Source organism: Magnetofaba australis IT-1 (assembly GCF_002109495.1).
GTDB classification, from domain to species: Bacteria; Pseudomonadota; Magnetococcia; order Magnetococcales; family Magnetococcaceae; genus Magnetofaba; species Magnetofaba australis.
The window spans coordinates 564,494-679,836 of record NZ_LVJN01000020.1 but is presented as its reverse complement, the minus strand read 5'-3'; the positions used below and the strand labels follow the sequence as shown (position 1 = coordinate 679,836).

The 115,343-nt window shown below is 61.6% G+C and carries 98 protein-coding genes, 1 tRNA gene and 1 pseudogene (2 of these 100 running past the window's edge); 49 read left to right on the top strand and 51 right to left on the bottom strand.

Annotated features, from left to right (window positions below; translation table 11 throughout):
* The 8 genes and pseudogenes from MAIT1_RS15235 to MAIT1_RS15200 form a co-directional block, all read left to right on the top strand.
* Nucleotides 1–2,727: the 3' portion of a B12-binding domain-containing radical SAM protein gene (locus MAIT1_RS15235; protein WP_085444414.1), read on the top strand. It extends 381 nt beyond the left edge of the window; only the last 2,727 of its 3,108 coding nucleotides appear in the window; its start codon lies off the left edge, out of view; its stop codon occupies nucleotides 2,725–2,727.
* Nucleotides 2,636–4,054 (top strand): ABC transporter ATP-binding protein, encoded by a 1,419-nt coding sequence (locus tag MAIT1_RS15230; RefSeq protein WP_338038836.1) that lies wholly within the window; start codon nucleotides 2,636–2,638, stop codon nucleotides 4,052–4,054. Before MAIT1_RS15235 ends, MAIT1_RS15230 begins: the two co-directional genes overlap by 92 nt.
* On the top strand, nucleotides 4,051–4,821 hold the full coding sequence (locus tag MAIT1_RS15225) for an ABC transporter permease (RefSeq protein ID WP_085444412.1): 771 nt from the start codon (nucleotides 4,051–4,053) through the stop codon (nucleotides 4,819–4,821). Before MAIT1_RS15230 ends, MAIT1_RS15225 begins: the two co-directional genes overlap by 4 nt.
* A gap of 367 nt (nucleotides 4,822–5,188) precedes the next feature.
* A pseudogene (locus MAIT1_RS15220) lies at nucleotides 5,189–5,474 on the top strand (transposase); the annotation flags it as partial.
* Between the two features lie 237 nt (nucleotides 5,475–5,711).
* A complete protein-coding gene (gene neuC / locus MAIT1_RS15215; RefSeq protein WP_085444411.1) occupies nucleotides 5,712–6,917 on the top strand; it encodes a UDP-N-acetylglucosamine 2-epimerase in 1,206 nt (401 codons plus the stop codon).
* A gap of 224 nt (nucleotides 6,918–7,141) precedes the next feature.
* Complete coding sequence (locus tag MAIT1_RS15210; protein ID WP_085444410.1) at nucleotides 7,142–8,260, top strand: metallophosphoesterase; 1,119 nt, start codon at nucleotides 7,142–7,144, stop codon at nucleotides 8,258–8,260.
* An 83-nt stretch (nucleotides 8,261–8,343) separates the two neighbouring features.
* Nucleotides 8,344–9,120, top strand: a complete 777-nt coding sequence (locus tag MAIT1_RS15205; RefSeq protein WP_198947915.1) for a ParA family protein — start codon at nucleotides 8,344–8,346, stop codon at nucleotides 9,118–9,120.
* 330 nt (nucleotides 9,121–9,450) lie between these two features.
* A complete protein-coding gene (locus MAIT1_RS15200; protein ID WP_085444409.1) occupies nucleotides 9,451–10,104 on the top strand; it encodes a RelA/SpoT domain-containing protein in 654 nt (217 codons plus the stop codon).
* Here MAIT1_RS15200 and MAIT1_RS15195 read toward each other — a convergent pair.
* Nucleotides 10,101–10,337, bottom strand: coding sequence for a DUF2164 domain-containing protein (locus tag MAIT1_RS15195; protein ID WP_085444408.1), 237 nt, complete (start codon nucleotides 10,335–10,337; stop codon nucleotides 10,101–10,103). The genes MAIT1_RS15200 and MAIT1_RS15195 overlap by 4 nt on opposite strands.
* A 396-nt stretch (nucleotides 10,338–10,733) precedes the next feature.
* Between MAIT1_RS15195 and MAIT1_RS15190 the strand changes: the two genes are divergently transcribed.
* Nucleotides 10,734–11,189, top strand: coding sequence for a Crp/Fnr family transcriptional regulator (locus MAIT1_RS15190; RefSeq protein WP_085444407.1), 456 nt, complete (start codon nucleotides 10,734–10,736; stop codon nucleotides 11,187–11,189).
* A gap of 54 nt (nucleotides 11,190–11,243) precedes the next feature.
* Here the strand turns inward: MAIT1_RS15190 and uvrB are convergent, their stop codons facing one another.
* Complete coding sequence (gene uvrB / locus MAIT1_RS15185) at nucleotides 11,244–13,310, bottom strand: excinuclease ABC subunit UvrB (protein WP_085444406.1); 2,067 nt, start codon at nucleotides 13,308–13,310, stop codon at nucleotides 11,244–11,246.
* Nucleotides 13,311–13,660: 350 nt separating this feature from the next.
* Here uvrB and MAIT1_RS15180 point away from each other — a divergent pair, with 350 nt between their 5' ends.
* Nucleotides 13,661–14,341: a sugar transferase gene (locus MAIT1_RS15180; RefSeq protein ID WP_085444405.1), complete on the top strand. Its 681-nt coding sequence runs from the start codon at nucleotides 13,661–13,663 to the stop codon at nucleotides 14,339–14,341.
* Nucleotides 14,342–14,346: 5 nt separating this feature from the next.
* Here MAIT1_RS15180 and MAIT1_RS15175 read toward each other — a convergent pair whose 3' ends face one another.
* Complete coding sequence (locus tag MAIT1_RS15175) at nucleotides 14,347–14,667, bottom strand: NifB/NifX family molybdenum-iron cluster-binding protein (protein ID WP_085444404.1); 321 nt, start codon at nucleotides 14,665–14,667, stop codon at nucleotides 14,347–14,349.
* Nucleotides 14,668–15,045: 378 nt separating this feature from the next.
* Here MAIT1_RS15175 and MAIT1_RS15170 point away from each other — a divergent pair, with 378 nt between their 5' ends.
* Entirely contained in the window at nucleotides 15,046–15,270 is a 225-nt protein-coding gene (locus MAIT1_RS15170) for an HU family DNA-binding protein (protein ID WP_085444403.1), read from the top strand.
* A gap of 121 nt (nucleotides 15,271–15,391) precedes the next feature.
* Here MAIT1_RS15170 and MAIT1_RS15165 read toward each other — a convergent pair whose 3' ends face one another.
* The 8 genes from MAIT1_RS15165 to MAIT1_RS15130 all read right to left on the bottom strand — a co-directional run bounded on the left by MAIT1_RS15165 (nucleotide 15,392) and on the right by MAIT1_RS15130 (nucleotide 26,423).
* Nucleotides 15,392–18,031, bottom strand: a complete 2,640-nt coding sequence (locus tag MAIT1_RS15165) for a tetratricopeptide repeat protein (protein WP_158089534.1) — start codon at nucleotides 18,029–18,031, stop codon at nucleotides 15,392–15,394.
* A gap of 341 nt (nucleotides 18,032–18,372) precedes the next feature.
* Nucleotides 18,373–19,587 (bottom strand): tetratricopeptide repeat protein, encoded by a 1,215-nt coding sequence (locus MAIT1_RS15160; protein ID WP_085444401.1) that lies wholly within the window; start codon nucleotides 19,585–19,587, stop codon nucleotides 18,373–18,375.
* Nucleotides 19,588–19,698: 111 nt separating this feature from the next.
* Nucleotides 19,699–20,193 carry a hypothetical protein gene (locus tag MAIT1_RS15155; RefSeq protein WP_158089533.1) on the bottom strand — a complete coding sequence of 165 codons (495 nt, stop codon included), beginning with the start codon at nucleotides 20,191–20,193 and terminating at the stop codon, nucleotides 19,699–19,701.
* A 49-nt stretch (nucleotides 20,194–20,242) separates the two neighbouring features.
* Nucleotides 20,243–21,829 (bottom strand): sensor histidine kinase, encoded by a 1,587-nt coding sequence (locus tag MAIT1_RS15150; RefSeq protein ID WP_158089532.1) that lies wholly within the window; start codon nucleotides 21,827–21,829, stop codon nucleotides 20,243–20,245.
* A gap of 143 nt (nucleotides 21,830–21,972) precedes the next feature.
* A complete protein-coding gene (locus MAIT1_RS15145; RefSeq protein WP_085444398.1) occupies nucleotides 21,973–23,988 on the bottom strand; it encodes a sensor histidine kinase in 2,016 nt (671 codons plus the stop codon).
* 44 nt (nucleotides 23,989–24,032) lie between these two features.
* A complete protein-coding gene (locus MAIT1_RS15140; RefSeq protein WP_085444397.1) occupies nucleotides 24,033–24,416 on the bottom strand; it encodes a PH domain-containing protein in 384 nt (127 codons plus the stop codon).
* Between the two features lie 146 nt (nucleotides 24,417–24,562).
* Nucleotides 24,563–25,870, bottom strand: a complete 1,308-nt coding sequence (locus MAIT1_RS15135) for a coiled-coil domain-containing protein (RefSeq protein ID WP_085444396.1) — start codon at nucleotides 25,868–25,870, stop codon at nucleotides 24,563–24,565.
* Nucleotides 25,871–25,973: 103 nt separating this feature from the next.
* Nucleotides 25,974–26,423 carry a hypothetical protein gene (locus MAIT1_RS15130; protein ID WP_085444395.1) on the bottom strand — a complete coding sequence of 150 codons (450 nt, stop codon included), beginning with the start codon at nucleotides 26,421–26,423 and terminating at the stop codon, nucleotides 25,974–25,976.
* Between the two features lie 156 nt (nucleotides 26,424–26,579).
* Here MAIT1_RS15130 and MAIT1_RS15125 point away from each other — a divergent pair, with 156 nt between their 5' ends.
* The 4 genes from MAIT1_RS15125 (at nucleotide 26,580) to MAIT1_RS15110 (ending at nucleotide 29,711) form a co-directional block, all read left to right on the top strand.
* Complete coding sequence (locus MAIT1_RS15125; protein WP_085444394.1) at nucleotides 26,580–27,746, top strand: glycosyltransferase family protein; 1,167 nt, start codon at nucleotides 26,580–26,582, stop codon at nucleotides 27,744–27,746.
* A 96-nt stretch (nucleotides 27,747–27,842) separates the two neighbouring features.
* Nucleotides 27,843–28,112 (top strand): hypothetical protein, encoded by a 270-nt coding sequence (locus MAIT1_RS15120; protein ID WP_085444393.1) that lies wholly within the window; start codon nucleotides 27,843–27,845, stop codon nucleotides 28,110–28,112.
* Nucleotides 28,109–29,191: an Mrp/NBP35 family ATP-binding protein gene (locus MAIT1_RS15115; protein ID WP_085444392.1), complete on the top strand. Its 1,083-nt coding sequence runs from the start codon at nucleotides 28,109–28,111 to the stop codon at nucleotides 29,189–29,191. The genes MAIT1_RS15120 and MAIT1_RS15115 overlap by 4 nt, the downstream gene beginning before the upstream one ends.
* A gap of 223 nt (nucleotides 29,192–29,414) precedes the next feature.
* Entirely contained in the window at nucleotides 29,415–29,711 is a 297-nt protein-coding gene (locus MAIT1_RS15110) for an STAS domain-containing protein (protein WP_143814870.1), read from the top strand.
* A gap of 54 nt (nucleotides 29,712–29,765) precedes the next feature.
* Here the strand turns inward: MAIT1_RS15110 and MAIT1_RS15105 are convergent, their stop codons facing one another.
* Nucleotides 29,766–30,908 carry a DegT/DnrJ/EryC1/StrS family aminotransferase gene (locus MAIT1_RS15105; RefSeq protein WP_085445909.1) on the bottom strand — a complete coding sequence of 381 codons (1,143 nt, stop codon included), beginning with the start codon at nucleotides 30,906–30,908 and terminating at the stop codon, nucleotides 29,766–29,768.
* Between the two features lie 152 nt (nucleotides 30,909–31,060).
* Here MAIT1_RS15105 and MAIT1_RS15100 point away from each other — a divergent pair, with 152 nt between their 5' ends.
* Complete coding sequence (locus MAIT1_RS15100; RefSeq protein WP_085444390.1) at nucleotides 31,061–32,563, top strand: tetratricopeptide repeat protein; 1,503 nt, start codon at nucleotides 31,061–31,063, stop codon at nucleotides 32,561–32,563.
* A gap of 4 nt (nucleotides 32,564–32,567) precedes the next feature.
* Nucleotides 32,568–33,152, top strand: a complete 585-nt coding sequence (locus MAIT1_RS15095; protein ID WP_085444389.1) for a DNA-J related domain-containing protein — start codon at nucleotides 32,568–32,570, stop codon at nucleotides 33,150–33,152.
* A gap of 338 nt (nucleotides 33,153–33,490) precedes the next feature.
* Here the strand turns inward: MAIT1_RS15095 and MAIT1_RS15090 are convergent, their stop codons facing one another.
* Nucleotides 33,491–34,447: a GGDEF domain-containing protein gene (locus MAIT1_RS15090; RefSeq protein WP_085444388.1), complete on the bottom strand. Its 957-nt coding sequence runs from the start codon at nucleotides 34,445–34,447 to the stop codon at nucleotides 33,491–33,493.
* Nucleotides 34,448–34,637: 190 nt separating this feature from the next.
* Nucleotides 34,638–35,489, bottom strand: a complete 852-nt coding sequence (locus MAIT1_RS15085) for an Mrp/NBP35 family ATP-binding protein (protein WP_085444387.1) — start codon at nucleotides 35,487–35,489, stop codon at nucleotides 34,638–34,640.
* A gap of 462 nt (nucleotides 35,490–35,951) precedes the next feature.
* Here MAIT1_RS15085 and rsxA point away from each other — a divergent pair, with 462 nt between their 5' ends.
* From rsxA to MAIT1_RS15030, 11 genes are all read left to right on the top strand, one after another.
* Nucleotides 35,952–36,545, top strand: coding sequence for an electron transport complex subunit RsxA (gene rsxA / locus MAIT1_RS15080; protein WP_085444386.1), 594 nt, complete (start codon nucleotides 35,952–35,954; stop codon nucleotides 36,543–36,545).
* Nucleotides 36,546–36,555: 10 nt separating this feature from the next.
* Nucleotides 36,556–37,095 (top strand): electron transport complex subunit RsxB, encoded by a 540-nt coding sequence (gene rsxB / locus MAIT1_RS15075; RefSeq protein ID WP_085444385.1) that lies wholly within the window; start codon nucleotides 36,556–36,558, stop codon nucleotides 37,093–37,095.
* Between the two features lie 113 nt (nucleotides 37,096–37,208).
* Nucleotides 37,209–39,065: an electron transport complex subunit RsxC gene (rsxC, locus tag MAIT1_RS15070; RefSeq protein ID WP_085444384.1), complete on the top strand. Its 1,857-nt coding sequence runs from the start codon at nucleotides 37,209–37,211 to the stop codon at nucleotides 39,063–39,065.
* A 53-nt stretch (nucleotides 39,066–39,118) separates the two neighbouring features.
* Entirely contained in the window at nucleotides 39,119–40,189 is a 1,071-nt protein-coding gene (locus tag MAIT1_RS15065; protein ID WP_085444383.1) for an RnfABCDGE type electron transport complex subunit D, read from the top strand.
* Nucleotides 40,189–40,803, top strand: coding sequence for an electron transport complex subunit RsxG (gene rsxG, locus MAIT1_RS15060; RefSeq protein ID WP_085444382.1), 615 nt, complete (start codon nucleotides 40,189–40,191; stop codon nucleotides 40,801–40,803). The genes MAIT1_RS15065 and rsxG overlap by 1 nt, the downstream gene beginning before the upstream one ends.
* Before the next feature lie 64 nt (nucleotides 40,804–40,867).
* Nucleotides 40,868–41,536 (top strand): electron transport complex subunit RsxE, encoded by a 669-nt coding sequence (gene rsxE / locus MAIT1_RS15055; RefSeq protein ID WP_085444381.1) that lies wholly within the window; start codon nucleotides 40,868–40,870, stop codon nucleotides 41,534–41,536.
* Nucleotides 41,537–41,709: 173 nt separating this feature from the next.
* Nucleotides 41,710–42,924: a pyridoxal phosphate-dependent aminotransferase gene (locus tag MAIT1_RS15050; protein ID WP_085444380.1), complete on the top strand. Its 1,215-nt coding sequence runs from the start codon at nucleotides 41,710–41,712 to the stop codon at nucleotides 42,922–42,924.
* Between the two features lie 192 nt (nucleotides 42,925–43,116).
* The gene (gatC, locus tag MAIT1_RS15045; protein WP_085444379.1) at nucleotides 43,117–43,404 is read left to right on the top strand and encodes an Asp-tRNA(Asn)/Glu-tRNA(Gln) amidotransferase subunit GatC; all 288 of its coding nucleotides are present in this window, start codon (nucleotides 43,117–43,119) and stop codon (nucleotides 43,402–43,404) included.
* A 51-nt stretch (nucleotides 43,405–43,455) separates the two neighbouring features.
* Nucleotides 43,456–44,904, top strand: coding sequence for an Asp-tRNA(Asn)/Glu-tRNA(Gln) amidotransferase subunit GatA (gene gatA, locus MAIT1_RS15040; protein ID WP_085445908.1), 1,449 nt, complete (start codon nucleotides 43,456–43,458; stop codon nucleotides 44,902–44,904).
* Between the two features lie 207 nt (nucleotides 44,905–45,111).
* Nucleotides 45,112–46,572 (top strand): Asp-tRNA(Asn)/Glu-tRNA(Gln) amidotransferase subunit GatB, encoded by a 1,461-nt coding sequence (gatB, locus tag MAIT1_RS15035; RefSeq protein WP_085444378.1) that lies wholly within the window; start codon nucleotides 45,112–45,114, stop codon nucleotides 46,570–46,572.
* Nucleotides 46,569–48,791, top strand: coding sequence for a DUF748 domain-containing protein (locus MAIT1_RS15030; protein ID WP_085444377.1), 2,223 nt, complete (start codon nucleotides 46,569–46,571; stop codon nucleotides 48,789–48,791). Before gatB ends, MAIT1_RS15030 begins: the two co-directional genes overlap by 4 nt.
* Before the next feature lie 207 nt (nucleotides 48,792–48,998).
* Here MAIT1_RS15030 and MAIT1_RS15025 read toward each other — a convergent pair whose 3' ends face one another.
* The 5 genes from MAIT1_RS15025 to MAIT1_RS15005 all read right to left on the bottom strand — a co-directional run bounded on the left by MAIT1_RS15025 (nucleotide 48,999) and on the right by MAIT1_RS15005 (nucleotide 53,322).
* Nucleotides 48,999–49,550 (bottom strand): phosphoribosyltransferase, encoded by a 552-nt coding sequence (locus MAIT1_RS15025; RefSeq protein ID WP_158089531.1) that lies wholly within the window; start codon nucleotides 49,548–49,550, stop codon nucleotides 48,999–49,001.
* Nucleotides 49,551–49,572: 22 nt separating this feature from the next.
* On the bottom strand, nucleotides 49,573–50,916 hold the full coding sequence (accC, locus tag MAIT1_RS15020; RefSeq protein WP_085444375.1) for an acetyl-CoA carboxylase biotin carboxylase subunit: 1,344 nt from the start codon (nucleotides 50,914–50,916) through the stop codon (nucleotides 49,573–49,575).
* 20 nt (nucleotides 50,917–50,936) lie between these two features.
* Nucleotides 50,937–51,491 carry an acetyl-CoA carboxylase biotin carboxyl carrier protein gene (gene accB / locus MAIT1_RS15015; protein ID WP_198947913.1) on the bottom strand — a complete coding sequence of 185 codons (555 nt, stop codon included), beginning with the start codon at nucleotides 51,489–51,491 and terminating at the stop codon, nucleotides 50,937–50,939.
* Nucleotides 51,492–51,532: 41 nt separating this feature from the next.
* Nucleotides 51,533–51,994, bottom strand: coding sequence for a type II 3-dehydroquinate dehydratase (aroQ, locus tag MAIT1_RS15010; protein ID WP_085444374.1), 462 nt, complete (start codon nucleotides 51,992–51,994; stop codon nucleotides 51,533–51,535).
* Between the two features lie 233 nt (nucleotides 51,995–52,227).
* On the bottom strand, nucleotides 52,228–53,322 hold the full coding sequence (locus MAIT1_RS15005) for a hypothetical protein (protein ID WP_085444373.1): 1,095 nt from the start codon (nucleotides 53,320–53,322) through the stop codon (nucleotides 52,228–52,230).
* A 236-nt stretch (nucleotides 53,323–53,558) separates the two neighbouring features.
* Here MAIT1_RS15005 and thiS point away from each other — a divergent pair, with 236 nt between their 5' ends.
* The 3 genes from thiS (at nucleotide 53,559) to MAIT1_RS14990 (ending at nucleotide 55,518) form a co-directional block, all read left to right on the top strand.
* A complete protein-coding gene (thiS, locus tag MAIT1_RS15000; protein WP_085444372.1) occupies nucleotides 53,559–54,545 on the top strand; it encodes a sulfur carrier protein ThiS in 987 nt (328 codons plus the stop codon).
* A 15-nt stretch (nucleotides 54,546–54,560) separates the two neighbouring features.
* Nucleotides 54,561–55,118 (top strand): hypothetical protein, encoded by a 558-nt coding sequence (locus MAIT1_RS14995; protein ID WP_085444371.1) that lies wholly within the window; start codon nucleotides 54,561–54,563, stop codon nucleotides 55,116–55,118.
* 106 nt (nucleotides 55,119–55,224) lie between these two features.
* A complete protein-coding gene (locus MAIT1_RS14990) occupies nucleotides 55,225–55,518 on the top strand; it encodes a hypothetical protein (RefSeq protein ID WP_158089530.1) in 294 nt (97 codons plus the stop codon).
* A 575-nt stretch (nucleotides 55,519–56,093) separates the two neighbouring features.
* Here the strand turns inward: MAIT1_RS14990 and MAIT1_RS14985 are convergent.
* The 6 genes from MAIT1_RS14985 to MAIT1_RS14955 all read right to left on the bottom strand — a co-directional run bounded on the left by MAIT1_RS14985 (nucleotide 56,094) and on the right by MAIT1_RS14955 (nucleotide 62,061).
* Complete coding sequence (locus MAIT1_RS14985) at nucleotides 56,094–57,137, bottom strand: IS110 family RNA-guided transposase (RefSeq protein WP_085444369.1); 1,044 nt, start codon at nucleotides 57,135–57,137, stop codon at nucleotides 56,094–56,096.
* Between the two features lie 407 nt (nucleotides 57,138–57,544).
* Complete coding sequence (locus MAIT1_RS14975; RefSeq protein WP_158089529.1) at nucleotides 57,545–58,969, bottom strand: peptidoglycan DD-metalloendopeptidase family protein; 1,425 nt, start codon at nucleotides 58,967–58,969, stop codon at nucleotides 57,545–57,547.
* Nucleotides 58,966–59,547: a YqaA family protein gene (locus tag MAIT1_RS14970; RefSeq protein ID WP_241893488.1), complete on the bottom strand. Its 582-nt coding sequence runs from the start codon at nucleotides 59,545–59,547 to the stop codon at nucleotides 58,966–58,968. The genes MAIT1_RS14975 and MAIT1_RS14970 overlap by 4 nt, the downstream gene beginning before the upstream one ends.
* Before the next feature lie 7 nt (nucleotides 59,548–59,554).
* Nucleotides 59,555–60,232: a protein-L-isoaspartate(D-aspartate) O-methyltransferase gene (locus tag MAIT1_RS14965; protein ID WP_085444366.1), complete on the bottom strand. Its 678-nt coding sequence runs from the start codon at nucleotides 60,230–60,232 to the stop codon at nucleotides 59,555–59,557.
* On the bottom strand, nucleotides 60,214–60,960 hold the full coding sequence (gene surE / locus MAIT1_RS14960; protein ID WP_085444365.1) for a 5'/3'-nucleotidase SurE: 747 nt from the start codon (nucleotides 60,958–60,960) through the stop codon (nucleotides 60,214–60,216). The genes MAIT1_RS14965 and surE overlap by 19 nt, the downstream gene beginning before the upstream one ends.
* Before the next feature lie 156 nt (nucleotides 60,961–61,116).
* Nucleotides 61,117–62,061 (bottom strand): uracil-DNA glycosylase, encoded by a 945-nt coding sequence (locus MAIT1_RS14955; protein ID WP_085444364.1) that lies wholly within the window; start codon nucleotides 62,059–62,061, stop codon nucleotides 61,117–61,119.
* A 148-nt stretch (nucleotides 62,062–62,209) separates the two neighbouring features.
* Here MAIT1_RS14955 and MAIT1_RS14950 point away from each other — a divergent pair.
* Nucleotides 62,210–62,284, top strand: a tRNA-Val gene (locus MAIT1_RS14950).
* 181 nt (nucleotides 62,285–62,465) lie between these two features.
* Here MAIT1_RS14950 and MAIT1_RS14945 read toward each other — a convergent pair.
* Both MAIT1_RS14945 and ppk2 read right to left on the bottom strand, forming a co-directional pair.
* Complete coding sequence (locus tag MAIT1_RS14945) at nucleotides 62,466–62,933, bottom strand: DUF302 domain-containing protein (RefSeq protein ID WP_085444363.1); 468 nt, start codon at nucleotides 62,931–62,933, stop codon at nucleotides 62,466–62,468.
* A gap of 211 nt (nucleotides 62,934–63,144) precedes the next feature.
* Nucleotides 63,145–64,065: a polyphosphate kinase 2 gene (ppk2, locus tag MAIT1_RS14940; protein ID WP_198947912.1), complete on the bottom strand. Its 921-nt coding sequence runs from the start codon at nucleotides 64,063–64,065 to the stop codon at nucleotides 63,145–63,147.
* Between the two features lie 141 nt (nucleotides 64,066–64,206).
* Here ppk2 and MAIT1_RS14935 point away from each other — a divergent pair, with 141 nt between their 5' ends.
* From MAIT1_RS14935 to pyrF, 4 genes are all read left to right on the top strand, one after another.
* Entirely contained in the window at nucleotides 64,207–65,127 is a 921-nt protein-coding gene (locus tag MAIT1_RS14935; RefSeq protein ID WP_085444362.1) for an AEC family transporter, read from the top strand.
* 233 nt (nucleotides 65,128–65,360) lie between these two features.
* A complete protein-coding gene (dapB, locus tag MAIT1_RS14930) occupies nucleotides 65,361–66,170 on the top strand; it encodes a 4-hydroxy-tetrahydrodipicolinate reductase (protein WP_085444361.1) in 810 nt (269 codons plus the stop codon).
* A gap of 303 nt (nucleotides 66,171–66,473) precedes the next feature.
* A complete protein-coding gene (locus MAIT1_RS14925) occupies nucleotides 66,474–66,824 on the top strand; it encodes a hypothetical protein (protein ID WP_085444360.1) in 351 nt (116 codons plus the stop codon).
* A gap of 4 nt (nucleotides 66,825–66,828) precedes the next feature.
* Nucleotides 66,829–67,557 (top strand): orotidine-5'-phosphate decarboxylase, encoded by a 729-nt coding sequence (pyrF, locus tag MAIT1_RS14920; protein WP_085444359.1) that lies wholly within the window; start codon nucleotides 66,829–66,831, stop codon nucleotides 67,555–67,557.
* Nucleotides 67,558–67,983: 426 nt separating this feature from the next.
* On the opposite strand, the gene istB is transcribed toward pyrF, so the two are convergent.
* The 11 genes from istB to MAIT1_RS14865 all read right to left on the bottom strand — a co-directional run bounded on the left by istB (nucleotide 67,984) and on the right by MAIT1_RS14865 (nucleotide 86,506).
* A complete protein-coding gene (gene istB / locus MAIT1_RS14915; protein WP_085444358.1) occupies nucleotides 67,984–68,784 on the bottom strand; it encodes an IS21-like element helper ATPase IstB in 801 nt (266 codons plus the stop codon).
* On the bottom strand, nucleotides 68,781–70,280 hold the full coding sequence (gene istA, locus MAIT1_RS14910) for an IS21 family transposase (protein ID WP_143814646.1): 1,500 nt from the start codon (nucleotides 70,278–70,280) through the stop codon (nucleotides 68,781–68,783). Before istA ends, istB begins: the two co-directional genes overlap by 4 nt.
* Nucleotides 70,281–70,646: 366 nt before the next feature.
* Nucleotides 70,647–71,513, bottom strand: a complete 867-nt coding sequence (locus tag MAIT1_RS14905) for a DUF5692 family protein (protein ID WP_085444357.1) — start codon at nucleotides 71,511–71,513, stop codon at nucleotides 70,647–70,649.
* 287 nt (nucleotides 71,514–71,800) lie between these two features.
* Nucleotides 71,801–72,025: a hypothetical protein gene (locus tag MAIT1_RS14900; RefSeq protein WP_085444356.1), complete on the bottom strand. Its 225-nt coding sequence runs from the start codon at nucleotides 72,023–72,025 to the stop codon at nucleotides 71,801–71,803.
* A gap of 150 nt (nucleotides 72,026–72,175) precedes the next feature.
* Nucleotides 72,176–73,996, bottom strand: a complete 1,821-nt coding sequence (locus MAIT1_RS14895; RefSeq protein ID WP_085444355.1) for a Na/Pi cotransporter family protein — start codon at nucleotides 73,994–73,996, stop codon at nucleotides 72,176–72,178.
* A 306-nt stretch (nucleotides 73,997–74,302) separates the two neighbouring features.
* Nucleotides 74,303–76,726 (bottom strand): EAL domain-containing protein, encoded by a 2,424-nt coding sequence (locus MAIT1_RS14890; RefSeq protein WP_085444354.1) that lies wholly within the window; start codon nucleotides 76,724–76,726, stop codon nucleotides 74,303–74,305.
* Between the two features lie 381 nt (nucleotides 76,727–77,107).
* A complete protein-coding gene (locus tag MAIT1_RS14885; protein ID WP_085444353.1) occupies nucleotides 77,108–79,441 on the bottom strand; it encodes a HAMP domain-containing methyl-accepting chemotaxis protein in 2,334 nt (777 codons plus the stop codon).
* Nucleotides 79,442–79,828: 387 nt separating this feature from the next.
* Nucleotides 79,829–80,815: a lectin-like protein gene (locus MAIT1_RS14880; RefSeq protein WP_085444352.1), complete on the bottom strand. Its 987-nt coding sequence runs from the start codon at nucleotides 80,813–80,815 to the stop codon at nucleotides 79,829–79,831.
* Between the two features lie 38 nt (nucleotides 80,816–80,853).
* Entirely contained in the window at nucleotides 80,854–84,750 is a 3,897-nt protein-coding gene (purL, locus tag MAIT1_RS14875) for a phosphoribosylformylglycinamidine synthase (protein ID WP_198947911.1), read from the bottom strand.
* A 108-nt stretch (nucleotides 84,751–84,858) separates the two neighbouring features.
* Nucleotides 84,859–85,578 carry a phosphoribosylaminoimidazolesuccinocarboxamide synthase gene (gene purC / locus MAIT1_RS14870; protein WP_085444351.1) on the bottom strand — a complete coding sequence of 240 codons (720 nt, stop codon included), beginning with the start codon at nucleotides 85,576–85,578 and terminating at the stop codon, nucleotides 84,859–84,861.
* Between the two features lie 85 nt (nucleotides 85,579–85,663).
* The gene (locus MAIT1_RS14865) at nucleotides 85,664–86,506 is read right to left on the bottom strand and encodes a TIGR00282 family metallophosphoesterase (RefSeq protein WP_143814945.1); all 843 of its coding nucleotides are present in this window, start codon (nucleotides 86,504–86,506) and stop codon (nucleotides 85,664–85,666) included.
* A gap of 276 nt (nucleotides 86,507–86,782) precedes the next feature.
* Here MAIT1_RS14865 and MAIT1_RS14860 point away from each other — a divergent pair, with 276 nt between their 5' ends.
* Nucleotides 86,783–87,427 carry a hypothetical protein gene (locus MAIT1_RS14860; protein ID WP_085444350.1) on the top strand — a complete coding sequence of 215 codons (645 nt, stop codon included), beginning with the start codon at nucleotides 86,783–86,785 and terminating at the stop codon, nucleotides 87,425–87,427.
* Between the two features lie 12 nt (nucleotides 87,428–87,439).
* On the top strand, nucleotides 87,440–87,691 hold the full coding sequence (gene moaD / locus MAIT1_RS14855) for a molybdopterin converting factor subunit 1 (protein ID WP_085444349.1): 252 nt from the start codon (nucleotides 87,440–87,442) through the stop codon (nucleotides 87,689–87,691).
* A 37-nt stretch (nucleotides 87,692–87,728) separates the two neighbouring features.
* Here the strand turns inward: moaD and MAIT1_RS14850 are convergent, their stop codons facing one another.
* Nucleotides 87,729–89,138 (bottom strand): hypothetical protein, encoded by a 1,410-nt coding sequence (locus MAIT1_RS14850; protein ID WP_085444348.1) that lies wholly within the window; start codon nucleotides 89,136–89,138, stop codon nucleotides 87,729–87,731.
* Between the two features lie 274 nt (nucleotides 89,139–89,412).
* Here MAIT1_RS14850 and MAIT1_RS14845 point away from each other — a divergent pair, with 274 nt between their 5' ends.
* Entirely contained in the window at nucleotides 89,413–89,835 is a 423-nt protein-coding gene (locus tag MAIT1_RS14845; protein ID WP_085444347.1) for an Hsp20/alpha crystallin family protein, read from the top strand.
* Between the two features lie 374 nt (nucleotides 89,836–90,209).
* On the opposite strand, the gene MAIT1_RS22075 is transcribed toward MAIT1_RS14845, so the two are convergent.
* Nucleotides 90,210–91,166 carry a lytic transglycosylase domain-containing protein gene (locus MAIT1_RS22075; protein WP_198947910.1) on the bottom strand — a complete coding sequence of 319 codons (957 nt, stop codon included), beginning with the start codon at nucleotides 91,164–91,166 and terminating at the stop codon, nucleotides 90,210–90,212.
* Nucleotides 91,167–91,370: 204 nt separating this feature from the next.
* On the opposite strand from MAIT1_RS22075, the gene MAIT1_RS14835 reads away from it, so the two are divergent.
* Nucleotides 91,371–91,934, top strand: coding sequence for an O-acetyl-ADP-ribose deacetylase (locus tag MAIT1_RS14835; RefSeq protein ID WP_085444346.1), 564 nt, complete (start codon nucleotides 91,371–91,373; stop codon nucleotides 91,932–91,934).
* On the opposite strand, the gene MAIT1_RS14830 is transcribed toward MAIT1_RS14835, so the two are convergent.
* Nucleotides 91,924–92,286 (bottom strand): cytochrome c, encoded by a 363-nt coding sequence (locus tag MAIT1_RS14830; RefSeq protein ID WP_143814867.1) that lies wholly within the window; start codon nucleotides 92,284–92,286, stop codon nucleotides 91,924–91,926. The genes MAIT1_RS14835 and MAIT1_RS14830 overlap by 11 nt on opposite strands.
* A gap of 49 nt (nucleotides 92,287–92,335) precedes the next feature.
* Between MAIT1_RS14830 and MAIT1_RS14825 the strand changes: the two genes are divergently transcribed.
* A complete protein-coding gene (locus tag MAIT1_RS14825; RefSeq protein ID WP_085444344.1) occupies nucleotides 92,336–93,295 on the top strand; it encodes a ketopantoate reductase family protein in 960 nt (319 codons plus the stop codon).
* A 21-nt stretch (nucleotides 93,296–93,316) separates the two neighbouring features.
* Here MAIT1_RS14825 and MAIT1_RS14820 read toward each other — a convergent pair whose 3' ends face one another.
* Together MAIT1_RS14820 and MAIT1_RS14815 are read right to left on the bottom strand one after the other, a co-directional pair.
* Nucleotides 93,317–93,520, bottom strand: coding sequence for a hypothetical protein (locus tag MAIT1_RS14820; RefSeq protein ID WP_085444343.1), 204 nt, complete (start codon nucleotides 93,518–93,520; stop codon nucleotides 93,317–93,319).
* A 352-nt stretch (nucleotides 93,521–93,872) separates the two neighbouring features.
* Nucleotides 93,873–95,123, bottom strand: a complete 1,251-nt coding sequence (locus tag MAIT1_RS14815) for a heme NO-binding domain-containing protein (RefSeq protein ID WP_158089528.1) — start codon at nucleotides 95,121–95,123, stop codon at nucleotides 93,873–93,875.
* Nucleotides 95,124–95,365: 242 nt separating this feature from the next.
* On the opposite strand from MAIT1_RS14815, the gene MAIT1_RS14810 reads away from it, so the two are divergent.
* The 3 genes from MAIT1_RS14810 to MAIT1_RS14800 are packed head-to-tail and all read left to right on the top strand — an operon-like array spanning nucleotide 95,366 to nucleotide 99,258.
* Complete coding sequence (locus MAIT1_RS14810; protein ID WP_085444341.1) at nucleotides 95,366–97,588, top strand: type I secretion system permease/ATPase; 2,223 nt, start codon at nucleotides 95,366–95,368, stop codon at nucleotides 97,586–97,588.
* A complete protein-coding gene (locus tag MAIT1_RS14805; RefSeq protein WP_085444340.1) occupies nucleotides 97,585–98,904 on the top strand; it encodes an HlyD family type I secretion periplasmic adaptor subunit in 1,320 nt (439 codons plus the stop codon). The genes MAIT1_RS14810 and MAIT1_RS14805 overlap by 4 nt, the downstream gene beginning before the upstream one ends.
* A gap of 24 nt (nucleotides 98,905–98,928) precedes the next feature.
* Nucleotides 98,929–99,258, top strand: a complete 330-nt coding sequence (locus MAIT1_RS14800) for a thioredoxin family protein (protein ID WP_085444339.1) — start codon at nucleotides 98,929–98,931, stop codon at nucleotides 99,256–99,258.
* Nucleotides 99,259–99,311: 53 nt separating this feature from the next.
* Here the strand turns inward: MAIT1_RS14800 and MAIT1_RS14795 are convergent, their stop codons facing one another.
* Nucleotides 99,312–101,651: an ATP-binding protein gene (locus MAIT1_RS14795; RefSeq protein ID WP_085444338.1), complete on the bottom strand. Its 2,340-nt coding sequence runs from the start codon at nucleotides 101,649–101,651 to the stop codon at nucleotides 99,312–99,314.
* Nucleotides 101,648–102,526: a phosphate/phosphite/phosphonate ABC transporter substrate-binding protein gene (locus MAIT1_RS14790; protein ID WP_143814866.1), complete on the bottom strand. Its 879-nt coding sequence runs from the start codon at nucleotides 102,524–102,526 to the stop codon at nucleotides 101,648–101,650. The genes MAIT1_RS14795 and MAIT1_RS14790 overlap by 4 nt, the downstream gene beginning before the upstream one ends.
* A 501-nt stretch (nucleotides 102,527–103,027) precedes the next feature.
* Between MAIT1_RS14790 and MAIT1_RS14785 the strand changes: the two genes are divergently transcribed.
* The 3 genes from MAIT1_RS14785 to MAIT1_RS14775 all read left to right on the top strand — a co-directional run bounded on the left by MAIT1_RS14785 (nucleotide 103,028) and on the right by MAIT1_RS14775 (nucleotide 107,197).
* The gene (locus MAIT1_RS14785) at nucleotides 103,028–104,125 is read left to right on the top strand and encodes a TIGR03032 family protein (RefSeq protein ID WP_085444336.1); all 1,098 of its coding nucleotides are present in this window, start codon (nucleotides 103,028–103,030) and stop codon (nucleotides 104,123–104,125) included.
* A 124-nt stretch (nucleotides 104,126–104,249) separates the two neighbouring features.
* Nucleotides 104,250–105,749, top strand: coding sequence for a TolC family outer membrane protein (locus tag MAIT1_RS14780; RefSeq protein ID WP_158089527.1), 1,500 nt, complete (start codon nucleotides 104,250–104,252; stop codon nucleotides 105,747–105,749).
* A gap of 692 nt (nucleotides 105,750–106,441) precedes the next feature.
* The gene (locus MAIT1_RS14775) at nucleotides 106,442–107,197 is read left to right on the top strand and encodes a response regulator (RefSeq protein WP_085444334.1); all 756 of its coding nucleotides are present in this window, start codon (nucleotides 106,442–106,444) and stop codon (nucleotides 107,195–107,197) included.
* A gap of 44 nt (nucleotides 107,198–107,241) precedes the next feature.
* On the opposite strand, the gene MAIT1_RS14770 is transcribed toward MAIT1_RS14775, so the two are convergent.
* Both MAIT1_RS14770 and MAIT1_RS21885 read right to left on the bottom strand, forming a co-directional pair.
* The gene (locus MAIT1_RS14770; protein WP_158089526.1) at nucleotides 107,242–108,186 is read right to left on the bottom strand and encodes a response regulator; all 945 of its coding nucleotides are present in this window, start codon (nucleotides 108,184–108,186) and stop codon (nucleotides 107,242–107,244) included.
* A 411-nt stretch (nucleotides 108,187–108,597) separates the two neighbouring features.
* The gene (locus tag MAIT1_RS21885; protein ID WP_158089525.1) at nucleotides 108,598–108,765 is read right to left on the bottom strand and encodes a hypothetical protein; all 168 of its coding nucleotides are present in this window, start codon (nucleotides 108,763–108,765) and stop codon (nucleotides 108,598–108,600) included.
* A gap of 48 nt (nucleotides 108,766–108,813) precedes the next feature.
* Here MAIT1_RS21885 and MAIT1_RS14765 point away from each other — a divergent pair, with 48 nt between their 5' ends.
* Nucleotides 108,814–110,835 carry a methyl-accepting chemotaxis protein gene (locus tag MAIT1_RS14765; RefSeq protein WP_158089524.1) on the top strand — a complete coding sequence of 674 codons (2,022 nt, stop codon included), beginning with the start codon at nucleotides 108,814–108,816 and terminating at the stop codon, nucleotides 110,833–110,835.
* A gap of 115 nt (nucleotides 110,836–110,950) precedes the next feature.
* Here the strand turns inward: MAIT1_RS14765 and MAIT1_RS14760 are convergent, their stop codons facing one another.
* On the bottom strand, nucleotides 110,951–111,352 hold the full coding sequence (locus MAIT1_RS14760) for a hypothetical protein (protein WP_085444331.1): 402 nt from the start codon (nucleotides 111,350–111,352) through the stop codon (nucleotides 110,951–110,953).
* A gap of 212 nt (nucleotides 111,353–111,564) precedes the next feature.
* On the opposite strand from MAIT1_RS14760, the gene MAIT1_RS14755 reads away from it, so the two are divergent.
* On the top strand, nucleotides 111,565–112,203 hold the full coding sequence (locus MAIT1_RS14755) for a hypothetical protein (protein WP_085444330.1): 639 nt from the start codon (nucleotides 111,565–111,567) through the stop codon (nucleotides 112,201–112,203).
* Between the two features lie 345 nt (nucleotides 112,204–112,548).
* Here the strand turns inward: MAIT1_RS14755 and MAIT1_RS14750 are convergent, their stop codons facing one another.
* The 3 genes in view from MAIT1_RS14750 to MAIT1_RS14740 are tightly spaced (each overlapping or abutting the next) and all read right to left on the bottom strand, a layout consistent with a single transcriptional unit that may run on beyond the window.
* Nucleotides 112,549–113,859, bottom strand: a complete 1,311-nt coding sequence (locus MAIT1_RS14750) for a hypothetical protein (protein WP_085444329.1) — start codon at nucleotides 113,857–113,859, stop codon at nucleotides 112,549–112,551.
* Complete coding sequence (locus MAIT1_RS14745) at nucleotides 113,856–115,019, bottom strand: SGNH/GDSL hydrolase family protein (RefSeq protein WP_085444328.1); 1,164 nt, start codon at nucleotides 115,017–115,019, stop codon at nucleotides 113,856–113,858. Before MAIT1_RS14745 ends, MAIT1_RS14750 begins: the two co-directional genes overlap by 4 nt.
* Nucleotides 115,016–115,343 carry the 3' end of an aminotransferase class I/II-fold pyridoxal phosphate-dependent enzyme gene (locus tag MAIT1_RS14740; protein WP_198947909.1) on the bottom strand. The gene runs 869 nt beyond the window's last position, so the window shows 328 of its 1,197 coding nt (coding positions 870–1,197); its start codon lies beyond the right edge, outside the window; its stop codon occupies nucleotides 115,016–115,018. Before MAIT1_RS14740 ends, MAIT1_RS14745 begins: the two co-directional genes overlap by 4 nt.

The window sequence follows — 115,343 nt, the reverse complement described above, 5'->3', positions numbered from 1 at the left end:
GTGCGCCTGATCGACCTGGAGATCCTGCTCGAGTTGGCCGCCGATATCCTGCCCGCGCGCGCCTGGAGCCCCATCGGCCACCACATCTATCCGCTGCCGATCCCCGCAATCACCTTCGACGCCGGGCTGGACTTCCTGCTGATGGACGCCCCGGCGCGCAATATGGCCCTGCTGCCCAACGGCCTGGGCTATCTCAACAACGCCTTACAGCGCAGCGGCGTGCGCTATCAGATCTTCGATCTGGATATCGTGTTGTACCACCGCTTCCACATCCAGCGTCTGTTCGACCATGGCGGCGTCACCCATCTGGCAGATGGCCGCGCCCTGCCACAGGACCCCTGGCAGGTGGAGCACCACGAACTGTGGGCCGAGCCGGAGATGGCGGATCTGTTCGCCGACCTCATCGAACAGACCGCGCAGCGCATCATCGCCGCGCGCCCCAAGGCGCTGGGCTTCTCCATCCACCAAAGCAACGTGCTGTTCACCCGCCGGCTGTTCGAGCGCGTCAAACAGGGGTTGCCGGAGCTGATGGTGGTGGTGGGCGGCTACCACTGCTACCAGGCCGATATCGGCCTGCGCGCCTTCGAGGGCGCCGATTACGTCTGCATAGGCGAGGCCGACCTGACCATTGCGCCGCTGGTTCAAGCCCTGGCGCGGGGCGAGCGGCCGCGCAATCTGCCCGGCGTGATGTCGCGTTTCGACGACCCGCAGATCCCCTTTGTGGCGGGCCAGCGCCCTGAGGATCTGGACGCCCTGGGCATCCCCACATACGACTGGTGCGACATGGCGCTGTACCAGAACTATAACGGCTATCGCCTCACCCCGGTGATCGCCAGCCGCGGCTGCCGCTGGTCGCGCTGCTCATTCTGCGCCGAACGCTTCGCCTGGCGCATCCGCTCGGCGGAAAACTTTGTCGATGAGATCGAACAGTTGTTCGCTCAGGGCTGTACGCTGTTCATGTTCAATGAGAGTGATCTCAACGGCCTGCCCGATCGCCTGCTGGAGATCTGTCACGCCATCATCGACCGCGGTTTGCAGGTCAAATTCACCGGCCAACTGCGCATCCACAAGAACAGCGACCGCGCCTTTTTCGACACCCTGCGCCAAGCGGGCTTCGTTTCGCTGCGCTTCGGGGTCGACGCCTTCTCGGCCAACACCTTGAAGTTGCAGAAGAAGGGCTACGCCATCAAACACATCCGCCAGAATCTCCAGGATTGCCATGCGGCGGGCATCTTCACCGAGATCAACTGGGTGGTGGGCGTGCCCGGGGAGACCGAGACCGATATCGACGAAGGTTTGCGCCTGATTGAGGAGCTCAAGCCCTACATTGGCCGCATGGGCAACATCAATCCGCTGATTCTGGCCAATGGCGGCGTCTATTGGGAGGAGCCCGAGCAGCACGGCATCCGTTTTGATAGCGATGTGGCGCAACTGAAGCAGCAGTACTATCGCGCCATCCCGGCGCATCTGTGGCGCAGCGTCAATCCCGACATCGACGCTGGCGTGCGGCAGGCGCGCTATGAACGCATTGTGCGCCGACTCTACGCCGCCGGTTTTCAACTGGGCGGCATGGCCGAGTTGATCTATCGCAACGTGCAGACCGGCAAGGATCGAAACCGCTCGGCCAGCGCCTCAACCTCCGCCGAGGACGCCCCTACGGCGGTTGCGCCCGACGCCCCCAGCGCCATGACCCCCGACGCCCCCACGGCGTCGCCGACCCATCTGGTCGCGTTTGACGGCGCCTGGTTCGCGCTGCCATCCGCGCCGCCCTCGGCCCTCGTACACGCCGTTGGCGCGCAGGCACAACCGGAGGTTGAGTGCGTGTATGCAGCGCACAACATCGTCCGCTTTGACGGCTGGCGTTACGCCGCGCCGTTCGGGCTGGCGGTGGACTGGATGCGCGATGATCTGGCCAATCTACCGGGCATGCTGCGCGCGCGGGACGCCAAATCGTTGATCGCGCGCATTGCGCAGCAGGCGGCGGCGCGGCGCCAACAGGAAGCCCAGGCCCAGGCCGAAACCCAGGCGCGGGCGCTAGCGCAGGCCCAGGCCGAAGCACAGGCCCAAGCGCAGGCCCAAGCGCAGGCCCAAGCGCGAGCCCAGGCCGAAGCCCTGGCGCAGGCCGAAGCCCAGGCCCAGGCCGAAGCCCAGGCCCAGGCCGAAGCCCAGGCCCAGGCCGAAGCCCAGGCCCAGGCCGAAGCCCAGGCCCAGGCCGAAGCCCAGGCCCAGGCCGAAGCCCTGGCGCGGGCGCAAGCGCGAGCCCAGGCCAAGGCGCGCGCTCAGGCGGCGGCGCAGGCCCAGACCGAGGCCGCCGCCCGTGAATGGGCGACGCCGCGGTTTTTGCGCAGTGTGGATGGCTACAATCTGGTGGCGTATCGGGGCGCTTGCATCGCCCTGCCGCAAGCCGCCGGGGCCATCGATCTGACCCAATGGGATGATCTGAACCGCCTGCCCGAGGGCTTTCTGCGCGCCGAGACCCCAGAGCAGGCCGCCGCGCAAGTCGCCGCCCTGGCGCCGCCGCATTCCCTCAGCCCGCGCCTGCTCGGCGCCCTCAACGCCTATAACCTGGTGGCGCTGGGCGCGCGTTTCCTGGGGGTGCCGCAGAGCCTCGGCCCGGTGGATCTGAACCAGGCCGATCTGGACGCCATCCCCGGCTTGCTGCAAGGGGAGAGCGAACAGGCGGTCAAACAGGCGATTCTGGCCCTGGACGCCGCCTCGGCGTCATGATCGAACTACGCGACATCTGCAAAAGCTTTCCGATGTTCGCCAGCGGAGGCGAGCGCCTCAAACAGGCGCTGCTCCCCTTTGGCCGCCCGCCCCCCCCCCTTTTCATGCGCTGCGCAATATCAACGTCTCCATTCCCCGCGGCCAAACCGTGGGCGTGCTGGGGCGCAACGGCAGCGGCAAAACCACCCTGTTGGAGATCATCTCGGCGGTGCGTCAACCCAGTTCCGGCAGCGTGCGCGTGGCCGGACGGGTCTCCGCCCTGCTGGCCCTGGGGGCGGGCTTCGACCCGGAGTTCAGCGGCCGCGACAACGTGCTGCTCAATGGCGCCATCCACGGCCTGTCGCGCGCCGAGATGCAGCGCCGCCTGCCGCAGATCCAGGCCTTCGCTGGCATCGGCGCACACTTCGACCAGCCCCTCAAAACCTACTCCTCGGGCATGCACATGCGACTGGCGTTCGCCGCCGCCATCCACGCCGAACCAGAGATTCTGGTCATCGATGAGGCGCTGGCGGTGGGCGATGCGCAGTTCCAGGCCAAATGCTTTGAGCGCCTGCGCCAGATCCAGGGCGGCGGCGCCACCATTCTGTTCGTCAGTCACGATGTGCGCCTGGTCGCCGCCCTGTGCGACCGCGCGATGGTGCTCGAACAGGGCGAATTGCGCTTCGACGGCCCCGTCACCGAGGCGATCAACCGCTACGAACATCTGCTGTTCGGCGCCCACAACGGCCCCGACCACAGCCTTGCGCTGCTCGACCCGGAGGCGCCGACGGCGGCGCATGAGCCGCCCGGCTGCGTCGACGCCTTTCTGCGCGCCGCCCCCGAGGCCGCGCAACCGAGCCAACGCCGCAACTACAACCCCCACCACTACCGCATCGGCGATGGCCGCGCGACTCTGCTCGACTACATGCTGGTCGCCGCCGGAGAGATCGACCCCCCCGCGCTGCCGCGCAATCAGGAGATCGAAATCTACGCCAAATTCCGCATCGAGCAAGCCCTGACGCGGCCCAATTTCGGCTTCGCCATCAAGACTCTCGACGGCGTGCAGGCGTATGGCCTCAACACCGACCTGCAGGATGGCGTCGGCGCCTGTGGGCCGCTGTCGGCAGGCGCGGTGGTCACGGTGCGTTTTCATATGACCTTGCGGCTCAACAATGGCCACTTTGTGTTCAATCTCGGCGTGGATGAGACCACCGCCGAGGGACCGCGCTTCTGCGATGTGCGGCGGGGACTCTTCACTCTGGAGGTCGTCGGCCCCCACGACAGCGTTGGCGTGGCCGATTTCCAAGGCGGCGTCCAGCGCCTGTGCGCCCCGGAAGCCGCCTCATGATCCCCCATTGGCCCATCATCCGCGCCATGGCCTGGCGGCAGATCGCCACCCGCTACACCGGCTCCGGGTTTGGCGTCGCCTGGGAGGCGCTGCATCCGCTGCTGCTGATCGGCGTCTACTACATGGTGTTCGCCCAAGGGCTTAAGCTCACCGGCCCCGATGGCGGCTCCTACCTGCTCTATTTTATCTGTGGCATGACCCCCTGGATGATGATGTCCCAGTTGCTCACGCAAGCCCCGTCGAGTATTCGTCACCAGGGGAGCCTGGTGCGCAAAACCCCCTTCCCCATCGCCACCCTGCCGTTCATCCACCTGTTGGCCGGCGGCGTGAGTCATCTGCTCATGCTGGGACTGGTCATCCTGATGCTGGCTCTGCTCGACGCGCCGCTGTCGCTCTCCAGCCTGCAATTGCTCTACTACTTCGCCGCCCTGTGCGCGCTGCTCATCGGCCTGTTCTGGCTCATCTCGGCGCTGAGTCTGTTCTTTCGCGATCTGGAACAGATCGTTCCGGTGCTGGTCAATATCGTGTTTTGGCTGACGCCGGTGGTGTGGCCCGCCAATCTGGCCCCGGAGGCGCTGCGCGGGGCGCTGGCGTACAATCCGGCGTTCTACATCGTGGAGGGCTATCGCAATGCGCTGCTGTATGAGCGCGGCTTCTGGAACGAACCCCAGGCGGCGCTGCGATTCTGGTTGATTACGCTGTTGTTGATGGCGGTTGGTTATTGGATTTTCAAGCGTTTGCAACCTCACTTTGCCGACGTAATTTAACGCAACTCGCCTTATGCGCTGTTTTTGCGGGGATTATTTCGTTTTAGACAAACCCGCCAACCAACCAAAACCCAAATCGTAGTCCCAGCGCGGCGCGCTGGCGGTCACTGGCTAGACAAACCTCACAAACCATCCAAACCCCAAATCGTTTCGTGCAAGTCTGGTCATCACTGACCACACCACCAGCACAAACTCACCCAGCCAACCAAACCCCGTGACAGGCTGTTCTCTCGCCTGCCTTCATCACCAGGCCTACGCATGCCTCTGAGAGGTGGCGCCCATTTGTCGGACAGGTGGTTAAGGTTGAGTTTCGCCTATTGAGCAGCAGGAGAATGATATGGCGAAACGCAAACAGCATTCGGCGGCCAGCCAGTTCACCAGCCAAGCCTTCACGGATGTGTTGAAAGACGCTGGAGCTCGGATCTCCATGGATGGCAAAGGCCGTTGGCTGGACAATGTTTTCATCGAACGCTTATGGCGTTCCCTGAAACACGAGTGCGTCTACCTGAACGCCTTTGAAACCGGCTCACAGGCCCGACAGGACATTGGCGAACGGGTCTTCTTTCTACAACAATAACCGGCCTCATTCCGCCTTGCCGGGGTGGACGCCAGATCAGGTCTATCAGGGGCAGGCCTTCAACAAAGCAGCGTAACTGGCGGACTCAACCTTATCGAGGCCTCTGATCTGTCCAAATAATGGGGCCACTTCTGTTCGAATCCTCTCGGGGACGCCATTTTATCGCGCCACCCATCACACGCCCAAGTCACCTCCTTCTCAAGCTCTTCCACTCGCCTCCCCCCTCCCCTTGCGCTATGCTCGCAACTGAATTTGCGCCATCGTCCGTTCAATAAAATGCGCCACGCCCGCATCGTCAGCCAGTGAGTCCTCTATGACCCGTATCCTCGCCATCACCTGCTCGCGCGCCGAATATGACCTGATGTCCGGGCTCTATAAACGCCTGCACGCGGCCAACGATTTTGAACTCAAGCTCCTGGTGGCTGGGGCGCATCTCTCGCCCACATTTGGACGCAGCATCGAGCAGATTCGCGATGACCAGCTGGACATCCTGCTTACCATCGAAACCCTGCTGGACGCCGATTCGCGCATCTCGCGGCTCAAATCCGCCAGCCTGCTGCTCACCGGCGCCATCGATACCGTGGCGCAGTATGATCCCGACCTCATCCTCTACGCCGGGGATCGCGAAGAGGTGATCATCGGCGCGCTATTGGGCGCCTATCTGGAGATCCCCACTGTGCACTTTTTCGGCGGCGACCACTCCCGCGACGGTCATGTAGATCATCCGGTGCGTCACGCCACATCCAAGCTCTCTACCGCGCATCTGGTCTCGTTGCCCGAGCATGAGCAGCGGCTGCTGCGCATGGGCGAAGCCCCCGAGCGAGTGCACTGCATCGGCAGCATCGCGTTGGATCGCTTTGTGGAGCATCAACCCGCCGCAGAGGCTGACGCCCTGCGACAGCTGGGCTTGGATGACGCCTTCCACAGCTATGCGGTGGTGATCTTCCACCCGCTGGCTGAAGAGAAGGAGCATGCGGCAGGCTACTTCGAACACATCCTGTCGGCGTTGGAAGAAGCGAAAACACCCGCCCTGGTGAGCGCGCCCAACGCCGATCAGGGCCACCGGGATCTGCTGGACGTGGCGACGCGCTGGCGCGACCGGCCCGGCTTCTTCTTCTATAAAAATCTTCCCCGCGCGTTGTTTCTGGATATCTACAAGAACGCGCGCCTGCTGGTGGGCAACAGCTCCAGCGGCATTATCGAAGCCGCGTCCATCCCTCTGCCGGTGGTCAATGTGGGCATGCGCCAACGGGGCCGCTTGGCCGGGGAGAATGTGATCTTCTGCAACCCGGATCGCGCCGCCATTGTCCAAGCCATCGATGAGGCGCTGGGCGATTCCATGGCGCAGCGCCTGACCACCCTTTCCAACCCCTATGGCGATGGACGCAGCATCGACCGCGCCCTGCGCCTGCTGCGGGAGTTGGATCTGCGCGCGCTGCTGCCCAAACGCGAGGATGTGTTGGATGCCGTGCAGGCGGATGACAAAACTCGGACATTTCATGGGGATTTAAGATATTGAGGGCTATGCCCTCAAACACCCCTTAAGATCAAGAGCCAAACCGTGGGCGCCGCCCACACCCGCTGGGGGCGCGGCCCCCAGACCCCGCCGCCGACCAGTCGGCGGCCAATAGTCAGCGCCAGCCGAGCCTGCGTCACGCAAACATTGGCCGTTGGGTGCAGTTATTGGTTTGATTCGCTAGAACTCTCAATAAACTCCGCAATTTCAATAAGGCTGACGCCAGCATGTTCTTTCTCATCTTCACCGCGGTGATGGGGCTGCTCAACCTCTACCTCTACCGCCGTTTTCTGCGTCGACAGCACCTCCTGCCAAGCAAGTTGGGATTGGGATTGGCCCTGGCGCTGATGGGCGGCGAGATCCTCTACGCCGCCGACCGCTTCTTCGGTTTTCTGCCCGACAGCCCCACACTGATCATGCTGCTGGGCGGCTGCATCGGCGTCACCTTTATGCTGTTTGTGATTGCAGTGATCTACGATCTGCTGCGCGCTGTGGGAAGCAAAGGCACAACGCACTTTGATCCGGCGCGGCGTCAAAGTCTGCGCATTCTGTTCGACGCCGCATTTCTGCTGATGGCGATCTCCTATCTGTGGAAAGGGGTGCATCACGGCGGCAAGACGCCCGCCATCCGCCGCGTCACCGTACCGATTCCAGGACTCAAGACCGACAAGTTCACTATTGTGCAGTGGAGCGACGTGCATGTGGGACGCACCATCAAGGCCCCTTTCGTGGGCGATCTAGTGGAACGCACCAACGCGCTGAAGCCCGATCTGGTGGCCATCACTGGCGACTTGGCGGACCTGCCCGCCAACCGTGCAGCGGCGGACCTGGCCCCTATTGGCCAGTTGCAGGCGCCGGTCTGTTATGTGCCGGGCAACCATGAGTACTTCCACGGCGTGGAGGACATTCTGGCGTACTTGGAGATGCTGGGAGTCAAGACGCTGCCCAACGCCAGCCTGCCCATTGGCGGAGCGGATCCGTTTTTGACTGTGGTGGGCTTGAACGATCTGATGGGCAATCGCTGGGGCGTGCGGCCGCCGGACTGGAACCAGGCGTTTGCCGGGGTGGATCAGAGCAAGCCGGTGGTGGTTTTGGCGCACCAGCCCAAATGCATTGAGCAGACCGACCATCACCGCTGCGACCTGATGCTCAGCGGCCACACCCACGGCGGGCAGATCTTCCCGTTCGGGCTGCTGGTGATGTTGGCGCAGCCCTATCTGGCCGGGTTGCATACGCATAGCAACGGCCAGCAGATCTACGTCAGCCGGGGAACCGGCTATTGGGGCCCGCCGGTGCGGGTGCTGGCGCCCAGCGAAATAACCCTGCTGACTCTGGTCCCGGCTTAAGACGACAGAATGCACTTATTTCTTGACACGAAATTACTATTAGAGCATCTTTGCATAATCAAACTTGCATTTAAGAGGTCACAGTGAAATCTCTAGCCATTTTTAACAATAAGGGCGGGGTTGGAAAAACAACCTTGATCTATCACCTGGCCCATTCTTTAGCTGATCTTGGTCACTCTGTGCTTATGTTTGACCTAGATCCTCAGTCAAACTTATCGCTATTTGGCCTCGCTGAAGAAAAACTGCATTCTATTTGGGAGGCCGAAGATTCATTCATCGACGACTATAGAATAGCAAAAGAAAATACCAGCCCATTATTGTTTGACGAACTTCTTAACTCTCCCAGATCTTCCCATTTTCTTTTCAAGCCTGTTGAAGACGGTGCTGATGAACCAGCAAGACTCCCACCTCCACATAAAATTACTGATAAACTCGGCCTTATTCCAGGACGACTAACACTACATAGATATGAGGATAAAATTGCTAGCAGATGGAGCGAAGCTTTTACTGGTGATCCACTCGCAATCAGAACAATTTCTAATATAAGGCAGAAATCTATCCAGTATGCTGAAACACATGGATACGACTATATCTTAATTGACACATCTCCCAGTCTTGGAATTTTAAATAAGATCATAATCTCTACCTGTGATGCATTTATGATTCCATGCATGCCTGACATGTTTTCTCTGTATGGCGTTAAAAACATCGGGGCATCTCTGACAAAATGGAACAAAGAATTTGAGACTATGTATAACCTGCTGTCTGACACAAAACGCAGACCGTTGCCTAGCAAACGCGTAAGCTTTGTTGGTTATACAATTTATAATGCAAAGAAATATAACCAGCAAAGTAATTAGTATGCATTAGCGCAGGCGCATTATCATTATGCGAAGTTACTTCCTGAGACAATTAAGACTCATCTGCCAAACACTTCTTATCAACACCTTTCGTCTCAAGAAATCGAGAATCCGATTGGCAATACTGCAATTATGCATACTCACTCAACCTTGCCAAATATGGCACAAAAGTATAAATGCCCAATGTGGAATGTTCCTGATCAGAGTTTAGAGGAAACTGATATCAATACGATATCTGGAGGGAAAGGCAGATTTAGAGATACAAAAACAAAATACAGTAATTTTGCAAAAGAAATCATATCTAGAATGGAAGCCCTGGGGCACTGAGTCATGGACATCAATTCGATCATCGACGTCTACAAAGAAAATTCCGCCAACCTTGAAAGTTTCATGACTGCTGTTGAAACATACTTCCGGCGAAATGAGAAACTGATTAGTGACGACACTATCTATACAATCAAGTCCCGCATGAAAGACCCTGAACATCTACGTAGCAAAGTGACGAGAAAGGCAGAATCTGGAGCAGTTATTAATGAGAACAATATTTTCACAGAAATAACTGATTTATCTGGCGTCAGAATTATTCACTTATACCCAGGCCAGTTCATCAAAATTCATCAAGCCATCATGAGTCAAATAGAGAATAATGAATGGGCTCTCAATGAGAATCCCACTGGTTATACATGGGACCATGAGACCGCACAGAGCCTAGAGGAATTAAACATAGAAGTCAAACTTAAGCCTAGTTTCTACACAAGCGTCCATTATGTTGTGAAGCCTCGCGAAGATGCTAAATGGTGCTGTGAAATACAAGTCAGGACACTTTTTGAGGAAATCTGGGGAGAAATAGATCACTCTGTCAACTATCCGGTTAATAGCAGTGATAAAATCGTAAGAGACCAATTAAAAATCCTTGCCAGACTTGTCTCGACTGGAAGTCGTCTTGCTGAATCAATTTATAAAATGCAGAATGGCGTCACTTAGATTACAATCTCCTCCAGGGCGTCGTCGATGTCGGCGAGCTTGGCTTGCAACACCGCGCGAGCGTCGCGCACCCCCTGGTTGTAGAATGCGCCGCCCATCTCCTCGGTGATAAACGTCAGCAGCGCGTCGGCCTCAAAGCGACCCAACTCCTGCCCACTCTCCTCCAACAGAAAATCCTGCAATTGACGCGCAAGATCCTCACGCTCAGCCTCGGTAAATTGAATCCGCGCCATCCCCAACCCCTCCGCCAACTAATGCATTGTATTGCCACCCCACGCCCCGACCGACCGCCAGCCAATCCCCGCAGCGCGACGCACTCGTCAACCTATTGTACAGTAAAATGAAATCCGTTCCGCACAAGCGTCAACTGCGCCACACTGCCTTGACTTTTACCGCCCAACATTCCACCATGACGCACCCTTAGGTTTAACAAAACGGACAACGTTGGCGGTATTGTTGACGCGAGTTGTCGTCTGCGCGCAACCCCAAGCCGCCCACAGCCCAACGCCATGCGCGCATGCGAAACCACGCGCCGTCGACGCATCGCACGGCGCTGCGCCCACCAGCATCTTTGACGCCTGCCATATGCAGTGGTCAGGCGGCTTTCATTCGCCACACAGGAGGCCCCCATGGCGGATATCCCGGCTCAACTGGTCACCTCGATTCTCTCCACCTCCGGCGTGCTGGCTGGGGTGGATCGCAATAGCTTCGAGAAGATGCTGCAGCACCCTGACGTGAAGATGGTCACCTATAAAAAGGGCCACTATATCTATCGTCACGGCGACGCGGCGGAGAATTGCTGGATCGTGCTCAAAGGGCGTTTGGTGACCGAAACCTTGAGCCTGCGCAAGCCGTTCCACGAATCGTGCCTGCAGGTGGGCGAGATCACCGGTCTGATGGGGGTGTTGGATCCCGGCGCCAAATGGCCGGTGTCGCTGGTGACCGACAACAAGTCCGAGCTGATTGAGATTCCTGGCCGCGTAATCCGTGAGGCCGAGGGCAATCTGTGGCCGGTGATGGCCGCCAACGTCGCCCGCATCATGATGTACCACCTCATCGACTGCCGCAGCCAGATGGATCGATAGCAACAAATCGCGCCGCTCGACGCCACGTCAGGCGGCGCAACATCTCGCGTTGAATCACGCCATCAATTGCTGCTTCTCCAGCTCCACCAGCTTATCGCGGTAGATGGCGGCCTGCTCGAACTCCAGATTCTCCGCCGCATCCTTCATCAGCTTCTCCAGCTCCGCCAACCGCTTCTCCAGCGCCGGTCCCTTCAAGTGCGCATTGCGATCCACCTGGGTGTTGGGCTTAGCTCCCTTCTTGCCCTTGCGCCCACTGGGCTTGACCTCAGCCCCTTGCTCATCGTCAATCTTGATAGCGGGCGGGTCGAAGAACTCGGACAGAGCGTCGCTGATGCCCCGCTTGATGGTGGTGGGGGTGATGCCGTGCTGGACGTTGTAGCGCTCCTGAATGCCGCGACGCCGCTCGGTCTCGGCCAGGGCGCGCTGAATAGAGCCGGTGCGCTTGTCGGCGTAGAGAATCACTCGTCCCTCTGAGTTACGCGCGGCGCGGCCGATGGTCTGCACCAGGGAGGTCTCCGAGCGCAGGAAGCCCTCCTTGTCGGCGTCGAGAATCGCCACCAGCCCGCACTCGGGGATATCCAACCCTTCACGCAACAGGTTGATCCCCACCACCACGTCGAACTCGCCTAACCGCAGATCGCGGATGATCTCCATGCGCTCGATGGTGTCCACATCGGAGTGCAGATAGCGGACTTTGATGCCCAGATCCACCAGATAGTCGGTGAGATCCTCGGCCATGCGCTTGGTCAGGGTGGTGGCCAGAATGCGCATGCCGCGCTCGATGGTGAGCTTGATCTCGTGGATCAGATCGTCCACCTGATGCTCCACCGGGCGAATCTCCACTGGCGGATCCATCAGGCCGGTGGGACGGATAATCTGCTCGATGATGCGACCGCCCGCCTGCTCCAGCTCCCACACCGCCGGGGTGGCGGAGACGTGGATGGTCTGCGGGCGCATGGCGTCCCACTCCTCGAACATCAAGGGGCGGTTATCCAGCGCCGACGGCAGGCGGAAGCCATACTCCACCAGGGTGCTCTTGCGGCTGCGGTCGCCGCGATACATGGCGCGCACCTGCGGCACCGAAACGTGGCTTTCATCCACGAACAGCAGGGCGTCCTCGGGCAGGTATTCAAACAGCGTCGGCGGCGGCTCGCCCGCTTTGCGGCCAGTGAGAAAGCGGCTGTAGTTCTCAATGCCGGTGCAGTAGCCCAACTCCTGCATCATCTCCAGATCGTGGCGGGTGCGCTGCTCCAGGCGCTGCGCTTCGAGCAGGTGGTTCTCCTTCTGGAACCAGTCCACCCGCTCGCGCATCTCCTCCTTGATCTCCGCCATGGCGCGCACAATGGTGGCGCGCTGGGTCACATAGTGGCTGGCGGGGAAGAAGGTGACTTTCGGCGCCGCGCCGAAATTTTCGCCGGTGAGGGGGTCGATCTCGCTGATGCGGTCGATCTCATCACCGAACAGTTCAATCCGAATGGCCCGCGCCTCTTCGTGGGCGGGAAACACCTCGATGGTGTCGCCGCGCACGCGAAAAGTCCCGCGCTGGAAGTCGATGTCGTTGCGCTTGTACTGCATCGCCACCAGTGACCGCAGCGCCTCGCGCTGGTCGATCTCCTGCCCAGCGCTCAAGGTGAGCGACATCGCCTCATACGCCTCCGGCGAGCCCAGACCGTAGATGCACGAGACCGAGGCCACGATCACCACGTCGCGGCGGGTGAGAATGGCGCGGGTGGCGGCGTGGCGCATGCGGTCGATCTGCTCGTTGACCGACGAATCCTTCTCAATGAAGGTGTCCGAGCGCGGCACATAGGCTTCCGGCTGGTAGTAGTCGTAGTAGGAGACGAAGTACTCCACCGCGTTGTTGGGGAAGAAGCTTTTGAACTCGCCGTAGAGCTGCCCGGCCAGGGTTTTATTGTGCGCCAGGATCACCGCCGGGCGACCTAACTGGGCGATGACGTTGGCCATGGTGAAGGTCTTGCCCGAGCCGGTGACCCCCAGCAGCACCTGATCCTTGCGCCCTTCACGCAGTCCGGCCACCAGTTGCTCAATGGCTTGGGGCTGATCGCCGCAAGGGGCGAACTGGGCGTCCAGTTGGAATTTTGCCGGTTCAAACAGCTCCATGGGGCAACCTTTGCTTCTATTGATCTATCTATGTGTTTGGAGAAGTGCGGGGAAGATGAAAGAGAGTAGGGCTTCGCCCCAGACCCCGACCAGGGCTCCGCCCTGGACCCGCGAGGGCTCTGCCCTCGACCCGCCAGGAGGGACGCCCTCCTGGACCTCGGGAAGTGTCCAGTTGGTCGCCATGCATGCACGGTTGCGCTTTTCGACGTCTGCTTGCCTACGCGTCGTTCTTATTAAGGAATCTAGGGCGCCGCGCCTCTTGTCGCAAGCCGGGGCGCGCACCCTCCGCTTGGCACGAATCGTGTTATTGAATATGCAGGAGATTCCAGTCCAGCGCCACGAGGAGCGGCATGGCGAACCCAAACGCCACCATACAGCAACCAGACCCGCACACTCCGCGCGCCCATACGCGGGTCGAGCGTCTGTTCGACATCATCGGCGCGTTGACGCTATTGACGCTGTTTTCCCCACTCATGCTGCTTGTTGCGTCAGCCATCTGGCTTTTCCACCCAGGACAGATCATCTTCTCCCAGCGTCGCGGGGGGCTGCATGGCCGCCCCTTCACCATCTATAAGTTCCGCACCATGTGGGTGAGTGAAGATGGCGCCGATGTGCAACAAGCGGTCAGCAACGACCCACGCATCACGCCCCTCGGGCGCTGGCTGCGCGCCTGGTCGCTGGATGAACTGCCGCAACTGTTCAACGTGCTGCGCGGCGACATGCGCCTGGTGGGGCCGCGTCCCCACGCCCTGGCCCATGAAGCGACGTTCAAACAGCAGTGCCCCTGCTACGCCCTGCGCGATGTGGTCAAACCCGGCATCACCGGCTGGGCGCAGCTGCATGGCATGCGCCAGGAGATCACCTGCCGCGCCGACCTGGCCCAGCGCATTCAACTGGACCTCGCCTACGTGCGCGCGCGGTCTTTCGCTTGGGATCTCTCCATTTTGCTGAAGACCCCATTAGCCATGATCCAACCCATGGGGGGCGCGCCCCATCCACAACGCCGCCGTCGCGCCCCTGTCATGGGCTGAACGGATCACTCTGCCGCCAGCGACGCCAACCCCTCCTCCAGCGCCAACTCCAGATCGGTCTGTTCAGTAATCACCACATGGGTTCCATTCTGCGCCAGCCGATTGCGCAGACCCTGCCCCACACTGGCGGTGATGTAGAGATCCACCCCATCGATGGGATGCGGCTGACCATGCGGCCAATCATGGAACGCTTGCCCCATCGGCAACTCCAATAGCTCCTTGTTGACCACCACGCCCGCCTCCACGGTGTAGAGCCAATAGTTGCGACATTTGCCCGCGTGTTGGGTGACGCTCTTGCGATTCTGACTGGTGATGGCGACTTTCATGCTTTTTCGCTCCTGTGGGGTGTAACGACTCTCTGTCAAAAATATCAATTCCGCCTCGGGCGATCACCTGACATGTGGGCAAAACGAACGCCACACCAGGCCAAACCCGAGGAGGACGCAACCGACTTATTTTGTTGCATTCCTCTCGCATCAATCCAGAAAATGTTCAATATTCCTGTGCGTTTTCAACAGGAAAACGAACACCCACTGAACACTTGATGATACACTTTAGTTACTCTTTTTCCGCGAACCTATGCTGAAAATTGCTATCTGAACGTTCAAATATCAGCGTATGATGAAACTCTGATATTGATTGAGGCCGGAAGGGCCAATTGAGTTCCCGCACACACGAAGACCATACGCATAGGAGCGTTAGCAATGACCAAGCAAGACCTGATCGAAACCATGTCGCAAATGGGTGGCCTGAGCGCCGAGAAAGCTGAAGAAGTTGTTGAACTGATGATCGCGCAAGTCGAGATGGCCCTGGTGGCCGGCGAGAGCGTGGAGATCGGCGAGTTCGGCAGCTTTGCGGTGAGCGGCGCCGACAACGCCAACAACGTGAGCTTCCAAGCGGCCGAGAGCCTGAGCAGCCTGATCAACTAAGGCTGGTCACTCGACCGTCCAGCCCGGGCAACCCCCTCCCGCCCGGGCTGCATATGCGCAGGGCCGTCCCCCTCTCGACGGCCCTGCTTTTTTTGCTCGCAGCAATCACTCAAGCCGCCGGTCACTGCGTCGCTGCGGCGGGTTGAACAGCGGCGGCTCCCGACTGCGCTGGAGCGCTGCGTTGCGCGGCCAACTCGTTCAGTTCTTTTTTAATATCCTCAACGCGCTGCTGGACGCCCATCTGCTGGGCCAGCGCCAACGCCCGCCGCAAACGGCTCTCCGCCGCATCCCACTGCCGACGCTGCATGGCCAATTTGCCCAGATCGTGCAATCGATTCACCTGCACGCGCACAAACCCGATCTGCTCGGCGATCTCCAGGCTGGCCAACAACGCTTTGTGCGCGGCGTCAAGATCCCCCTGTCGCCACAACACCACGCCGATATTACCGCGCGTCGTGGCGATCATACGCTTCTCATCCAACGCCTCTCCGATGGCAAGACTCTTCCTCAGCGCCGCCAGGGCTTGGGTCCACTTTCCCTGCATTCGGTAGATCAGTCCCAAATTGCCATATTGATCCCCAATCCCCTGCTGATCCTGCACCGCTTCATAGAGGGCGATGCTCTTTCGCATCAGCTTTTCGGCCTCGGCATACGCTTCACGCCCCATATGAACCAGCGCCAGATTCGCCGTGGTCGAGCCGAGCAGGGAGCGATCTCCCAACTTCTCGGCCAATGCCGCCGCCTGCTGGTAATAGTCTTGCGCTGTCGTCAACTCGCCTTGCAACTCCGCCAGCGTGCCCAGATCGCCCAGTCCATACGCCTGCAACCGCACATCGCCCAACTCGCGCCCGAGATCAAGCGCCTGCTGGGCCATTTCCCGCGCCTCTTGCCATCGGCCCAAAGCGCGCAATACACCCGCCAAGCGCGTGGAGCCATAGCCCGCCGCGCTTCTGTTTCCGGCGCGCTGATCAAGCTGCAATGAGTGGCTGAAATGGCTCTCCGCCTCAGCCAACCGGCCCTCTCCAAGCGCCACGCGCCCCAGCGCCACCAATGCCCTGGCCCACCCCTCGCCACTTTGCAATTTGGCGTAGAGAGCCACGCTCTGCTCGGCCATATCACGCGCCAGCCCCATCTCGCCCAATCTGTACGCCACATCACTCAAATGGCGATAACTGGAAGCTTGACGCGCCTGATCGCCGCTTTGCTGATGCGCCGCCAACGCTTTCAGGTAATAGGCGCGCGCGCCGTGCGGATCGCCCTTGCGCTCGCGCAGCATGCCCAGGTTGTCCAGCACATTGGCCAGCAGCTCGCCGCCATCCACCTCTTGCGCCAATGCCAAAGCTTTCAGATAGGGCGCTTCGGCGCGTTGCCAATCGGTGGATTCAAACAGCGCCGCGCCCAGATTGCCCCACTGACGCGCCTGCTGGTAGACATCGCCCAACTCCTCGTATAGGGCCAGACTCTTGCGCCACCACTGCTGGGCGCCAAGCGCGTCGCCAGCGCCGCTCAACGCCTGCGCCAGGTCATCCGCCGTGGAGGCGGCGCGCTGTTTCTCACCCATGGCCAGCCAAGCTTCGAAACTCTTGGCGTAGAGCGTCGCCGCCTGTGCGGCCTCGCCGCGCTTTTCCGCAACCGCAGCCAGCTCGTCATTGGCGTAGTTCTGCAACCAGGCGTCTTGCGTCTCTTTGCCAATGGCGAGCGCCTGTTGAGCCAACCGAAGCGACTCCTGCAGCGCGCCCAGAGCGCGCTCCACGCCGCTCAATCGCACGCTGCTATAGCCCCCCCTGCGCCGACGCCCCAGTTTGAGCTCCAGCGCCAACGCTTGGCTCAGATGCGCTTTGGCCGGTCGATCCAACCCCTGCCTGCGCGCGGCCTGCCCCATCACCGCATGCCCTTTGGCGATCCCCTCTTCATCATCGATCGCCGTCGCAAGCCGCAAGCTCTCCGCTCCATGCTCCCACGCGCTTTCAAGCCGCCCCACGGCAATCAACGCCTCCCCGAGTGGCCAATGGGCGTAAGCCCCGGCGTGTTGATCGCCCAACTCCTGCGCGAGCGACACCGCCCTTTGGTAGGTCTTCAGCGACTGCTCAACACGACCTAACTTCTCCAGTGATGTCGCAAGATTGATGGCGGCGTTGGCCAGCAGCGTCTTATCCTGCGCCTGCTGCGCCAATTGCACGGCTTGTCGACTATGCGCTTCCGCCTGGGCATAATCCCCCAACAGAATGTAGGCGCCGCTCAAGTTGCCCCACTCCTGCGCCTGCCCACGCAGGTCGTTGAGCTGCTGAAACAGCGCCAAACACTGTTTGCCCCACGCAATGGCGCCCTTCAGATCGCCGCGCAGGGAGAACACGCTCTCCAAGCCATTGACGGCATAAGCCTGTTCTTGCGTGTCTTTGCTCTGCTCCGCAGAGGCCAAAGCTTGCCGATAGAGCCGCTCGGCGCGATCCAGCTCGCCCTGCTCCTCGGCGATAGCCCCCAAATGGCGACTGGTGAATATGACCCCTTGCGGCATGTCCAACGCTTTGGCCTGGGCCAGACTCTGTTCCAACAACGGGATCGCCCGCTCCAGATCGCCCCTCTTCTTGGCGATCAATCCCAAATATCCCAGCCCCAGCGCCTCATTGCGCTGATCGCCCCGCGCCTGGGCATGGCGCACCACGCGCTCAAACGCGCGCCGGGCTTCGGGCAGATTGTTCTGCTCGACCATCTGATACCCACGCCGCTTCCACGCCGCAATATTGTTGGCGCCGGAATCCACTGCCGTAGACGGCTTCGGAGGTGGAGCGACGTCGAGCGCCTCTGATGCCGGCTGCTGTGGCACAGGCGGCGTTGTGAGCGCAGGCGCCGACTGATCGCCTGCGCCGTTGGCGGGCGAAACGGCCTGCGCTGGGGAGCAGAACAATGCCGCGCCAACGCTCGCAACCACAAACACGCCGACAACTGGCGCCCACCGACCAGCAAAATACATCACCAACCTCCGTATATCGCCGCGCCAGAACTCAGACCGCCACGCAGACTCACAACCTGCTCTAAATCCTGACTTTTCACCCACGCCACAAGCAGACGCAGAGCGCTCCCCCCTGTTCGCCACACATGGCGTTAACGATGGCGCCGCTGCCGCGCTTCACGACGCTTATCCAGGGCGATCAACGCCTTCTGCCCCACTTCAATGCCATCCAGATAGCCGCTCTGCTGCGCCACAGATAGCGCCTCCTGATAGCGCGACTTGGCGCTGCCCCAGAGTTCGAACTTCTGCTCCAGGCGACCCAAACGCACCAACGCCTGCGCCAACTGCTTATCCTTGCCGCCTTGTGCGCGCAACCCCTCCACGCGCTGGCGCAAGCGGTGAAAATCCGCCAACTCCGCATCCAGATAGGTTCCGGCTGCGCCGGAACGATCCAAAACGCGATCAACGGCGGCGCGGGATGGCGGCGCCTTGCTGGGCGAGAATGCGGAAGAGCGCTTCGCAGTCGGCTGCGACGCCCTGTCTAAATTGCGCCTGACTTTATCCAGTTCAATAATGCTTGAGTTCAGAACGCTTTTATCTCCACACGACCTGGCCAACGCCTCTGCGCGCTGCAAGTAGGTCCGCGCGCGCAGATAATCCCGATGCCGTTTCGCCAACAGCCCCAGGCGCAACAGGGCCTTGGCCATATTCTGCTGACTGTCGGCTCGCTTGGCCGTCCCTAATGCCTGAAACAGATAGAACTCCGCACGCTCCAAATCGCTCTGGGCCATCTTGATCTTGCCCATCAGATAGAGCGCATCAAACAGGGACGTTGGCTGCTCCTGTTGGCGCGCCAACGACAATGCCTGCTCACCAATACTCTCCGCCTCCGCCAACCGATCCAGATTCAGCAGCAGCAAACCGTAATAGCCCAATATATTGAACTGAAGAGAGGAGTGTCCCAGATATCGCGCCGTCGCCACCGCGCGTTTGAAAGCCTGATCCGCCTCCTGCGAACGCCCCAACTGCATCTGCAACCGCGCCAGCCGCCACCAAGCTTCCGCATGCAGCGGATCCCATTTGACCGCATTGCGGAGCAGCCCCATCGCCGCCGTGGCGTCGCGGGTGAAGAAAAACCGCCCCAACCCCCGGGCCAATTTGGCGCGAAAGCGCAGCAGAGCCGATGGCTTGACTTCAAACAGGGCCAACATTTGCGCCTGATCGCCTTCATCAACGGAAGCCGAATACGCCTGCGCGGCTTTGGCCGCAGCCGCTGTGATGAGATCACTCTGCGCCGCCTCCGCCCGCAAGATGCCGCCGTAGAGGGCGACGCACACCACCAGACTCCAGACCATAACTCGAATCATCACGCATCCCAAAATGTATTAAACATCACAAAAAAAGCCTCCCGCATAGGTGGGAGGCCCAGGGTACAACTTTTCATGCCGTTGGTCAGAAAAAACCCACAACCATCCTGGCTAAAAGTGATAAACCTCCGCCAATGCGTCCAGCTCCACGGCGGCGCTATCCATATCATACTCCCCTATACATCCAGCGACTTGCGCCAATCGCTCACGCAAACCGCCAGAGGGGAGCGCATCAAGCAACGCATTGATCAAATCGCCGCTGGCGGCGTCGGATTCCGCGACCATGCTCCGCAACAACGCCAATTGTGCGCGCCAATCGGCGTTTAACGGCGCCTCGCCGGGCTCCTGCTGAGTAATCGTTGCAACACTCTCCTCCCCCCACTCAATGGTCTCAAGCAAACGCTCCAAACGCTGCGCCGCTTCCAACAGATCAAACTGATGCGCAGCGTTGATCACCTCTTCCCAAAGGGGTTGCCACGCTTCGGGCAGAAAGTGACTCACAGGGGTCTGCTCCAGCAGGGTCAAGGCGTCCAAACGCGCGCCTCGCAACAACGCCAACGCCCGCTCCATACGGGGTTGCAACGTACTGCGCGCCTCGCCGCTCAAGCTCAATGGCGCATCGAGCAGGCGCGCGCCTCTCGATTCACTGGGCGCATCAACGCTGATCAGGGGGGTTGAGCCGATTTTCAGCGGCAGGAAAAACTGAAACAGGCTGCCTCGGCCTGGAGCGCTGCGGACGGAAATCTCCCCCCCCCATCGCCTCACACAGCCGCTTGGCGATGGTCAATCCCATTCCCAGCCCTCCGTGGGCGCGGGTCGAGGAGCCATCGGCCTGGGTGAACATCTCGAACAACTGCTCTTGCTGTTGCTGATCCATGCCTGCGCCGCTATCGCGCACGCCAAAGCGCAGCGTCGTCACCCCGACCGATTGCTGCTGCTGCTCAATCTCCAACCCTACACTGCCGCCATCGCGGGTGAACTTCACCGCATTATCACCCAAGATCGCCAAAATTTGCCCTGCGCGCTTGAGATCCCCATGCAGCGCGCGCGGAAGATTGAATGACAGATGCAGCGTCAGGGCATGGCGCTTTTTCAGCCCCTCTTCACGCACCGCCTCCCAGTAGATGGCGATCAACTCCGTCAGCGTGAAATCCCGCGCGTCCAGCACCATGGCGTTGGCGCTCAGATCCACATAATCGAGCATGCCGTCGATCAAACGCAGCAAATCCTTGGACGCTTGTTGACTGCGTCCCAAATAGTCCCGCGCGTCGGCCAGATCATCCGCCTCCTGCGCCATGTGGGTGAATCCGATAATCGCGTTCAGGGGCGTGCGCAGCTCATGGCTCATATTGGCCAGGAACTCGCTTTTGGCGCGACTGGCCGCCTCTGCGCGCGCCCGCGAGCGCTCCAGCTCATGCAGCTGACGCTCGCGCTCGGCCATGAGCATGGACAATTTCTCAGCCAGCCGCCACAACGGGTGAAAGTCACGATCCAGCCGCAACGAGGGCATGCGCGAAGAGTCGCCATCGGCCAACGTATTCAACAGTCCACTGACACGCCTCACGCTGGCGCGAATGCGCGCCGCCGCCAACAGGCTGATCAACAGCGTCATCAGCAGCACGGCCGCCGCCACATAGGTGATCTGTTCGGCTTGGCGCTGAAGATGAATCGAGCCATCGCGCACATGAGACTGTGCTTCAACGTTCAGCGCGCTGTGTAAATCCGCCACAGCAAACGCCAAACTCTCCTGCAACGCGACAATCTGCTCCACCCGCGCAGCGGCCAGATTCGGGTTCTTCACCGCCGACAGCAAGGCGTCGTCGACGCTCTGGAGATAGCGCGCCATTTGACGCCCCATGGAGTCCAGATATTGGCCCATACTGCCGCCGCCCCACGCCATCAGCGCCACGATATGCTCCAGCCGCTGTTGGAATCGCGTCTGCTGCTCCTGCTGAATGCGCATCAACAGCGCCGCCGTATAGTTGCGCTCTTCCGCGTCTAAAGTGGGGGCCTGACGTAAGAACCGCGCCACCTGTTTGCCGCTGGCCTGCAGCTCTTGGGTGCGCAGATAGAGGACATCATAAGCGGGCAATAGCGCCTGATTGAGCGTCCACTCCAGCTGCTGATGTTGCGATTGAATGGGTTGAGAGAAGACGGCGACCGCAATGACGACCAGGAGCAACGCCACAGGAGTCAAGAGAGTGAGCGCGCGAATGGAGAGTCGAGCAGGACGGACCGGCATGGCGCATATCCAGAAAGCGAGGGAAAAGGCGCGCATGAGCCAGCGCGCCAATCTACATATTGCGCAGCATATCCGGTACTTGCAGAAGAATCGACTGCAAAAGCCTCGCAAAACTCGGAAGCCACCTCACCGTCACGTCAGCGTCATTTATTATCGGAATCGCCCCAAAGCCCAAACACCCGACCGATGTGATCCAACTCTTCGGCGGCGTGTTCCAGTTCATACTGGGAAATAGGACGACGCACTCTCTGCAGAGCGGTTTTGATCGGCCCTTCCGGCAAACGTTGATGCAGAGACTGCAATGTCGAAACCGCGCCCGCGTCATACTCCTGGAGCAGCACGCGCAACTGTTGGAACAGTTCCATCACCTCGTGATCCGCCGTGACATCGGACGCCAAGTCCACGCCATCATCCACACACACGCGATCTTCCAAGATCTTCAAAGCGCGCGAGGCAACGTTAAAATCAAACAGTTTCAAGCTCTGCTCACAATGCAACCAGATCGATTTTAAATCCTGAGGAAGATATTCTCGAATATTGATCTCCCGCGCCGCATCACACGCACGCAGATCCTTCTCTTTGGTCAAAGCGAGCAATCGCTCCAGCTCTATGCGCACAGACGCGTCCAGACACGCCGCCTCCTCGCCCGGCGCAGGCGACGCGGCCATGTCGACATCAGCGTCGTCGAGCTCGGGAATCGGCGCGCCCATTTGTTGCGGGCGGCGAAGAGTCAAATGCACGCGAAACAGGCTCCCGCGCCCCAACGCGCTCTCCAGCTCAATCCGCCCCTGTATCGCTGTGCACAGTCGATTGGCGATGCTCAGCCCCAGACCGATGCCGCCATGACGCCGGGTGCTGGAGCCATCGACCTGGGCAAACGCTTCAAACAGACGCTCTTTTTGCGCCGCATCAATGCCTACGCCGCTATCGCTGATGCAAAAGCTTACGTCAAATCGATCATTGAACTCGGCCATCAGATCGATGCGCAAACCGACACGACCGCCATCGTTGCTGAACTTGATGGCGTTATCGAGGAGGATGCTAAGAATCTGCTGCAAACGCTGCTGGTCGCCACGCATTGCGCGCGGCACAGCAGGCGACATCATCAACACCACCGCCACCTCACGGGCGTGGGCCTGCGCGCTCACCGAGCGCCAGGCGCCATCCAGCGCCTCATGCAGCGCAAAGTCCATTTCTTGGATGACGAGATCATCACTGATGATATCAACAAACTCAAGTATGCTATTGATTTTATGTAGCAACTCTTGGGAAGCGCGCAAAGAGCGCGAGAGGTAGCGCTGCGCTTGCTGCAGATTCTGCGCATTTTGCGCCATCTGGCAAAAGCCAATCAGTCCATTCATCGGGGTGCGCAGTTCATGCCCCATATTGGCCAGGAATTCACCCTTGGCGCGACTGGCGGACTCAGCGGCCTCTTTGGCCTCGCGCAGGGCGGCGTTGGCGGCGCTCAGATCCTGGGTCTTTTCGCTCACCAGGGATTCCAGATGGTCGCGATACTCCGCCAGGGAGCGTTCAGCGTCGTTCTTATCGGTGATGTCAAAAAACGCGCCGACAATGCCCGCCACGTCGCCATGCTCATCACAGAACACGCCCTTGCCGTAGATCACATCGCGCAACTGGCCGTGGCGGTCCTTGACCTGGAACTCGTAGCGCTGCTTACTGGGGCTGGCCATCAGCTCCAGATCCTTCTGGTGATAGACCTCCGCCAGATCGCTGGGCCACAGCTCCTGCACCGTTTTGCCGCGAATCTGCTCGCTGGTGACGCCCAGCACTTCGCCAAACACGTCGTTACACCCCAGATAGCGCCCTTTTCGATCCTTGTAAAAGACCGCCACCGGCAGGGCGTTCAACAGGGTGTTCTGGAACGACTGCGCGCGCTTTCTCACCACTTCGGTCTTCAGCCGCGCGCGCAACACGCGGCGCTGCCCCCAGCCCACCAGAGCAGCGGCGATAAAGGCGGTCACCACGATGGTGATGGAGTGGGATTGCCACGGGGTGAGCCGACCCTGGAACAGAACCTCCTTGGCCGCCTCGTACAACAGCATGGCGGTAGCGGCCAACACTAACGCGCGCGCAATCAACAGGCGGTGCGCGCGCTTAGCCTGTTGCAGATCCAGATCGTCTTCTACTTGTGAAAACATCCTGATTTGCCACTCCCCCCGGGCGGCGAAACTGAACGCTGACGTTATTTCTTACCGCGAATCGCAGCCGCCAGCGCCCGTTGCACGCCGATGATGTTGGTGCCGCCTTTAAACTCCTTCTCAATAGGCTGTGACTGGCCGGAGACCCAAATCTTCATCTCCGCATCGTCCACGCCCAGGCCGGCGGTTTCAACAATGAATTGCGTCACCGACTTGTAGGGAATGGAGTGGTACTCCACCTTCTTGCCGGTAATGCCCTGCTTATCGACAAAAATCACGCGAAAATCGGTGAAGATGATCAAATCGCGAATCAACTTAAACGCCAGTTCAATCTGCTCGCCCTCGGCCAATACGTCTTTGAATTCGTCTTCCAGTTCATCGACGTTGACTTCAGAGGCGTTGCCCATCAACCCGCTCAGCAATCCCATTTGTGCGCTCCTGACAATACAATAGAGTGAGAAAAAACCCGGCGATTCCGCCGGGAGAATAATTTCATCACAGCCGCCGTAAGCGGCAGCCTGCAAAACCTCTTTGATTCTTCAGGAATATAGCATGTTTTCCACGCGATTACCCACTATCCGTTGTCGTTGCTCAGGAGTTTGGACAGCTCGGCGAATTTTTCCCGCATCATGCGATTTTCAAACGGCGTGATGCGCGGCGCCTGTAACGACGTAAGGGCGCGATAGCTCTCCATGGAGGTTTTCAGCATCGCCAGCAGATCGGCGCTGAGTTGCACCGTGGCGTAGGTGTTGCGCGCCAGATCCAGATCCTTCTGCACCGCGGCGCGGGCGCGCGCCACCTGACCGCGTTGCTGCTTGAGCATGTCGGCGTACAGGCGCGCGGTTTTCAGGGTGAGCTTCTGCGCCTCAAGATTGCGTTCATACACCGCGCGCCGCTGCGGGTTGCTCTCTGCGCGCAGCCCCCGCGCCGACTGGTTGCGCACGCTTTCGGTCTTGGCCGTCAACTCCGCCAGACGGGCCAGATAGCGTTGGTCAATCTGCTCGACGTACTGATCCTGCATGTGCGCCATCATCTCCAACAGCACCACGTGCATGCCGTAGTAGCGGCGGCTCTGAGCCACCGCCTCGCCGGAGGCGGCCATCAATTCCGCCAGCTGCGCAGTCACCTGCTTGAGGGTGTCGAACACCGCCGCCATGCGCACGATATCATCGGCGTCCACCCGCGCCAGCAGGGTGCGCGTCTGCTCCGGCGTCAACGTCACGCCAATAACGGCCATACGTTGGCGGAAATCCTCCTGGATGCGCGTAATCTCCGCCTCCAGATTGGCGATGATCTGCTCCTCATCGGCGATCATGCGGTCATAGCCGGAGCGGGTGACTTTCACCACATGCAGCTTGGGCGCGGTCAGACGCGCTTCACGGTATTTGACGATGTTGGCGCGCGCCTCTTCGATGCGCGCCTGATGTTCGGCGATTTTGTTTTGCAGATCGGCGATGCTGCGATCCTCCAACAACACCACGGTGTCATCGAGAATCTCGTTCAGATCGCGCCGCAGCGAGGGTTTGTCGGCGCTGAAGAAGGCGCTCTCGGGGGCTTTATCGATGCGATCGAGCATCTCCACCCCATCGTCGAGCTTTTTGAGCAGATCGTCCCACACCTGACGAAAGCGCTCCTCGCGCAGCTCCTCCTCCGAAGGCGGCTGTTCCGGCTGCTGCTCCTTGCCCATGGGATCGTTCAGCGCATCGAGGGCGCGATCGGTGAGGTCCGGCAGTTTGTCGGCGGCCTCTCGCGCCGCCTCCTTGGTCCCGCGCCACGCCTTGCCGCCAGCCTCGCGCGCCGACTCCAATCCCTGGTCGATGCTCTGTTTCCAATCCGCCTGCGCCGCCAGCGGCGTCAAGGCCAGGCCCAAGGCCAATCCCATCCACGCTCTCATCATACTGTCCTTTTTGCGCGCCCTGGGGCGCGTTATGCGTCTGCCGCGCCCCAAGGCGCGCTATAGCTCTCGTCACTGGAAAAGATCGCTTTCACTGCGTTGCGCTGGGTGTGGACGCGGCGTTCTCGCCCACTGGCGGCGGCGGCGCATTTTTGCTTGGCTCTTTGGCTTCTGAGACGTCGCGCACCGCCTCTTTGGTCCCCTGCCACACCTTGTGACTGGTCTTCTTGGTCCCCTGCCAGGCGTCTTTGCTCACCTCTTTGGTCTCTTTCCACACATCCTTGCTCACCTCTTTCGTCCCTTTCCAGGCGTCCTTGCTCACCTCTTTGGTCCCCTTCCAGACCTCTTTACTGCTCTTCTTGGTTCCCTGCCACGCCTCCTGACTGGCCTCCTTGGTCCCTTCCCAAGCCTTGCCGCCCGCCTCTTTGGCGGCGTCCAGACTCTCGCTAAAGGACTGCTTCCAGTCAGCCTGCGCCGTCGACGGCGCCTGCAGAGCCAGCGTCAACAACGCCAACGCCACCCAACCCAGTTTCCGTTGCATTGCATTCTCCTCTTCTCTCATCACGCCCCGCCTCTGGCGGTACGCGCTTTGCTTAGTTTCCATTCAAACGGCCAAGCGTTGAAATAACCGACGTCTAACCGACGAAATCCCAGTCTGACCTCTAAGCGCTCCGGCGCCGCACTTAATGGATCATATATGAAGCGCTGCCTGTTTTTACAACGTCGCGACCGCAACTATTATCCTGACATCGAAGCGGCCCTGCGCGAAAATGGCGTTGAACCCATTGCGCGCATCATCGAAACCGACGCCGACTATCATCGCACGTTGGGCGAACGCGACGCCATCGGCGCCGACTTTCTCTTCACCCACCCCTGCCTGTCGCCCGCCTTGACCCTGCTGGCGCGGGAATGGGACCTGCCCGCCATTCAGTGGGAGGTGGACAAAAATCTGAACCCGGCGTTCCTACGTCAGGTTCAATACGGCCCCAACGACATCATCCTCACCACCTACACCGAAGACATCGCCAAATTCCGCGCCGTCGGCGCGCGCTGCCACTATGTGCTCAACGCCGCCAACGTACGCCCGGACGGCTATCCCCAAGCGCAAGCCGAACCGCAATATGGCGTCAGCTTCATCGGCTCCGTGGAGGCTGGCGAGAACAACTACTACCGCCGCACCCTGGAGGGCATCGCCGCCCAGCGCGACGCCATGAACGATCAACTGCGCCGCCTGTTTGAGATTCTGCAGCAGCAGTTCCAGCGGGTATTGGATCAGCAACACGCGCTCACCTTGCAGGGGCGCTACGACGCCCCCGCAATCCTCCATGATGTGATGGCGCATACCGACGGTTTGTTGCAGATTTTCAACATGGACCCAGACTCGGCGCTGATGCTGCTCAACAAGGAGATCGCCTATCTGCAGCGTGAGCAGATGCTCAAGTCCCTGCCGCAACTGGATGCATTCGGCCCCGAGGATTGGGGCGATCTGGATTGGCCCAACGTGCGTTATCACGGTCCCGCGCCCCAATATGAACGCAGCGGCGAGATCTTCGCCGCCAGCCGCATCAATCTCTCCCTGGCGCGCATCTACGCCCGCGACGGCCTCTCAGACCGCATATTCAACGTCTTGTATGCGGGCGGATTTCTGTTGGCGGACCGACAACCGCCCCTACTGGAGGCGTTTGCGGAGGGAACCCATTTCATCGGCTACGACAGCGCCGAAGAGATGGTGGAAAAAGCCGCCTGGTACAGCGCCCATGACGCCCAGCGACGGCGCATCGCCCAGGCCGGCCGGGCGGAAGTTCACCGCGCCCACACCTTCTCGGCGCGCATCAAGCAAATTCTTGAACTCACAGGCGTTTAGATTTTTTTTTACACACCACGCACAACGCGCTTGACAGTTTTGCGCAAAAGTCGCATATGAGCATCAGGATCCACCTGTTTTGGCGACGGCGACCCCATGAACCCAGAGCGCGGCTATCTCCACTTTGTGCAAACCCGACACCCCAAAATGTGGGCGCTGATCGAAAAGACTGCGCGGGATTCGGGCTTGATCTTCATCGATGAGGCCAACGACGCCATCACCGCCAGCAATCGCCTGTTGTGGACCAATCCCATTCTGCACGACTGTCTGGCCACGCTGGTGGATCAGTGGGCCATGGAGGAGGCGCAAAACGCCCCCAACCCTTTGATGCAACTGCTGTCCAGTTCGCCGGAGTCCGCCTCGTGAACAGCGTCCAATCCAACCATGACGCCGCCGTTCAGCGCATTACCGCCATCTTTGATCAGGTGCGCGAGCCCAAGCTGAACTGGAGCATCGCCATGCTCAACCTCCTCAAGGAGGTGCGCGTGGATGACGACGGCGCCCATGTGGCGCTCAATCTGGTGTGTGATGAGGAGCCCAAGATCGCCGCCTTTCGCGCCGAAGCGCTGGCGGCCATCGCCAGCGTCTACGACGGCTCCGTTGAGTTGGAGATCGGCCATGTGCGCGTAGCCGAACAGGGGGTGGCGGGCGTGGGCCACATTCTCCTGGTGGCCAGCGGCAAAGGCGGCGTGGGCAAATCCACCGTGGCGGTGAATCTGGCGGCGGCATTGAGCGCCCAGGGTCTGAAAGTGGGCCTGCTGGACGCCGACATCACCGGCCCCAGCGTGCCCACCATGCTGGGCCAGCATGGCCGCCCGGAGACGGTGACCGACGAGCAGTTGATGCCGGTGATGGCGCATGGATTAAAATTCCTCTCGGTGGGCTCGCTCATCGCGCCGGGTCAGGCGCTGGATTGGCGCGGCCAGATGATCAGCGGAACCATCGCGCAGATGGCGCGCAAAACCGTGTGGGGCAAATTGGATGTGCTGGTGGTGGACATGCCGCCGGGCACCGGCGACGTGCACCTGACTCTGGCCTCCACCGTGCGCGCCAGCGGCGCGGTGGTGGTGACCACCCCGCAGGAGGTGGCCTGGAGCGACGTGCGCCGCGCCCTGGATCAGCTCCAGCGCCAGAAGATCCCGGTGCTGGGGGTGGTGGAGAATATGAGCCTGTTCGCCTGTGAGGCGTGCGGCCACCACAACCACCCCTTTCCGCAGGCGCAGCGCACTGCGCCGCCGGAGATGGAGATGCTGGCGCATCTGCCGCTGGATGCCGGCGCCGCGCGCGACGCTGACAGCGGCCAGCCCGCCGTATTGGCCCACCCCGAGAGCGATTATGCGCGCGCGTTTACCGACTTGGCGCATAGAATTTGGGAGAAACTGAATCTCAGCCCCACGACAAACCCTATCGCCAAGGCCGCTCAAGAAGCGAATTCATCGGCCTGAAAAAACCGCGTTTTCCGCTGACGTAGAGCATTGACAGCCGCCTGACACTCGGCCAAAATCGAGGCCAAGCAGGATGCGGACCCTGGCATGGACGCCACCTCTCTCATTTAGCACTCTCCACGCGGGTCGGCAGGGCATAGACGGCACAGTTCTGTATTCGTCCCCCCTGCAAAACAGCTCCCTCGATTTTATGGGATTCACCAGTCTGAAAGAGGGTTACCCCATGGAGATTCGCTCATCCAACGTTGGCGGCGTCCTGCGTATTGAGATGAATGGCGTCTATGACGTCTCTCAAGTCCTAAAGCTCGAAGAGAAACACCTGAAGAACAGCGGCGCCAAGCAGTGCGAAATCCACTTGCGCGGCGTGAATTTTGTCGACAGCACCTTCATCGGCACTCTGCTGATGGTGATGGATCGCTACTGCCCCAAGCTGGCGATCTTCTCCGACAGCGACATCATCGTCAAATCCCTCAAAATGGCCCAGCTCGACCGCATTATGCAGGTCACCCACACCGCCTGACCCATCGCGCCCCAGCTTACTCCCGACACAAGATTCCACGCCTGCGCGCCTGGCTTACAACGCCTGCAGCAAGGCGTCGATCACCTGCTGCTGCTGCTGCGCGCGCAGCCCCGTTGAACTGGGCAGTGGCAACACCCCTTGCCAGATGGCGTCGCTCACCGCCATCGCACTGCGCGGCGCGTCCAGGTAGGGCGTTTGCAGATGCATCGGCTTCCAGAATGGCCGCGCATCCACTCCCGCCGCGCGCAGATCATCGCGCAAGCGCGCCAAACGCTGTGTATCGCCCTCCAACATGATCCCAGAAAACCACCACGCCCCCTCTGAGCCCGACGCCTGCGCAAACGGACGCAGTTCAGGAGAAATATCGGCAAACGCCGCCACATAGCGCGCATGGATCGCCCGCTTGGCCCCCACCAACTGGGCCAGACGCTCCATCTGCGCGCACCCCACCGCCGCCTGCAGATTGGTCATGCGGTAGTTGAAACCCACCACGTCGTGGTCATATCCCGGCCCCACCCTTGCGGTGGTGGTCAAGTGCTTGACCCGCGCCAGCAGCTCAGCGTCCTGCCCCGCCACTGCGCCGCCGCCGCCACAGGTGACTGTCTTATTGCCATTAAAAGAGAAGCAGGTCAAATCCGCGCCCAGCTCCCCTACCGGCTTGCCATGACGGGTGGCCCCCAACGCCGCCGCCGCATCGCTGATCACCGGCAGCTCAAATCCCCGCGCCACCGCAGTGACCGCCTCCATACGACAGGGGTTGCCCAGCGGCTGCACCGGCAGCACAGCCGCCACCCGGCGTCCGCAAGCGCGCCGCCGCAGCACGCCATCCACGCGCTCGCACTCCTGACTCAGCGCCTGCTGCGTCATCTCCGGGTCGATGCCCCAGCCCACAGGCTCCACATCCATCAACCAGGGCGTCGCGCCACACTGCGCCACGGCGTTGGCGGTGGCGATAAAGGTGTAGCTGGGCATGATCACCAGATCATCGCGCCCCACGCCCACCGCCGTGAGCGCCGCATGCAGCGCGGCGGTGCCGGAACTGACCGCCACAGCGCCCGCACACCCAGCGGCCTCGGCCACCAGACCCTCAAAGCGATCCACAAACGCCCCCACCGAGGAGACGAAGGTGCTCTGCACGCACTCCTGCAAATAACGCGCTTCATTGCCGTTCAGATCGGGAATCGCCAACGGGATCATGCCCACCACTCTCTCTCCTCATCATGACCAGTAATACTCTGTCGCAACGGATATCTCTTGATCCCACGCCCCGCGCAGCGGACAATCACACCATCGCCTGAGCCCTGACGCTTTGTCTGAAAAGCCACCCGCGCCACAGGATTGTCGATCATATGGATGCACAGCACCTGCTGCAACAGGCCATCGCGCAACAGAGCGCCGGCCAGCTGGACGCGGCCCTCACCCTCTATGACCAGCTCCTGCAACAGCAGCCGGAACACGCTGACGCCCGCTACCTGGCGGCGTTGGCGCACATCGGTCAGGAGCGCCATGACGCCGCCCTGCCCCACTTGGAGCAAGCATTGAGCCTGCGCCCGCAGTGGATTGAGGCGCGCTTGAGTCTGGGCGAAACATTGCAACACCTGGGCCGTAGCGCTGAGGCGCTGGAGCACTATCGTGACGTCTGCCAACAGCAACCGGACAACGCCATCGCCCAGCATCGCCAGGGCGAAGCCTTTATGGATCTGGGCGAGAACGCCGCCGCCGCCAACGCATTCCATCGCGCCACCCAGATCGACCCCAATCAGGCGGCCAGCTGGATCAACCTGGGACTCTGTTTAAAGTCCCTTAAACAGTTCAATGAGGCGGCCAGCGCGTTTGTGCGCGCCATCAATCTGGAGCCGCGCAACCCCCGCGCACATGTGGATTTCGCCCTCACGCTGCTCACCGTTGGTCTGTATGAGAAGGGCTGGCTGCACTATATGTGGCGCTTCAGCTTCGCGCAGATCGCCCACTCCTTTGCGCGCCTGCCCAAATCCGCCCAACGCTGGGAGGGAGAGGATCTGCACGGCAAACGCATCGTGGTGAGTTGCGAGCAGGGGTATGGCGACAACATCCAGTTTGTCCGCTATCTGCCCATGCTCAAGGCGCGCAACCCCGCCGCATTGGCGCTGGAGTGCCCGCTCCCTCTGTTGCCGCTCCTCCAGCACTCGGAGCTGGAGGTCGATCTCTACACCATCCCCAGCGCCGTGGCGCAGATGTGCGATGGATATGATTACGCCGTCCCCCTGCTGGAGCTGCCGCGTCTGTTTGAGACCCGCGTGGAGAGCATTCCCGGCCAGTGCGGTTATCTCACGCCGGTGGCCGAGTCGCGCCAACGCTGGGCCGAACGCATTGACCGCGACGCCTTCAACATTGGCGTCATCTGGTCCGGCAAAGGGCTGCACAGCAACGACCCGGCGCGCTGGCGTTCATGTGAACTCAGCGACATGGCGCCATGGGCGGAGCTGCCCACTGATGGCGTGCGCTGGCATAGTTTGCAAACCGGCGTCGCCCACACCGAACCGCCCGGCATTCCCGGCGGCCCCGCCTTCACCGACTGGGCCCCGCTGCTGAGCGACTTCCAGGAGACCGCATCGGCCATGCTGCGCATGGATCTGGTGATCTCCATCGACACCGCCGCCGCCCACCTGGCCGGCGCGTTGGAGATCCCCACCTGGCTGCTCACGCCTTTCGCCCCCGACTGGCGCTGGGGCATCGACGCCGCAGACAACCCCTGGTACCCCACCATGCGCCTGTTCCGTCAACAGGCTCCCGGCGACTGGTCGGCGCCCGCGCAGGAGATTCGCGACGCCCTGGCGCAATGGCTCACCCAAGCAAGGCCCAACGGGGGCTGACGCCATGGATGACAAACGCAAAACCGCGCTCATGGCGATCCTGTGGGAGATCCTGCAGGAGCACCCCCAGGGCATCCGCGAATTCGACCTCTACCAGATTCTCGCCGACCGCGAAATCCCGCCATTCGCCAAACGCAAATTGGGCGACCCCAAACAGCTGTTCGAAGTACACTTTCTGCTGTTTCACCTGCTCCACCTGCTGCGCCGCCAGCAGGTAGAGCAGGGCGTCGCCGATCTGGAGATTCACTGCCTGAAGATCGTCATCACGCCACTGGCCACCGCAACCAGCAGCGAAGTGCTGCCGCAGCCCGCCTCCAAGGTTGACGCCTACTATCTGGATGATTCGCATCTGGAAAATGTGACGCGGGAGATGGTGGAGGAGATGCTCGACAGCTTCTGGAAGCGCTTTGACCGCTACGACAAGCGCGATGAGGCGTTGGCTGAGTTGGGATTGCCGGGCCATGCGACTCAAGAGACCATCAAACGGCGTTACCGCAAGCTGGCCATGGAGAACCACCCCGACCGCGGCGGCGACGCTGAGCGCTTCCGCCGCGTGGCCGAAGCCGCCGACGTGCTGCTCAACATGTAACTATAGAGAGTCAAAACAAAAACTGGACAGAATGGCTAATGTTTGCGTGACGTAGATTGAACTTGCGCTGACTATTGGCCGCCGACTGGTCGGCGGCGGGGTGATTCGGGCCATCCATGGCCCTCACCCTTCGGGCTCGCTTGCGCGAGTCCGATTTGGCAATCCTGCCAAATCGTCTGGGGGCGTTGCGCCCAGCGGGTGTGGGCGGAGCCCACGCTTTGGATTTTGACTTTGGGAGCTCGAGGGCGTAGCCCTCGATATCTTTCATGACCAAAACCCAAACAGTCCGATTCTGATTTCAACTGACAATACAACCGCTGCGCATCACGCCTGAGCGATTACCCACACACGCGATTGCGCCCAGCCTGTTTGGCTTCGTAGAGATATTGGTCGGCATGGTCGATCATGGATTGCGGCGTGGACTCATTATCGCTCTGCGCCAGCCCCATAGAGAGGGTGATATGGGGCAACGGCACGCCTGCATGGTCGAAAATGGCCAGTCGCTCCACTGCGCGACGAATGCGTTCGCCCGCCTCATGGGCCTGCTCCAGGGTGGTCTGCGGCATCAGCACGGCGAACTCCTCGCCGCCATAACGCACCGCGCGATCGTGCGAACGCGCCATCTCGCGCAGGCACTGCCCCAGCGCCTTGAGCGCCTGATCCCCGGCCTGGTGCCCGTATGAGTCGTTGTAGGTTTTGAATTTATCCACGTCAATGAGCGCCAATGAGAGCGGCTCGCCGCCCGCTTCCACCGCTTCCTGCACCCCCAAAGCCAGCGCTTCGTCGAACCAGCGGCGGTTGTAGCAGCCGGTGAGCGCATCGCGATAGGATTGCGCCTCCAGCACATCGATACGCTCCCACTGCGCCACCAGATTCTCGGTGTTGTTGCGCAACCAACGCACCACGATGCGCATCAAATTGCGCCCCACCACCCCGGCGCGCTCCACCAGACGCCAAAACGCCTCATCCTCCACCGCGATCAACCGCGTCGGCTTGTTCCCCGCCAACACCCAGGCGCTGGGGCGCGCATGCTCGATCACCGACATCTCGCCCACCGACTCGCCCGCCTGCACCCGGCGCAGCAACGGCCCGCGAATGTGCTTGACGCGCACCTCCAACTGGCCGGAGAGCACCAGATAGAGATGGCGATTCTCCTTCTCCGGCGACAGCAGCAGCTCACCCGGCGCCAGAGTCACTTCACGCGCATGCTGTTCCAGAACCGGCGCCAGCAGCACAGGATCAACGCCTTCGAATACTTGGACTTTTGCAATTTCTTGAGGGTCAAACAAAGACATGCCCGCTCCTAAACACAGCAACGGCGTCACACAAAACGCGATGACGGAAAATTAAGGGGAATCAACCAAGTGGGTGCGCAAACAACAAAATAAACCTGACCGCGCCACAAAGGAACCCCGGCCGCGCCGCCAGACAACAAACAAAGAGCGCCGCCCGAAGGCGGCGCTCAGCATGACAAGAGAGCGGGAATTACTCCACGACGATGCTCGGCCCTTTGGGCTGACCCGCGCCTTCAGCCAGTTTCTCGGAGACGCGTTTGGCGATCTCCATATAAGCGCGCGCCTGCGGGCTATCGGGGTTGGCCACCACCGTCGGCGCGCCCGCATCGGCGTCGATGCGGATCTGCTCGATAATGGGGATGTGGCCAAGGAACTCAATCTGCGAAGATTGCGCCTCTTTCTCGGCGCCGCCATGGCTGAAGATCTCAGCCCGATGGCCGCACTCGGGGCACTCGTAGTAGGACATGTTCTCGATCACCCCCAGCACCGGGGCTTCCACCTTGTGGAACATGTTGATGCCCTTGCGCACGTCGGCCAGGGCCACATCCTGCGGGGTGGAGACGATCACCACCCCCGCCAGGGGGATCTTCTGGGTCAGGGTCAGCTGGGCGTCGCCGGTGCCCGGGGGCATATCCACGATGAGGAAATCCAGCTCGCCCCAGTCGATGTCGCGCAGCAGCTGCTCGACGGCCATGCCCACCATGGGGCCGCGCCACACCATGGGCGTATCCTCAGGCATAAAGAAACCCATGGAGATCGCCTTGAGGCCATGGGCCTCCATGGGCGGAACCTTCTTACCCTCTTCGGCCTTGGGCTGTTCGTGCACGTTGAGCATGCGCGGCAGGCTGGGACCGTAGATGTCAGCGTCGAGAATACCCACGGACGCGCCTTGCGCGCGCAGCGCCAGCGCCAGATTGACGGCGGTGGTGGACTTGCCCACCCCGCCTTTGCCTGAGGCCACGGCGATGACGTGTTTGACGTGGGGAATCAGGGGTTCAGGCGGCGGCTGTTGGCCGTGACCCGGTTGTCCGTGTCCTTGCATAATCTCTCTCCAAAAGCATCGTTGCGGCGTGAGCAGAACTCCGCCGGTGGCTGTGGGAATCGTCGCCCGGACTGACAAAGCCGCGCCCGGCGTTGAAAACGCGCGGGGGCAAAAAATATCGCCGTTGGATGGGCTCGGCGCCGGGCTGGCGCAGTCGCTGATAACATTAGCGCAACGCCCCGTTGCGTCAAGGCGTTGCGTCAGAGCCCCGCAGCGATGGGCAAGTTCCGTTGCGCGCCATTTTTCCCCACGGCGCCTGGATAAGAATTCGCTTATGCAGAATCGTTTCGTGACATTCAGACAAAACTCCCTTATATTTGAAACTCGATTTCTCCCGGTTTGCAGTTCAAACCCTTGAAATCACTCGCAATTAAGAATTCTCTGAAAAGCTGAAACGCTCGCACAGCCCGCACCTCGGGGTCCTCCCGAATGGTCCGCGCCGCGCACCCAGGGAGAGCCCTCATGACGGAAGTCTCGTTTTCCAACTTCCTGCTGATTCTTATCAGCACCGTATTCGTCAACAACTATGTGCTGGCGAAATTCCTCGGCATCTGCCCCTTCCTGGGGGTGTCCAAAAAGGTCGAGACCGCAGTGGGCATGACCTACGCGGTGATGTTCGTGATGACCCTGGCCTCGGTGATCTCCTGGCTGGTGCAGCACTACATCCTCGACACGTTCGGGCTGGGGTATTTGCAGACCATCTCCTTTATTCTCATCATCGCCTCGCTGGTGCAGTTGACGGAGATGGTGATCCACAAGGTGAGCCCGGTGCTGTACGCCTCACTGGGGATCTTCCTGCCGCTGATCACCACCAACTGCGCCGTGCTGGGCGTGGCGCTGCTCAACATTCAGCAAGAGAACTCTTTCCTCAACGCCACATTCTACGGCATTGGCGCCGGTTTGGGCTTCGGCCTGGTTCTGATTCTGTTCGCCGGCATGCGCGAACGCATCGACCTGTCGGACGTGCCCGCCCTGTTCAAGGGTTCGCCCATCTCCCTGATCAACGCCGGTCTGATGTCCCTGGCGTTCATGGGCTTCGCCGGCTTGGTGAAATAGGAGAGCAGTCATGATCGAAGCGATTCTCAGCATGGGCGGCATGGCCCTGGTCGCCGGTTTGGGACTGGGTTACGCAGCCAAGAAGTTCCACGTGGAGGGCGACCCCATGGTGGACAAAATCGAGGCGGCTCTGCCCGCCACCAACTGCGGCAACTGCGGCTACCCCGGCTGCCGCCCCTACGCCGAAGCGCTGGCCAATGGCGAAGCGGAGATCAATCTCTGCACCCCTGGCGGCAAGGATCTGATGGAGGATCTCGCCGCCATGCTGGGCGTTGAGCCCGCCGCCATGGAGGACTCCGGCCCCACCGTAGCGTTCATCCGCGAGACCGATTGCATCGGCTGCACCGCCTGCATCAAGGCGTGCCCAGTGGACGCCATCGTCGGCGCCAACAAGCAGTCCCACACCGTCATCACCGCCGAGTGCACCTCCTGTGAGAAGTGCATCGAGCCCTGCCCGGTGGACTGCATCGATATGATCCCGGTCAAAGAGACGCTCTACGACTGGCAGTGGAACAAACCCGCCGGACCGGCGGCCCCCACCGTCCATTAAGAACTTTCCGTCGCGCCACAGGCGACGATGTTTCGCGGGCGGTTCCCCTCCGGTTCCGTCGCCCGCGCCGGGACCCCTGCGGTCCGGGCCACACTGCGTAATGAGGTGTTCGCATGGGTATTGCGGCCAAGGTGCTGCGCGCCTTTCATGGCGGGGTGCACCCCGAAGAACATAAGGATCTCTCGCAATTCTGCTCCATCGAATCGGCGGGAATCCCGGACAAGCTCTATGTGCCGTTGCATCAGCACATTGGCGCGCCCTGCGATCCGGCGGTGGATCCGGGCGAAACGGTCAAGAAGGGACAGCGCATCGGCAACCCGGTGGGCTTCATCTCCGCCGCCGTGCACGCCCCCACCTCGGGGGTGATCGAAGAGATTGTCGACCACCCGGTGGGCCACCCCTCCGGTTTGACCATGCTCTGCGCGGTGCTCAAGCCCGACGGCAAGGATGAGTGGATCGATGGCCTCAAAGGCATCGCCGATCCCTTCACCGCCGAACCCTCCGCCATCCGCGATGCGGTGCGCGAAGCGGGCATCGTCGGTCTCGGCGGCGCCACCTTCCCCAGCTTCGTCAAACTGTCGCCCCCCGGCGGCAAAGTGGCGCAGATCCTGATCCTCAACGGCGTCGAGTGCGAACCCTATCTGACCTGCGACGCGCGCCTGATGGAGGAGCAATCCAAGCAGATCGTCGACGGCGCCGCCATCATGCTGCACGCGCTGCAGACCAAAGAGTGCGTCATCGGCATCGAGGACAACAAACCCGCCGCCATCGCCGCCATGCAGCGCGCCTGCGCCGACCACCCGCAGATCACCGTGCAGGCGCTGCCGGTGATGTATCCGCAGGGCTCGGAGAAGCAGCTCATCGAAGTGATCACCGGCAAGCAGGTGCCCTCGGGCGGCCTGCCCATCGACGCCGGCGTCATCTGCCACAATGTCGCCACCGCGCTGGCCATCAGCGAAGCGGTGCGCGAAGGCAAACCGCTGATCTCCCGCGTGGTCACCATGACAGGACTGGGCATCACCCGCCCGGCCAACTTCGACACCCTCATGGGCACTCCGGTGCGTCACCTCATCGACCTGTGCGGCGGCATGAAGGGCAACACCACCCGCATGGTGATGGGCGGCCCGATGATGGGCGTGGCCCTGCGCGACATGACCGCGCTGGACGTGCCGGTGGTCAAAGGCACCTCCGGCATTCTCTGCCTCACCGCCAAAGAGGCGACCGAGAAGCCCGAGCAGCCCTGCATCCGCTGCGGCCACTGCCTGGAGGTGTGCCCCATCAGCCTGATGCCCTCGGAGATGGCGTGGCTGGCCAAGAGCGATGAGTTCGACAAGCTGCAGGAGTATGACATCTTCGACTGCATCGAGTGCGGCTCCTGCTCCTATACCTGCCCGGCCAACATTCCGCTGGTGCACTACTTCCGCTACGGCAAGCTGTCGATCCAGGCCAAAGAGCGCAACGCCCGCAAGACCGAGCTGGCCAAGGCGCGCACCCAGGCCAAAGAGGAGCGAATGGCCAAAGAGAAGGCCGAGCGTGAAGCCAAGAAGAAGGCGCTGAAGGCCAAGACCGCGGCCAACAAGCCCGCTGCCGCTGCCGAGGCCAAAGCGGACGCGTCGGCAGGCGGTGACGACAAGGCGGCCAAAGCCGCCAAGGCCGCAGCCGCCGCCAAAGCCGCGCGCGAAGCCAAAGCCGCTGCCGCTGGCGGCGACGCCGCCGCTCCGGCCGATGACAAAGCAGCCAAAGCCGCCAAGGCCGCAGCCGCAGCCAAAGCCGCCAAAGCCGCGCGGGAAGCCAAGTTAGCCAAAGAGGCCGGCGCCGCCGAAACCTCTGATGAGACGCCCACAGCCGCTCCGGCCGATGACAAAGCGGCCAAAGCCGCCAAGGCCGCAGCAGCCGCCAAGGCGGCCAAGGCGGCGCGGGAAGCCAAACTGGCGCGGGAAGCCGCAGCCAAGGAAGACGAGCAGGCGTGAACCCGTGGCATTGACCGCCAAATCGGGGCATTGACCACCAATCGGGATAGATCATGAGCAGCTTGACATTTAGTTCTTCGCCCCACGTGCATGGCGGCGACTCCATACCCAAGGTGATGCACACGGTGATCGCCGCGCTGATGCCGGCCACCCTGCTGTCGGTGGGCCTGTTCGGCTTCCCGGCGCTGCTGGTGATCGTCATCACCACCGCCGCCTGCATGGTGACCGAGTTCATCGCCAACGCCCTGCGCGGACGCCCCTCCACCCTGCATGACGGGTCGGCGGCGCTCACCGGCATCCTGCTGGCGCTCACCCTGCCGCCCCACAGCCCCTGGTGGATCTGTGTGGTGGGCGGCGTGTTCGCCATCGGCGTGGGCAAACAGGTCTACGGCGGCCTGGGCTACAACATGTTCAACCCGGCCCTCATCGCCCGCGTATTCCTGCTGATCTCCTTCCCGGTGGAGTTGACCACCTGGCCGGAGGTGTCGCCCATCATCGGCGACAACGCCTTCAGCTTCATGCAGTCGCTCTCCATCATCTTCTCCGGCGACTACGGCTCGGCGGCCATGGACACCATCACCGCCGCCACCCCGCTGGGTCACTACAAGACCGAGATGGGTCTGGGCCGCACGGTGCATGAAGCGCTCATGACCACCTTCGGTTTCGACTACATCAACGCCGCCTCCGGCGAGATGGGCGGCTCCCTGGGCGAGACCTCGGCCATTCTGTTGCTGGGCGGCGGTCTGTACATGATCCATAAAAAGCTGATCGGCTGGCACATCCCCGCCGCCATGCTGGCGGGCTGCCTGCTGCCCGCCGCCATCATGTGGCTGGTCAATGGCGACAAGTACCCCGATCCGCTGTTCCACCTGCTCACCGGCGGCCTGATTCTGGGGGCCTTCTTCATGGCCACCGATATGGTCACATCGCCGGTGACGCCCCGCGGTCAGATCATCTTCGGCGCCGGTTGCGGCTTCCTCACCTACGTGATCCGCACCTGGACCGGCTACCCCGAGGGGGTGAGCTTCGCCGTGGTGATCATGAACTGCGCGGTGCCGCTCATCGACCAGTACACGCGCCCCGTGGTCTACGGCAAGAGCAAGCGCGCCAAGGAGAACGCCTGATGCAGATTCTCAAAATGGGCATTGTGCTGACCATCGTGGGGGCCGTGGCCACCACCGTGCTGGCCAGCGTGTATGACGTCACCAAAGGGCCCATCGCCGAAGCCAAGCGCCAGGAGGTGCTGGCCGCGCTCAAAGAGGTGCTGCCCCCCGGTTTCGATAATGAACCCGACCGCGACACCGTGGTGCTGGTGGACAAGCGCCTGCACCGTAAAGAGAAGCCGGTCACCTTCTACCGTTCGCGCATCAGCGGCGAAGTCACCGGCGTGGCCTATGTGGTCACCGCCCCTGACGGCTACTCCGGCGACATCGACATCATGATGGGTCTGAACACCGATGGCGTGCTGACCGGCATCAAAGTGGTGGCCCACGCTGAGACGCCGGGGCTGGGCGACAAGATCGTCGTCACCGACTGGCCCGAATCGTTCAAGGGCGAAAGCCAGAACAGCGTCAAATGGGCGGTGAAGAAGGATGGCGGCCACTTCGACCAGTTCGCCGGCGCCACCATCACCCCGCGCGCGGTGGTCAATGCGGTCAAGCGCGGTCTGGACTTCTTTGCCGAAAACAAAGCCAAGTGCCTGGCCGACCCCCCGGCCAAGGCCGACGACAAATCCTAAAGGCAGGCCGCATCGGTTTGCTTTGTGAGCGAGCATCGCTTGCCCCCAACAGGGAGGCTGGAACATGAGTGAAGAGACCCCTAACAGCAAGATCATTGCTGACGGCATTTGGAACAACAACGTGGTGTTCGCCGCGCTGCTGGGCATGTGCCCGCTGCTGGGCGTGACCACCACCGCCATGAACGGCATCGGCATGGGGCTGGCCTCCACCGTGGTGCTGCTGGGCGCCAACACCGTGGTGGCCACGGTGCGCAACTTCATCCCCAGCGAAGTGCGCATCCCCTCCTACATCGTGGTCATCGCCAGCTTCGTGACCCTGGTGGACCTGACCATGAACGCCTGGATGCACGACCTGCACAAAGTGCTGGGTCTGTTCATCCCGCTGATCGTGGTGAACTGCGCCATTCTCGGCCGCGCTGAGGCGTTCGCCTCCAAGACCACGGTGTTTAAAGCCGCCGTTGATGGTCTGGCCTCGGGCCTCGGCTTCACCCTGGCGCTGTTCCTGCTAGGCGCGGCGCGGGAGATCCTCGGCGCCGGGCAGGTGTTTGGCGTGGATATCTTCAACGACAGCTTCCACCCGGCGCTAGGCTTCGTGCTGCCGCCGGGCGCCTTCATCGCTCTGGGCTTCATTCTCATGGCGGTCAAGTGGATCGACAAGAAGCGTGAAGAGAGCGCCGAGAAGAAAGCCAAAACCAAAACCAAAACTCCTGAGCCCGAGCCGGCGCAGGCGTAACGGATCTGTTGTTTTCCGTTGACAAGCCAGCGTCGACTCACCAGGTCGACGCTGGCTTTTTTTATTGCATGAAGAGTTTATTGGCGAACGTCGTTGCCCGCCTGCAACAGGTTGGCTATAAAGATTTCGACGTTCCACTTCCACCCCACCTGTTTTGAATTGGAGCAAAGACCATGGGCATCCTGTCCGAGCGCGTACAACAAGTAAAACCCTCCGCCACGCTGGCCATCACCGCCAAGGCCAAAGCGCTCAAAGCGGCAGGCAAGGACGTCATCGGTTTGGGCTCCGGCGAGCCCGATTTCGATACCCCTGAGCACATTAAAGAGGCCGCCATCAAGTCGCTGCGCGACGGCTTCACCAAATACACTCCGGTGCCGGGCGTGCCCGCCCTGCGCGAAGCGGTGGCCGCCAAGTATCTGAATGAGTGCAAGCTGGAGTACGCGGTGGATGAGACCATCATCACCGTGGGCGGCAAGCAGGCGTTCTACAACCTGGCCCAAGCCACCATCAATCCCGGCGACGAAGTGATCATCCCCTCGCCTTACTGGGTCTCCTATCCGGATATGACCATCCTGGCGGGCGGTAAACCGGTGTTGGTGGATTGCGGCGAAGAGAACGGCTTCCGCATCACCCCGGACCAACTGGACGCGGCCATCACCCCCAAGACCAAATATCTGGTGCTGTGCTCGCCCTCCAACCCCACCGGCTCCGCCTACCCCGACTGGGAGCTCAAGGATCTGGCCGAGGTGCTGCGCAAGCATCCCCACGTGTGGGTGATCAGCGACGATATCTACGAGAAGATCGTCTATGACGGCTTCAAATTTCACAACATCCTCACCGTCGCCCCGGACCTGAAGGATCGCACCGTGATCCTCAATGGCGTGGCCAAAGCCTACTCCATGACCGGCTGGCGCATCGGCTATGCGGTGGGTCCGGCGGATGTGATCAAGGGCATGAGCAAGATCCAGGGCCAGAGCACCTCCAACGCCACCTCGTTTGCGCAGATGGGCGCGCTGGCGGCGCTGACAGGCGATCAGGGCGTGATCAAGCCCATGCTGGAAGCCTTCGTGGAGCGTCGCGACTACGTGGTCAAGCGTCTCAACGCCATGCCCGGCGTGAGCTGCCGCAAACCCGAAGGCGCCTTCTACGCCTACCCGTCGGTGAAGGGCTTCATCGGCAAGCCGGTTCCCGGCGATGAAGAGAAGATCATCACCGACTCCCTGGTGCTGGCCGACTACCTGCTCGAAGCGGTGGGCGTGGCCATTGTGCCGGGGGTGGCGTTTGGTCTGGATCCCTTCTTCCGCCTCTCCTACGCCACCAGCATGGAAGATCTGGTGGGCGCCATGGACCGTCTGGAGAAGGTGGCGCAACAACTGGCCGAAAGCTAAGCGTTGCGGCTGCATCGCAGCGCCTGCGCAGTCAACGCGCGACCCCCGCCCTGGCGGGGGTCGTTTGCGTTGGTCGCCAGTGCGCCCCCCGCTTGATGGGCGGCGGCGACTGTGTTAGATTTTTTCGCCTGCCTTATGGCCGCTTGGCCTGAACAATCCAGTGAACTCTCCCGCATCCGAAACGGAGCGATCATGTCCATTACCGAAGAAACCGTGCGCAAGGTCGCCACACTGGCGCGTCTGCAGATCTCGGACGAAGAGACCGCGCTCTACACCGAGCAGATCTCCCGCATTCTCGACACCATGGAACAACTCAATGCGCTGCCCACCGATGGCGTGGAGCCCATGGCCCATGCGGTGGAGATGGCGATTCCTGAGCGCGCCGACGTGGTCACCAACGACAATAAGCGCGAAGCGATCCTGAGCAACGCCCCGGACGCCGCCGATGGCTGCTTCCGCGTGCCCAAGATCATCGAATAAGCTTCGCCCTCCTCTTTTTTTGCCTATGACCGGGAGCCTGTTTCCGTGGAACTGACCGACCTGACCCTGCGGCAGATCGCCGATAAACTCGCCGCCAAAGAGATCTCCGCGCGGGAGTTGACCGACGCCTATCTGGCCCGCATCGAACAAGACAATGGCCGCCTCAACGCTTATGTAACCGTGGACGCCGATGGTGCCCGCGCCGCTGCCGACGCCGCTGATGCGCGCATCGCCGCAGGCGACGCCACGCCGCTCACCGGCGCGCCCATCGCCCACAAGGATCTGTTCTGCACCCAGGGGCTGCGCACCACCTGCTGCTCCAACATCCTCAAAGAGTACATCCCGCCCTACGACGCCACCGTTACGCGCAAGCTCAAAGAGGCGGGCGCGGTGATCCTGGGCAAGAGCAACATGGACGAATTCGCCATGGGCTCCTCCAACGAGACCAGTTGCTTTGGCGCGGCGCGCAATCCGTGGGATACCGAGCGCACCCCCGGCGGCTCTTCCGGCGGCTCGGCGGCGGCGGTCTCCGGCGCGCTGGCGGCGGCGGCCACCGGCACCGATACTGGCGGCTCCATCCGTCAGCCCTCAGCGCTGACCAATCTCACCGGATTGAAGGCCACCTACGGGCGCATTTCGCGCTTTGGCATGATCGCCTTCGCCTCATCGCTGGATCAGGCGGGCCCCATGGCGCGCTCGGCGGAGGATGCGGCGATTCTCCTGCAAGCCATGGCCGGTCATGACCCGGCGGACTCCACCAGCATCAACGCCCCGGTTCCCGACTACAGCGCCGCCCTCACCGGCGACGTCAAAGGGCTGAAGATCGGCATCCCCGCCGAGTACTTTGGCGAAGGGCTGGAAGCAGAGACCCGCGCGGCGGTGGAGCAGGCGCAAGCGGTTTACAAGCAGTTGGGCGCGGAGTTGGTCCCGGTGTCGCTGCCCAACACCGACTACGCCATCCCCACCTACTATATCCTGGCCCCGGCGGAGTGCTCGGCCAACCTGTCGCGCTACGACGGCGTCAAGTACGGCCATCGTTGCGAAGATCCGCAGGATTTGACCGACCTCTACTCGCGCACCCGCGCCGAGGGCTTCGGCGCCGAGGTCAAACGCCGCATCATGCTGGGCACCTACGCGCTCTCTTCGGGTTACTACGACGCCTACTATCGTAAGGCGCAGAAGGCGCGGCGTCTGATCAGCAATGAGTTCGCCGAAGCGTTCAAGCAGTGCGACGTGATGCTTACGCCCACCTCGCCCAGCACCGCGTTCAAGTTTGGCGAGAAGATCAATGATCCGGTGCAGATGTACCTGACCGACATCTTCACCATCAACGTCAATCTGGCGGGTCTGCCGGGGATGTCGTTGCCGTGCGGTTTCGACAGCCAGGGGCTGCCCATCGGCATGCAGTTGATTGGCAAGGCGCTGGACGAAGCGACGCTGCTGAACACAGCCCACGCTTACCAGCAGGCCACCGACTGGCATACCAAGCGCCCAGGTTAAATAGAACGCTGGAAACTAAACAGGTGGAAAAGTCGGACATTTATGGCCGACTTTTCTGGGGTCTGGGGGCCGCGCCCCCAGCGGGGTTTGGGGCGGAGCCCCAAGGTTTGGCGGTTGGGAGCTTGAGGGCGAAGCCCTCGATATCTTTCATGATTCCAAACAACTCCCGCACTTCTCTTGATATTTGACGAAAGCGGAATCGCCACCATGTCCATCGATCCCGACTACGAACTGGTTATCGGCCTGGAAGTGCATGCGCAGATGCGCACCAACTCCAAGCTGTTCTGCGGCTGCAGCACCGCTTTTGGCGCCGAGCCCAACACGCAGATCTGCCCGGTCTGCTCCGCCCAGCCCGGCGCCCTGCCGGTGATCAACGGCGCGGCGGTGGACATGGCCATCAAAACCGGCCTGGCCATCGACGGAACCATCAACAAAATGAGCGAGTTCTCACGCAAGAACTACTTTTACCCCGACCTGCCCGCCGGGTATCAGATCAGCCAGTTCGAATACCCCATCGTCGAGCATGGCCACCTGATGATCGAGGACAAGGAGGTGCCGGAGAAGCGCATCGGCGTGACCCGCATCCATATGGAGGTGGACGCCGGCAAGAACCTGCATGAGGGCATCGTCGGCGCCTCCCATGTGGACCTGAACCGCACCGGCGTGCCGCTGATGGAGATCGTCTCCGAGCCGGATATGCGCAGCGCCGCCGAAGCTGGGGCCTATCTGAAGAAATTGCGCGCCCTGGTGCGCTACCTGGAGGTGTGCGACGGCAATATGGAAGAGGGTTCGTTCCGCTGCGACGCCAACGTGTCGGTGCGCAAGCACGGGGTCAAGGAGTTTGGCACCCGCTGCGAGTTGAAGAACCTCAACTCCATCCGCAACGTCATGCGCGCCATCGAGTTCGAGGCCGAACGCCAGATCGACCTCATCGAAGAGGGCGGCAAGGTGATCCAGGAGACGCGTCTGTGGGACGCCAACAAGTCCGAAACCCGCTCCATGCGCGGCAAGGAGGAGGCCCACGACTACCGCTACTTCCCCGAGCCCGACCTGCCGCGCTTGACCTTCGGCGACGAGCGCATCGACCGCGTGCGCTCCACCTTGCCTGAGCTGCCCGACGCCAAGCGCGCGCGCTTTGAAGCGGAGTTCAACCTCTCCCACTACGACGCCGCCGTGCTCACCGCCAGCCGCGAATTGGGCGACTACTACGAAACCGTTGTGGCCGCCGTGGCCAAAGCGGGCAAACCCGAGCCCAAAATCGCCGCCAACTGGGTCACCACCGAACTGCTGGGGGTGATCAACAAAGAGGGCCGTGAGATCACCGACTCGCCGGTGAGCGCAGAGAATCTGGGCCTGTTGGTGGCGCGCATCGTCGATAACACCATCAGCGGCAAGATCGCCAAAGAGGTGTTCGCCGCCATGTACGAAAGCGGCGATAGCCCCGACGCCATTATCGAAGCCAAAGGGCTCAAGCAGGTGACCGACGAAGGCGCCATTGAGGCCGAAGTGGACAAGGTCCTGGCGGCCAGCGCGCAGCAGGTGGAGCAGTATAAAAACGGTCAGAACAAACTGTTCGGCTTCTTCGTCGGCCAAGTGATGAAGGCCACCCGCGGCAAAGCCAACCCCGGCGTGGTCAACAAGCTGCTCAAAGCGAAACTGGACGGATGAACCGACGCGCCGCCATTATCCTGCTGGCGGCGGCGGTGGGGTTGACGGTATTGGGCGCCCTGTCGCTGGGCGTCATGCGCATGGACGCAGAGAAATACCGCCCCCAGGTTCTGGCGATTCTGCAACAGATCACCGGGCGCGCCGCGCTGGTGGGCGAGATGGACTTTCTGCCCACCAGCGGCGTGACCCTGCGTCTGAAAGACGTGGTGATCCCCTCTGACGACCCCAAAGCCCCGCCGCTGGCGCGCATTCCCCTGGCGGAAGTGGGCGTGGGACTCACCTTTTTATTGGGCGACAAGCCGCACCTCTCCTCCATCACCCTGGTGTCGCCCGAGTTCCACCATATTCAGCTCAAGCCCATCAATCTGCTGGGCGCAGCGCAGGATAAGGCCCGCGAAAGCAGCCAGAAACTCCGCGAAGCGCTGCAGCCCTACGTGGACCAAACCAGCATCGGCGTGTTCAACATTCGCCGCGGCTCGGTGACGCTGATCGATCGCGCCTCACCGTTCAAGCGCACCTTGCGCGTGGCCAAACTGGATTTGACCGCGCGGGATCTGGCCCCTGGCCACATCGCCAACCTGCGCGCCAATGCGGAAGTCTCCAAAGTGCCGGTCACCCTCACCGGCCAGTTGGGTCCCCTGCCCGCCGATCTGGATGTGCGGCAGATGCCTATCCTGCTCAATCTGGAGGCCAAATCGGTGGCGTTGGGCAACCTCACCGAACTGTTCCCGGAAATTCCCCCCACCGCTCATGCCGAACGCGGCTACGCCTCGGCGCTGATCCACGGCAAACTCAGCGACGCCCTCTCCACCCGTCTGCGCCTGGAGTTCGACGATCTGCTCCTCAGTGATGGCCGCTCCGACGACCCTAAGGCCGAGCCGCTGCATATCGATCTGGCCTGGCGGCAGCAATCCACCCTATGGGCGCGCCCCGGCGATGTGGGCGGCGAATTGGGCGAATCTTACCTGTATATTGATAGCGCGCCAGTGGCGCGCATGTCGGGCCGACTGCAGATGGCCCCGGCGCAACGCGTGGATCTGCGTCTGAACGCCCTCAAACCGATGCCGGTGGCCTTGTTGCCACAACGCTGGCGCGATCGCATCGGACTGCATACCGGACTGGCGCAAGGACGCTTGCATCTGCAAGGGGGATTGCCGGACAACCTGAGTCTGCGCGCGGAGTTGGATTTGAGCGACGCCGCCTGGGCCCTCCCCCCAGCGCTGGAGAAACCCATTGGCGCGCCGCTGACGCTGCGCGGCCACTTCTCCCAGAGCGCGGGCAAGGTGATTGCCGATGAGCTGACCCTCACCCGCCGCGGCGGCGACATCCTCAAATTCTTTGGCCCACTCTGGCCGCGCACCGAACTGCGCGCGGTGGGCCAGTGGAAGCTGGAGGCGCTGCCGGAGCTCTTTCCACGCTCGGCGGAGTGGCGCATTGAGGGTATGGCGCATCTGGAGTTGGGCGTCACCCGCGACGCTGAGCGACACTGGCGCGTGGAGGGTCAGGCCCACGCGCCCACCGGCGCCATCATGGATCTGCCCTGGCGGCGCCTGGCGGTGCGCGTGCAGGCCGATGAGAACGCCATCAGCGCGCCCCAACTCCGTTTTGACGCCTTAGGCGGCCACTTTGAGACCGCGCTCACCCTCAATTTGGAACAGCCGCCTCGACGCGTGTTGGGGCAGTTTAGCGTGCAGGGGGTGTCATTGCGCCAAGTGGACCGCGCCATTGCGCGCAACAGCGCGCTATTCCAGCGCTTCAAGGCGGTCACGCCTAGCGACAGAACGCCGTTGCGGGTCGAGGGCGTTCTCAACGCCCAGGGTGAAGTGATGGCGCTACTGGACCAACAGAGCCACTTGATCGAGTCGCCATTCCTGGCTGGCGCGCTCTCAGTGGAACCCGGCCGCGTGGCGGGACTCAATGGTGAACGCATGTTGGGCCTCGTTAACCCCACCGAGGGTGAGAATCCCGACCTCTTCTCTGAGCCAGAAGGATATTTCCATTGGGACCGCGCCAGTGGCCACTTCGTGCATCAACAGGGGCACTGGCTGTTGGAGAATCTACGCATCGACGTGGGCCGCACCCATTTTGAGGGACGCGCCCTGGTTAACGCCGATGGCAAGCATACGTTAAACCTGACTCGCATCGGGCCGGAGGGGCAGGAGCACAAACTGGTATTGGAAGGGAGCGCCGATCAGATTCGCCAGCTCAAAGGAAACTAGGGAGTATTCACACGATCATCAGTCAATTTCACAATTGGACATTGGCGATTTTGGCGATGAAGGATAACGAGGGCTCAGCCCTCTATAATAAATCAAAACTAAAACTGCACAGAACGGCCAACAGTCAGCGCAAGCTCAGGCTACGTCACGCAAACATTACGCGTTTCTGTGCAATTTGGTTGCGCAGCCAACAGCCCAGCGTGCGCGTCAACAAGGGGTGTTGTCGCCGCAGTGCCAGGCGTGGATGGCGTCCAGACCGCGATAGCGCTGATCCTCGTCCAGCCCATACCCCACCAGACGCAGATCCGGGGTCTCAAACCCCAGATAACTGACCGGCAGAGGTTCGGCGCGATCCACCGTCTTGTGCAGCAGCACCGCCAACCGCACGGAATGCGGTTGATAGCGCCGCAATCCGCTCAGCAGCCGCTTGGCGCTGCCGCCGGAGTCCAATAGCGCATCCACCAGAATCACATCGCGCCCGACGATGAGGTCAGGATCGCTGTTGCACAGCGCCAGATCCGCCTCATCCTGGGCGTCGGGACGATCCATCACGAACACCACCGGCAGCGGCGCCGACAGCGCACGCAGTAGATCGGCGCCGAACAGAAAGCCCCCTTTCAGGGCGATGGCCAGCACCGCATCCAACCCCTGCTGCTGAATATCGCCTTCGATCTGCGCCGCCAACTCGGCGATGCGCTCCGCCAGCAGGTCGGCGTCGATCAAAGGCTTCAGGTGCGGGAGGGGGTCGGATTGACTCATCGGCTGCGCGACGCTCCTGGTCTTATTTGGAGCCGCCCAACAGGCGCTCCAGGAAGTGCAGATCGTACTCGCCGCTGATGAAGGCGCCATCCTGCAGGATGCGCTTGTGCAGCGGAATGGTGGTGCGCACGCCGCCGATGACATACTCATCCAGAGCCCGGCGCATACGCGCCATGGCCTCGGCGCGATCCCCGCCCCAAGTGATCAACTTGCCGATCATGGAGTCGTAGTGAGGCGGAATGCGATAGCCGCCATACACCCCGGCGTCCACCCGCACGCCGCCGCCGCCCGGGGCGTGGTACTCGGTGATCACTCCCGGCGAGGGGATGAAGGTCTGCGGGTCCTCGGCGTTGATGCGACACTCGATGGCGCACCCTTCCAACACCACCTCCTCCTGGGTCAGGGTGAGCTTTTCGCCAGCGGCCACGCGGATCTGCTCTTTGACCAGATCCACCCCGGTGATCAGTTCGGTCACCGGATGCTCCACCTGGATGCGGGTGTTCATCTCCAGGAAGTAGAAGTTGCCCTTGTCGAACAGGAACTCGAAGGTGCCCGCGCCCACGTACTTGATCGCCGCGGCGGTCTCGGCGGCCAGCTTGCCCAGCTGATTGCGCTGCTCCGGGGTGACGGCGGGAGACGGCGCCTCCTCCAACACCTTCTGGTGACGGCGCTGCAAAGAGCAGTCGCGCTCGCCCAGGTGGATGGCGTTGCCGTGCTTGTCGCACAGCACCTGGATCTCCACGTGACGCGGCGCTTCGAGGAACTTCTCGATGTAGATGGCGTCGTTGCGGAAGAACTGCATGGCTTCGGTTTTGGCCACCGAATAGGCGTTGATCAGCCCCGGCTCGGCGTGCACCACCTTCATGCCGCGTCCGCCGCCGCCGCCCACTGCCTTGATGATGACCGGGAAACCGATCTCCTTGGCCAGCTTCAGCGCCTCTTTATCGCTCTTGATGGCGCCTTCGGAGCCGGGCACCACCGGGATGCCGTATTTGGCCACGGTTTTGCGCGCCTGCACCTTGTTGCCCATCAGGCGGATCGCCTCGGGCTCGGGACCGATGAAGGTGATGCCGGAGGCTTTGACGATCTCGGCGAACTCGGCGTTCTCGGAGAGAAATCCGTAGCCGGGATGGATCGCCTCGGCGTCGGTGATCTCGGCGGCGGCCATAATGGAGGAGATGTTGAGATAGGAGTCCAGCGACGACGGCGGGCCGATGCACACCGACTCGTCGGCCAGGCGCACGTGCATGGCGTCGACGTCGGCGGTGGAGTGCACCGCCACTGTCTGGATGCCCAACTCCTTGCACGCGCGATGGATGCGCAGGGCGATTTCGCCACGGTTGGCGATGAGGATTTTACTGAACATGGGCGGGGATCCAGACTCGGTCAGACGGGTTCGATGAGGAACAGCTCTTCGCCAAACTCCACCGGGGTGGCGTTATCCACCAGGATCTTGACGATGCGTCCCGACTGCTCGGCTTCGATCTCATTCATCAGCTTCATCGCTTCGATGATGCACAGGGTCTGCCCCTTCTCCACCACATCGCCCTCTTTGACAAACGGCGCAGCGTCCGGCGACGGCGATTTATAATAGGTGCCCACCATGGGCGAGGTCACCGCCGTGGCGTTGGGAAAAGCGGCGGCGTGGGAACCGGCGCCGTCATCAACGGGCGCGCCCATGGCGGCGGGCGCTGCGGGGGCATAGGCGGGCATGGGCGCGGCGGCGGGCGGCGCCATGGCCACCATGGTGGTTCCAGGCGCCGGACCCAAGGCGCGCGCCACGCGCACTTTGGCGCCGTCACGCTCCACTTCAATCTCCGACACGTCGGTGCCTTCCAACATTTTCACCAATTGACGAATCTCTTTGAGATCCATGCCGCTTTCTCCCGAAACCTTGCGTTTCTCAATGCCGCGCCGTGCGGCGGCGTTATCATTGTTCATGGGCGCTGCGGGGGGCTTGATATTCCCCGCGCGCGTTGCGCTCAATCCTGTTGTTGGGCGTTTAGATAGGCCACGCCCGCTTCAATGGCGTAGCCGTAGCCCGCCACCCCCAGCCCCACCACCTGCCCGACGGCGATATCGCTCACATAGGAGTGATGTCGAAACGGTTCGCGCTTGTGAATGTTGCTGATATGCACTTCAATAACCGGTTTATCCGCCGCCAGCAGCGCATCGCGAATCGCCACTGAGGTGTGGGTATAGGCTGCGGGGTTGATGATCACCAGGTCGGCGTCTTCACGCGCCTGCTGGATGCGATCCACCAGCACGCCTTCATGGTTGCTCTGCATAAACGCCAGGCTGGCGCCCAACCCTTCGGCGCGCTGGCGACACAGCTGCTCCACATCCTCCAGGGTCAAGGCGCCATACAGATGCGCCTCTCTGAGTCCCAACATATTCAGGTTGGGACCATTGACCACCAGAATTCGCCACGCTTGTTGCGACATTTCGCCCCGCTTCACGCTACCCGCCCCACCTGCGCGCCGACTGCGCAAAAAGGGCGTTGCATAGGATGGAAGGGGATTATAGAGACAATGTTGCGGGAAGGTCAGGAGGAAAATGTAAAAAATGTGCTTTTTTTGTCATTTTCGAGGCGATTTGGCGGCGTTTTGGCCAATATCCGGCCAAAAAACGCAATTATGTGGGTATCCGGGAATTCAGGGAAAGCCCTGCTGAGAGGCTACTCCGCCACCCCCTGACGATAGCGCGCCACGCCATCCAGACAGGCGCGCAGACGCGCCGCGCGGGGATCCTCCTGGCGCGGCGACGCGCTACGACTCAATCGGCTCAACACCTGGCGCAGATTGCCCACCGCCCGCGCTTGGTTGCGATAGCGCGCCACGCCGTCCAAAGCGCTGCGCAGACGGCTCAATTGCGCGCCCTGGGGATCAAACGGAGCGCTGTTGGCTTGCAGCTCCACCGGGTCAGCGACCGGGAAAGCGTCATGCGCCGCAGCCTCGCCTTCCGCCACCGGCGCCTCTTCAGTAATCTCAGACGCCTCTTCGACGCTGGCCGCCGCCTCAGCGATGGCGCCTTCCCCTGCCTCAGACGCTTCGTCCAACACAATAGCGGCTTGCGACTCCGCCTCCTCGGACACTGCACTCTCAACATCCGGCGCCGCCTCAGCGCTGGCCGGGGGCGCATCGGCGGACGCCTCCGCTTCAACTGGCGTTTCCTCAGCCGCCACGCCTCCGGTCGCCTTCACGGCGGCTTCTGACGCCTCGATAGCGGCGGAAGAGGCGTCCACCGCATGCCCGGAGGCTTTAATGGCGGCATCGGTATTCTCCACCGCCAGTCCCGATACATCCATAGTGGCGTCTGAGCTCTCAATGGTCGCCTCCGAAGCTCGGGCCAGGGCTTCGGAGTGGGCGTCAATCAAAGCCATTTCGGCAGGCGGCTCCTCTTCGACTTCAGATTCCGCAGCATCCGCCAAGCTCTCCTCAGCGGCGACATCCGCCTCAGGTTCGCAATCCGCGCGCGTTTGCGCCGGGGTTTCTCTAGCGGCGGCATCCTCGGCGATGGCCTCCTCCATGGCCGCCAACGCCTTGCGGAACACCTGCGCCGGGGCCGCGCCCAGTTTGGCCAGTTCGCTTTCGATGCGCGCATCCCAGCCCTGCTCGCCCGCGCCCAGCAGCCGCGCCATCAAATACCACTGCGCCACCTCTTCGGGCCGCTCGCGAATCATCTCCCCCAGCGCCTGTTGCGCTGCATCCACCCGCGCTTCCCGCGCCAGGGATACGATCTGATTGACAAACGTTTGCGCTTCCTGGGTCACAAGCCGCCCCTCTATCGCCACTGCGAGTCGAAACCAAATGGCGCGCGCGCCATCCAATGTTGGCAGTGTAGCCGTTCATTCGCGCCGACGCATCCCCGGGAATCATTCTGAGGTGAAAACGGGTTGTCCCCCGCCGGGGCAATCCGTATGCTGCGCGTTGATTCCCACATTGGATAAACACCTGCGCAACGCGCCGTGACCACCCCGGCGTTGCGCGTCAGCAATGAGGTCGAACCATGCAGATTCAGCTCAATGGCGAGAACCACGAGATCACCGACGGCGCCACCGTGGCGCAACTGCTGCAACAGTTGGAGCTGACCGCCGGGCGCGTAGCGGTGGAGCGCAACCTGGAGGTGGTGCCCAAGGAGCGCTTCGACGACACCGTCCTAAGCGCCGAAGACCGCATCGAGGTGGTGCACTTCATTGGCGGCGGCTCCGGCCAGCCCGAGGCGGAAGACACCTGGAGCGTAGCCGACAAGACCTTCACCAGCCGCCTGCTGGTGGGCACCGGCAAGTACAAGGACTTTGAAGAGACCGCCATCGCCATTGAGGAGTCCGGCGCAGAGATCGTCACCGTGGCGGTGCGCCGGGTCAATGTGAGCGACCCCAAGGCGCCCATGCTGACCGACTTCGTCAGCCCCAAGAAGTACACCTACCTGCCCAACACCGCCGGTTGCTACACCGCTGAGGATGCGGTGCGCACCCTGCGCCTGGCGCGCGAGGCGGGCGGCTGGGATCTGGTCAAGCTGGAGGTGCTCTCCGACGACAAGTATCTGTGGCCCAACAATGTGGAGACCCTCAAAGCCGCCGAGACCCTCATCAAAGAGGGTTTCAAGGTGATGGTCTACACCACCGACGATCCCACCATGTGCAAGCGGTTTGAGGAGATGGGCTGCGTGGCGGTAATGCCGCTGGGCGCGCCCATCGGCTCCGGCCTGGGGGTGCGCAACCCCTACACCCTCAAAATCATCATCGAACAGGCCAATGTGCCAGTGCTGGTGGATGCAGGCGTCGGCTGCGCCTCCGATGCGGCCATCGCCATGGAATTGGGTTGCGAGGGGGTGCTGATGAACACCGCCATCGCCGGGGCGCAGGACCCCATCCGCATGGCCCGCGCCATGCGCCGCGCAGTGCAGGCGGGGCGCGACTCCTTCCTCGCCGGTCGCATGCCCAAGAAGCTCTACGCCACCGCATCCAGTCCGCTGGACGGGACCTTCTTCTGAGGCTGGGAGAACGCTGTGAGCGATCACCCCATCTGGGACTGCCGCTGGCCCGACCCGGTGGCGCTGCGGGTGGCCGCCGAGCGCGTGCTCGGCGGCCTCAACCCGGAACGCCCGGACCTCAACATGCGCCTGTCGCTGGAGGTGCGCATGGAGCCGCCCGCGTCGCCCACGGCGACGCCGTCGGCGCTACTGGCGGCGCCCTGGGGGGTGGAGCGCATCTGGTGGAAGGCGCCGCAAGATATGGTTCCACCCATTGAGTCGGCTCTGTCCCTGGAGCCCGACGCCGAAGGCCGCGTGGCCGCCGGTCAGGGCGCCCTGCTGCGGATTGAAGAGCGCGCCATCCCGGTGGTGATCGCCTGGGAGCCGGAGACCGGACACCACTTCGTGCAGGCGCTATTGCGCAATCCGCGCGACTTTCTCAACAGCGCCGACGCCCTGGAGGCCGCCGCCGAGCAACGCCACGCGGGCGACAAACGCCAAACGCCGCGTCGCCAGTCGGTGAGCCAACATCTGGACAAGCAGGTGAGTCGACGCGGCCTGTTTGACCTGTTCCGCAACCGATCTGAACCGTAAACATCATCCAATCATCAAAAAACACTGGCGTTTGTCGCGTGCACCCGTTACGCTATGGCCACTATTGACTGGCTTTTCCGACGCCAAGGAGAGAGGAATAATGCGCATGAACACCAAAATTACCGCCCTGGTTCTCGGCGCCGGCATGATGTTGGCCGGTGGCTGCGCCAGCCTCAGCGACGAAGACCGCGCCATGCTTGAGTCCGCCGCCAACGAGTCCAAAGCGGCTCGCATGGCTGCTGAGGAAGCCAAGCGTATGGCTGGCGAGGCCAAATCCGCCGCCACCATGGCTCAGCAAGACGCCGAGCGCGCCCTCAAAAGCGCTCAAATGGCCGAAGATTCGGCCCGCGCCGCCGCCACGCGCGCCACGCGCACCTTCGAACACAGCATGATGAAGTAAGCCGCTGTGGCTTGAAGATCAGAACACAAAAAAACCCGCCAAACGGCGGGTTTTTTTGTGTCTGGAATGTGCTTCGTTGCGGCTTCCGTTGAGCATGCAAGGCCCGACGCTCTGAGCAGAAATTCGTGTGCTCAGTCGAATTCAAAATGGGACATTAGCGGTTCCGGAAAAATAGTCGCTAGCATCCAAATGTGAACATATGGGCGCTGGAAGATATCGAGGGCTACGCCCTCGAGCTCCCAAGGTCAACATCCAAACCGTGGGCTCCGCCCATGTATGGTCCGCTCCGCCACGGCAAGAGAAAATGTCCACTGATGTGTGAGGCTTAGTCGCGCCCATGTATCCGGCCTGTTGATGAGGGGCTTGTCGCCCTCTGGCCCTGATGGAATTTGCGCGTGGCCCTCCTCAACACACCCTCGGCCTCTATGGGCCCTTGGGCGAAACAGGTTCTTGACCACGCAGGGCTATGCCGTTTCACGCCATCAATCTCGACTCTCTCTCGCAACCTGGCTGGTGGGATCTCTTTCTCTTTCCTTATCGGCCTGTTTTTCTTTTAGAGTTGTATTGCGCTCTCTCTACACAGCGGCGCTGGCCCCATAGGCCTCCTGCTTCACCAGCATCGCCCACGCGCTGCGCGCCATGCGGTTGGCCAGCGCCACCACTGCTCTATTTGCGCCGCGACGTTCCGACACCGACACTGCCCACTGGCTGCGGCGATCCGGCTTGTTTTCACACACGCGCAACGCCGCCCGCGCCCCATGAATCAACAGGGTGCGAAGATAACCGTTTCCCCGCTTGCTGATCCCCGTCAGCCACGCCTTGCCCCCTGTGGAGTGCTGATTTGGAACCAACCCTATCCATGCCGACAGCTCCCGGCCATTCTTAAACGCCCGCACATCCCCCACCGACGCCAACAGCGCCGTCGCCGTGATCGGTCCCACTCCCGGGATCGTCATCAGCAATCGACACTGCGGCTCCGCCTTGGCCAGCGCCTCAATCTCACGCTCATATTTGCCGATGCGCTCATCCAAATGCGCCAGCTCATCGCGCTCATCCTCCAGAATTACGCGAAAATTGGCGCTCATTTCCGAGCTCTCATCACTCAAAATCAGCACAATCGCCCGCCGCGCCTGTTTGATGCTCTTGGGAAAGACAATCCCATACTCGGCAAGCAGTCCGCGAATCTGGTTCACCAACGCCGTGCGGTTCTTCACCGCCAGACTGCGTATCCGATGCAGCGACAATATCTCTTGCTGGGCAACGCTTTTGATCCCCACAAAGCGCATGTTGGGACGCTGTACCGCTTCGCAAATCGCTTCGGCGTCCACGCTGTCGTTCTTGTGCCGCTTGACGTAGGGCTTCACATATTGCGGCGCCATCAGACGCGTCTCATGCCCATATCCCTGAAATTTCCGCGCCCAATGGTGGGCGCCGCTACTGGCTTCCATCCCCACCAGGCACGGCGGCAGTTGCGCCATGAACTCCAGTAACTTATCTCGTTTCAAGCGCTGTTTCAGAACGCTCTTGCCGCGCGCATCGACGCCATGCAACTGAAACACGCTCTTGCCCAGATCAATACCCAGTACCCGTACCTGTCCGTTTTCGATATGATTGCTCATGGTCCGCTCCGACTCCGTTGAGATGGAAAAACACACCACCATCTTGGCCCATTGCGAGGGCGTTTGGGTAGCGGAGCGGACCATTCCATTACACCCGCTGGGGGCGCGGCCCCCAGACCCCGCCGCCGACCAGTCGGCGGCCAAGAGTCAGCGCAAGCTCAATCTACGTCACGCAAACATTGGTCGTTCTGTGCAGTTTTGGTTTTGACTCACTATAGTCAACCTAAGCGGGCCTACATCACGCAAACATTGGCCGTTCTGTGCCGTTTTGGATGCGTATGGCGAGAGCATCCCGGCATTCACTTCTGGATGGAAATAACGATATTCTAAGGGTGAACAAGTCGTGACTGCTCGCACAGAATGCTCAGGCCAACAGACCCCAAAGGGCCCATCAGCCTGACGCAGCATCATTTTTTCGGCAGGTAGCGCAGCGGATTGAGGGGCGTGATCTTCTTGCGCAGTTCAAAGTGCAGTTTGGGCTTGTCGGTGCGGCCCGACTGCCCCACATGGGCGATCACCTGACCGGCGCGCACCTTCTGGCCATTCTTGACCAGAATCTTCTCGGTGTGGGCGTAGGCGGTCATAAACTTGCCGCCATGGCGCAGAATGATCAGATTGCCATAACCCGGCAACCCGTCGTCGGCATAGGAGACCACCCCCGCCGCCGCCGCGCGCACCGGTTCGCCCCGCTTGGCGGCGATATCGATGCCGGTATTGCGTTTGGCGCCCTTCTTCCCAAACTGGGAGATCACTTTCCCCTTCACCGGCCAACGCCAACTGCGCGGCGCGCCCGCTTTGAGGATCCAGGCGTTGGAGCGTTTATAATCCTCCCGCGCTTGGGCGATCTGCTTGGCTTCCGCCGCGCTATCGGCCCCATCGCGCCGTTTGGGCGGCGGCGCCACGCGATTGCCGGGATCTTCCGCCTTGGCGGGGGCTTTCAGGCTGGCCTTGGCCAACGACTGTTTGACCTCTTTGAGGCCGCTCTTGACCGGGGCCGGTTCCGATTTTGGCTTGGATGTTGAGATCGTTGCACTGGGCAGGACAAACAGCGGCACCGGCGGTTTCAATCCGGCGCGAAGAGACGACGCTGGCTCTTCCGGCGCAGCGCTGTGGGTCGGCTTTGCGGCGTTGCTGGCGGCCAGGTTCAGACCGCCAACGGAGAACTGCTGCGCAACCGGTGGTGCGGCCACCGGCGCGGTTTTGGCGATCACGGGCGGCCCAAAGCGTTTGACATGGGCCTGGGTCAGCGGCTGCGAACCAGGCGGCGGCGGCGGTTCGCCCATGGTGACGCTGGAGACGCCGGGACGCCGCAACGCAGGCGCGCTGCTCACCACTTCGCCGCCCTTCACAAAGTCCACCGGCTTGGCGCGCACCACCCGCGCCGGTTCGCTGGTGCGCAACTCCTGCCCCACCCGCAACATGTCGGGGTCGGTAATGCCATTCAGGCTGGCCAGCTTCTGCACATCCATATTGTGCACCGCAGCGATGGCCCACAGGGTGTCGCCGGGCTTGACCCGATAGACGCCGCTGTTGGATGCATGGATGCGCTGACTGGGCTCCATCTCCCAAGCGGCGCGATTGCTCGCCATGCGCTCAGGCGTTATCTGCGGTTTGGCCTGCGCGCGGGCGGGCGCGGCCGGTCCGCCGCCACGGCGCACCGGCGCCTGGTTGCCGGACTCCGGCCACAGCGAGCTGGCCATATCCGTCACGCGCTCATTGAAATTCTGCACCGGCTCGGGCATCTGTGCGCAGCCAGCCAGCAGCAGCGCCAGGGCGCCGACGCTGATGCGGCGTCGCCCGGCCACTCGTAGACGCTGTAACAACCCCGTCATGCCAACCACTTCATAATCACGACCACACCCACCACCGCCACCACAATAACGATGGTCAGAAGATCCAGATGTTTTTCCACCATGGCCCGCAAGCGGTCGCCGCCCCATTTGAGGACGCCAGCCACCAGGAAGAAGCGCGCGCCGCGCGAGAACAGCGACATGGCCATGAACATGGCGAAATCCGCATGCAAGGCCCCTGCCGTAATCGTAAACAGCTTGTAGGGGATCGGCGAGAAACCGGCGATGGCCACCACCCAGGCCCCATGTTCATCGAACAACGCCACCAACTGATTATAGGCGTCCATTTTGCCATAGAACTGAATGATCGGCTCGCCGATAGCGGCCCAGCCATACACGCCGATCAGATACCCCAGCGCCCCGCCCAGCACCGACCCGGCGGTGCAGATGGCCGCATAGCGCAACCCCTGCGGCGGCGCCGCCAGGGTCATGGCCATCAACAGCAGATCCGGCGGAATGGGGAAAAAAGAGGACTCCGCCACCGCCACCAGAAACAGCGCCGTTTTGGCGTTGGGGTGGGCGGCCCAATGCATGGTCCAGTCGTACAGTTTGCGCATCATGGTTCGGTCACCATCCTTGTGCCCCGACCAGGGGAACGAATCGGCAGCTTTCGAGAATCTCGCGCCACCACTGGCCCGCTGCATCATAGCCAGCGCGCACCATCTGTTGAGATTGGCGATCCCCTTCGGGGGCCACCAGAACGCCGCCGGGTCTGAGCTGGGCGCGCAGATTTTGCGGCGTCACTGGCGCTCCAGCGGTAATCAAAATCCGATCAAACTGGCGCGCCTGGGGCCATCCTAATGTGCCGTCCCCCACATGCAGGGTGACGTTATCCACGCCCAACCGCTGCCAACGTCGGCGCGCGCCACTGGCCAGGGAGGGGAAGCGCTCAATGGTGTAAACCCATGCGCACAACTGCGACAGGATCGCCGTCTGGTAGCCGGAACCGGCGCCGATCTCCAGCACCACCTCCGAGCCGCGCAGCGCCAACGCCTCGCTCATGCGCGCCACCGTATAGGCTTGCGAGAGGGTCTGCCCCTCACCGATGGGCAGCGTCGCCTCGCCATAGGCTTCGGCGGCCAGCGCCTCCTCTACAAACCAGTGCCGCGGAATCCGCTCCATGGCGGCCAGCACGCGCGCATCGGTAATGCCGCGGGCAGGCAGGGTTTCCCGCGCCATGCGCTTGCGCGCCCGCGCCGCCACCCGTTCGCGGTGATCCGCTTCGCTTACTGAAAAGCGATCCATTGTCGCATCCGTTGCGCTGCAGGGCCATGGGTCATGTCGGCATTGAGTACGCTCACTGAGACATACCCTTGCTCCAACATGAGAAAATCGGGGGGCAATTCGCCCGCATCGGCGGCGTCATCCAGCGACCAGAACGGCGGCGCGCCCCCCTCCACCAGGGGTTTGGTCGTCGTCCACGGGCCCCCGCGCCGCCCTTGGCGCGTGGCCACAGGGCGTTTGATCATATGCAGAGGCGAATTGGGCGCGTTGATATTCAAAAAACAGCCCGCGGGCAGCGGATGGTCGCGCCACTGGGAGAGAAACATCTGCGTCATGCGCAGCGCGCCATCAAAATGCCAAGGATCGCGACGACCATCCACCGACACCGCCATGGCGGGAATGCCCGCCAACGCCCCCTCCCAAGCGCCGCCCACCGTGCCGGAGTAGGTCACATCCTCGGCCACATTAGGGCCCAGATTGATGCCGGAGATCACCAGATCCGGCGGCTGGCGCAGCAGTTGCCGCAGCGCCACCTGCACGCAGTCGCTGGGGGTTCCGTCCACGCTCACCTGCCATTCGCTCAAACGGGTGACGCGCAGGGAGCCGGAGCGGGTCAAACCATGACCGACGCCGCTCATATTCTGTTCCGGGGCCACCGCCACCACCTGCGCCTGCGGCGCAAGCGCGGCGTACAGAGCCTGCAGACCCGCAGCCTGAATGCCGTCATCGTTGGTGAGAAGTATCAGCATGTCGCCCTTTTGACGCTAATCCCCACGCGCGCCGCAGAGCCAAACCCCGCGCACGCCGACCGGGACACAGCAAGAGGCGCTGCGCCAACGGTGGGGCTGTTGGCTCAATGCACGCCTTATGCCATGGTCAAGAAGCGTTTCCGCTGCGCACAGTGCTCAGACGTCGGAAGCGAGGCTCTGATCCAGCGTGCGCATATGGGCGCGCAGGCGCAACAGATCCTCCCACCCTTCGCGTTTTCGGGTGGGCGCGCGCAAGAAGAAGGCGGGGTGATAGCTGGCCGCCACCGGCGTTCCACGCCAGTGATGAATACGGCCGCGCACCTTGGCGATGGCGCCGGTATGGCCAAGCAGGCTCTGGATGGCGAACTTCCCCAAAGCGAAGATCATCTGCGGTCGGATGATCTCCAACTGCTGATAGAGATAGCCCTGACACAGCGCCATCTCCTCGGGCAGCGGGTTGCGATTGCCCGGCGGGCGACACTTGACCACATTGGCGATATAGATCTCTTCGCGCTGGAACCCCGCCGCGCCCAGCATGGCGTTGAGCAGTTGCCCGGCGGCGCCGACAAAGGGTTCGCCCAGGCGATCCTCATCGGCCCCGGGCCCTTCGCCGACGAACACCACCGGCGCGGTGGCGGAGCCGACGCCAAACACCGCCTGGGTGCGGTTTTTACACAACTGGCACCGCTCACACACCGCCACCTTCGCACTCAGTTCATCCAATGCGGCGGGGCGCTCTTCCGGCGCCACTTCGGCGCCCAGTGGACGATTCAAATCGATGGAGACTATGGGCGCATTGGCTGCGGGCGCATCGGCGGGTTTGGGCGCGACCGGTTGCGTGCGGGATGGCTGCGCGGGACGTCGCCAACTGGACGCCGCCTCCGTCTGCTGTGAAGACTCCTGAGCGCGTCCTATCGGCGCTTTTTTGCCTGGCTGCTTGGGCGGACGCGACAGCCACTCCATGCCCCAGGGAGCGGGCGCATGGGGCTGACCGGCCAGCGCCGCCAATTGCGCGATGGTGGAAGCGTCGCCGGTAAGGGCGTCCACGCCGCACTGCTCGAGATAGGCGAAGGTCGCCAACCAATCGTGATACTCGCTCATATTCTATCCACTGCGGCGCGATGCGGTTTGCGCCGCTGTCGGCGTTGTGCGCTTGGCGGGATAATTTCACCCAGAAAGCGATAAACGGTTTTTTTGGTTTGACAGCGCGCATTGTAGGCGGTATAAACCAATCCCTCAAGCGCAACATGGGCGGTTAGCTCAGCGGGAGAGCACTGCCTTCACACGGCAGGGGTCACAAGTTCAATCCTTGTACCGCCCACCATTTTGCGAATCAAAGCGCCACCCTTTTGGGTGGCGCTTTTTTTGTGTGGCCAACATCTCAAACGCACAATGGCCCCATGCGCCGCCACGCTATGATCATGGCCACTGGCTCCGCAATAGACAAAAAAATCCCCCGATCTTGCAACCGGGGGATCTCTTCCTACAGCACAGCGCGAACAATCCTACAGAGCAAATGCAATAAACTTCTGCTGCTCCTTAGCCACCGCGTCGCCCATCACCTTGGCCACGTTGCCGCCAAACATTGTCCCCAACAAGCCCGCATTCATCACCCCCACGTAGGTCTTGCCATCGGACTTCTGATACACGCTGATGGTGCACGGCATCATCACCGACACGATCTTGTTGGGATCATCCTTCAGAATATTGTACGCATGATCCGGCTGACACAGATTCACCAACATCACCGGCGGCAAATCTCCGCCGCCATGCTTCTTCACCGACTTGTGCAGTGGCTTCACGCCCGCCACAACCCACCCTTCGGCTTTGGCGTTTTCACTGATCTTGGCCACCGTTTCCTCAACGCCAAAGGGGCTGAGATGCTCCGTCAACATCATCCCCGGCGCCTGGGTCCACCCCACCAGACCCATTACACACACGCCCAAAATAAAACCGATCACGCCCTTTTTCATGCCACCCTCCATAAAAAGATTTTTGTGAAACAGTACATGCCTAATAAGCCCAATGCTCATCAGGCGGAAAACACACAATACAGCGCGCAGCATTCGCCTCCCCCCAGAGCGTCAAATGCCGCGCCAGCGCCTCGCCCAAATCGAGCCCAGGCGCGCAAAACACCCGCCGCCCATAAAATGGCGGGCGGCGGGATTCGGGAAAACCCTGCAATCAGTCGCTGAACTTGCCGGAACGAATCCGTTCAGCCTCCATCAACTCCAACTCCCGCGCGCCCGAAATCACAATGTTCGGATCCATCGCATGGTCCAACGTCTCATCCCGGCCCTCATAGTTCACCGAGTTGAGAATCACCTTGATGGCGTTCAAACGCGCCAGATACTTGTCGTTGGAGCGGATGATCGTCCACGGATTGAGCGGCGTGTGGGTCACCTTCAACATGCGATACTTCTGCAAGGTGAAGTCGTCCCAACGCTCCTGCGCCTGCATGTCGATCTCCGACAGCTTCCACTGTCGCAAAGGATCGGTCTTGCGTCGGTCGAATCGATGCGCCTGCTCATCCCGGGTCACACTGAAATAGAGCTTGAGTAGAATCACCCCGGACTTGACCAGGTTCTTCTCAAACCCGGTCACCTCGTCCATGAAGTGGTGATACTCCTCCGACGAGCAGAAACCGAACACCGGCTCCACCACCGCGCGGTTGTACCAACTGCGGTCGAACAGCACGATCTTGCCGCTGGAGGGGAAGTGCTGCACATAGCGCTGGAAATACCACTGCGTGCGCTCCACGTCCGACGGCTTGCCCAACGCCACCACACGGTAGGCTTTTTCGTTCATGTAGCGGGTGACCCGACGAATGGTGCCGCCCTTGCCCGCCGCGTCGCGACCCTCGAAGAGGATGATCATCTTCATGTGGGTCTTCTCCAGATGATTCTGGAGCTTGATCAACTCCGCCTGATACGGCTTGAGCGACTTCTCTTCCCGTCGCCGGGTCACTGCGCTCTTCTCTTCCTTCTTGAGCTTGCGCAGTTCCTGTTGCAATGCATCCACGCGACCGCGCAGTTTGTCGTTCTCAACGGCCAACTTCTCGGCGCGTTCATCCATATCAACCTTCACCGGGGTTCGCTTGTTCATGGAGCCTCGTTGCGTCGTTATCAGGGGTCATTAACAAAATATCTTTCACGATAACATGCTTTAGAGGCAAAGTGTGAGAGGAGCGTGACAAATAGGGGGAATCACCCGTTGGAACGCATTTTTTTCGCGTAGGAGAGGGATGTGGCGGCGATCTGGGCGGCGTTGGGGCCGGTGTTTTTGATCATTCTACTGGGCGCGCTGCTGGCGCGCATGAAGTTCCCCGGCGAAACCTTCTGGCCCATGGCCGAACGCTTCACCTACTACGTCCTGTTCCCCGCCATGCTGATCCATAAACTGGCCGTCGCGCCGCTCGACGCCGCGCTACTGGGCTCCATCCCCCTGCTGGCGGCGATCCCCCTACTCACCGTCACGGCGGCGCTGTGGCTGGCGTTTCCCGCCCTGAACCTCTCTGGGCCGCGCTTCACTTCGCTCTACCAGGGCGCGATCCGCTTCAACACCTACATCGGTCTGGCCGCCGCCGACGCCCTGTATGGCTCCGTGGGCCTGGCCACCGCCGCGCTGCTCATAGCATTGAAGATTCCGCTGGTGAATCTGCTCTGCGTCACCATCTTCGCCCGTCACGGCGACCACCCCTCCGGCGCGACCCCGCCGCTGTTACGGGAAGTGGCGCGCAATCCGCTCATCCTCGGCTGCGTAGTCGGCGCGTTTCTAAATCTCACCGGCATCGGCCTGCCCGGCTGGCTGGAACCCACCGCCAAGCTCCTGGGCGCCCCGGCGCTGACCATCGGCCTGCTGGCCGTGGGCGTGGGCCTCAAATGGGACGCCCTGCGCGCCTCCGGCTGGACCCTGTGGCTATCGTCGGGCGTCAAACTGCTGATCATGCCGCTGCTGGCGCTGCTTCTGGCCCACTGGTTGGGGCTGCCCCTCATGGCGCAGGTGATCGTGGTGCTGTTCCACGCCCTGCCCACCGCCACTTCGGCCTACATCCTGTCCCGACAACTGGGCGGCGACGCCCCCCTTATGGCCGGACTCATCACCGCCCAAACCTTGCTTGCCATGCTCACCCTGCCGCTATGGATTGTCCTGACGCAAAATGGGTAAAGCGTTGCGCGAATCTTGATGATGGGTGAGAATTTGTTTCTCTGATTATGAAAGATATTGGGGCTTCGCCCCAAACCCCATGAGGGCGCCGCCCTCAACCCGCCAGGGCGCCGCCCTGGACCCGCCAGGAGGGACGCCCTCCTGGACCTCGGTTAGTTTAACCTCTTCGCCGAATCGCACAGTTGCGCCTCTCTTGCACGCTTGTGCCTGGCGTTTTGATTGGGAGCCATTTTATGTCTGATACCGCCATTGGCATCGTCGGCGCCGCCGGGCGCATGGGCCGCATGCTCGTCCAAGCCACCTGCGACCGCCCCGGCTGCCGCGTCGCCTCCGCCACCGAATTCCCCGGCCACGACCTCATCGGTCAGGACGCCGGCGGCGTGGCCGGCGTGGGCAACCTCGGCGTGCTCATCCATGGCGAATCGGAACCCGCCTTCCAGGCCGCCGACGTGGTCATCGACTTCTCCGTCATCGCCTCCACCCTGGCGCATTTGGAGATCGCCCAAGCCACCAACACCCCCATGGTGATCGGCACAACGGGTTTCAATGCCGAACAGCGCGCCCTGCTGGAAGCCACCGCCAAGAAGGTCCCCATCGTCTGGGCGCCCAACTTCAGCGTGGGAGTCAATCTGCTGTTCAAAATCGCCCAGGAAGTCGCGGCGACGCTGGGCGATGATTACGACATTGAGATCATCGAAGCGCACCACCGCCACAAGGTGGACGCCCCCTCGGGCACCGCCGTGCGTCTGGGCGAGACCATCGCCGAGGCGGTGAAGCGCAATCTGGATGAAGTGGCCATCTACGGTCGTGAAGGCCAGACCGGCGCGCGGGATCCCAAGACCATCGCCTTCTCGACCATTCGCGCCGGGGATATTGTGGGCGACCACACCGCCCTGTTCGCCACCGATGGCGAACGCTTGGAGCTGACCCACCGCGCGTCGTCGCGCATGACCTTCGCCAAAGGCGCGGTGCGTGCGGCGCAATGGGTGGTGGGCAAGCAGCCGGGCCTGTACGACATGCGCGACATCCTGGGCTTCCGCTGAGAACAAAAAGGTGGAAAATCCCGACATTTATGGCGGGATTTTCCGGGGTCTGGGGGCCGCGCCCCCAGCGGGCTGTGGGGCGGCGCCCCACGGTTTGGTTGTTGATCTTATGGGAGTTTGAGGGCGAAGCCCTCAATATCTTTCATCTTCCAATTGCTCTTCAGTCCACTTTTCACCCCATCATTTGCTATGGCAATAGGCGCGATCAGCGGCTAATATAAGCGCCAGCTAATATCCAACAGTGCGCGGCATTGGTCCCAACGGACGGCATGACTGCGCTGTATCACGTAAGGGGAATGCGTAGTGGAAAGCGTTGAAATCGCCAATCTGAAGCCCGGTCAAGTGGTCACTCTGGAGTTCGGCAACAAGGAAGCGGTCCTGACCAAACTCGACGAACCCCGCAAGTTCAATATGGAAGACTGGTTCGAGGATGAGGTTGAAGTCTACATCCTGGAAGACGTGATCGAAGAGGACGAGGCGCTGCACTATGCCCGCGAAGCGGGCGTGACGCTGTCCGAGGCGCTGGCGCAGGATCAAAATGTGTTTGGCGCCGAGCGCACCTCCTGGGACTTCCTGGGCCGCACCGTGGACGGCATTGAGATGGAGGAAGAGGAAGAGGAAGAAGAGGAAGCCGAGGAAGAGGGCGAGGAGTAAGTTCATGGCCGATAAGCCGCTCTCCGCCGCCAAGGGGATTCCCAGCCGCGACCGCCTGATCTTCGCCATGGATGTGCCGGACCAAGCCACTGCGCGCGCCATGGCGCAGCAGTTGGGCGATGCGGTGACCGTGTACAAGCTGGGCCTGGAGATGTTTCTCTCCGGCGACTACTTCGAACTGGTGGAGTGGTTGCAGGGCCAGGGCAAGAAGGTGTTTGCCGACCTCAAACTGTTTGACGTGCCGGAGACCGTGCGGCGCGCCACCAAGCAGTTGGCCGGACGCGGCATTCACTTCCTCACCGTGCATGGCAACGACGGCATCATGCAGGCCGCTGCGTCGGAAAAGGGCGACATGAAGATCCTGGCGGTGACCGCGCTCACCAGCCTGGACCGGGGCGACCTGGACGACCTGGGGTTTCAGTGCGATGTGGCCGATCTGGTCGCCTCCCGCGCCAAGCGCGCGCTGGCCTGCGGCTGTGACGGGGTGATCTCGTCGGGTTTGGAAGCACCCATGCTGCGCGACCGCGTGGACCACCAACTGCTGGTGATCACCCCGGGCATTCGTCCGGTGGAGAATCGCCCGGCGGACGATCAGAAGCGCGTGGTGACGGTGGAGGACGCTTTCCGCAACGGCGCCGACTACATCGTGGTGGGCCGCCCCATCAAGAATGCGGAGGATCCCCGCGCCGCCGCCGAGGGCATTCAGCAGACCATCGCATCGATGTTTGATTGATTCTCGCAGAGGCCGCCAATAAAAAGCGCGCTGACCAACTGGCCAGCGCGCTTTTTTTATTGCCATGAAAGCCAAAAGGGCACAGAACGCCCAATGTTTGCGTGACGCAGGTTGAGCTCGCGTTGACTATTGGCCGCCGACTGGTCGGCGGCGGGGTCTGGGAGCCGCTGTCAATGGCGCCCGAAAAATGCAGCACCATGGCGCCGCAATAATGCATCACTTGGGCATTGGTTGGGCGCGTAGCGCACAACGGGGTTTGCCGTTTTCCTTTGTCTTTAAAAAAACGAACAAAAACATCTTTTCAACACACTTGAGATTCAGAATGAGGGAGAGGCGGCAGACCTGTGGGAAACGTGTTTTCGTTTTCCACAGGGATAGCGGAGCGTCCGCCTCTCCCGGAGCCGCAAGTGGGCAGGATCGCCAGTTTCAGGAAGGGTCGGTTTTGCTATTTGAGCAGGAAGCTTTTGTTTCTGCAGCGCGCTTTTGCCGTTTGCTTTGATTCAGTCGATAGCTTTCGCCGTTCATCTCCAGGATGTGGACATGATGGGTCAACCGATCCAGCAGGGCGCCGGTGAGGCGCTCGGAGCCGAAGACCTCCGTCCACTCCTCGAACGGCAGGTCGCTGGTCACCATCACTGAACCCTGCTCATAGCGCTGGCTGATCACCTCAAAGAGCAGCTCAGCCCCCGTTTTGGAGAGTGGGACGAAGCCCAATTCGTCGATGATCAACAGCTTGTGTTTACTCAACTGACTCTGGAAACGCTGCAGCCGCTTTTCGTCGCGCGCCTCCATCAACTGGTGTACCAGCGACGCAGCAGTGGTGAAGCCAACCGCCAACCCCTGCTGACAGGCGGCCAGGCCCAATCCCAACGCAATATGGGTTTTCCCGGTTCCGCTGTTGCCCAAGGCGATGATATTGGCTCGGCGCTGAATGTATTCGCAACGCGCCAGCTCCATCACCAGAACCTTGTTCAATGAGGGCATGGCCAGGAAATCAAAGGAGTCCAGGCTCTTGATGGTGGGAAACCGGGCTTGTTTGATACGTCGCTCCACCATGCGCCGCTCCCGCTCAATCAACTCCAGTTCGCTCAGTCGCAGCAGGTATCGGCTATGATCAACGCCTTCCGCCGCGCACTGTTTGGCGATCTTTTCATATTCTCGATAAAATGTGGGCAGTTTGAGCGCTTTGAGGTGGTGCGCCAGGAGGATCTGCGGAGAGTCGTTCATCGCTGCTCTCCTGACGTCAACGCGGCGTAATCCCTGGCGGATGTACGCGCCACATGCACTTCGGGCAAAAAGGGATATCGGGACAGATCCAAACGGAGCGGACGTTGTTCAATGTGCCGGATCAGCAGATGTTTGACCGCCTCAAAGCCAATGGCGCCCAACTTCAACGCCTGTTGCACGGCAAAATGGACCTGTTCAAAGGAGAACGTCTCCAATAGGCGCAGAACCTGAATATATTCCCGCTTGCCCTTTTTACCCAGGCGGGACTCCATCAGACGGCGCAAGGTGGCGAACTCATCTGGCAGTTCCCATCCTTGCAACGGGGCGGCTTGATCCAGCGCCCTGGGTTTCTCCTCCAGCAGCGCCAGATAGTGCAAGGGGTCATAGATGGCGTCCTCACGCGCATAGGAGCGTGGATGCCGGGCAATCACCTCAGCGCCACAGGCGATCACCACTTCGTGGATGTAGCCCCGCACCTGCACATCGTGAAAGCCATAACGCACCGGAACCGAATAGTCATTGGTTCGATAGCGCACCAGCGCCTGGGATGTGACCTTGGCGCTCACCTTCTCGCAAGCGTCGTAGGGAATTGGCGGCAGCGGCAGGAACGCCGCCTGGTCTGTGGAAAATCGTTCTCCGATACTCCGCTGACAGCCTCGCAATGTCTGTTGACGACGCTCCAGGCATTTCTGGCGCAGGTGAGCGTTGAGCGCATCAAACGATTCAAAGCGGGGAGCCGGGACCATGAAGTTGCGTCGGGCGTAGCCGACCAGCCCCTCGACCTTGCCTTTGTCGTTACCTCGCGCCGGGCGGCCAAAGCGGCTATCGAACAGGTAATGGGATTGCAGCCGGATCATCTCTTCGGTCAGATCTCGGCGACCATCCCGGTAAACTTTGACCACGGCGATGCTGGTGTTGTCGTACAGAATGCTTTGGGGAACGCCGCCGAAGTGATCACAGGCGGCGTTATGCCCCGCACAAAACGCTTCCGTGGTTTCCGCGGGGAAGCCCATAACGAAGCTGTCGTCGCTGTAGGGCAGACTCATACAGAAAAAGTGGATCTTGCGCTCCACGCCGCCGATCACGCCGTGCGTTTGCCCAAAGTCCACCTGGGCGTGTCCGGGCGCATGGCTGAGGGGAACAAACTTCTCTTTCAGATGCAGACGCTTGCCGCGCACATACTCCTTGACCGCGCCATATTTCCCGTCGTAGCCGTATTCATCGCACAGCCGTTCATATATCCGCTGCGCGGTGTGGCGCTCCTTCTTGATCTTCTCCAGATCGTTCTTGAGAATCTGATCTATGAACCCGGTGAACGGCCCCAGTTTGGGCAATCGGACCGGCTTGCTCCGCTGGTAGCCTGGCGGCTCAGGGTTCTCCATCATTTTGCGCACCGTGCGCGGATCCAGCTCAAAGGCCTCCGCCGCCTTGCGCTTGCTCATCCCGCCTCTGGTTACCGCCAAACGCACTTCTCTGTACATGCTCACTGAATACATCCTCCCACCCCCTGACCCGGAAACTCTATGACTGAGTTTTCTGAGTTAGAGAGCTTTTTCTGGTGTGGGATTTTTGGACCGCCATTTTTGGACGATCCAAGCTGTTTCAGTGATGCATTTTTACGGCGCCATTCTCAAGCCGCGCCCCCAGCGGCCAAAGGTGTGCAATTCAGGGCGGCGCCCCACGATTTGGCAGGATTGCCAAATCGGACTCGCGCAGCGAGCCCGAAGGGTGAAGGCCATGGATGGCCTGAATCACGGTGTGGCTGTTGATCTTGGGAGTTCGAGGGCGCCGCCCTCGATATCTTCCATTTTCAAATTCGCCGACGTCCAATATAGAATTCGACTGAATATGCACAACGCCAATCAGCGCGTCGCCAAACCCAGTCGACACAGCGCCGACTCCAGCAGATTACGCGGCGCGCCCTCCCCCTCTTGGCTGCTGCGCACCCAGTTCCAGGAGCGCCACACCAGATAGAGCGCCGCCGCCAACGAGGCCAACTCCAACGCCGTGATGAGATTGGGGCCGTACCAATCGGGCGTTTGGTACATCAACGGCGGATGCGGATAGGCCAACGGCAGGAACACGTTCCAGGTCAGCGCATAGACGCGCATCTGCATATACAGCGAAGCGTCGCGCCCGATGAGCAGCAGCGGCACAGCCAACTGAATAATGTTGTAGCCGCCCCACAGTCCTGGAATTTCGCCGGGGGCATTGGAGCCAAACAGAAACACATAGTCGCAGATGGTGTAGGCGATCACCCAGCCCCAGCCGATGTCAAAATGGAGCGTGCGTTTGTCGGAGTTCTCCAGCGTCAGCAGACGCGGATAGGAGAGGGTCAGGATGATGATGACCCAGGCGACAAAGTTGATGGCGCTGCCGCCCAGCGGGACCTCCGGCGTACTGGCCAGATAGTCGTAGAGATCAAAGGTGGCGGCCTCCACCAGATTGAAGAGGATCAGGAAGTAGAACAGCAGCCGCGCCCAAGGCCGCTCCACCCAGCCGCGATAGCGCAGCCCCATGGTGAACAGCGTGGCCGAAAGAATCAGGACAAATTTGATGTAGGCGAAGAAGCCGGTGATGTCCGCTCCGCGCACCGCAAAGATCACCCCGAGGGCCACCGGCAGCAGCAGATAGACCGCCAACTGAATGCGCGGCGTTTGATTGATCAGCCCGCGCACGACCAGGAAAAAGATCAGGGTCGCAATAACAATCCAAAGGGCAATGGTCATACTCGTTCCAAATTCATTAAGCGAATGGAGAAATCCCATATCTCGCATGGGGGAGAGATATGCTGCAAAAGAGTACCCTGAACGTCGGCCTGGGGATAGTGCGCCTCGTCATATGCGCACTTCTGACAGACACCGGAGTGAATAGCCTGACTGCTCCAGCTCAACGCCTCCATGCTGTAGAGCCCCGGACTGCGCCCATAAAAAAAGGCGCAAACGCGCCTTTTCTCATTCCACAAAAAGAAGCACAAACTGGACGCCCCACAGTGATCGCGAACGCCCGCCCCGCCTCAGGACGACTTCAGGGACTTGACCAGTTTAATCCCTTTTTTGCGCTGCGCATGAATGACTTTCAATTGTGTCTTCAACTGCACTTTCTTTTTGGATGAAGCGCTCTCCATTTTTGCTTCCAGACTCTTCTTGCGCTCCTTGAGCTTGCGCAACAAAGCTTTCAGCGCCTTCACCTGTTCGCTTTTCTTTTCGTCTTCAATTTTTTTCAGCAAGCTCTTGAGCATCAGCGCGCCTCATCCGCCAGAAGATAATCCGCGTGGCTCCCCGCCACGTTCATTCATCATCACTATGGCGCAGCCATGTGACATCTGTGTGTCAAAGAGACTATATCTTGGAAAGAGCGTCTCTGAGACCACAGCATAAGCGTCCAAGCATCACTTTGGCGCGGAGTGCGCCCCTTCCATGTCCGCCATATCATCATCATCCAACGCCAACAGCGCTTCTGCAGCGCGGTCAGAGGCGTTTTTCGAGCCAAACAACACTTCGCCCATCTCAGCCAAGTTCCACACCACATCCCGCGCATAGCCCAGATCGTTCATCAGCGAAGAGCCCATCTGCGCGCTGACCCGCCCATCGCGGATCATCTGGTCCAACGCCCCCGTCACAATGGCGTTGCCCTCCTCCATATAGGCTTTGTAGTCATCCAAAGAGAGCACGTCGCCCAGCTCGCCCACACCGTCGCGCAGTTCGTTGATCTTCTTCAGCAGCAGCATGATCTGAATTCTGATCTCATTGTACTCATTGCGGATATCGTCGTTACTGGAGACGATGTAGCGCATCATGTTCTTACGCAAGTGTTTGACGTCTTTCACACACTGCACAATCAAGGCGCACGCCCGACGCACCTCATACACCTGCTCCACCACATCACGGGGCATTTCATGTTGCTGCGCCTTGCTGGTGAACTCGATGATGGCGGCGTGCAGGGTCTTCACTTTGGCCAGATAGATGGCGTCCAGATCGAATTCAATCACCTCGCGACTGGCGCGCAAGCGCTCCTCTAACGCCTCCTCATCATCCTCCACCATATGGTGACGATGCACGCTCAGTCCGTGGGCGATCATCTCCGATGCGTTATCATACAGGTGCATCGCCTCATTGCGCACCGACTCCACGTAGGTCTCTGGAAACTCATAGACCGCTTCATTGAGAAATTGCGCCTCCACCCGTTCCGTGGCCGGTTGTTTGATCACCCGCTCCAACAGCGTGACCAGACGCCCCACCAGCGGCGACATCAACGCCACGCCCACCGCATTGAAGATGGTGTGAAACACCGCCAGCTTCAGGGCGTAATCATCCGCCGAAATGCCCACATGGTTGCTAATCCACTCCACCGCATCCTTAAACTGGGCAATAAACAGGATCGCCACCAACCCGGTAAAGACATTGAACAGCAGATGCGCCCCCGCCAAACGCTTTCCTTGGTAGTTGGCGCTCATGGCGCCGATGATGGCGGTGATGGTGGTGCCGATATTGGCGCCAATGGCCAGCGCCAGCGCGTTCTCATAGGTGATCTGATTGACGCTCAGCGCGGTAATGATGAGCACCAATGTGGCGTGGCTGGACTGCATCACCACAGTGGCCGCCACGCCGATGGCGCAGTAGACCAACAGGCCCGCAAAACCTTGCATGGCGAACTCCGCCAGATTGATGGTCTCGCGGAACGCCTCAAACCCCTCTTTCATATGGTGGATGCCCAGAAACAGGAACCCCAACCCCGCCAACACCTGACCCACCCCACGCAATTTTTTCGAGCGCTGAAACACCAGAATCACGCCAAACACCAGCATCGGCATGGCGTAGGCGGAGATTTTCACTTTCAAACCAAAACCAGCCACCAACCACGCGCCGGTGGTGGTGCCGATATTGGCGCCAAAGATGATTCCAATCCCCGCCGCCAGCGAGATCAGCCCGGCGCTCATAAAGGAGATGGTGATCACCGACACCAGCGAGCTGGATTGCATGATGGTGGTGGTGATGACGCCAAACCCCAGACTTTTCCACAGGCGGTCAGTGGTGCGCTGCAACAGCTTTTCCAGCACGCCGCCGGTAAACGCCTTAAACCCCTCCTCCAGAAACAGCATGCCAAACAGAAAGATCGAGACGCCCGCACTGATCTCTTTAAAATTCGGGCTAATCCAGAAGCCATAAGCGAGCAGGAAGAAAATTGTCGGCAAGAGGATGCGTTTGAGCATGGGGGCAACTCCATGAGCGCCCTGGAGGCGCTGTGAACATCATCAGCACAATGCGTGCGGTCGGGCGGGATTCACAAAATTATGACGAGAATATGAACTTCATGAAAACATAATAAGATCGCTACCGAAAATCAATGGCGCAGGAGATGACTACCCTCAAGAGGCGGGCAAAGAGCGGCAGGACGATTCAGCACACAAGGGTGGCGATGTGCGCGGAATGTATTGAAAACCGAAAAGGAGAGGGAGAGCGCCAGTGGACGACAAAAGAGCACAACCACGCGGCGCCCTAAACAGCAAATCCAACGATCACGCCTTCAGTCGCTGGAGATTGTCGTATTCGCGCAGCAAAGGGAACGTCTCTTCCAACGGCGTCGGACGACTGATCCAATACCCCTGAATCTGATGGCACCCCTCTTTGCGCAGGAAGCGGCACTGCTCCTCAGCCTCCACCCCCTCAGCCAGCACCGACAGCCCCATACTCTCGGCCATGGCGATGACGGCGCGCACGATCACCTGATCCTCGCGCACGCGCGTGATTTCGCGCACGAAGCTCTGATCAATCTTGATCACGTCCACACTCAGATTTTTCAGATAACTGAGTGACGAGTAGCCGGTGCCGAAGTCATCAATAGCCACCGAGACGCCCAAACCACGCAGGGCGTTCAGCGCCTGCTGCACACGCTCGGTCAACTCCATAAGCACGGATTCGGTGATTTCGATCTGCAAGTTCTGCGGCGGCAGAGCATATTGCTCCAGCAGCACTTCCACCCGCTGCGCCAGCTCATCCCCGCGCTCCAGTTCTCGGCCAGACACATTCACCGAGACCACCAGGTCATAGCCCGCCTGACGCCAACTCATGGCGTCCTTGACCGCCTGCGCCATAATCGCCGCATCGATCTGATCGATCATGTTCAACTCTTCGGCCAATGGGATGAACACCCCCGGGGAGATCATCCCCTTTTCTGGATGAATCCAGCGCGCCAACGCCTCAAACCCCACAATCTTCTGCTGTGACAGATCGAATTTTGGCTGATAGTACGCCTGCAATTGTCGCTCACGTAGTGCGCGACGCAGATCCGACTCATAGGTCAGGCGCACCGTGGCCAGATCACTCATCTCCGGTTGGTAGAAGACGATGCAATCCTTGCCAGAATCCTTGGCCTGATACATGGCGGTATCGGCGTTTTTGAGCAATGCGCGCACATCATTGCCATCGTCGGGGTAGAGCGCCACCCCCAGCGAGCCGCTGACGAACACCTCATGCCGCCCATCCAGAATCACCGGCTCGCGCAACGCGCGCAGCACCTTCTCGGCCACCAGGCGCACATCCCCCTCCTCCTGCACATGCTCCAGCAACACCACAAACTCATCGCCGCCCAGGCGCGCCAGGGTATCGGCATTGCGCACGCAGCGGGTCAAACGACAGCTCACCTCCTGCAACAATAGATCGCCATGGGCGTGTCCCAGCGAGTCATTCACCCGTTTAAAACCATCCAGATCCAGGAACATCAGCGCCATACGACGATTTTCGCGTTTGGCGCCCGCCAGCGCATGCTCCAGTCGGTCATTGAACAATGCGCGATTGGGCAGTTCGGTCAGCACGTCAAAATGGGCCAGATGGTGAATGCGCTCCTCCCACTGCTTCTTCTCGGTAATGTCCGTAAACGCGCCGATAAAGTGGGTGATCTCCCCCTGAGGATTGCGCACCATCACAATGGTCTCCCAGGCGGCGAACACCTCCCCCCCTTTGCGCCGGTTCCAGATCTCCCCCTGCCAGGAGCCATTGGTCAGCAACTCTTGCCACATCTGTGCGTAGAACATCGGGTCGTGGTGGTCGGATTTGAGCAAACTTGGCGTGCGACCGACCGCCTCCTCTTCGGAAAACCCTGTGTGCCGGGTAAAGGCGCTGTTGACGCTGAGAATTCTGGCTTGGCTGTCAGTGACCAGCATCGCCTCTTGCGAATACTCAAACACATGGGACGAGAGCAGCAGATCGTTCACATGGCGTTCACGCTCCCGATAGGAGAGTTGGCTGCGCCATCCCACCCCCCAAACACCCGCCAGCCCCAGCAGCCAGATCCCCATATGGTTCACCGCCGCGATCTGTATCCCATGGGTGGCGGAGTCGTTATAGGGCGCCATGGGCACGGAGACGCTCACGCCGCCGCGCACCTGACCATTGGCGAAGCCCAGATGCCCGTGGCACTTCTGGCAGTGCTGCTTCATCACCATGGGCTTCATCAGGCGGATGTACGGCGCGCCGTCAATCTCGGTCAGTTCAACCTTCTCCTTGGCGCCCTGTTCGAACTCGCGAATGGTCTGCGCCTCCCAGGCGTCCGCTTCATTATTGGGGTTGAGATAGACAATGCCGACAATGCGCCCTCTGATGCCGTAGAGCTGGCCATACTCATCCATCATCTGCCGCAGCATATAGGCCGGGTTCATCAAGGTGAGCTGTTTGCCCCCGGTGGTAACCACATCGCGATCGGCGATGTGCGCCAAATAGGGGCTGGGCGGGGTGCGCTCATCGGGCTGCACATAGACCCCCCCATGCTTGGAGGCCCAGTTGCGATAGGCCTGATCTTTATTGAAGTTGGCGTGGGCGGCGCTGGTGGCCAGCGTGAGCGCTTGACGTTTCTCTTCCGCCACCTGCCAAGCCAGCGAAAGAGCCATAACCGCAGTCCAGGCCAGGGAGACAAGAATGGCGTTGCGATAGACAGGAGAGCGCATAGGAGACTCTTTCAGCTCTAGGAACCGTAGCCTGCGATCAGGCGACCAGATGCCAATCAATTCCCGCGCCGAGGGGATGCCCACTCTTGGCGCACAGCGAAAGAGATGAATTACGTGAAATTAACGTTATTTACTTACCATATACAAACCATTGTGCAAGAATTTGAGAGTCAGGCCAATAGAAAGTTGCCAGATACGCAGGAACGGGCGACAAAACCGCGCCATCACCACAATGCAAAAGCACAATTCGCGCTCGAATCCGTTGCTTTCCCACACCCGTCAAAACAGATCGCCCAGGGTTGCGGCGCGAACCCTGGGCGATCTGCAGACACAGAGATGCTGTCCGGGAGCTGACGTCCGCGCGCCAGACCTCCCGCGGCGCTAGAGCGTAAAGCGTCCCATCATCACGCCCAAATCATCGGCGATCTTGCGCATCTCTTCGGACTTCTTGCACACGGTTTGGCTGAAAGTGACCACGCTCTCCGCCGAACGGGTCACCTCGCCCACGGCGCTGGCCACGTTATTGGTGACCTGAACGGTATGATCCACCTTCACGCCGATCTCCGAATTGCCGCGCGAGGCATCCGCCACCGAGCGCGCCATCTCCTGAATGCCGCCCGAAGCCTCGCTCACATTGCGCGTCACCTCGGAGATGCCCGCAGAGATCTCCGACACATTGGTGGTGACCTCACGAATGCCTTCGGTGGATTGCGCCACCTGCATGGTCACCTCATTGTTCTCTTGCGAGACCTGCTCCATCGCCTCGCTGATCTCCGCCATCACGCCGCTCTGATCATCCACCGAGTTCAAAATGGAGTCGTTGGCCTCCTCCACCTTGCGGATGCGATCATTCACCTGTTCGGCGCGGGTCTCCACCTCCCCGGCCTGCTTTTGAATGGAGGCGACATTTTTGGAGATCATATCGGTGGCCTCGCCGGACTGCTTGGCCAACTCCTTGACCTCGTTGGCCACCACCGCAAAGCCCTTGCCCGCCTCACCAGCCCCCGCCGCTTCGATGGAGGCGTTGAGCGCCAGCATATTGGTCTGGTCGGCGATGTTTTTGATCACGTTGACCACTTTGCCAATCTCTTTGGAGGAGCGAATCAACTCCTCCATCACCGTACGGTTGGCGGCGGCGGACTCACGCGCCTGACGCGCCCCTTTGCTGGCGTTTTCGCACTCCTGACGCACCCCGTTGAGGGAGGCGTTGATGCCGGTAATGGCGCTGGCCACGTCGCGCACGTTGGCCGAGGAGCGCTCCACCGAACCGCGCACCGCCTCTTGTGAGGTGCTGGCCTCCTCGCTGGCGGCGGCCACGGTGGAGAGATTGGTGGCGGCCTCCTCGCTGGCGGCGCTGATGGTGTTCATGTTCACGCTGGCCTGCTCGGCGGCGGCGGTGATGCTGCTCATGGCCTGCTCAGCCTGCTCCATGGCGCTGGCCACGGCGTTCATGTTCTCACGCAGAGTATCCGAAGCCTGGCTCACGTCGCCGGAGCGCTCGGTCATGATCTCAGCGCCCACGTTGAGCTCCCCGGAGACCTTGGAGAGCTGCTCGGAGGAGGTGTGCAACACGCCAATGCTGGCGTGGATGTTGCCGACGATTTCGCGCAGCGCGCTGACCATTTTCGCCATGGCGGCGTTAAGGCTCACCGTATCCCCCGGTTTCACCTGCACCTGCACGCTCAGATCCCCTTGGCTCACCCGCCCCACCAGCTCCGCCAGCGGCAGCGGTTCCGCCCCAAGCGGCCGCATCACCGCACGGGTGATGTAGAGCGCAATACCCACTCCAGCCAACAGCGCCGCGAAGGTCACGATCAGGATCAGGGTCACGGTGCTGGCGTTGTTGGCTTGCAATCGCGGTCCCAACTCATCCTGATCGGCCTTGATGGAGAGTTTGACCTCCTCGGCGTGCTTGGCCACAGCCGGGCCGATGCGGTCCAGCGTATTGTGGATGATGTCATTGCGCTGCTTAATGATGTCGGCCACTCCGACCAAACCTTTGATATAGGCCGCGCGATGAGTGGTGAACTCCGCGAGCAAGCGGCGTCTTTCCGGGTTCTGCAGCTCGCGATCCAGCGTCTGCGCCAACGGCTCCAGATTCTCCACCAGCTCTTGGGAGGCGCGCTCCAGGTCGGCGTCCTGATTCTCTTTGAGGAACTTGGCGGCATACAGACGCCCCAGCAGCACATGCTCTTGCGCCCGACCGGCGAAATAGGCCGCCGCCGCATCGCCATCCTCATAGGCGGACTTCATGATCGCCGTGAGCTCTTCGCGCATGGCCAAGCCGTTAGGGTCCATCTGTTTGAACACCAGGTCGTTGCGCGCGTCGCGAAACGCCACCACCTGTTGGAAGCCCGCTTTATATTCGCCGATCTCATCATTCACCTGCTTGATCAGCGCCAAGCGTTTGGGGTCGTCAATATCCTCCAGCGCGTTCTTGAGGAACTCCTCCATGCGCTGGCGATAGAACTCATACTGCTCCACATCCTGATCACTGCCAGTGATGTTGAAGTCCTTCACATTTAGCCGCAGCATCAACATGTTGGCCTGCAGCCGCCCGGCCAGATTGGTCTGTCGCGCCAATCCCCGGTAGGTGACGAACCCATCCTGGCCGGTGGACAGGCCGCTATAGGCAAACAGCGCCACACCCAACATCAGCACAATCAGCACGCCAAAGCCAAGCGCCATCATGGTGGAGATTTTCAGTGATTTCATAACAGACTCCCCAACAGATCCTTTGAGGTCAGATCCAGGGCTGATTGTTGACACGCCAACATTATTGACGACAAACAAGAACCATTACACACACCCTCACCGCCAATTGCAACGATAACCGCGCCAATCGGCGATAAAATCGCTTTTTGCAGGAATTGAAAGGGGATATGGCGAAGCGGGGGTGAGATCTTTGTAAAAAACGTGATGTCAGCAAATAGGGCGCGCATAACGTCTGCGATACGAAGAGTGTGCGTTTTCCACTCGCTTAACGAGCAGTGAGCCCTGCTGGACGCAGGCCGAAAACGCTTGCCAGCAGGCTGGCAAAGTATCAGGTCGCGCGCGGCGCTTCAAGGAGCGGAAGCGCCGCGCGCGCCAAACGGCTCAGGGCTATTGTGGCTCGGCATTATATTCGATGACGAAGCCATAGGCTTTGCCGTCAAATGGCGAGCGATAGGAGCTGAAGCGGTGGGGGAAGTCGCCCCACGTGGCCACGGGGATGTTGACCTCGCCAAACGCCGCCACGTTCTGATTGCCGGTGGAGTCGTTGGGCTGGGTGTTGGGTCGCGGATCCTTATCCCCGGGCATGCCGTCATAAGCCCAGTTGGTATAGGACCACGGCTCGCCGCTGACCCAACGCCAGCCGCCGTCGGGCTCGCGCGCGCCCTGTGGCTGATAGGCGCCGATAAAGGGGCCGTTCATCACCCCATTGTGGCTGGAGTCCCAGCCGTACCAATACTTGCGATCCTGGATCAGGCCAAAGACAAAATCGTTCTCCTGGTGCGAATGCAGGGTGACCAGGTAGCCGCCCGCCTGCTCGGCCAGAGCTTTGGCCTGGGACCAGTTGATCCCGCCCTGGGGCGTGTAGACCGCCTCATACCAGTGGGTCTGACCGTTGGGAAGCCGGAACGACTGCGCTTTGCCGCGCTTGACGGGAACCGGCGCGGATTGGAAGGTGATGTTGCTCCCGGCCATGCCGGTGGCGTCGTTGCCGTTGGCGTCCAAGCCGCCGCCCTGGCCGCCACGCATATTTTGGCCCATCATGCCGCCACGGGAGCCCATGCCCGGCCCGCCAAAACTCGACGACCCCTGCCCCATGCGGCCAAAGCCCTGGTTCATGCCTCCGCGTCCGGGATCGAAGCCCTGCATCTCCTTGGGCACGCAGTGCAGCCCCGGCCCGCGATTGATGCAGTTGCCGCGCAAGGTGCGATTGCCGCGCGGCTCCTGAAACTGACAACTGGCCCCTTCCGCTTGATTGCGGCAGGCGTCAAACGAGGCTTGCGGCGGACCGCCAAACCCCTGCGCCACGGCGCTCGATACGCCCACAACCCCCACCAGAGCGCCAACACTCGCCACGATTTTCCGCGTTTTGCTCATTGACCGCTGCCTCAGTGAAAGCTGCATCCGCTCTTTGGTTAACCCAGGGCGCGGCGGGCGTTTTCAAACATGCGCAGCCAGGGACCGCGCTCGGCGTCCCACGCCACCGGCTTCCAACTGTGCTGCACGCCACGGAAGATGCGCTCCGGGTGCGGCATCATGATGGTTGCGCGGCCATCGGCGCTGGTGACCCCGGTGAGCCCCAGCGGCGAGCCATTAGGGTTGGCTGGATAACTGGTCGCAGGCGCGCCGCGTCCGGTCACATAGCGCAGCGCCGCCTGCCCGCTCTCCAGCAGCGTCTGCGGCCCCGCCTCATTGAGAAACTCGGCGCGGCCCTCACCGTGGGCCACCGTCACCGGCAGACGCGAGCCGACCATATCGCGCAGGAACAGCGATGGCGACTCCAGCACCTCCACCAGGGTCAGACGCGCCTCGAACTGTTCGGAGTCATTGCGCACAAAGCGCGGCCAGTTATCGGCGCCGGGGATCAGCTCATGCAGCGTGGCCATCATCTGGCAGCCGTTGCACACCCCCAGCGAGAAGCTGTCGGGACGGTGGAAGAAGGCCTGGAACATCTCGCGCAGACGCAGATTGAAGCGGATCGACTTGGCCCACCCCTCGCCCGCGCCCAGCACGTCGCCAAAGGAGAAGCCGCCGCACGCCACCAGCCCGGCGAATTGGGTCAGATCGCGCTCGCCCTCATCCAGCGCCGCCATGGTCACGTCCACCGCTTCGAAACCGGCGCGATGGAACGCTGCGGCCATCTCCACATGGCCGTTGACCCCCTGTTCGCGCAGAATCGCCACCGCCGGGCGCGCGCCGCTGGCGATAAAGGGCGCCGCCACCGACTCCTGCGGATCAAAACTCAGGGACGCGCCATTGAGACCGGGATCATCGGCGTCCAGCAGGGCGTCGAAGGCCTCATCGGCGCAGCGGGGATTGTCGCGCAACGCCTGCATCTGATGGCTGGTGGCCGACCACAAGCGACGCAACTCAACGCGGGGAGCCTGATACAGCACCTCTTCGCCCCGGGTGATGCGGATTTCGTCGGCGTCGTTGGGGCGACCGATGGGAATAATCCGCCCGCACCCCTGCAGCGCCTCTTTCACCGCGCCCAGATCGTCAGCGCGAATCTGCAGCAGCGCGCCCAACTCCTCGGAGAAGAGCGCTGAGACCGGCGCTTCGGCGTCATGGCCGCTCAGTTCGATGGTCACGCCCCGGTTGCTGACGAAGGCCATTTCACACGCCGCCGCCAGCAGACCGCCATCGGAGCGGTCGTGGTAGGCGAGAATTTTGCCCGAACGCTTGAGCCCCACCATGGCGGTAAAGAAGTTCTTCAGGGCCTCAGGGTTCTCCAGATCGGTGGCGTGCAATCCCACCTGACGGAAGGTCTGCGCCAACGCCGAACCGCCCAGACGATTCTTGCCGCCGCCCAGATCCACCAGCAGCAGGCGGGTCTCGCCCACATCGTCGCGCAGTTGCGGCGTCAACGTGATGCTGGCGTCGCGCACCGGCGCAAACGCCGAGATGATCAGCGACAGCGGCGCGGTGACCGCTTTATCGCCGTCTTCATCCGACCACACGGTCTTCATGGACATGGAATCCTTGCCCACCGGGATGCTGATCCCCAGCGCCGGGCACAGCTCCAGCCCCACGGCCTTGACCGTGGCGTAGAGGTTGGCGTCCTCGCCGGGGTGCCCAGCCGGGGCCATCCAGTTGGCCGAGAGCTTCACATCGCCAATCTGCTCGATGTCGGCGGCAAGGATGTTGGTCAACGCCTCGCCGATGGCCATGCGCGCCGAGGCCGGGCCGCTGATCAGCGCCAGCGGCGTGCGCTCGCCCATGGCCATGGCCTCGCCAGTGAAACCGTCGTAACCGCGCAGGGTCACCGCTGCATCGGCCACCGGAACCTGCCACGGCCCCACCATGGGGTCGCGGGCGATCAGACCGGTGACGCTGCGGTCGCCGATGGTGATGAGGAAGCTCTTGTCGGCCACGGCGGGCAGCTGTAGCACCCGCTTGACCATCTCCGCCAACGGAACCTCCGGCGGAATGTTCACCGCCGGGCCTTCGCGCTTGAGGGCGGCGACGTTGCGCACCATGCGCGGCGGCTTGCCCAGCAGGGTCTCCAGCGGCATGTCGATACAGGTCTCGCCGCTGGCGGCGTTGGTGAGCAGCAAGCGCTGCTCGCCGGTGGCCTCGCCCAGCACCGCCCATGGGCAGCGCTCGCGGGCGCAGATGGCGTCGAAGGCGGCGCGGTCATCGGCGCAGATGGCCAGCACGTAGCGCTCTTGGGCCTCGTTGCACCACACCTCCATGGGCGACATGCCCGCATCGGCGTTGGGCACGCTGGTCAGGTCGAAGCGCCCGCCCACGCCGCCGTCGTGAATCAACTCCGGCACGGCGTTGGACAGACCGCCCGCGCCGACGTCGTGGATGCTACGGATGGGGTTGAAGTCGCCCAACTGCCAGCAGCGGTTGATCACCTCCTGGCAGCGCCGCTCCATCTCGGCGTTGTCGCGCTGCACCGAGGCGAAGTCCAACTGCTCGCAGCCGGCGCCGCTGGTCTGGCTGGAGGCGGCGCCGCCGCCCAGACCGATGAGCATGGCCGGGCCACCCAGCTGGATGATCAGGTCGCCCTCGCGCAGGGGCTTCTTATAGACGTGCACGGCGCTGATGTTGCCCAAGCCCCCGGCGATCATGATCGGCTTGTGGTAGCCGCGCATCTCGCCGAAGAACTCCTGCTCGTAGGTGCGGAAGTAGCCGCAGATGTTGGGGCGGCCAAATTCGTTGTTGAACGCGGCGCCGCCGATGGGCCCCTCCAGCATGATCTGCAGCGGCGTGACGATGCGATCGGGCTTGCCGTAGGGCTTCTCCCACGGCTGCGGCAGATCGGGCAGATTGAGGTTGGAGACGGAAAAGCCGGTCAGGCCCGCTTTGGGCGTGGAGCCCTGGCCGGTGGCGCCCTCGTCGCGGATCTCGCCGCCGGAGCCGGTGGCGGCGCCGGGATAGGGCGAGATGGCGGTGGGGTGGTTGTGGGTCTCCACCTTCATGAGGATGTGGGTGGTCTCCTCATGTTCACGATAGACGCCGCTATCGGTATCGGGGTGGAAGCGGTTGCCCGGCCCGCCCGCGATCACCGAGGAGTTGTCCGAATAGGCGACGATGGTGCCTTCGGGGGCCAGTTCGTGGGTGTTGCGGATCATGGAGAAGAGACTGCGCCCCTGCTCCACGTCGTCGATGATCCAGTCGGCGTTGAAAATCTTGTGGCGGCAGTGTTCGGAATTGGCCTGGGCGAACATCATCAGTTCGACGTCGGTGGGGTTGCGCCCGGCCAGACCGAAGCGTTCGGCCAGATAGTCGATCTCATCTTCCGACAGCGCCAGGCCCCATTGAATATTGGCTTCGCGAATCGCCTCGGCGCCGCGCCCCAGCGCATCCACCACCCGCAACGGGCCCGGATCGTGCTGGGCGAACAGTCCCGCCAGGGCGGGCTGCTCAAAGGTCACCGCCTGGGTCATGCGGTCGTGCAGCAGCGGCAGAATGGGAGCCAGGGTCTCGGCGTCGGCGGGGGAGCCCTCAAAGCGCCACGCCACCGCGCGCTCAATGCGGATCACCGCATCCAGGCCGCAGCGGCGAGCGATATCGGTGGCCTTGCTGGACCACGGCGAGGTGGTTCCAAAACGGGGGGTGACCCACGCCTGGGGCGCAAACGGCGCGCTCTCGGCTTCGCGCGGGCCGTAAGTGAGCAGCGCTTCCAGGGTCTGCGTCTGGGTCTCGTCCAGCGGCGCGTTCAGGTAGACCAGATGCGCAAAGCGCGCCTGCAGGCCGCTCAGTTGCGGCATCTGCGCGCGGCACTGAGCCAGCAGTTTGTCCAAACGAAACGCCGAGAACGCCGCCGCGCCGGGCAGATTGAGAATCAGGGGATCCCCCATGATGACCTCTATCGAAAAATTGGGAAAATACGGGCTGCGATAGAGTAAAACAAAAACGCCCCCGGGTCACCGGGGGCGTTGCAAATCCCTACTATTTCGCTGCGCGGATCAGCGCTTCAAGCCCATGCGCTCCACCACCTGCTGGTAGGCCTCCTCGACCCCGCCCAGGTCGCGACGGAAGCGGTCCTTGTCCAGCTTCTCGTTGGTGTGCAGATCCCACAGACGGCAGCTGTCGGGGGAGATCTCGTCGGCCAGCACCAGCTCGCTGGGGTTGGTGGCCAGACGGCCGAACTCCAGTTTGTAGTCCACCAGACGGATATCGATATTGGCGAAGTAGGCGATGAGCACGTCGTTGATGCGGTGCGCGTACTCCATCATCTCTTCGATTTCGCGCTCCTTGGCCCAGCCGAACACCTCGATATGGTCCACGGTGACCATGGGGTCATCCAGTTCGTCGGACTTGTGGTAGAACTCCACCACCGGACGCGGCAGCGGGGTTCCCTCTTCCATGCCCAGACGCTTGGCCATGGAGCCGGCCACCAGGTTGCGCACCACCACCTCCACCGGGAGGATGTTGACGCGGTGCACCAACTGCTCGCGGTCGCTCAGGCGCTCCTCCAGGTGGGTGGGGATGCCCACCGCCTCCAGAATGGTGAACAGGCGGGTGGAGATCAGATTGTTGAGCACCCCCTTGTCGGCGATGGTCCCCTTCTTCACGCCGTTGAACGCGGTGGCGTCGTCCTTGAAGTATTGAATCAACAAGTTGGGGTCTTCGGTGGCGAACAGCACCTTGGCCTTGCCTTCGTACAGCTTCTCGCCTCGTTCCATGTCTTTCTTCCCACAGTAGGATGAACACAAGCGCGACTCGCGCGCGTTTCAGTTTAATCCGCCCCCGCCACAGCGAGGGGATCTCTTACAACGGGTCCGGCGTGGCGTCCAGATCGGGCCCGCGCCGCACCGGTTGGATCGACTCACAACGCCCGGTGCGCCGATTGACCACAATCAACGCGCCGCTGATGCTGGCCTCCCCCTGCGCCGCTTCAAAGCGGCTGGGGAGCTTGCTGGTAAAACGCGGTAGCACGCTGTCCAGCTCCATGCCGATAACCGACTCATAGCAGCCGGTCATGCCCAGATCGGTCATGTAGCCGCAGCCCCCAGCCAGCACGCGGTGGTCGGCGGTGGGAATGTGGGTATGGGTGCCCACCACGGCGGAGACGCGGCCGTCCAGATAGCGCCCCATGGCCACCTTCTCAGAGGTGGCTTCGGCGTGCATGTCAACGATGATGACGTCGGCCTCGCGGCCCAGGGAGATTTTGTCCAGAAAAGCGTCGGCGGCGCGGAAGGGGCAATCCACCGGCTCCATAAAGACCCGGCCAATGAGATTGAGTACGCCGATGCGTACGCCGCCATCGGTCTGAAACACGCCGTGTCCATGACCGGGGGCGCCGGGCGGATAGTTCATCGGCCGCAGCAGACGACGTTGTCGCCCCATATATTCGTGGATGTCGCGGTAGCGCCAGACGTGGTTGCCGCTGGTGATCAGATCGGCGCCGGCGGCGAACAGCTCTTCGGCGGTGTCGGGGGTGACGCCGATGCCGGCGGCGGCGTTCTCGCCATTGACGATGACGGCGTCGGCGCAGTGGGTTTTGCGCAAGGTGGGCAGGTGTTCCTTGAGCGCGCGACGTCCCGGACGACCGACAACGTCGCCAAAAATCAGAATTCGCACCGTCTCGTCGCTGTGCGCCGCCTCGGCCATGCTCTCCACCCTTCCGCCGCCTTGCGCCTGCATCGGTTCAAGAAACGCAAGATCGGAAAAAAGGCGCGAGTCTACCCAAACGCGCCGAGGCGCGCAACAAAAATCGCCAGATCTACGCGCATTCAGAACAAATCTTGCGCGCAAGAAGAGGCGATTGCGCGCGCTTTTTGGTTCCTTTGCAGGACGGATTGAGGAATAATGGATTTTGCGTATTTCCCTATTGGGAAGCGTCGTTTGCGCCGCGTTTTCCGAGCGCGCCATGCAGGAGAGAGAGTCATGTTTGTCCGTCGTTGCGCCACCCTCACCATCACCGCCAGCCTGATTGCGCTGATGAGCGCCGCCACCGTCCACGCCCAAGGCGCGGAACTGTTGCTGGCGCCCGAGCGCATCAAACTGGATCTGACGGCGCGACAGGACCAACTCAACCGCATGGTGGCCGCAACCCCCGAACAGGCTGAAAGCCTGAACGAACCCTCCCTGCTCAACTTCGATCTGGGCGAAGCGCGCTTTGTGGTGGACGACTCCGCCCTGCGTCTGGAGGAGGCCTCCGGCGTGAGCGCCCGCGGTTCGCTCAATCTGGGCGGTTTCTCCCTCTCCGGCCAGGTGGCCGCCGCCATCAGTCCGGTGGAGAGCCCCACCCTGTTTGACGGCGCGCGTCCGCGCACCTGGGGCGCGGAGTTGGGCTACGCCTTCGGCCTGGGCGGGCTGGACACCCTGGTGGCGCTGGGCTATCAGGGCAGCGGCGGCGCGCCGGGATTGATCAACGCCCCGGAGGATCGCTTCACCGCCGGTTTGAGCTTCTCGCTGATGAACAGCGCCGCGCTGGCGCTGGAGTGGCGGCATGACCGCGACTCCGCCGAAGCGGGTTTCGCCTCCCAAGCCGACGACGCCGCCACCCTGCGTCTGCACCTGCCCTTCTGAGCGCGGCGACGGATGGCCAAACTGCTCTATTTCGCCTCGGTGCGGGAGGCGATGGGTCGCGGCGCTGAAGAGTTGCCGCTGCCCGCCACAGTGACCGATGTAGCCTCCCTGCGCCGTCACTTGGGCCAACTGGGCGCGCCCTACGCCGAGGCGTTGACCGCGCCCCATCTGCACGTGGCGGTCAACCAAGCCCACGCCCGCGACGCCGACCCGGTGGGCCAGAGCGATGAGATCGCCTTCTTCCCGCCGGTAAGCGGCGGCTGATTCGCCGCGCGCCGCCAACAGCTCTTCCAACCACTCTTCAGGGCGCCGCTTGCGCGGTTTGCCCCACCTGCCGCTTCTCGTACGCCGCGATCATCTGCGCCACCGCCGCATACCCTTGCCCATTGAAGTGCCCCGGCAGCCCCAGCGGGAAGAGGCGTTCAGGCTCCGTCTCCTGTTGCAACTGCGGGGTAAAGTCCAGCACCGTCAGCGCCATCGCCTGCGCCGCTTGTAGCAGACGCGCACGGTGATAGTCGTGGGAGGGCGTCTGATCGAAAGCGCGCTCGGCGCTGGGCAGATAGACCAGGATCATCTCGCCACCCCAGGCCGCCGTCCGCTGCTGCGCCGCTTGCAGAATCTCAATCAACCCCTCCTCCGGCGCCATGGGCGCCTCCGGCGGGAACAGGCGAATGCCCAACGCCTGTTTCAAGGCGGTCAAGCGCAGGAATTTGCCCACCTGTTTGAGCCCTTTGCTTTGCGGCTGGGCGCGGGAACGGATCTTCTCTTCACTCAGGGCGAAAAAGCGCCCCAACACCCCATCAATCTCCTCCTGGCGGTCGCGCAGATTCTGCGAGAAGCCCGGTTCGCGCAGATAGCGGATCAACAGCGCGTCGGCCATCTCCCGCGGCAGATCATCCAGATCGTTGGCCTCATAGTAGAGCCAGTAGACCCGCTTGGGCCGCAGCGGCGCGGCGTATTCGCTCAACGCCGCCAGTTGAAACAGCGGCCCGGAGCCGCGCACGCCGAAGTTGCGCACGCCGCCCGGCAACGCGGCGCGCAGATGCCCGGCGATATTCTGCTCCGGCGCCACACAGTCGCCCATGGTGAAGGAGTCGCCAATCAGCACCCGCGCCAGCGGCGCTGCAAGATCGGCCTCGCCATTGTTGAAGCCCTGGGCATCGGCGGTGAACAGAGCGTACTCGCCCCCCTCATTGCACAGCAGCGTCGGCGTATTGGAAAGGCCGCCCAAAGGGAAGATGTTGGCGAAGGTCTCCGGCTCCAAGCGCCGGTAGTCGAACCACTCCGAGGGGCTGAAGGCGAAACTGAGCGCGTCGCCCTCCAGCCGAGCGTCGTCAATCACCTGCAACGGCGTGCGCGCATCATAGGGTTGCCCCCGTTTGGCCGCCAGTTCGGCGCGGTTCGGCTGGGCGCCCAGCTTGCCCGTTAGCGCCAACCCCTCGGCGGTGTAAACAAATAGGGTTCCAATCAGCGCCGCAAAGAAGAACTGAATGCGCCGCTCGCCACGCAGACGAATTCCCCACAGCAGCAGCAGACACAGCGCCAGGGAGAGCCCGGCGTTATTGAGGAAATACTCCCCCATACGCCCGACGTGGGTGAGGCAGTAGATCAACTGATACAGCGCGGCCAGATTGAGCAGCAGTAGAAAGCCAAAAGCGACGCGGTTCAGTTTGCGCAGAAATTCGCTGGAGGGGGCGTGGGGGGCGGTCATGCCGGGCTCCTGGATTCCTCGACAAAGGCTGACGTTGAATAAATGTGCGGCGGCTCTGAGCATAAGACGACGCCACGGACTGATTCGCGCCACGCCACAAAGCGTTCTTACTATACGCGGCGGCGGCGTGCAAAGACCACGCGCGCATTGCCCATCGGGGAAAAAAATTCGCCGCCCCCCTTGCGCCCAATCCAAAGACTCCCCATATGCAGCTTGAAGCGCTTCAACGGTTTGTTAAACATCACACTTATCTTGAAGCAACAGGAGCCGAACCATGTCTTTGATCAGCTTTGACCCGTTTGCCGAACTGCGCGCTTTCAACCGTGAGTTTGATCGCGCCTTCGCCGCCAACGCCAAGCGCCGCGCCGAATTCGAAGCGCCGCTGGACATTATCGAAAATGAGCAGGCGGTGGCGATCCTTGTCGACCTGCCGGGGGTGGAGAAAGAGGCGATCCAGATCAATCTGGAGGAGGAGACCCTCACCATCGCCGCCGAACGCAAAGCCCCGGAGTTGCCGGAGAAGACCCAGATGCGTCTGAATGAGCGGCCCTGGGGCCAGTTTCAGCGCGCGTTTCGTCTGCCGCGCGGCCTCGACGCCCAGCGCATCGAGGCGGAGTTCGCCCATGGCGTGCTCACCATCACCATCCCCCGCGCCGAGCAAGCCAAAGCCCGCGCGATTCCGGTCACGGCGCACTAAGCGCCGCCCCTCTTCCCCCTGCGGCGGGTTCGAACGCCAATTCGGCCCGCCGCGCCCATTCCCGCCAGAGCACAGAGCAACCAATGTTTGCATGACGCAGGTGGAGCTTGCACTGACTATTGGCCGCCGACTGGTCGGCGGCGGGGTCTGGGGGCCGCGCCCCCAGCGGGTGTGGGCGGAGCCCACGGTGTGGTTGTTGATCTTGGGAGCTCGAGGGCAAAGCCCTCGATATCTTTCCACGCCAAAACCAACACTATCCAAATTAGAATTTGACCAAAAAAAACGCCGCACGGGAACGATCCTCCGTGCGGCGTCGAAAACGGCTTGCTCCTGCAGCGGAGAGTTTCAGCCGTTAAACGGGTGCGCGCGCTGACTTAAGCCAGCATCGTCGCATTGCTGTATTGATAGTTCTCCGGGGCCACCAGGCGGTCGATTTTGGCGATGTACTCGCGGGTCTCAGCGGGCATGCGCTCGGGCTGACGCTCCAGATTGCCCATCCCCCAGTTGTAGGCCGCCAGCGCCAGATCCACCTCGCCCTGATAGCGATTGACCAGATTCTTCAGATAGCGCGCCCCGGCCATAACGTTCTGTTCGGGATTGAACGGATCGGTCACCCCCAACTCGCGCGCAGTGGCGGGCATCAACTGCATCAACCCTTTGGCTCCCTTGGCGGAGACCGCTTTGGGGTCGAATCCGCTCTCGGTCTGAATCACCGCGCGCAGCAAGTCGGCGTCCAAGCCGGTGGCGTCAGCGGCCTTGGCGATGAGCTTGGCGTAGGGCGCGTCGCCATCGGCGCTGTTTTGCGCCACAACAGCTTGACGGTTGCGCGCCACCAGCGCCGCCACCGCCTGTTCAATCTCCTGACGCATCCCTTGCGCCTGCTCCTGGGTCATCAGATTGGTCAACGCCCCCTGCGCGGGGGGTCCGGCCAGGCGCTCGGCCACAATGCGGGCGGGCGCGGGAATCACCGGCGCCGCAGACTCTTCCGGCGTTTTCGTCACAGCGGCAACAGGCGCCGCCGTGCTGGCCGCCTTGGGCTGGGACGCGCCCTCGGCCACTTGCCGTGGCGTCGCGGCAGGGTGTTCGGCATCGCCAAACCACGCCTCCTGCGCGCTGGTCAGCGCCGAGCGCACCCAACGCAGCAGATAGGCCACCACCGGCTTATCCAGCACATTGGGGTCCACGTTGCTCCACTGCGCATCGGCATCGCGCAGAGCGGATTCAAAATCGCCGTGATACTCCGCCGCGCCGCTGTCCGCAGCGCCGCCGGTCACACTCATTTTGTGCGCGGCGGCGTGCAGCGGGGGCGGTGATAAGGGGATCGCTTTCATCGCGCGCTCCTCTTTAGGTTGCCCGTTATTCAGATTGCGCGATGCAAAGCGGTTTGCATTGCGCTTGACGCCCACAAGCAGGCGTTATCTGACAGGAAGCAAACAAAGGGCCAATACGGAATCAGAGGCAAAGCGCTTGTCCCCTGGGCGCATCGGCGAGACAATGGCCACAGCGTGGCGACACAGCCCAACGGAGAGTGAGATATGCGGAAAAACAGGGGGATCATTCGCGTCGAACAGGTCGACATCACCACATTGCGGGTGGACGCCATCGTCAACGCCGCCAACCGCGCGCTGTTGGGCGGCGGCGGCGTGGATGGCGCGATTCACCGCGCAGGGGGACTGGCCATCCTACGCGCTTGCGAGGCGCTGCGCGCCGAGCGCTACCCTGACGGCCTGCCCATCGGCGAAGCGGTGGCCACCCCTGGCGGCGAGTTGCCCGCACGCTGGGTGATCCACACCGTGGGCCCGGTCTATGATCAAGACCGCAACGCCGAGGCGCTGCTGGCGGCGTGCTACCGCAACAGTCTGCACTGCGCGCGGGAGTTGAATGCACGGACGGTGGCGTTCCCCGCCATCAGCACCGGCGTGTACGGCTACCCTAAAGGCGACGCCGCCCAGGTAGCGGTGCGCGCGTGCGCGCAGTGGATTGGGGACAATCCTGACGCACTGCTGGGGCCAGACGCGCTGGAGGGGATCATCCTGGTCGCCTTCAGCGCCGCCGATGCGCACACCCTCCAGCAGGCGCTGGATGCGGTTACTTGGTGAGGTGGTAGAATTCGGTGTTGAGGTACTCGGTCACCATCGCCTCATCCTCCGGGAACCAACCGGTGTTGAGCTGATTGGCGCAGAAGGAGACCATGGCCGCCATGGCTTTTATGTCGTTCTTTTTGCGGTCGGTCCGAGTGAAGATTTTGGTGGCGTCGCCGCCGAAGCGCGCGGCGTGACAGCCGGTCATGCAGCCCTCTGCATAGAGCGCCTTACCCTGGGCGACGCTGTCCGAAGAGCCGGATGCGGCGTCTTCGGCGCGCAACTGCGTGGCGCCCAGGGCCAACAGCGCGGTGGCCGCCAACAGGCTCAACACTGGCGTCGCGCGACGCCCCATGCGATTCTGACTCATCACATTCACTCCCATCCGTTGCATCCAATCCGTTAACTGGAACAGAGCCATGACTGCACAAGATCCTGCCAACGCCCCCGCTTCCGCCCCCCGCATTCTGGTGGTGGGCAGCGGAGCCGTGGGCGGTTTCTACGGGGCCAAGCTGGCCGAGGCCGGGGCCGAAGTCTCACTGCTGTGCCGCTCCGACTTTGACGTCGTGCGCACGCAAGGCCTGCATATTGATGACCTGGGGAAACCGCGACAGTTCATTCCGCATCGGGTCATCAACGACATCGCCGACTACCCCGGCTGGCCCGATTATATGCTGGTGGCCCTCAAAGCGCTGCCGGAAATCGACGTCGCAACAATGGTCGCGCCCAAAATGGGGCCGACGACCACAATCCTGCTCATACAGAACGGCATTGAGACCGAAATTCCGTTGGCCGAAGCGTTTCCAGACAACGAATTACTCAGCGCCCTGGCCTTCATCTGTGTCAGCCGCACCGCACCTGGTTGCATCGCCCGCACCGATTATGGCCGCTTGGCCATGGGACGCTATCCCAATGGGGTCTCCGAGCGCGCCCAAACGTTGGGAAAACTGTTCGAAGCGGCGGGAGTGCCCTGTGCGGTGACCGACAACGTGGCGCGAGCGCGTTGGCGCAAACTGGTGTGGAACGCCCCGTTCAACCCGATCTCCGTGCTCAGCGGCGGTAGCGACACCCTGCAGATGCTCGAACATACGCCCACGGAGAAGTTGATTGAAGCGGTGATGTGGGAGGTGCTGGCCATCGCCGAGGCGGCGGGGTGTCCGCTCAAGCCGGAGGTGGTGGCGAAGAATCTCGCCGACACCCGCAAGATGGTTCCCTACAAAACCAGTATGCTGTTGGATTTCGAGGCCGGACGGCCTCTGGAGGTGGAGGCGATTCTGGGCAATGCGTTGCGTCGCGCCGAAGCGCTGGGGATCGCTGCGCCGCACATGGCGTCGCTGCATGGACTACTCAGCCTGCTGGACGCCAATAATCGCCGCTGACACAGCGGCGAACAGAGGGGATCAGGTGGTTAAAAACGACAGCGCGTGGCCGAACAGGATCAGCATGACGCCGAAGGCCAAACCCAGATAGACCGCCGCCAGCACTTTGACGAGCACGCCACGAGCTTGACGCCACGCCGCAGAGCCGTTGGCTTCGGCGGCTTGCGCCACCGCCTCGCCGCTCAGGACCACCGGCGACAATCTCTTCACATCGCTACTCAACATCGATTGGCTCCCTCCCCTGCGTGTGATCAGGCGCAGCGCCGTGGGGTCTCCACAACGCAAGCCGGATCCGGCATCCCTGCCCAGGCCATCGACGCGCTCCTTGCGTCCGTTTCACTCTGATGAGCCCCAAAGCGGCGCTCCAAACAAGCAAAACAGACGCAAACCATGCGCCAAAACTGGCGTCATTGCGTAATTTACTCCAAACCCCAGACCACACGCCAGGGATTTTGCGCAGAAAAATATGTGAACAGGGAATCACAGCGTCCCGGAACAGGACGATATCTTACGGCATCCGCAACAGCTTAGAGCGCCACGCCCAGAAGTGGCGCAGCGCAAGAGCAGCGCGCAGATATCAAATGGCGCTGTTCAAATAGGGCTCCACATCCTCGCGCCGCTCCTCAATAAAGCGCGCCACCAACTGCAGAGCGTGCGGCTCCACATGGGCAAACACCACGCGGATGTTCCACCCCTTCTTGCGCCGCTCCACGCTGAGCAGATTGCCGTCGGCGATGAAGTACTGATCCTGCGCCCCGCGCTTATTGGATTTGGGCGGATTGCGCAGCGGCAGCAGACACCCCATCACCAGGTCCAGGAACAGATCCTCCTGCCCCAGTTTTGAGTCGGGCGGAATCTCCAGCGACGCCCCGGAGCTGGAGATATTCACCAGCACGCCCTGGAATTTGCGCCCTTCGATCTGAAAGTGCGCGCGCACCGGCAGAGCGGGCTCCACCCGCATCTCCTGACGCATGCCCACCGCGCCATCGGCCAACCGAATGCCGTTGAGCAGCGCCATGCCGCGGCTGTTATCCACCCGATGCACATTGGCGCTCATGCCCACATTCATGTGCCCCACCGACATGTGGGTCTTACCCTCGCGCCGCATGACGCTGAGCAGATCGCGCCCGGCCTGCACGGTCAGCTCCTGTTCGGAGAACTCCACCACCCGCCCCACGCCCTCAAACGGCACTCCCTGCACCGTATTGAAGAAGCGAATATCCTCGCCGCGCGAACGCACCAGCTCAAACTCCCGCGGCACATCCACAAAGCGGGTCAGGGTGGGATCGTCGATGAACACATTGATGCGGCACAAACGCCCGGAGACATCCGCCACCGGCGGCTCCCAAATCTTCAGCCGCTCCACAAAGTGACTGGCGAGGCCGCGCACCACCCCGCGCACCAACGGGCACAGACGCCGCGCGGAGATATAGGCGATGGCCACTTCGCTGTGTTTCAGGCGCAGAGTGCGGATATCGGGGGGGACAAAATCGGGAAACTGCTGGCGGATGCTGCCATGGATGATGGCTTTGACGTTCTCCAGCACATCCATGCTGCGCCACTCGGGTTTGATCACCCCCATGGCCGAGGCCATCTCCATCAGTCCGGGCACCAGAAATTCGCCGAACTGCTCCAGCAGATCATCCCGTGACGCGTTCTCCAGCTTGCACAGCGCATCCAACATGGCGTCGAACAGCGCATCATCAAAAAAACGATCCGGGGAGAAGGCTTCCACGCAGCCGGCGGACATCTCCAGCTCCTCCCAGTTCACCTCCGGGAAGATCTCTTCAATGAACTCCTCAAGGGCCAGAAAAATGATTCCGTGCATCACCACATCCCGGAGAAAATGACTCATCACCTGCAAGACGTCGTCAAATGAACGCCTTACGCTCTTTTGCAAGAGAGAAGAAACCTCAGTCTAACGCCAACGTCCCGCCTCGCCAAGCCTCCGCCGCTTGCCCTGCCGTCCATCCCCATGCATTCTGGGCGCCCGGCTGCGAAAATCGCGCTGCGCACGCGCCGGAACAAGCTGGATTCCATCTGAGTATTCATAGGACTCTATAACCTCCCATGTCGCCCGACGCCGCTACTGATAACGCCGCCGCCAGCGGCTGGAGCCTGCCACAAACCGAACCGGAGTCGGTGGCTGATCCGTTGCTGGCGGGCCTGCTACTGTTGGCGCGCCACTGGGGACGGCCCGCCACGCCGCAAGCGCTGTGCGCCGGACTGCCGCTGGAGGATGGTCGCCTGACGCCCATGCTGTGTCTGCGCGCCGCCGAGCGCGCTGGACTGGCGGCGCGCTGGAGCCAGCGCGATCTGGATGAGTTGGAGAGCGGCTATCTGCCCGCCCTGCTGCTGCTCACTGAGCGCCGCGCGGCGGTGCTGACCGGTTGGGATGAAAACGGCCAGCAGGCGCAATTGCAGTGGCCCGAAGAGGCGGGCGGCATGCGCCCCATGGCGCGGGCGGAGTTGGAAGAGATCTACAGCGGCCGCGCGCTGCTGTGCGCCCCCCTGCCCGAACGCACCGCCGTCCCCGAAGCCGACGACGACGCGCCTCAACGGCACTGGTTCTGGGGCGCGCTGCGGCGCTTCTGGCCGCTCTACGCCGAGACCGCCGCCGCCTCCATGATGATCAATCTGCTGGCCCTGGCCAGTCCGCTGTTCATCATGAACGTCTACGACCGCGTGGTGCCCAACCAGGCCATGGAGACCCTATGGGTGCTGGCCATCGGCGCCGCATTGGCGTTCGGCTTTGACTTTCTGCTGCGCACCCTGCGCGGCTATTTCCTCGATCTGGCCGGCAAACGCGCCGACCTGCTCATGGCCTCCAAGTTGGCCGAACAGACCTTGGGGCTGCCGCTGGCCAATCTGCCCCCCTCCACCGGCGGACTGGCGCGCACGCTGCAGGATTTCGAACCCCTGCGCGACTTCTTCGCCTCGGCCACCCTGGCCACCCTCATCGACCTGCCGTTTGCCATTCTGTTTGTGGGCGTCATCTGGCTGCTGGGCGGCGATATCGCCCTGATCCCGGCGCTGATGATTCCGCTGGTGATTCTCATCGGCTTTCTGCTGCAGCGTCCGCTGGCCCGCGCCGCCCGCGCCGCCCACAGCGAAGCGGCGCGCAAACACGCAGTGCTGGTGGAGGCCATCGGCGGACTGGAAACCATCAAGACGCTGGGCGCGGAAGGACGCATGCAGCGCCAGTGGGAGCGCAGCGTCAGCCACGCCGCTCAAGTCGGCGCCAAAACCCGCAACATCGGCTCCTTGGCGGTGCACCTGGCGCTGGTGGCGCAACAGCTCTCCACCATCGCCCTGGTGGTGATGGGGGTGGGGCGCATCGCCGAAGGCGCCATGAGCATGGGCGCGCTCATCGCCTGCACCATCCTCAGCGGCCGCGCACTGGCCCCGCTGGCGCAGATCGCCGGGATTCTGACCCGCTTTGAACAGTCGTCGGTGTCGTTGGAGCAACTCAACCGCATCATGTCGCTGCCCAATGAGCGCCCCGCCGAGCGGCGCTACATCAGCCGCCCCGCGTTGAGCGGCGCCATCGCCCTGGAGAACGTTCGCTTCGCCTACCCCGGACAGAAGTTCGACGCCCTGAGCGACATCACCCTCTCCATTGCGCCCGGGGAACGGGTGGGCTTTCTGGGGCGTATGGGCTCAGGCAAAAGCACCCTGTTCCGGCTACTGCTGGGGCTGTATGAACCACAAGCGGGCGCGGTGCGGCTGGACGGCGCGGATCTGCGCCAGATCGATCCAGCCGATGCGCGCCGTCAGATGGGCTACGCGCCCCAGGAGCCGCTGCTGTTTGTGGGCTCCCTGCGCGAAAATATCGCCTGGGGCGCGCCCCAGGCCGATGACGCCCGTGTGCTGCACGTGGCCGAACTGGCGGGGGTGAGTCAATTCGCCCAGCGCCACCCCATGGGGCTGGAGGCGCCGGTGGGCGAGCGCGGCGCTGGTCTCTCCGGCGGTCAGCGGCAAGCGGTGTCGTTGGCGCGGGCGCTGATACACGACCCGCCCATGCTGCTGCTGGATGAACCCACCAGCAGCATGGACAGCGCCTCGGAAGCTCACGTCAAACGCAGCATCGCCGCCCTGCCGCCGGGCCGCACGCTATTGCTGGCCACCCATCGCGCCTCCCTGCTCACCCTGGTGGATCGCCTGGTGATTCTGGATGAGGGGCGCATCATCGCCGATGGCCCCAAGGAACAAGTGTTGCGGCAACTGCAGTCGGGCGCTCTACCCCTGAGTTCGGCCAACGGCGCACAACCCGCCGTGGGAGGCGCGGCATGAGCGAGTGGCGCGATCAGGAGTTCCTCTCCCCCGCCGCCCAGGCGCGCCGCACCGACGCCCCGTGGGCCGGTCATGCGTTGCTGGCGGTGGTGGGGCTGCTGTTTGTCACCTTCATCGTGTGGGCCTCCCTGGCGGAGCTGGATGAGGTGACTCGCGCCGAAGGGCGGGTGATCCCCACCGGTCAGGCGCGGGTGGTGCAGTCGTTGGAGCCGGGCATCCTCAGCGAATTGTTGGTCAAAGAGGGCGATCTGGTGGAGGCCGGGCAGGTGCTATTGCGCATCGACGACACCCAGTCCCGCGCCAGCTTCCAGGAGAATGCGGTGGCGCGCGGCGCGTTGTCGGCCAAGATCGCCCGTCTGCGCGCCGAGGCCGAGGGCGCGAAAAGCTTCCAACCGCCGCCGGAGATCACTGAAAAGATGCCCGACGTGGCCGCAGGTGAAGCGCGGCTGTTCGCCACCCGTCAGAACGCCCTCAAAGCGGTGCTGGAGAGTCGGCGACAGAAGGTGGAGCAGCGCCGTCAGGAGATGGCCGAACTGCGCGCCACCCTGTCGCGGCTGGAGGCGAGTCTGAAGCTGGCCCGTGAGGAGTTGGACATCACCGCGCCACTGGTGAAGAAAGGCGTGATGTCGCAGGTGGAGCTGATCCGCCTCAAGCGGGAGGTGAGCGATCTGGATGGGGAACGCAAAGCCACCACCCACGCCATCTCCCGTCTGGAGGCGGCGTTGGCGGAGTCCCGTAGCGGCGTGGAAGAGGCGATTCTCAATTTCCGCGCCCAAGCCCGCGCCGAGCTGGCCGACGCCCTGGGCGAACGGGCGCAGATTCAGGAGTCGGTGAGCGCGTTGCAGGATCGCGTCACCCGCGCCGAGCTGCGCTCGCCGGTGCGCGGGGTGGTGCTGCGCATCGCCGTCAACACCATTGGTCAGGTGACGCCGTCGGGGGCGGATCTGGTGGAGATCACGCCGCTGGAGGAGTCGCTGCTGGTAGAGGCGCGGGTTAACCCCAAGGATATCGGCTTTTTGCGTCCCGGCCTGCCCGCCATGGTCAAATTCTCCGCCTATGACTACGCCATCTACGGCGGGCTGCAAGGGGAGTTGACCCGCATCAGCGCCGACTCCATCACCAGCGCCGATGGCGAACGCTATTACCAGATTCAGGCGCGCACCGAGCGCACCGCCCTGGGGAGCGACTCCGCGCCGCTCGCCATCATCCCCGGCATGGCCGCCACCGTAGAGCTGGTCACCGGGCGCAAGAGCGTGCTGGACTATCTGCTCAAACCGATTCTGCGCGCGCGCAACGTGGCGCTGCGCGAACGCTGATCGCTTTCCATATGTGAGGCCGTCATGGTGATCGATGTCGCAGAGGATCAATTCAGCGCGCTCATTCTGAAGCAGAGCCAGCCATTGATTCTGCAATTTTGGGCCGAGTGGTGCGGCAACAGCCGCAAGATGATCCCCATCTACGCCGCCGTGGCCGAGCAGCTACAAGAGCGTGTATTGGCCTATCGACTCAATATCGACCACAACCCCACCGTTCCGCGTCAATATGGCATTCGTGGCGTGCCGGTGTTTATGATTATGCATCAGGGGCGGATTCTGGACACCCACACGGGGGTGATGGAGGAAGGGGAGTTTGCAGCGTGGATTCAGCGCCATTTGCCAGCGGCGGGATAGCGTGGGTTTTCCAGGTAGCCGCCGACTGGTCGGCGGCCAACTTTACCCCCTGCTCAATCCGCCGCCCATTGCGCAATCGCTTCCAGCAACGTGTTTTTCTTCAGCGGCTTGGTCAGATGACCGTCACATCCCATGGCCAAGCTGCGTTGCCGATCCGACTCCATGGCGTGGGCGCTCAGGACAATAATGGGCATCCGGGCTCGTCCGCACGCCTGCTCCCATTCGCGAATCGCGCGGGTGGCGGTGTAGCCATCCATCACCGGCATCTGTAGATCCATCAGCACCAGATCAAACTCAACGGACTTCACCTGCGCAACCGTCTCGGCGCCATTTTCCGCCAAACTGAGGGAATGTGGCGTCTGTTTCAAATACGCCTGCACCAACATGCGGTTCTCCGGCGAGTCCTCCGCCAAGAGAATGCGCAGCCCCTGCTGAATTTCATCATCGCAGGAGAGCTGAGTTGGCGGGCGCTCAATTTCTTCGGGTTCTACGGGATTTTCAGAAACTTGAACCGGCAGAGTAAAAGCAAACTCACTCCCCTGCCCCACCTGACTCTGCACCGTCAGACGCCCGCCCATAAGCTCCACCAATTGGCGGGAGATGGAGAGGCCCAAACCGCTGCCGCCAAACTGGCGCGTAATGCTGGAATCGGCCTGGGTAAACGTCTCAAAAATCGAGTCGTACTGATGCTGTTCAATGCCAATGCCGGTATCCGTCACACTCACCCGCAATGTTGGCTGGCCAACACCATCAACACAACCCAGACGCACATCAATACGACCACGCTCCGTGAACTTGATTGCATTGCCAATCAAGTTCACCAACACTTGGCGCAAGCGCCCGCCATCGCCAAGAACCCAACCCGGCGCATGGGGATCACAGCTCAAGGCAAACGCCAACCCTTTGCGCTGCGCAGCCACCGCCATCACCTCGCAGGTCTCCTCCAACAGATGCTTGGGTGAGATCGGCGCCAGGTTTAACGCCAACATCCCTGCTTCAATGCGCGAAAGATCGAGAATGGCGTTGATCAGATCCAGCAGCGTCTCGCCCCCTTTCTGCAACAGATCCACGTAATGCATCCGTTCCAGGGGGTCCCCGCTCTCCTTGAGCAGATCCGTCACGCCAATGATCACGTTGAGCGGCGTGCGGATCTCATGACTCATGGTGGCGAGGAACTCGCTCTTGGCTTGGTTGGCGATCTCCGCCTGCTCTTTGGATAGACGCAACTCCTGCTCAAAACGGCGTTGCGCGGTGACATCATGGGCCAGCCCTTCCACCGCAATGACCGCGCCCGCATCATCAAACACTGGGTTCTCTGACACCTCAAGCACCACCGGCTCGCCATTTTTGTGTCGCACTTCAATCAGATAACTGGGTTGCGCTCGTCCGGCGATACTGCCTTCCGTGTGCGTTATGGCGTTTTCATTGATGGGGTTATCGGTCAAATACTCTGTGTAGTGGGTCATAAACTCCTTGGCGTCATACCCCAAAACGGTACGCACCGAAGGCGTGATATAGGTAAAATTACCTTCCAGATCATGCGCATACAGGAAGTATTCGTGCTCCAATGACTCCACCAATCGACGGAACTTCTCTTCGCTGGCGCCAAGGGCGGCATTGGCTCCGGTCAAATTGAGGTGCGCCTTGCGCAGTGCGTTCTCCTCCTCTTCCAACGCATCGAGCATACGATTGAGTCCGCCAGCCAACTGTCCCAACTCATCAGGACGATTGGACTCGGCGCGGAGACTCCGCCCCCCATGTCGCGTAGCCTCGGTCACCGCCAGCAGGTCATAAAGCGTTTTGGTCAAGCCGCGCGCCATGAACAGAGCAAACAACGCCCCCACCACGATGGCGAACGCGGTGTACAACAGCCCCTCGACAGTCACGACGCGCAGCCCTTGACTACTCCGCTCCTGCCCCAGGCTGACGCGGGCCCAGCCCACCTGCCGCTGCCCAGCGATGATGGGCGCAGCAACATCAATGACGCGCAGATCCACCATCAAATGAATCGACGCGCTGGGCGCATTGAGCAGTTTCAAACTCACCGCATCTGCCACATAGCGTCCGGTCAAATCCTTGTTGGTGTGCCCCAACACCTTGCCATCGAGATCCAACACCATGGCGTAGCGCAACTCCGGATAGGCGCCCATGCCGCGCAGCACCTCCTCCAGGCCGATAAAATCCCGGGCCAGCACCCATGAGCGGCTGCTGGCTGCCAAAGCGCGGCTCAAGCTGGACGCCTGCTCCACCGCCTGCTCATGCAGAAAGGCGCGCTGACGCGCCACCAGATCGAAAATGAACAGGGACATCATCACCGCATGCACCAAGGCGATACCCAGCATCAACTGACGCCGCAGGGAAGAGAACCAGAATTGTCGCGCCCAGGCGATCATTGCTGACCTCGAATCGGCCGCAGTTCGCGGGAAAAGCGTTGCAGAAACGCCACCACCGGCTGATAGGCGTCGGCATCGGCGGCTTCAAAGCGGGACAGCTCCATGGGCTCCAGAATGGCCCGCCCCTGTGGATTCGTATGCAGCGCAAACAGTAACTCACCCACCCGCCGCACCAACTCCTGCGGCGTATCCATTCGCGCCACCAAACCGTTATTGGGCAGCGGCGGCGTGCGCCACTTCACCTCCAACTCCGCCGCCACGTCTGGGCGCTCTTTGGCGAATGCGCGCCACGGCGGCGGCCAGGTGGCGCCGGCCGCGCTCTCCCCCAGATAGACATTCATCATAGAGGACTCCTGCGAGCCGACGTAACGGTTGTCGATCTCCTTCATCACGTCCACGCCATGACTGAAGAGGAACCATTGCGGCATCATGGTCGCGGCCAGCGCCGTGGGCGCCGGATAGCTCACCACACGCCCCTTGAGATCCGCCGGTTCGTGAATGCCGCTATCCTTGCGCACAAGAATGATGCCGCGAAAATTCTCATCGTCGCCCATTTTGCCAAAGACACGATAACCATGCTTGAGCGAAGCGACGGTTTGATAGGGGTTGGGCAACGCCAAATGGAAGTGACCGCCAAACAGCTTCTTATCATAAGCGGCATAGTTGCGGGACGCCTCCAAGACAAGGCGGCTTCCCTCAAGACGGGCGTTCAGGTAGTCGACCAAGGGCTGGTAAACGGCAAACAGTCGCGCCGGATTGTGCAGAGGATGCACGCCAAAAATATATTGCGGCGTCTTGCGTGGCGACTGATCGCTGAACTGCGGCGCATAGGGCGCTTGCTGTTCATCCTGGCAACCCGCGACGAACGCCAGCATGCAACACACAGCGCCCAGAACCAGTCTTCTGACTGCATCGGGGCATAGACGTCGGGTTCCGTCTCTCAACGCCATTCTCCTTGCAATGGACATTTTGCAAACACTCATTTTTTATAATAATTAATCAATATTATAACCTGCCCATTCAATAGCGCGCAGAGCCCACAGACGCATACGCGGCTCCAGACACAGTCTCTCAAATTCTCGTAATGAATTCCATCAATCGGTTAATAACGCTGCTCGGACGTCGCGACCATGGGGGGGTTTGCCCCAGCAACCATAAGCCGATGACGTACGCACTCAGCAAAGAGGGAGAACATCTGGCCAAGAGTCCAACCACACGTTCTGCAGAGCACGCCAGGCGCTGGCGGATCATGGTTGCGACGCCGGGGGGAGTTGAAATCCCTTTTCCTCCGTTCTAAACCCCGGCAATGTAGGGCGGTTCACATGAGATGTTCCATTTTGAGTGCGAAATCCCCACTGGGAGAGCCTGAACGCGCCATGAGCCAATCCGACGCCACCCCCCTCCCCAACACCGAGCCCGCCACACCGCCCTTGAGCGTGCGCGCATCGCCCGGCTTTGCCGCCTGGATGGCGCAACAGGGCGTAGGACTGGCCTTCACAACGTATCAGTCGGGCAAATTGTTTCTGCTGGGCGGATCAGCGGATGGGCGACTGTCGGTGTTTGAACGCACCTTTGAGCACTGTATGGGGCTGTGCGCCCACAACGATAGCCTGGTGATGAGCAGCAAGTGGCAGATCTGGCGCTTCGACAACGTCTTGACGCCGGATCAAAACCATAACGGCTACGATCGCCTCTATCTGCCCACCCAAGCCTACACCACCGGCAACGTCGACACTCACGATATCGGGGTTGACGCCCAGGGCCGCATTCTATTCGTCAACACCCTGTTCAACTGTCTGAGCGCCGCCGCGCCGGGTTACAGTTTCGTCCCCCTGTGGCGCCCGCCCTTTGTCTCCGGTTTCGCCGCCGAGGATCGCTGTCACCTCAATGGCATGGCGCTGCGCGACGGCGCCCCTCGCTACGTCACCATGGTCGCAAACAGCGACCACAGGGATGGCTGGCGCGACCACCGCGCCGATGGCGGCCTACTGATGGACATCACCACAAATCAGATACTTCTCGACGGGCTCTCCATGCCCCACTCGCCGCGGGTCTATGATGGCCACATCTGGCTGCTCAACTCCGGTCGCGGCGAATTACAGCGCATCCCGCTGACAGGCGGCGCAGGCGAGTCAGTCGCCCCACTGCCCGGCTATGGCCGCGGCTTGACCTTCGTTGGGCGCCACGCTGTGGTGGGGCTCTCCAAGGCGCGCCGCGACAAAGCTTTCAGCGGTCTACCGCTGGACGACATCCTGGCGCAGCGCGGCACGCCGCCCCAGTGCGGCCTGGCGGTGATCGACATCGATCGTGGACAGATGGCGCATCAGTTGCTAATAGAAGGCGTGGTGAGCGAGCTGTATGACGTCATTGCTCTGCCCGGCGCGCGCCGCCCCATGGCGGTGGGACTGCTCAGCGATGAGATTCATCACATCTTGCGCATTGGCGCCGAAGCGCCACAAAACGGACCGTTCTAAGCCTGCAAAAGCCGCTTTTCGCTCGCGATGAACACCACTTATCGTGTATTCTGATATTTTGATACATACCCTTTCGGTCACGCTCGCGCCTGCGCGCGGGAACCCAAATGGAATGCCCGACATTATGCGAGTTCTCCGTCACCCCGCCGCCCGTCTGACCGCACAAACGCCCCAACCCTGCATGCGCCCCAAGCGCCTGCTGCTGGCCAGCGCCGCGATACTGCTGGCCAGCGCCGCGCCAGTTCATGCCGAGAGCTTGACGGAAGCGTTGCGCGCCACGCTACAGACCAACCCGGAGATCCGCTCCGCTTTGGAGAATCGTCAAGCCAGCGAGCAGTTGGCGCTGCAAGCCTCAGGCGCGCGCCTGCCCACCGTGGACGTCACCGCCGATTACGGCAAAGAGGCCAGCGACAACACCACCACGCGCGGTCTGTCGGAAGGCACCTACACACTCACACGCGGCGACTCCGCCGTCACCATCACCCAGCCGCTGTTCGACGGCTTTGCCGCCCAGCATGATATTTCACGGGCGGAGAAGACGCTGGAGTCTTCGGATTACGCCTATCAGCGCACCGCTGAAGCAGTCGGCATGACCGCGGTGGAGGCCTATCTGGAGGCGCTCAAACAGCGCAAACTGCGCAAGCTGGCTGAAGAGAACATCGCCCTGCACCAGGAGATCCTGGATAAGGTCAAAGCCAAGGCCGAGGGCGGCGCCGGTAACGAAGCCGACGTGCAGCAGACCCAGAGCCGTCTGGCGTTGGCGCAAGCCACCCTGTCCGCCATTGACGGCGCTCTGCGCATCGCCGACGCCCGCTATGAGCGCATCGTCGGCCACCCGCCCCAGGATCTGCAGGAACCGACCCTGGACGCCGAAGCGCTGCCCAAGGCGCTGGATCAGGCCATCAAAGCGGCCACCACAGAGCATCCGGCCATCGTTGGCGCCGGTCTTGACGTGGCGGCGGCGCAATCCAATTATGAGAACGCCCTGTCAGCCTTCATGCCCACGGTCAATCTGGAGTTGGCCTACAGCAACAACGCCAACGTCAGCGGCACGCGGGGCTACGCCAAGGCGCTCTCGGCGCTGGTGAAGCTCTCCTACAATCTCTATAACGGCGGACGTGACGAAGGGGTGCGGCATGAACGCGCCAACCGCGTCAACCAGAGCCGCGAAGCCCTGGAAGTGGCGCGTCGCTCCACCCAGGAGGCGGTGGTGGTGGCGTGGGAGAGCCTGGCCATGGCGCAGGAGCGCGTTGCGCTGCTGGAGAAGCAGGTTCAAGTGAGCCAGGATGTGGTCAAAGCCTACGCCGACCAGTTCAAACTGGGCAAACGCACCCTGCTGGATCTGCTCAATGGCGAAAACGAGCTGTATACCGCCAAGACCAGCTACACCTCAGAAAAATTCGCCTTCATGACAGCGCACTACCGGCTGTGGAATAGCCTCGGCGTATTGCGCGACGCGCTGGATGCGCCACTGCCCGAACGTCCCGCCGCCGCCAAACGCCACACCGTGCTGGAGACCTTCCTGCGACGCGGCCTCGATCAGCTGAAAACCTTGCCGGGCAAAGGTGTGGAGCAGGTCAAAAGCCTTGGCGACTGGGGGCAAGGCGTCATTCAAGGAAAATAAGCGCGCCAGATCTTATAGTCGCTAGCATTCAAAAGTGCACATATGGGCGCTGAAAGATATCGAGGGCTCCGCCCTCGAGCTCCCAAGATCAAAATCCAAACCGTGGGCGCTGCCCACACCCGCTTAAGGGTCTCAGACCCTTAAAGAAGCCCGACAAATTTCCGTTGGAAATTTGTCTCATAGTCAGCGCAAGACCTAGCAGTGTCACGCAAACATAGAGCGCTTTGGATTTGTGTCATTCTGGATTCAAGCGGCTATAAACGCTGGAAAGCCGAATCTCCGCGCCACAAAAATTAAGGGCCCGCAGCTAACGCCGCGGGCCCTTTATTCTTGGAAAATGTCAGGAAATTCATGCACCCGGCTGGCTTTATTCGCCTCAGGACCGACAACCGGCACAGGATAATCCCGTGTGACCCCAGAATCGCCGACCCCCTCCAGACGGGGAGGAATATTCAGATTCGAGCGGTTCGCCCCAATCGACGATTCACACTATACGCTATGGATGTAAATAATCTTCGCTCGTGTTGTTAATCCATGCGGAATAGTTGTTAATTTTATGTTAATCTCAATTCCAAGATCAGATTACGCTAATAGTTGAATTTAAAAAAATATGCACAACTTTCTGTAATCATTAAATTTCCGCACCAAAAATCACACGGCGTTGCGTTGGACTTTGGCAAGGAAAATCACCGATGAGCCAGAAGCACCATATTCTCGTGGTAGAGGATGACCCCACCTCCCGAGAACTACTGAGCGGCTATTTTGTCAACGCAGGTTACAGCGTGACGCAAGCCCATGACGAATCCAGCATGAAAAACGTCATGGCCAAACAGAACATTGACGTGATCCTGCTGGATATCGGGCTGCCAGGGCGCGATGGCCTCGAATTGACGCGCGAAGTCCGCGCGCGCTCCGAAGTTGGGATCATTCTGGTGTCCTCGCGCGGCGATGATGTGGACCGCATTATCGGACTGGAGATCGGCGCCGATGATTACGTGGTCAAACCCTTCAACGAACGGGAGCTGCTGGCGCGGGTCAAGAGTCTGCTGCGCCGCATCGACGCCATCAAACAGGCCACACGTGAGGATGAGCCCTCCGCAGTCTACCGCTTCGCTTCCTGGACGCTGGACCCCGCCACCCGCAAAGCAGTGAGCGCGGAGCAGGGTGAGCAGACGCTGACCAACGGCGAATACCGCCTCCTGCTGGCGTTTCTCAATCGCAGCGGTCGTGCGCTGAGCCGTGACCAACTGCTCGACGCAGTGAGCAGCCGCGAATGGTCTCCCAACGACCGCACCATCGACGTCATGGTCAACCGCCTACGCCGCAAGCTGGAGCAGGATCCGGCCAGACCGCAACTGTTCATCACCGTTCACGGCGTAGGATATCAGTTCACTGCGCAAGTGGAGAAGCTCTCCCCAGGCGACCCCTTAACCGCGTCGACCTCTTAAAGCGCCTACAGGACGGACCGAACTCCACACCAGGGTTGCGGGCGTCACCCCTGCTCGTCCAACCAGAGCTGTGCTTGCGCCATTGAGCGAGCGCACAGATCCTGCGCTGTGTGCGCCCGCCCACACACCGTTTGGGTTCGCCCCTGCTGCAACAGATTCTCCTGCCCCCGCGCCCATTGCGAAAGCGCCAGGAATCCCATCTGCCCAGCGGACCCAGCCAACCGATGGTAGGCCGCTTCCGCCGCAGGCCAATCCCCATGCGCCAGGCTCTCCTGCGCGCGTTCAAGAAGTTGCTTGGCGTTATCGGCGAACTTGGGCAGCAAGCCCGCCGTGCGTTCGCGCCCCAGAGCTTGCTGTGCCGTCATCAATCGCTCCGCGTCAAACAACGCCGCCGCAACAGGCTCCGCCTCTGTGGCAAGTTCAACTGCGCCGGGCCCTTGATCCACTTGCCGCGGATGCGCATCACGCTGCGCGCGGGCTTGCATCGCCTGCGCCACAATCTGACCAATGCGCTCGGCATTCGCCCCAGGCGGCGCCCAGCCATCGCCATCGACTCCCGCCAACGCCTCGTCGTTCTGAGAACCCAAAATCACCACGGGAACATTGGCGCGGGCGGCATCCCCCATGGCCCGCACCCGACGCACGCACTCTGCTGTGGAGAGACCAGCCAGATCCCGATCCAGGATCACCACATCAAACAGCGCCTCGTGACAACAGCGCAGCGCCTCCATACCATCCCTGGCGCTGGTGACCAAACACCCGGACTGCTCAAGAGTGGACGCCACTGCGCCATACTCTGACTCCGCGCCAATCACCACCAGCGCCTCAGAGCCCAGCAGATCCTCCGTCCAATTCGTGGCGTCCGGCGGCTCCGGCTGCGGCGCAGACTCCTGCCGCCGCGTAAACCAATGTGCGACGCCAACGCCGAGCCACAGGACAACGCCCACCCCCCAGGACCAGAAATCCCCCGCCCCCGTCTCTGTACTCATCGCCATCCAGACAGCCCACACGCCCAAAGCGACCCATAACACAGGAAACAGACTTCCAACCCTCACGGTTTCACTCCTCCAGCGCACGCTTTGACATTGGCTGTAAGACATATTTTGTGTCATATGACTCAATTTCACATATTATTGCATGGCATATGACATACTGACACAAATAGGAACTGTTTGCACTTTCACATGGCGCCGAAAGTGTATTAAGATTTCGTAATATTTGCCATAAAATGCGAACTTTGTGCTAATTTCGCGCTCTCAGAATGAAAGGGCCGACCCCTTATGAACTTTACCAATCTGAAAGTCAGCACCCGGATTCTTCTTCTGGTCGCCATCCCCGTTTTATTGATGCTGCTGATTGGCATTTGGCTTGTTTTACAAAACAACCGCCATGTCAGCAGCTTACAGCACAACCTTGATGTCGAATTGCAATTGGTCAATCTCGCCAAAGGGATGAAAGTCGACGCCATCCAGGTTCAGCAATGGTACCAGGATATCGCCGCCACCCGCGGCCAGGATGGCCTTGATGACGGTTTCAAGGAAGCGCAAGCCTCTGCCGCAAACTTTCACAATAAACTCAATCAGTTTGACACAATTCAAAAAAGCGCGGACAAAGGGATGGAAGCAAGCCTGAAGTCCCTTTCACAAGCTTTTGACGCTTATGTGGAGCAAGGCGGAAAATTGGCGCAAGCCTACATCGACGACGGTCCAGCTGGCGGCAATCCGCTGATGGCCAGCTTTGACGCTGCCGTGGAGAGAATGCTGCAGCAATTGACCCCCTTGGTGGAGAACGCCGAGAAGGAGTTTGATGAGGATATTCATCACATTGAGGAACAGATGGAGTCCGCCAACTGGGTTATCGGCGCCACCTTTGGCATCGGGCTGCTGTTTCTGATTATTATCAGCACGATGATTGTGCGCAGTATTCTGCAGCAGATGGGCGCCGAGATCGCCGATCTTCTGGCCAGCGTCAGTCGCATGTCGCGCGGCGACCTGACGGCGCCGCTGTCCGCCTCCAACAATAAATCCCTGGCCTCCTGCGCCGAACACATGCGCAGCGGTCTGGCGCAGATTGTGCGCACTCTCAATCTGCAATCGCGCACCGTCTCGGCGGTGATCAGCGAACTCAGCGAAGCCAACCAGAGCCTGCAAAAAGACTCCAATCGGAGCTATCTGCTGGCCAGGCAAGTGGTGGAGGAGAACAACCAGATCGACGAAAAAACGCGCCAATTGAGCCACGAATTGGGGCAGGCTAACGACAATATCCAAACCCTCAAAGAGACCGCCAACGACCTCTCCGGCAACGTCACCTCCATTGCCGCAGCCTCCGAGCAGGCCAGCCAGAATGTCAACACCATGGCCGCCGCCGCCGAGCAGATGACGGGCAACATCTCCAGCGTCAACACCAGTTTGGGCAGCGTCTCCGAGGCGGTCACCGAAGTCTCTGAAGCGGTCTCCACCCTCACCCACTCACTGAGCAATGTGCGCGACAAGTGCGTCGAGGCCGATCATCGCTCCAATGACGCCCAGGAGTTCTCGCACCAGACCATGAACACCATGGCCGAACTGACGACCTCTGCGCAGGAGATCGTCAAAGTGGTGAGCATGATCAAAAACATCGCCGACCAGACCAATATGCTGGCCCTCAACGCCTCCATTGAGGCCGCTGGCGCCGGCGAAGCGGGTCAGGGCTTTGCGGTGGTGGCCAATGAGGTCAAAGAGTTGGCCCAACAGACCACCGAAGCGACCAAAACCATCGATGCGCAGACGCAAAAGATTCAACAGAAGAGCCAGCAGGCCTCAGACGCCAGCCGAAACGTCACCGAGATGATCGAGCAGATCGCCCTGACCAATCAGGAGATCTCCAACCAGGTGGATGATCAAACCGGACAGGTGGCCGGGGTCAGCGACTCCATGCAGCGTGTCAAACAGGCCTCCGGCGAAGTGGCGCGCAACGCCCAGGAGCTGCATAACGCCTCCAGTGAAGTGGCGCGAGCCGCCACCGAAGCGGCCACCGGCACCATGGAGATTGCGCGCTCCGCCGAAGGGGTCGCCCAAGGCGCCGGCCGCGTGGCGGACAACGCCAACTCCGCAGCCGACCGCATGGAAGTGGTGCAGGACAACGCCCAAGGGATCTTCGCCGCCTCGGCCAATGTGCAGAAGATGATGCTGCAGGCGATGGATTTGTCCAACTTTGTCGATGGCGCTATTGCTCACGAGGCGATGCTGGCCACCATCAATGCGGAGTCCGGCCGCGCTCTCTCCGCCGCCGCGCAGCAGTTTGAGATCACCGCAGAGCCGTTCGACGTGGAAGCGGTCAAACAGGCGCATATGAAGTGGTTGGGGCGCCTGGTGGGGGCGATTCGCGGACGTTCGCAATTGAAGCCGGATGACGTCAGCACGGCGCGCGAGTGCGCCTTTGGCAAATGGTATTACGGGCCGGCGCAGGAGCTGTTTGGCCAAGAGCCGCTGTTTGTCACGCTGGGCGAAACCCACGTCAAGGTGCATGACACCGCCCGCGCCGTAGCCACTCTGGTCGCCAACGGACAGACCAAACAGGCGCAGGATGAACTGGCGCGTTTTGACGCCATGCGTAAGAAGCTATTTGATGAATTGGATAAACTGTACGTGTCGCACTAATCCGGCGCAGGGCTTCGCCTCGTCCAGTGCGAGGCAAGCAAGCACAGCTGGCCCGGCGCAGTTGGGGGGCGTTGAGCGCTTTTGTGCTCTCAGTCGCCCTCCGCTGGTCCACAACTTATGGCCAGGGGTAGTGGGGTTCGAACTGCTCAAAGCTTAGTTCAATCTCCACACTGGAGCCCTCCACGCGGTCGGTGGAGCCGCTGTTGCGGTAGGTCTCCATGCGGCAATTATGAAAGAACACCCCGTAGTAGCGGTTCACCGCCGCCGCCAACTCGCCGCCGCCCCGAGCCGTGGGTTTGGAGACGTGCAGCGCCATATTGAACGGCGCATCCTGGAACTGTTGATAGAGCTCCAGAAAGCGCGAGGTCTCCAACTCGATCAGTTGCAGCGTGACGCGGCGCGCGCCCAGATCATAGGCGTAGGCGTAGCACTGATCATGCAGCCCGTTGTGCAGCCGCTCATCGCTGAACTCCACGCTGAAGTAGCCGTTGGTCACCCGTTTGGCGCGATAGTCCATACTCTCTCCCCTCCAATCCGTGCGCGGATTCCCGCTCTTTTTATTCTCCGAGCGCAATTGGCGCAATTCGTTCCCTCGCCAGGGCTCGCCCCACGCCCATCCTGGCCACTGTAACCGGTGCGTGGACCCCCAGCTTATGCCATACTCTCGCCCCGTGTCCAATAGCGCGCAGTGCGCCCATTGTGTGAGGCCCAAGCGGCCGGGAGTCCCCCATGGAGTCACTCGATCGACCGGGATCCGATGCGATCCGCGCCGATGACCTGCCTGACGTCAGCCTGACCAACGCCGCCTTTCTGGCGGGGGTGGCCCCGGAGGCGCTACGTCGCCTGCTGGCCATTGCGGCGGTCAAACCCCAGGATAATGAGATCAATCTGGGCGAGCTAATCCGCGCAGCGTTTCTGGCGCTCACCACCAAAGAGACCCAAACCGCGATGTTGCGGCTGCAGCTCCATGCCGCTCTTGAGCGGGAGAAATCTTTGGTGGAGGCGCTGCAGCAGCAGATCGGCGATAATTTCATCCTGAAACTCGACCTGGACGGCAGCGACGCCACCGACCCCATCCATGCGGGCGCATCCAGCGACGATGAAGAGACCGCATTCGAGATCGACTTCGACGACGACGACGATGATGAGGACGCGGAAGACGCCGTTGGCGACGATGTGGATGGCGCGGATGACGACGATGATGAGGACGACGAAGACGACTTCAATGTGCGTTACGTCGAGAAGGCGCTGGATGAGGCGCCGGAGATCGATGACGACGATGACGACGACACCTTCGCTGTGAACCAGGATAAGAAGAAGAAAAAGAAGAAAAAGAAAAAGGGGCGCAAAACCGACTTCCGTTGGTGACCACTCCACCCGACGGAATCGTGGAGAGAGCCTTCACCACACCGCGCGGCGTCTTCGCCGTGCGGTGTTGTCGTTTTATAGTCACCGCAATTCAGAATTGCACAGGCTCCTCAATGTTTGTGTGACACAGGTAAAGCTTGCGCTGACTATTGGCCTCCGGCTGGCCGGAGGCGGGATTCTTAAGGGTCTGTGACCCTTAAGCGGGTGTGGGCGGAGCCCACGATTTGGCAGGAATGCCAAATCGGACTCGCGCAGCGAGCCCGAAGGGTGAGGACCAGGGATGGTCCGAATCACGGTGTAGCTGTTGATCTTGAGAGCCCTCGATATCTTCTCGCTTCAAATGTCTCATTCTCTTCTGCGGCGACTATAACTGACGGAGGGTGTCGTCACCGGCGCCGAGCCGCTGCTCCAGAAGCCCTTCCACGTCGCCGGATGCCGCCACCCCCAACGCCGCCCCAGGGTGTTGATCGCCCAGGCGCAGTGGAACATCAGCAGCGGCATGATCGGCAACAGATAGCGCTCCTGCGCCGCGCCGAGGAAGAAGGGCGCCATGTAGCACAGCACCAGCAGGCGCTGCATGCTTTGTCCACGCCACATCAGGCGAATAAATCCGATCAGAAACAGCGCGCCCGAGCCCCAACGCAGCGCCAGCACCAGCATCGAGCCATGGGTGGAGTAGTAGGAATAGCGCATGCCCATGAACGACAGCAGCTTGGCGCCCATCAAGGCGATCCAGGAGAGCGGTTGATCCAGCCAGATGGGCAGCGTGTGGAACAGGCCCGCCCAGTAGTCGCGCTCCTCAATGCCGAAGAAGGGGTCTTTCTGCGACACGTGAATATAGCCGAGCAGGTAGGGGAAGAAGTAGAACCCCAACGCCACGCCCGCCACGCCGATGAGCGCCAATGGCGCATAACGCCGCCAGCGCGGAGTCGGCGCCGCGTCCACGCTGTGAGGTTGGGTGTAGTGCGCCCACAGCAACGCCACCCCCACAAACAGCAACATGGACATGCCGTTGGGACGCGTTAACGGCAGCATCAATAGCAATGGGGTCCACAACCAGGGCCGGTCGAACACGCCGCTCTGGGCGCGGGAGAGAAAGACAAACACAAACAGCGTAAACAGCAGGGCGAAGGGCAGATCGGAACTGATGGTGACGATATACCACACCGGCGTAGGCAGCAGCGCCAGCAGCATCAACCACCCCCACCCCACCCCGCGACGGTACATCCAGATCTGCCACATCCACACCCACACCACGCCCATCACCAGAAAGGCGGTCGCCAACGGCAAGGTATTGCCGTCGCGATAGTCGCTGGCCAGCAGCATCAGCGGGAATACCGGGCCGGTGAAGTAGACTTTCCAGTTGAAATCGCCGCCGTCGGCCAGGGCGTGGACGGCGTTCTCCTTCTGCCCGGCGATGAGCCCCGCCAGATCCAACTGCGCCAAACGGTCGCGGGTGCGCTCATAGTAGGGCAGATCCCCCTTGGTGGGCTTGTTCAGCGGCGAGACCCCTTCGCCAAACTCATTGACCACCGGGTGCGACATCAGCAGGAGAAACACCAGCACGCGCACCGCCAGCGTCACCCCGAGCGCCAACCAAAGCCCCCAACCGGCGGCGAAAGCCAGCCGTCCCAATCCGCGCGCATCGAGCGTCATGGCGCCGCTCCGATCCCCTGCTCTTGCAGATACTCAAACGCCAGTTGCGCCAACACCTCATTGCCGCGCGGATTCATATGCTGATAGCAACTCTTGAACAGATTGCAGGGATTCTCCCCCTGCAGATGGGCCATCAGACGCGGCCCGAAATCGAGCAGCTCCACGCCCTCCTGCTGCAGGCGATCACGCAACGTTGCATAGATCCATTTGCCGCTGCGTGTGAACTCCAACAGATCGGCGCCCGAAGGGATGATGGCCAGCAGCGGCCGCACCCCGGCGGCGCGGGCGTCGGCCACAAAGCGGTTGAGAATCGCGGCGGTCAGATCCAACGCCCGACTGGGATGATCCGGCCTGTACAGCGGCGCGTGCCAGGGGGTGGCCGTCAGTTTGCCCTGCACATGCAGATGACGCAGAGCCAGCGCCACGCGCAGCGTGAAGGGGAAGCCAAATTTCTGCGTCCCCCCCAGCCCGCCGGGTTTGAAAAAATCATCCGCCGGCATGTTGGCGCCGGGATCCTCCACCACGTCGCGATAGGAGGCCCAGGTTCCGCCCATCAGGGGGATCAACTCCAGCGAGCCATCTTGCAACAGGCGAAAACGCGGTTTGAGCCCCACCCCGCCAACCGGGTAGATCAAGTCATAGCTGCTGGTGAGATTGCGCAGAATATCTTCAGAGTAGTGCGCCAGCATCGCCACCGGCGCGCGATCGACGCTGCGCTTGGTGGTAAAACGCAGATAGGCCTGATCGGTGCCATACCCCGGCACGCCAAAATTGTTCACCCGCGCGCCGATATGGCGCGAGAGCAGGTCGGCCCAGGCCTGATGCGGACTCACCTCGGAGCCGTAGGCGAAGGAGTCGCCATAGATCGACAGCGCCGGTTGCGCGGCGGGATCGGGGAAGGCTTCGCTCACGCGCGCGCCCAGCGCATCCAACTCGCCAGTGAAGCCCAACGCTTTGGATGGCCACCCCAGAACCGGATCGCGCGCTTTGAGATACGCCTCATAGGCCAAACCGACCCGCGGCTGAGGCCGATACAGCACCCCCGCATCGTGCAGATAGAGGCTAATGCCGAAGCAGGCCGCCTCCAACAGTCCAAATCCCATCAGCGCCAGCACGACCACAAAGCGCCAGTTGCTTTTGGTGGAGACAGTTTGACTCATGAGGCGCGATCCGAGGGCGCAGAGTCCGACCCGCCCAGCAACCCCGCCAGGCGATTCAGCCCTTCGGCCACGCGCTCGCCGCCGCCGGCATAGGAGAAGCGCACATGGTCGCCCGCGCCGCTGGGACCGAAATCGATCCCTGGGGTGATCGCCACCCCCGCCTCCTCCAACAAGCGCACGCAGAGCGTCTGCGCATCGGGGGCGCCCAGTCGCGCCATCGCCTCGCGGGCGTCGGCGTATACATAGAATGCGCCGCGCGGCTCCGGCCCCACGGCAAAGCCCAACGACGGCAGACGCGCCAGCAGGTCGCGCCGGGCGAGGTCA

Coding starts and splice junctions, on each gene's coding strand:
- MAIT1_RS15225 (WP_085444412.1), top strand. CDS start 4,051: ATGATCCCCCATTGGCCCATCATCCGCGCCATGGCCTGGCGGCAGATC.
- neuC (WP_085444411.1), top strand. CDS start 5,712: ATGACCCGTATCCTCGCCATCACCTGCTCGCGCGCCGAATATGACCTG.
- MAIT1_RS15210 (WP_085444410.1), top strand. CDS start 7,142: ATGTTCTTTCTCATCTTCACCGCGGTGATGGGGCTGCTCAACCTCTAC.
- MAIT1_RS15200 (WP_085444409.1), top strand. CDS start 9,451: ATGGACATCAATTCGATCATCGACGTCTACAAAGAAAATTCCGCCAAC.
- MAIT1_RS15195 (WP_085444408.1), bottom strand. CDS start 10,337: ATGGCGCGGATTCAATTTACCGAGGCTGAGCGTGAGGATCTTGCGCGT.
- MAIT1_RS15190 (WP_085444407.1), top strand. CDS start 10,734: ATGGCGGATATCCCGGCTCAACTGGTCACCTCGATTCTCTCCACCTCC.
- uvrB (WP_085444406.1), bottom strand. CDS start 13,310: ATGGAGCTGTTTGAACCGGCAAAATTCCAACTGGACGCCCAGTTCGCC.
- MAIT1_RS15180 (WP_085444405.1), top strand. CDS start 13,661: ATGGCGAACCCAAACGCCACCATACAGCAACCAGACCCGCACACTCCG.
- MAIT1_RS15175 (WP_085444404.1), bottom strand. CDS start 14,667: ATGAAAGTCGCCATCACCAGTCAGAATCGCAAGAGCGTCACCCAACAC.
- MAIT1_RS15170 (WP_085444403.1), top strand. CDS start 15,046: ATGACCAAGCAAGACCTGATCGAAACCATGTCGCAAATGGGTGGCCTG.
- MAIT1_RS15160 (WP_085444401.1), bottom strand. CDS start 19,587: ATGATTCGAGTTATGGTCTGGAGTCTGGTGGTGTGCGTCGCCCTCTAC.
- MAIT1_RS15150 (WP_158089532.1), bottom strand. CDS start 21,829: ATGCCGGTCCGTCCTGCTCGACTCTCCATTCGCGCGCTCACTCTCTTG.
- MAIT1_RS15145 (WP_085444398.1), bottom strand. CDS start 23,988: ATGTTTTCACAAGTAGAAGACGATCTGGATCTGCAACAGGCTAAGCGC.
- MAIT1_RS15140 (WP_085444397.1), bottom strand. CDS start 24,416: ATGGGATTGCTGAGCGGGTTGATGGGCAACGCCTCTGAAGTCAACGTC.
- MAIT1_RS15135 (WP_085444396.1), bottom strand. CDS start 25,870: ATGGGATTGGCCTTGGGCCTGGCCTTGACGCCGCTGGCGGCGCAGGCG.
- MAIT1_RS15130 (WP_085444395.1), bottom strand. CDS start 26,423: ATGCAACGGAAACTGGGTTGGGTGGCGTTGGCGTTGTTGACGCTGGCT.
- MAIT1_RS15125 (WP_085444394.1), top strand. CDS start 26,580: ATGAAGCGCTGCCTGTTTTTACAACGTCGCGACCGCAACTATTATCCT.
- MAIT1_RS15120 (WP_085444393.1), top strand. CDS start 27,843: ATGAACCCAGAGCGCGGCTATCTCCACTTTGTGCAAACCCGACACCCC.
- MAIT1_RS15110 (WP_143814870.1), top strand. CDS start 29,415: ATGGAGATTCGCTCATCCAACGTTGGCGGCGTCCTGCGTATTGAGATG.
- MAIT1_RS15105 (WP_085445909.1), bottom strand. CDS start 30,908: ATGATCCCGTTGGCGATTCCCGATCTGAACGGCAATGAAGCGCGTTAT.
- MAIT1_RS15100 (WP_085444390.1), top strand. CDS start 31,061: ATGGATGCACAGCACCTGCTGCAACAGGCCATCGCGCAACAGAGCGCC.
- MAIT1_RS15095 (WP_085444389.1), top strand. CDS start 32,568: ATGGATGACAAACGCAAAACCGCGCTCATGGCGATCCTGTGGGAGATC.
- MAIT1_RS15090 (WP_085444388.1), bottom strand. CDS start 34,447: ATGTCTTTGTTTGACCCTCAAGAAATTGCAAAAGTCCAAGTATTCGAA.
- MAIT1_RS15085 (WP_085444387.1), bottom strand. CDS start 35,489: ATGCAAGGACACGGACAACCGGGTCACGGCCAACAGCCGCCGCCTGAA.
- rsxA (WP_085444386.1), top strand. CDS start 35,952: ATGACGGAAGTCTCGTTTTCCAACTTCCTGCTGATTCTTATCAGCACC.
- rsxB (WP_085444385.1), top strand. CDS start 36,556: ATGATCGAAGCGATTCTCAGCATGGGCGGCATGGCCCTGGTCGCCGGT.
- rsxC (WP_085444384.1), top strand. CDS start 37,209: ATGGGTATTGCGGCCAAGGTGCTGCGCGCCTTTCATGGCGGGGTGCAC.
- MAIT1_RS15065 (WP_085444383.1), top strand. CDS start 39,119: ATGAGCAGCTTGACATTTAGTTCTTCGCCCCACGTGCATGGCGGCGAC.
- rsxG (WP_085444382.1), top strand. CDS start 40,189: ATGCAGATTCTCAAAATGGGCATTGTGCTGACCATCGTGGGGGCCGTG.
- rsxE (WP_085444381.1), top strand. CDS start 40,868: ATGAGTGAAGAGACCCCTAACAGCAAGATCATTGCTGACGGCATTTGG.
- MAIT1_RS15050 (WP_085444380.1), top strand. CDS start 41,710: ATGGGCATCCTGTCCGAGCGCGTACAACAAGTAAAACCCTCCGCCACG.
- gatC (WP_085444379.1), top strand. CDS start 43,117: ATGTCCATTACCGAAGAAACCGTGCGCAAGGTCGCCACACTGGCGCGT.
- gatB (WP_085444378.1), top strand. CDS start 45,112: ATGTCCATCGATCCCGACTACGAACTGGTTATCGGCCTGGAAGTGCAT.
- MAIT1_RS15030 (WP_085444377.1), top strand. CDS start 46,569: ATGAACCGACGCGCCGCCATTATCCTGCTGGCGGCGGCGGTGGGGTTG.
- MAIT1_RS15025 (WP_158089531.1), bottom strand. CDS start 49,550: ATGAGTCAATCCGACCCCCTCCCGCACCTGAAGCCTTTGATCGACGCC.
- accC (WP_085444375.1), bottom strand. CDS start 50,916: ATGTTCAGTAAAATCCTCATCGCCAACCGTGGCGAAATCGCCCTGCGC.
- accB (WP_198947913.1), bottom strand. CDS start 51,491: ATGAACAATGATAACGCCGCCGCACGGCGCGGCATTGAGAAACGCAAG.
- aroQ (WP_085444374.1), bottom strand. CDS start 51,994: ATGTCGCAACAAGCGTGGCGAATTCTGGTGGTCAATGGTCCCAACCTG.
- thiS (WP_085444372.1), top strand. CDS start 53,559: ATGCAGATTCAGCTCAATGGCGAGAACCACGAGATCACCGACGGCGCC.
- MAIT1_RS14990 (WP_158089530.1), top strand. CDS start 55,225: ATGAACACCAAAATTACCGCCCTGGTTCTCGGCGCCGGCATGATGTTG.
- MAIT1_RS14985 (WP_085444369.1), bottom strand. CDS start 57,137: ATGAGCAATCATATCGAAAACGGACAGGTACGGGTACTGGGTATTGAT.
- MAIT1_RS14975 (WP_158089529.1), bottom strand. CDS start 58,969: ATGACGGGGTTGTTACAGCGTCTACGAGTGGCCGGGCGACGCCGCATC.
- MAIT1_RS14970 (WP_241893488.1), bottom strand. CDS start 59,547: ATGATGCGCAAACTGTACGACTGGACCATGCATTGGGCCGCCCACCCC.
- MAIT1_RS14965 (WP_085444366.1), bottom strand. CDS start 60,232: ATGGATCGCTTTTCAGTAAGCGAAGCGGATCACCGCGAACGGGTGGCG.
- surE (WP_085444365.1), bottom strand. CDS start 60,960: ATGCTGATACTTCTCACCAACGATGACGGCATTCAGGCTGCGGGTCTG.
- MAIT1_RS14955 (WP_085444364.1), bottom strand. CDS start 62,061: ATGAGCGAGTATCACGATTGGTTGGCGACCTTCGCCTATCTCGAGCAG.
- MAIT1_RS14945 (WP_085444363.1), bottom strand. CDS start 62,933: ATGAAAAAGGGCGTGATCGGTTTTATTTTGGGCGTGTGTGTAATGGGT.
- ppk2 (WP_198947912.1), bottom strand. CDS start 64,065: ATGAACAAGCGAACCCCGGTGAAGGTTGATATGGATGAACGCGCCGAG.
- dapB (WP_085444361.1), top strand. CDS start 65,361: ATGTCTGATACCGCCATTGGCATCGTCGGCGCCGCCGGGCGCATGGGC.
- pyrF (WP_085444359.1), top strand. CDS start 66,829: ATGGCCGATAAGCCGCTCTCCGCCGCCAAGGGGATTCCCAGCCGCGAC.
- istB (WP_085444358.1), bottom strand. CDS start 68,784: ATGAACGACTCTCCGCAGATCCTCCTGGCGCACCACCTCAAAGCGCTC.
- istA (WP_143814646.1), bottom strand. CDS start 70,280: ATGTATTCAGTGAGCATGTACAGAGAAGTGCGTTTGGCGGTAACCAGA.
- MAIT1_RS14905 (WP_085444357.1), bottom strand. CDS start 71,513: ATGACCATTGCCCTTTGGATTGTTATTGCGACCCTGATCTTTTTCCTG.
- MAIT1_RS14900 (WP_085444356.1), bottom strand. CDS start 72,025: ATGCTCAAGAGCTTGCTGAAAAAAATTGAAGACGAAAAGAAAAGCGAA.
- MAIT1_RS14895 (WP_085444355.1), bottom strand. CDS start 73,996: ATGCTCAAACGCATCCTCTTGCCGACAATTTTCTTCCTGCTCGCTTAT.
- MAIT1_RS14890 (WP_085444354.1), bottom strand. CDS start 76,726: ATGCGCTCTCCTGTCTATCGCAACGCCATTCTTGTCTCCCTGGCCTGG.
- MAIT1_RS14885 (WP_085444353.1), bottom strand. CDS start 79,441: ATGAAATCACTGAAAATCTCCACCATGATGGCGCTTGGCTTTGGCGTG.
- MAIT1_RS14880 (WP_085444352.1), bottom strand. CDS start 80,815: ATGAGCAAAACGCGGAAAATCGTGGCGAGTGTTGGCGCTCTGGTGGGG.
- purL (WP_198947911.1), bottom strand. CDS start 84,750: ATGGGGGATCCCCTGATTCTCAATCTGCCCGGCGCGGCGGCGTTCTCG.
- purC (WP_085444351.1), bottom strand. CDS start 85,578: ATGGAACGAGGCGAGAAGCTGTACGAAGGCAAGGCCAAGGTGCTGTTC.
- MAIT1_RS14865 (WP_143814945.1), bottom strand. CDS start 86,506: ATGGCCGAGGCGGCGCACAGCGACGAGACGGTGCGAATTCTGATTTTT.
- MAIT1_RS14860 (WP_085444350.1), top strand. CDS start 86,783: ATGTTTGTCCGTCGTTGCGCCACCCTCACCATCACCGCCAGCCTGATT.
- moaD (WP_085444349.1), top strand. CDS start 87,440: ATGGCCAAACTGCTCTATTTCGCCTCGGTGCGGGAGGCGATGGGTCGC.
- MAIT1_RS14850 (WP_085444348.1), bottom strand. CDS start 89,138: ATGACCGCCCCCCACGCCCCCTCCAGCGAATTTCTGCGCAAACTGAAC.
- MAIT1_RS14845 (WP_085444347.1), top strand. CDS start 89,413: ATGTCTTTGATCAGCTTTGACCCGTTTGCCGAACTGCGCGCTTTCAAC.
- MAIT1_RS22075 (WP_198947910.1), bottom strand. CDS start 91,166: ATGAAAGCGATCCCCTTATCACCGCCCCCGCTGCACGCCGCCGCGCAC.
- MAIT1_RS14835 (WP_085444346.1), top strand. CDS start 91,371: ATGCGGAAAAACAGGGGGATCATTCGCGTCGAACAGGTCGACATCACC.
- MAIT1_RS14830 (WP_143814867.1), bottom strand. CDS start 92,286: ATGAGTCAGAATCGCATGGGGCGTCGCGCGACGCCAGTGTTGAGCCTG.
- MAIT1_RS14825 (WP_085444344.1), top strand. CDS start 92,336: ATGACTGCACAAGATCCTGCCAACGCCCCCGCTTCCGCCCCCCGCATT.
- MAIT1_RS14820 (WP_085444343.1), bottom strand. CDS start 93,520: ATGTTGAGTAGCGATGTGAAGAGATTGTCGCCGGTGGTCCTGAGCGGC.
- MAIT1_RS14815 (WP_158089528.1), bottom strand. CDS start 95,123: ATGCACGGAATCATTTTTCTGGCCCTTGAGGAGTTCATTGAAGAGATC.
- MAIT1_RS14810 (WP_085444341.1), top strand. CDS start 95,366: ATGTCGCCCGACGCCGCTACTGATAACGCCGCCGCCAGCGGCTGGAGC.
- MAIT1_RS14805 (WP_085444340.1), top strand. CDS start 97,585: ATGAGCGAGTGGCGCGATCAGGAGTTCCTCTCCCCCGCCGCCCAGGCG.
- MAIT1_RS14800 (WP_085444339.1), top strand. CDS start 98,929: ATGGTGATCGATGTCGCAGAGGATCAATTCAGCGCGCTCATTCTGAAG.
- MAIT1_RS14795 (WP_085444338.1), bottom strand. CDS start 101,651: ATGATCGCCTGGGCGCGACAATTCTGGTTCTCTTCCCTGCGGCGTCAG.
- MAIT1_RS14790 (WP_143814866.1), bottom strand. CDS start 102,526: ATGCTGGCGTTCGTCGCGGGTTGCCAGGATGAACAGCAAGCGCCCTAT.
- MAIT1_RS14785 (WP_085444336.1), top strand. CDS start 103,028: ATGAGCCAATCCGACGCCACCCCCCTCCCCAACACCGAGCCCGCCACA.
- MAIT1_RS14780 (WP_158089527.1), top strand. CDS start 104,250: ATGCGAGTTCTCCGTCACCCCGCCGCCCGTCTGACCGCACAAACGCCC.
- MAIT1_RS14775 (WP_085444334.1), top strand. CDS start 106,442: ATGAGCCAGAAGCACCATATTCTCGTGGTAGAGGATGACCCCACCTCC.
- MAIT1_RS14770 (WP_158089526.1), bottom strand. CDS start 108,186: ATGAGTACAGAGACGGGGGCGGGGGATTTCTGGTCCTGGGGGGTGGGC.
- MAIT1_RS14765 (WP_158089524.1), top strand. CDS start 108,814: ATGGAAGCAAGCCTGAAGTCCCTTTCACAAGCTTTTGACGCTTATGTG.
- MAIT1_RS14760 (WP_085444331.1), bottom strand. CDS start 111,352: ATGGACTATCGCGCCAAACGGGTGACCAACGGCTACTTCAGCGTGGAG.
- MAIT1_RS14755 (WP_085444330.1), top strand. CDS start 111,565: ATGGAGTCACTCGATCGACCGGGATCCGATGCGATCCGCGCCGATGAC.
- MAIT1_RS14750 (WP_085444329.1), bottom strand. CDS start 113,859: ATGACGCTCGATGCGCGCGGATTGGGACGGCTGGCTTTCGCCGCCGGT.
- MAIT1_RS14745 (WP_085444328.1), bottom strand. CDS start 115,019: ATGAGTCAAACTGTCTCCACCAAAAGCAACTGGCGCTTTGTGGTCGTG.